At 56.9% G+C, this 115343-nt stretch carries 101 protein-coding genes and 1 tRNA gene (2 of these 102 only partly in view); 65 read left to right on the top strand and 37 right to left on the bottom strand.

Annotation, left to right across the window (positions count from 1 at the left end; all coding sequences use genetic code 11):
* From rsmB to MUN46_RS02445, 4 genes are all read left to right on the top strand, one after another.
* A protein-coding gene (gene rsmB, locus MUN46_RS02430) for a 16S rRNA (cytosine(967)-C(5))-methyltransferase RsmB (RefSeq protein ID WP_243376078.1) crosses the window boundary here: on the top strand, nt 1-981 show its 3' portion. Its footprint begins 321 nt before the window's first position; the window shows 981 of its 1302 coding nt (coding positions 322-1302); its start codon lies beyond the left edge, outside the window; its stop codon occupies nt 979-981.
* A gap of 97 nt (nt 982-1078) precedes the next feature.
* Nucleotides 1079-1594, top strand: coding sequence for a DUF4390 domain-containing protein (locus MUN46_RS02435; RefSeq protein ID WP_243376079.1), 516 nt, complete (start codon nt 1079-1081; stop codon nt 1592-1594).
* Entirely contained in the window at nt 1591-3855 is a 2265-nt protein-coding gene (locus MUN46_RS02440; RefSeq protein ID WP_243376080.1) for a sensor histidine kinase, read from the top strand. The genes MUN46_RS02435 and MUN46_RS02440 overlap by 4 nt, the downstream gene beginning before the upstream one ends.
* A 64-nt stretch (nt 3856-3919) precedes the next feature.
* On the top strand, nt 3920-4570 hold the full coding sequence (locus tag MUN46_RS02445; protein ID WP_243376081.1) for a response regulator: 651 nt from the start codon (nt 3920-3922) through the stop codon (nt 4568-4570).
* A gap of 11 nt (nt 4571-4581) precedes the next feature.
* On the opposite strand, the gene MUN46_RS02450 is transcribed toward MUN46_RS02445, so the two are convergent.
* Entirely contained in the window at nt 4582-4989 is a 408-nt protein-coding gene (locus MUN46_RS02450; RefSeq protein WP_243376082.1) for a DUF1840 family protein, read from the bottom strand.
* A 47-nt stretch (nt 4990-5036) separates the two neighbouring features.
* On the opposite strand from MUN46_RS02450, the gene MUN46_RS02455 reads away from it, so the two are divergent.
* Nucleotides 5037-5624 carry a YecA/YgfB family protein gene (locus tag MUN46_RS02455; RefSeq protein ID WP_243376083.1) on the top strand — a complete coding sequence of 196 codons (588 nt, stop codon included), beginning with the start codon at nt 5037-5039 and terminating at the stop codon, nt 5622-5624.
* On the opposite strand, the gene MUN46_RS02460 is transcribed toward MUN46_RS02455, so the two are convergent.
* From MUN46_RS02460 to MUN46_RS02470, 3 genes are read right to left on the bottom strand one after another with little or no spacing between them, the layout of a single operon-like run.
* A complete protein-coding gene (locus tag MUN46_RS02460) occupies nt 5608-6945 on the bottom strand; it encodes an AmpG family muropeptide MFS transporter (RefSeq protein WP_243376084.1) in 1338 nt (445 codons plus the stop codon). The genes MUN46_RS02455 and MUN46_RS02460 overlap by 17 nt on opposite strands.
* A 3-nt stretch (nt 6946-6948) precedes the next feature.
* Entirely contained in the window at nt 6949-7650 is a 702-nt protein-coding gene (locus MUN46_RS02465) for a pseudouridine synthase (protein WP_243376085.1), read from the bottom strand.
* A gap of 5 nt (nt 7651-7655) precedes the next feature.
* Entirely contained in the window at nt 7656-8426 is a 771-nt protein-coding gene (locus tag MUN46_RS02470) for an exodeoxyribonuclease III (RefSeq protein ID WP_243376086.1), read from the bottom strand.
* An 85-nt stretch (nt 8427-8511) separates the two neighbouring features.
* Here MUN46_RS02470 and pyrE point away from each other — a divergent pair, with 85 nt between their 5' ends.
* The gene (pyrE, locus tag MUN46_RS02475; RefSeq protein ID WP_243376087.1) at nt 8512-9189 is read left to right on the top strand and encodes an orotate phosphoribosyltransferase; all 678 of its coding nucleotides are present in this window, start codon (nt 8512-8514) and stop codon (nt 9187-9189) included.
* Nucleotides 9190-9301: 112 nt separating this feature from the next.
* On the opposite strand, the gene gatB is transcribed toward pyrE, so the two are convergent.
* From gatB to gatC, 3 genes are read right to left on the bottom strand one after another with little or no spacing between them, the layout of a single operon-like run.
* Nucleotides 9302-10750 carry an Asp-tRNA(Asn)/Glu-tRNA(Gln) amidotransferase subunit GatB gene (gene gatB / locus MUN46_RS02480; protein ID WP_243376088.1) on the bottom strand — a complete coding sequence of 483 codons (1449 nt, stop codon included), beginning with the start codon at nt 10748-10750 and terminating at the stop codon, nt 9302-9304.
* A gap of 24 nt (nt 10751-10774) precedes the next feature.
* Nucleotides 10775-12232, bottom strand: coding sequence for an Asp-tRNA(Asn)/Glu-tRNA(Gln) amidotransferase subunit GatA (gatA, locus tag MUN46_RS02485; protein WP_243376089.1), 1458 nt, complete (start codon nt 12230-12232; stop codon nt 10775-10777).
* A 7-nt stretch (nt 12233-12239) separates the two neighbouring features.
* A complete protein-coding gene (gene gatC, locus MUN46_RS02490) occupies nt 12240-12530 on the bottom strand; it encodes an Asp-tRNA(Asn)/Glu-tRNA(Gln) amidotransferase subunit GatC (RefSeq protein ID WP_243376090.1) in 291 nt (96 codons plus the stop codon).
* A 235-nt stretch (nt 12531-12765) separates the two neighbouring features.
* Here gatC and MUN46_RS02495 point away from each other — a divergent pair, with 235 nt between their 5' ends.
* The 8 genes from MUN46_RS02495 (at nt 12766) to MUN46_RS02530 (ending at nt 20983) form a co-directional block, all read left to right on the top strand.
* Nucleotides 12766-13815, top strand: coding sequence for a rod shape-determining protein (locus MUN46_RS02495; RefSeq protein WP_237978879.1), 1050 nt, complete (start codon nt 12766-12768; stop codon nt 13813-13815).
* Nucleotides 13816-13879: 64 nt separating this feature from the next.
* A complete protein-coding gene (gene mreC / locus MUN46_RS02500; protein WP_243376091.1) occupies nt 13880-14764 on the top strand; it encodes a rod shape-determining protein MreC in 885 nt (294 codons plus the stop codon).
* Nucleotides 14761-15318 carry a rod shape-determining protein MreD gene (gene mreD / locus MUN46_RS02505; RefSeq protein WP_237978883.1) on the top strand — a complete coding sequence of 186 codons (558 nt, stop codon included), beginning with the start codon at nt 14761-14763 and terminating at the stop codon, nt 15316-15318. Before mreC ends, mreD begins: the two co-directional genes overlap by 4 nt.
* Nucleotides 15319-15342: 24 nt before the next feature.
* On the top strand, nt 15343-17295 hold the full coding sequence (gene mrdA / locus MUN46_RS02510; protein ID WP_243376092.1) for a penicillin-binding protein 2: 1953 nt from the start codon (nt 15343-15345) through the stop codon (nt 17293-17295).
* A complete protein-coding gene (gene rodA / locus MUN46_RS02515) occupies nt 17292-18413 on the top strand; it encodes a rod shape-determining protein RodA (protein ID WP_422732581.1) in 1122 nt (373 codons plus the stop codon). The genes mrdA and rodA overlap by 4 nt, the downstream gene beginning before the upstream one ends.
* A gap of 154 nt (nt 18414-18567) precedes the next feature.
* On the top strand, nt 18568-19323 hold the full coding sequence (locus tag MUN46_RS02520; protein ID WP_243376093.1) for a septal ring lytic transglycosylase RlpA family protein: 756 nt from the start codon (nt 18568-18570) through the stop codon (nt 19321-19323).
* 8 nt (nt 19324-19331) lie between these two features.
* Nucleotides 19332-20765: a M20/M25/M40 family metallo-hydrolase gene (locus tag MUN46_RS02525; RefSeq protein WP_243376094.1), complete on the top strand. Its 1434-nt coding sequence runs from the start codon at nt 19332-19334 to the stop codon at nt 20763-20765.
* Nucleotides 20766-20767: 2 nt separating this feature from the next.
* A complete protein-coding gene (locus MUN46_RS02530; protein WP_243376095.1) occupies nt 20768-20983 on the top strand; it encodes a hypothetical protein in 216 nt (71 codons plus the stop codon).
* Nucleotides 20984-21040: 57 nt separating this feature from the next.
* On the opposite strand, the gene ilvA is transcribed toward MUN46_RS02530, so the two are convergent.
* Nucleotides 21041-22573 carry a threonine ammonia-lyase, biosynthetic gene (ilvA, locus tag MUN46_RS02535; protein ID WP_243376096.1) on the bottom strand — a complete coding sequence of 511 codons (1533 nt, stop codon included), beginning with the start codon at nt 22571-22573 and terminating at the stop codon, nt 21041-21043.
* 235 nt (nt 22574-22808) lie between these two features.
* Nucleotides 22809-24995 carry an IS1634 family transposase gene (locus MUN46_RS02540; RefSeq protein ID WP_243376097.1) on the bottom strand — a complete coding sequence of 729 codons (2187 nt, stop codon included), beginning with the start codon at nt 24993-24995 and terminating at the stop codon, nt 22809-22811.
* A gap of 240 nt (nt 24996-25235) precedes the next feature.
* Here MUN46_RS02540 and MUN46_RS02545 point away from each other — a divergent pair, with 240 nt between their 5' ends.
* Together MUN46_RS02545 and MUN46_RS02550 are read left to right on the top strand one after the other, a co-directional pair.
* On the top strand, nt 25236-27005 hold the full coding sequence (locus MUN46_RS02545) for an IS1634 family transposase (protein WP_285230539.1): 1770 nt from the start codon (nt 25236-25238) through the stop codon (nt 27003-27005).
* A gap of 292 nt (nt 27006-27297) precedes the next feature.
* A complete protein-coding gene (locus MUN46_RS02550; RefSeq protein WP_243377596.1) occupies nt 27298-31194 on the top strand; it encodes a DUF3683 domain-containing protein in 3897 nt (1298 codons plus the stop codon).
* Between the two features lie 241 nt (nt 31195-31435).
* Here MUN46_RS02550 and MUN46_RS02555 read toward each other — a convergent pair whose 3' ends face one another.
* On the bottom strand, nt 31436-32248 hold the full coding sequence (locus MUN46_RS02555) for a biotin--[acetyl-CoA-carboxylase] ligase (protein WP_243377578.1): 813 nt from the start codon (nt 32246-32248) through the stop codon (nt 31436-31438).
* A gap of 75 nt (nt 32249-32323) precedes the next feature.
* Here MUN46_RS02555 and MUN46_RS02560 point away from each other — a divergent pair, with 75 nt between their 5' ends.
* Together MUN46_RS02560 and menA are read left to right on the top strand one after the other, a co-directional pair.
* The gene (locus MUN46_RS02560) at nt 32324-32599 is read left to right on the top strand and encodes a YbeD family protein (RefSeq protein WP_243377580.1); all 276 of its coding nucleotides are present in this window, start codon (nt 32324-32326) and stop codon (nt 32597-32599) included.
* A 49-nt stretch (nt 32600-32648) separates the two neighbouring features.
* A complete protein-coding gene (menA, locus tag MUN46_RS02565; RefSeq protein WP_243377582.1) occupies nt 32649-33569 on the top strand; it encodes a 1,4-dihydroxy-2-naphthoate octaprenyltransferase in 921 nt (306 codons plus the stop codon).
* A 97-nt stretch (nt 33570-33666) separates the two neighbouring features.
* On the opposite strand, the gene MUN46_RS02570 is transcribed toward menA, so the two are convergent.
* The 7 genes from MUN46_RS02570 to dnaA all read right to left on the bottom strand — a co-directional run bounded on the left by MUN46_RS02570 (nt 33667) and on the right by dnaA (nt 42229).
* A complete protein-coding gene (locus MUN46_RS02570) occupies nt 33667-34320 on the bottom strand; it encodes a BON domain-containing protein (protein ID WP_243377583.1) in 654 nt (217 codons plus the stop codon).
* Nucleotides 34321-34337: 17 nt separating this feature from the next.
* Nucleotides 34338-35054, bottom strand: a complete 717-nt coding sequence (locus MUN46_RS02575; protein WP_243377584.1) for a cyclic nucleotide-binding domain-containing protein — start codon at nt 35052-35054, stop codon at nt 34338-34340.
* A 424-nt stretch (nt 35055-35478) separates the two neighbouring features.
* On the bottom strand, nt 35479-36426 hold the full coding sequence (locus tag MUN46_RS02580; RefSeq protein ID WP_243377586.1) for a 5'-nucleotidase: 948 nt from the start codon (nt 36424-36426) through the stop codon (nt 35479-35481).
* 18 nt (nt 36427-36444) lie between these two features.
* Nucleotides 36445-36780 carry a transposase gene (locus tag MUN46_RS02585; RefSeq protein WP_243377587.1) on the bottom strand — a complete coding sequence of 112 codons (336 nt, stop codon included), beginning with the start codon at nt 36778-36780 and terminating at the stop codon, nt 36445-36447.
* Nucleotides 36781-37067: 287 nt separating this feature from the next.
* A complete protein-coding gene (locus MUN46_RS02590) occupies nt 37068-39611 on the bottom strand; it encodes a DNA gyrase subunit B (RefSeq protein WP_243377588.1) in 2544 nt (847 codons plus the stop codon).
* Between the two features lie 61 nt (nt 39612-39672).
* Nucleotides 39673-40824 (bottom strand): DNA polymerase III subunit beta, encoded by a 1152-nt coding sequence (gene dnaN, locus MUN46_RS02595; protein WP_243377590.1) that lies wholly within the window; start codon nt 40822-40824, stop codon nt 39673-39675.
* A gap of 49 nt (nt 40825-40873) precedes the next feature.
* The gene (gene dnaA / locus MUN46_RS02600; protein ID WP_243377591.1) at nt 40874-42229 is read right to left on the bottom strand and encodes a chromosomal replication initiator protein DnaA; all 1356 of its coding nucleotides are present in this window, start codon (nt 42227-42229) and stop codon (nt 40874-40876) included.
* A 426-nt stretch (nt 42230-42655) separates the two neighbouring features.
* Here dnaA and rpmH point away from each other — a divergent pair, with 426 nt between their 5' ends.
* The 34 genes from rpmH to MUN46_RS02770 all read left to right on the top strand — a co-directional run bounded on the left by rpmH (nt 42656) and on the right by MUN46_RS02770 (nt 79786).
* Nucleotides 42656-42796, top strand: coding sequence for a 50S ribosomal protein L34 (rpmH, locus tag MUN46_RS02605; protein ID WP_022443127.1), 141 nt, complete (start codon nt 42656-42658; stop codon nt 42794-42796).
* A 27-nt stretch (nt 42797-42823) separates the two neighbouring features.
* Nucleotides 42824-43276, top strand: coding sequence for a ribonuclease P protein component (locus MUN46_RS02610; RefSeq protein ID WP_243377593.1), 453 nt, complete (start codon nt 42824-42826; stop codon nt 43274-43276).
* A complete protein-coding gene (gene yidD / locus MUN46_RS02615) occupies nt 43273-43521 on the top strand; it encodes a membrane protein insertion efficiency factor YidD (RefSeq protein ID WP_285230540.1) in 249 nt (82 codons plus the stop codon). Before MUN46_RS02610 ends, yidD begins: the two co-directional genes overlap by 4 nt.
* 65 nt (nt 43522-43586) lie before the next feature.
* A complete protein-coding gene (yidC, locus tag MUN46_RS02620; RefSeq protein ID WP_243377594.1) occupies nt 43587-45326 on the top strand; it encodes a membrane protein insertase YidC in 1740 nt (579 codons plus the stop codon).
* A 340-nt stretch (nt 45327-45666) separates the two neighbouring features.
* On the top strand, nt 45667-46956 hold the full coding sequence (gene istA, locus MUN46_RS02625; protein ID WP_285230541.1) for an IS21 family transposase: 1290 nt from the start codon (nt 45667-45669) through the stop codon (nt 46954-46956).
* Complete coding sequence (gene istB / locus MUN46_RS02630) at nt 46953-47726, top strand: IS21-like element helper ATPase IstB (protein WP_243377773.1); 774 nt, start codon at nt 46953-46955, stop codon at nt 47724-47726. The genes istA and istB overlap by 4 nt, the downstream gene beginning before the upstream one ends.
* A 108-nt stretch (nt 47727-47834) precedes the next feature.
* A complete protein-coding gene (locus MUN46_RS02635; RefSeq protein ID WP_285230542.1) occupies nt 47835-48203 on the top strand; it encodes a hypothetical protein in 369 nt (122 codons plus the stop codon).
* Nucleotides 48204-48238: 35 nt separating this feature from the next.
* A complete protein-coding gene (gene mnmE, locus MUN46_RS02640; RefSeq protein WP_243376801.1) occupies nt 48239-49600 on the top strand; it encodes a tRNA uridine-5-carboxymethylaminomethyl(34) synthesis GTPase MnmE in 1362 nt (453 codons plus the stop codon).
* 91 nt (nt 49601-49691) lie between these two features.
* Nucleotides 49692-51593 (top strand): tRNA uridine-5-carboxymethylaminomethyl(34) synthesis enzyme MnmG, encoded by a 1902-nt coding sequence (gene mnmG, locus MUN46_RS02645; RefSeq protein ID WP_243376802.1) that lies wholly within the window; start codon nt 49692-49694, stop codon nt 51591-51593.
* Nucleotides 51590-52243, top strand: coding sequence for a 16S rRNA (guanine(527)-N(7))-methyltransferase RsmG (gene rsmG / locus MUN46_RS02650; RefSeq protein WP_243376803.1), 654 nt, complete (start codon nt 51590-51592; stop codon nt 52241-52243). The genes mnmG and rsmG overlap by 4 nt, the downstream gene beginning before the upstream one ends.
* A gap of 44 nt (nt 52244-52287) precedes the next feature.
* The gene (locus MUN46_RS02655; RefSeq protein ID WP_243376804.1) at nt 52288-52938 is read left to right on the top strand and encodes a MarC family protein; all 651 of its coding nucleotides are present in this window, start codon (nt 52288-52290) and stop codon (nt 52936-52938) included.
* A 14-nt stretch (nt 52939-52952) separates the two neighbouring features.
* Entirely contained in the window at nt 52953-53747 is a 795-nt protein-coding gene (locus MUN46_RS02660) for a ParA family protein (protein ID WP_243376805.1), read from the top strand.
* A 14-nt stretch (nt 53748-53761) separates the two neighbouring features.
* Entirely contained in the window at nt 53762-54673 is a 912-nt protein-coding gene (locus MUN46_RS02665; RefSeq protein ID WP_243376806.1) for a ParB/RepB/Spo0J family partition protein, read from the top strand.
* A gap of 65 nt (nt 54674-54738) precedes the next feature.
* On the top strand, nt 54739-55161 hold the full coding sequence (locus tag MUN46_RS02670; RefSeq protein ID WP_285230543.1) for a hypothetical protein: 423 nt from the start codon (nt 54739-54741) through the stop codon (nt 55159-55161).
* A 12-nt stretch (nt 55162-55173) separates the two neighbouring features.
* On the top strand, nt 55174-56001 hold the full coding sequence (gene atpB, locus MUN46_RS02675; RefSeq protein ID WP_243376807.1) for a F0F1 ATP synthase subunit A: 828 nt from the start codon (nt 55174-55176) through the stop codon (nt 55999-56001).
* A 63-nt stretch (nt 56002-56064) separates the two neighbouring features.
* On the top strand, nt 56065-56304 hold the full coding sequence (atpE, locus tag MUN46_RS02680) for a F0F1 ATP synthase subunit C (RefSeq protein ID WP_237977817.1): 240 nt from the start codon (nt 56065-56067) through the stop codon (nt 56302-56304).
* An 80-nt stretch (nt 56305-56384) separates the two neighbouring features.
* Nucleotides 56385-56855 carry a F0F1 ATP synthase subunit B gene (locus MUN46_RS02685; protein ID WP_243376808.1) on the top strand — a complete coding sequence of 157 codons (471 nt, stop codon included), beginning with the start codon at nt 56385-56387 and terminating at the stop codon, nt 56853-56855.
* A gap of 3 nt (nt 56856-56858) precedes the next feature.
* On the top strand, nt 56859-57413 hold the full coding sequence (locus tag MUN46_RS02690) for a F0F1 ATP synthase subunit delta (RefSeq protein WP_243376809.1): 555 nt from the start codon (nt 56859-56861) through the stop codon (nt 57411-57413).
* A gap of 16 nt (nt 57414-57429) precedes the next feature.
* A complete protein-coding gene (atpA, locus tag MUN46_RS02695; RefSeq protein ID WP_237977820.1) occupies nt 57430-58971 on the top strand; it encodes a F0F1 ATP synthase subunit alpha in 1542 nt (513 codons plus the stop codon).
* 27 nt (nt 58972-58998) lie between these two features.
* Entirely contained in the window at nt 58999-59904 is a 906-nt protein-coding gene (gene atpG, locus MUN46_RS02700; RefSeq protein WP_243376810.1) for a F0F1 ATP synthase subunit gamma, read from the top strand.
* Between the two features lie 33 nt (nt 59905-59937).
* Nucleotides 59938-61341, top strand: coding sequence for a F0F1 ATP synthase subunit beta (atpD, locus tag MUN46_RS02705; protein ID WP_237977822.1), 1404 nt, complete (start codon nt 59938-59940; stop codon nt 61339-61341).
* Nucleotides 61342-61392: 51 nt separating this feature from the next.
* Nucleotides 61393-61812 (top strand): F0F1 ATP synthase subunit epsilon, encoded by a 420-nt coding sequence (locus tag MUN46_RS02710; RefSeq protein ID WP_243376811.1) that lies wholly within the window; start codon nt 61393-61395, stop codon nt 61810-61812.
* Between the two features lie 543 nt (nt 61813-62355).
* Nucleotides 62356-63420 carry a uroporphyrinogen decarboxylase gene (gene hemE / locus MUN46_RS02715; protein ID WP_285230623.1) on the top strand — a complete coding sequence of 355 codons (1065 nt, stop codon included), beginning with the start codon at nt 62356-62358 and terminating at the stop codon, nt 63418-63420.
* A 15-nt stretch (nt 63421-63435) separates the two neighbouring features.
* Nucleotides 63436-65451, top strand: a complete 2016-nt coding sequence (gene priA / locus MUN46_RS02720) for a replication restart helicase PriA (protein WP_243376814.1) — start codon at nt 63436-63438, stop codon at nt 65449-65451.
* Between the two features lie 47 nt (nt 65452-65498).
* Nucleotides 65499-65573, top strand: a tRNA-Arg gene (locus tag MUN46_RS02725).
* Nucleotides 65574-65895: 322 nt separating this feature from the next.
* The gene (ubiE, locus tag MUN46_RS02730; protein WP_243376815.1) at nt 65896-66660 is read left to right on the top strand and encodes a bifunctional demethylmenaquinone methyltransferase/2-methoxy-6-polyprenyl-1,4-benzoquinol methylase UbiE; all 765 of its coding nucleotides are present in this window, start codon (nt 65896-65898) and stop codon (nt 66658-66660) included.
* A gap of 51 nt (nt 66661-66711) precedes the next feature.
* Nucleotides 66712-67677 carry a Tim44 domain-containing protein gene (locus MUN46_RS02735; RefSeq protein ID WP_243376816.1) on the top strand — a complete coding sequence of 322 codons (966 nt, stop codon included), beginning with the start codon at nt 66712-66714 and terminating at the stop codon, nt 67675-67677.
* Between the two features lie 349 nt (nt 67678-68026).
* On the top strand, nt 68027-69493 hold the full coding sequence (locus MUN46_RS02740) for a high affinity choline transporter 1 (RefSeq protein WP_243376817.1): 1467 nt from the start codon (nt 68027-68029) through the stop codon (nt 69491-69493).
* A 258-nt stretch (nt 69494-69751) separates the two neighbouring features.
* Nucleotides 69752-71107: a bifunctional UDP-N-acetylglucosamine diphosphorylase/glucosamine-1-phosphate N-acetyltransferase GlmU gene (gene glmU / locus MUN46_RS02745; RefSeq protein WP_243376818.1), complete on the top strand. Its 1356-nt coding sequence runs from the start codon at nt 69752-69754 to the stop codon at nt 71105-71107.
* A 16-nt stretch (nt 71108-71123) separates the two neighbouring features.
* Nucleotides 71124-72956, top strand: a complete 1833-nt coding sequence (gene glmS, locus MUN46_RS02750) for a glutamine--fructose-6-phosphate transaminase (isomerizing) (protein ID WP_243376819.1) — start codon at nt 71124-71126, stop codon at nt 72954-72956.
* Nucleotides 72957-73242: 286 nt separating this feature from the next.
* On the top strand, nt 73243-74472 hold the full coding sequence (locus MUN46_RS02755) for an efflux RND transporter periplasmic adaptor subunit (protein WP_243376820.1): 1230 nt from the start codon (nt 73243-73245) through the stop codon (nt 74470-74472).
* Nucleotides 74473-74490: 18 nt separating this feature from the next.
* Nucleotides 74491-77634, top strand: a complete 3144-nt coding sequence (locus MUN46_RS02760; RefSeq protein WP_243376821.1) for an efflux RND transporter permease subunit — start codon at nt 74491-74493, stop codon at nt 77632-77634.
* Between the two features lie 68 nt (nt 77635-77702).
* A complete protein-coding gene (locus MUN46_RS02765; protein ID WP_285230544.1) occupies nt 77703-79118 on the top strand; it encodes an efflux transporter outer membrane subunit in 1416 nt (471 codons plus the stop codon).
* Nucleotides 79115-79786 (top strand): TetR/AcrR family transcriptional regulator, encoded by a 672-nt coding sequence (locus MUN46_RS02770; protein WP_281069870.1) that lies wholly within the window; start codon nt 79115-79117, stop codon nt 79784-79786. Before MUN46_RS02765 ends, MUN46_RS02770 begins: the two co-directional genes overlap by 4 nt.
* A 52-nt stretch (nt 79787-79838) precedes the next feature.
* Here the strand turns inward: MUN46_RS02770 and MUN46_RS02775 are convergent, their stop codons facing one another.
* The 4 genes from MUN46_RS02775 to MUN46_RS02790 all read right to left on the bottom strand — a co-directional run bounded on the left by MUN46_RS02775 (nt 79839) and on the right by MUN46_RS02790 (nt 83942).
* Complete coding sequence (locus MUN46_RS02775) at nt 79839-81296, bottom strand: Do family serine endopeptidase (RefSeq protein ID WP_285230545.1); 1458 nt, start codon at nt 81294-81296, stop codon at nt 79839-79841.
* 110 nt (nt 81297-81406) lie between these two features.
* Complete coding sequence (locus tag MUN46_RS02780; RefSeq protein ID WP_243376825.1) at nt 81407-82777, bottom strand: ATP-binding protein; 1371 nt, start codon at nt 82775-82777, stop codon at nt 81407-81409.
* Between the two features lie 6 nt (nt 82778-82783).
* Complete coding sequence (locus MUN46_RS02785; protein WP_243376826.1) at nt 82784-83440, bottom strand: response regulator; 657 nt, start codon at nt 83438-83440, stop codon at nt 82784-82786.
* A gap of 4 nt (nt 83441-83444) precedes the next feature.
* Nucleotides 83445-83942 (bottom strand): SNARE-associated domain-containing protein, encoded by a 498-nt coding sequence (locus MUN46_RS02790; protein WP_243376827.1) that lies wholly within the window; start codon nt 83940-83942, stop codon nt 83445-83447.
* A 301-nt stretch (nt 83943-84243) separates the two neighbouring features.
* Here MUN46_RS02790 and MUN46_RS02795 point away from each other — a divergent pair, with 301 nt between their 5' ends.
* Nucleotides 84244-84798: a YaeQ family protein gene (locus MUN46_RS02795; protein ID WP_243376828.1), complete on the top strand. Its 555-nt coding sequence runs from the start codon at nt 84244-84246 to the stop codon at nt 84796-84798.
* A gap of 6 nt (nt 84799-84804) precedes the next feature.
* Here MUN46_RS02795 and MUN46_RS02800 read toward each other — a convergent pair whose 3' ends face one another.
* Genes MUN46_RS02800 through MUN46_RS02810 form a run of 3 tightly spaced genes read right to left on the bottom strand, consistent with a single transcriptional unit; the run spans nt 84805 to nt 89905 of the window.
* On the bottom strand, nt 84805-86127 hold the full coding sequence (locus MUN46_RS02800; protein WP_243376829.1) for a coproporphyrinogen III oxidase family protein: 1323 nt from the start codon (nt 86125-86127) through the stop codon (nt 84805-84807).
* Nucleotides 86128-86183: 56 nt separating this feature from the next.
* Complete coding sequence (locus MUN46_RS02805) at nt 86184-88019, bottom strand: AMP-dependent synthetase/ligase (RefSeq protein WP_243376830.1); 1836 nt, start codon at nt 88017-88019, stop codon at nt 86184-86186.
* 53 nt (nt 88020-88072) lie between these two features.
* Nucleotides 88073-89905, bottom strand: coding sequence for an ATP-binding cassette domain-containing protein (locus MUN46_RS02810; protein ID WP_243376831.1), 1833 nt, complete (start codon nt 89903-89905; stop codon nt 88073-88075).
* A 113-nt stretch (nt 89906-90018) separates the two neighbouring features.
* On the opposite strand from MUN46_RS02810, the gene rsmI reads away from it, so the two are divergent.
* On the top strand, nt 90019-90927 hold the full coding sequence (rsmI, locus tag MUN46_RS02815) for a 16S rRNA (cytidine(1402)-2'-O)-methyltransferase (RefSeq protein ID WP_243376832.1): 909 nt from the start codon (nt 90019-90021) through the stop codon (nt 90925-90927).
* A 53-nt stretch (nt 90928-90980) separates the two neighbouring features.
* Here the strand turns inward: rsmI and MUN46_RS02820 are convergent, their stop codons facing one another.
* From MUN46_RS02820 to MUN46_RS02840, 5 genes are all read right to left on the bottom strand, one after another.
* On the bottom strand, nt 90981-91436 hold the full coding sequence (locus MUN46_RS02820) for a CBS domain-containing protein (protein WP_243376833.1): 456 nt from the start codon (nt 91434-91436) through the stop codon (nt 90981-90983).
* 87 nt (nt 91437-91523) lie between these two features.
* A complete protein-coding gene (ttcA, locus tag MUN46_RS02825) occupies nt 91524-92456 on the bottom strand; it encodes a tRNA 2-thiocytidine(32) synthetase TtcA (protein WP_243376834.1) in 933 nt (310 codons plus the stop codon).
* Nucleotides 92457-92459: 3 nt separating this feature from the next.
* Nucleotides 92460-92837 carry a dihydroneopterin aldolase gene (locus tag MUN46_RS02830; protein WP_243376835.1) on the bottom strand — a complete coding sequence of 126 codons (378 nt, stop codon included), beginning with the start codon at nt 92835-92837 and terminating at the stop codon, nt 92460-92462.
* On the bottom strand, nt 92834-93934 hold the full coding sequence (locus MUN46_RS02835) for a tRNA nucleotidyltransferase/poly(A) polymerase-related protein (protein ID WP_243376836.1): 1101 nt from the start codon (nt 93932-93934) through the stop codon (nt 92834-92836). The genes MUN46_RS02830 and MUN46_RS02835 overlap by 4 nt, the downstream gene beginning before the upstream one ends.
* Nucleotides 93931-95988, bottom strand: coding sequence for a lytic transglycosylase domain-containing protein (locus tag MUN46_RS02840; RefSeq protein ID WP_243376837.1), 2058 nt, complete (start codon nt 95986-95988; stop codon nt 93931-93933). Before MUN46_RS02840 ends, MUN46_RS02835 begins: the two co-directional genes overlap by 4 nt.
* A 90-nt stretch (nt 95989-96078) precedes the next feature.
* On the opposite strand from MUN46_RS02840, the gene MUN46_RS02845 reads away from it, so the two are divergent.
* Entirely contained in the window at nt 96079-96681 is a 603-nt protein-coding gene (locus MUN46_RS02845; protein WP_243376838.1) for a 5-formyltetrahydrofolate cyclo-ligase, read from the top strand.
* Here MUN46_RS02845 and ahcY read toward each other — a convergent pair.
* The 3 genes from ahcY to metK all read right to left on the bottom strand — a co-directional run bounded on the left by ahcY (nt 96669) and on the right by metK (nt 100715).
* Entirely contained in the window at nt 96669-98075 is a 1407-nt protein-coding gene (gene ahcY / locus MUN46_RS02850; RefSeq protein WP_243376839.1) for an adenosylhomocysteinase, read from the bottom strand. The genes MUN46_RS02845 and ahcY overlap by 13 nt on opposite strands.
* A gap of 37 nt (nt 98076-98112) precedes the next feature.
* Nucleotides 98113-99423, bottom strand: a complete 1311-nt coding sequence (locus MUN46_RS02855; RefSeq protein WP_243376840.1) for a tryptophan--tRNA ligase — start codon at nt 99421-99423, stop codon at nt 98113-98115.
* Nucleotides 99424-99533: 110 nt separating this feature from the next.
* The gene (gene metK / locus MUN46_RS02860; RefSeq protein WP_243376841.1) at nt 99534-100715 is read right to left on the bottom strand and encodes a methionine adenosyltransferase; all 1182 of its coding nucleotides are present in this window, start codon (nt 100713-100715) and stop codon (nt 99534-99536) included.
* Between the two features lie 252 nt (nt 100716-100967).
* Here metK and MUN46_RS02865 point away from each other — a divergent pair, with 252 nt between their 5' ends.
* From MUN46_RS02865 to sppA, 7 genes are all read left to right on the top strand, one after another.
* Nucleotides 100968-101852, top strand: coding sequence for a lysophospholipid acyltransferase family protein (locus MUN46_RS02865; RefSeq protein WP_243376842.1), 885 nt, complete (start codon nt 100968-100970; stop codon nt 101850-101852).
* The gene (locus MUN46_RS02870; protein ID WP_243376843.1) at nt 101845-102729 is read left to right on the top strand and encodes a lysophospholipid acyltransferase family protein; all 885 of its coding nucleotides are present in this window, start codon (nt 101845-101847) and stop codon (nt 102727-102729) included. Before MUN46_RS02865 ends, MUN46_RS02870 begins: the two co-directional genes overlap by 8 nt.
* A gap of 2 nt (nt 102730-102731) precedes the next feature.
* A complete protein-coding gene (gene dapF / locus MUN46_RS02875) occupies nt 102732-103631 on the top strand; it encodes a diaminopimelate epimerase (RefSeq protein ID WP_243376844.1) in 900 nt (299 codons plus the stop codon).
* Nucleotides 103624-104829: a class I SAM-dependent rRNA methyltransferase gene (locus MUN46_RS02880; protein ID WP_243376845.1), complete on the top strand. Its 1206-nt coding sequence runs from the start codon at nt 103624-103626 to the stop codon at nt 104827-104829. Before dapF ends, MUN46_RS02880 begins: the two co-directional genes overlap by 8 nt.
* Nucleotides 104830-104850: 21 nt before the next feature.
* A complete protein-coding gene (locus MUN46_RS02885; RefSeq protein ID WP_243376846.1) occupies nt 104851-105837 on the top strand; it encodes a CobW family GTP-binding protein in 987 nt (328 codons plus the stop codon).
* Nucleotides 105838-105976: 139 nt separating this feature from the next.
* Nucleotides 105977-106399 carry an RNA polymerase-binding protein DksA gene (gene dksA / locus MUN46_RS02890; protein WP_237977860.1) on the top strand — a complete coding sequence of 141 codons (423 nt, stop codon included), beginning with the start codon at nt 105977-105979 and terminating at the stop codon, nt 106397-106399.
* A gap of 147 nt (nt 106400-106546) precedes the next feature.
* Nucleotides 106547-108352 (top strand): signal peptide peptidase SppA, encoded by a 1806-nt coding sequence (sppA, locus tag MUN46_RS02895; protein ID WP_243376848.1) that lies wholly within the window; start codon nt 106547-106549, stop codon nt 108350-108352.
* A gap of 28 nt (nt 108353-108380) precedes the next feature.
* Here sppA and MUN46_RS02900 read toward each other — a convergent pair whose 3' ends face one another.
* From MUN46_RS02900 to gpmA, 4 genes are all read right to left on the bottom strand, one after another.
* On the bottom strand, nt 108381-109154 hold the full coding sequence (locus MUN46_RS02900) for a HesA/MoeB/ThiF family protein (RefSeq protein ID WP_243376849.1): 774 nt from the start codon (nt 109152-109154) through the stop codon (nt 108381-108383).
* Between the two features lie 44 nt (nt 109155-109198).
* On the bottom strand, nt 109199-110656 hold the full coding sequence (locus tag MUN46_RS02905; protein WP_243376850.1) for a S41 family peptidase: 1458 nt from the start codon (nt 110654-110656) through the stop codon (nt 109199-109201).
* Nucleotides 110657-110701: 45 nt separating this feature from the next.
* Nucleotides 110702-112162: a murein hydrolase activator EnvC family protein gene (locus tag MUN46_RS02910; protein ID WP_243376851.1), complete on the bottom strand. Its 1461-nt coding sequence runs from the start codon at nt 112160-112162 to the stop codon at nt 110702-110704.
* An 81-nt stretch (nt 112163-112243) separates the two neighbouring features.
* Nucleotides 112244-112990: a 2,3-diphosphoglycerate-dependent phosphoglycerate mutase gene (gpmA, locus tag MUN46_RS02915; RefSeq protein WP_243376852.1), complete on the bottom strand. Its 747-nt coding sequence runs from the start codon at nt 112988-112990 to the stop codon at nt 112244-112246.
* Between the two features lie 101 nt (nt 112991-113091).
* On the opposite strand from gpmA, the gene MUN46_RS02920 reads away from it, so the two are divergent.
* The 3 genes from MUN46_RS02920 to MUN46_RS02930 are packed head-to-tail and all read left to right on the top strand — an operon-like array spanning nt 113092 to nt 114829.
* Nucleotides 113092-113490, top strand: coding sequence for a rhodanese-like domain-containing protein (locus MUN46_RS02920; protein WP_243376853.1), 399 nt, complete (start codon nt 113092-113094; stop codon nt 113488-113490).
* 47 nt (nt 113491-113537) lie between these two features.
* Nucleotides 113538-114071 carry a protein-export chaperone SecB gene (secB, locus tag MUN46_RS02925; RefSeq protein WP_281069872.1) on the top strand — a complete coding sequence of 178 codons (534 nt, stop codon included), beginning with the start codon at nt 113538-113540 and terminating at the stop codon, nt 114069-114071.
* A 59-nt stretch (nt 114072-114130) separates the two neighbouring features.
* Complete coding sequence (locus MUN46_RS02930) at nt 114131-114829, top strand: response regulator (protein WP_243376854.1); 699 nt, start codon at nt 114131-114133, stop codon at nt 114827-114829.
* Nucleotides 114830-115169: 340 nt separating this feature from the next.
* On the opposite strand, the gene MUN46_RS02935 is transcribed toward MUN46_RS02930, so the two are convergent.
* A protein-coding gene (locus MUN46_RS02935) for an IS1634 family transposase (RefSeq protein ID WP_285230546.1) crosses the window boundary here: on the bottom strand, nt 115170-115343 show its 3' portion. Its footprint extends 1638 nt past the window's final position; 174 of the gene's 1812 nt are visible here — the last part of the coding sequence; its start codon lies beyond the right edge, outside the window; it ends in the stop codon at nt 115170-115172.

Below are 115343 nucleotides of genomic sequence, written 5' to 3' on the forward strand. Positions count from 1 at the left end.
CTGATGCCTGAAACCAAAGCCAGCGCCGGCTTCATAAACGCCATTTTGAGGCGATACGGCAGGGAGCGTAGCCAGCTCGCGCCCTGGCTGGCCGAGCAGGAAGGCGTCTGCTTCAACGCGCCCGACTGGTGGCTGGCCGCCTACCGCAGGGCGCTCGGGGAGAAAACAGACGCCGTGCTGCAGCTGCAGAGAACCAAAGCTCCGCTGACGCTGCGAGTCAACCGCCGGCAGAGCACTCCCGAGGACTATATCCGGATGGCCGCTTCGCAAGGCATCCAGGCGGTGAGAACGGGGCTGGACGCCGTCACCCTTGAAAAGGCGCTGCCGGTGTCTGACATCCCGGGCTTCAGCGACGGAATGGTCTCCGTGCAGGACGCCGGCAGCCAGCTGGCCGCCCCGATGCTCGCACCCGCGGACGGGGAACGGATTCTGGACGCCTGCGCCGCTCCGGGCGGCAAAACAACCCATCTGCTGGAAATCGCCGAGGCCGACATCACGGCCCTCGACATCAGCCCCAGCCGCTGCCGGGCCATCCTCGAGAACCTGGACCGCCTAGGGTTCAGTGCCCGAGTCCAGACAGCGGACGCATCCAAACCCCAGTCCTGGTGGGACCGCCGGAAGTTTGATGCCATTTTGCTCGATGCGCCCTGTACGGCAAGCGGCATCGTCCGCCGGCACCCCGATATCCCCTGGCAGCACTCTAAGAAGGACATCCACCGCATGGCCAGAACCCAGAGATACCTGCTCGAGGCACTCTGGCCGCTGCTCGAAAAGCACGGGCGGCTGCTTTACTGCGTCTGCTCCATCTTCCCGGAGGAAGGCACCGAACAGATTGAGGCCTTCCTTCGAAGGCACCCGGAAGCCTGCTGCGAGCAGGGGCCTCGGCTGCTTCTGCCGCACGAGGACTACGAGCGGTCCTGGCAGGAGGAGCCCCTCGTGCATGACGGGTATTTCCTGACCCTTCTGCGTCACCGAAAGTAATAATCTGTCATTTATGAACGGTGCTGCTCTCCTACGACGAATTTTCATCTGGCTCGCCGCAATCCTGATAGGGGCTGCGGCGGGAGCTTCCTGCGCCTTGGCGGAAGAAAACTCGATTTTTTATACAAGCGGCTCCGTCAGCAAGGAGGCACCTGGAGACTCGCCAGGCGTATATGTCAACGCGAGTTTTACCATCCACCTGCCCACAGCCGTGGAGGAATCGCTGCGCCGAGGCGTTTCCCTTTACTTCACCACTGAATTTTCTCTGCTGCAGAAGCGCTGGTACTGGACGGACAAAAACATCGCCTCGCGCAGCATCAGGCGCAAGCTCAGCTATAGTCTCCTCACGAGAAAATACTTTCTTGGCGGCGAGGGACTGTCGCAGTCCTTCGCTTCGCTTGAGGAAGCCCTGTCTGTCCTGGGCTCCGTAAGGCACTGGCGCGTCGCCTCTCCGAGAGCCGTGTCGGGACCGTTCCAGGACTACAGCGCCCGAATCCGCATCCAGCTGGACAAAAGCAGATTGCCGCGCCCTCTGCAGATCAGTTCGACAGACTGGGACATGACCTCCGGCTGGGTGAGCCTCCCCATCTCTCCGACCGTGTCCGCCCCATGACTATTTTCTGGACCAAACGATACCGGGCCCTTCTCGTACTCGTCCCGGTCGTTGTCTGCTCGCTGGTGGTCGTGCTGGCGATGGCGAGCTCCAACTCCGATCTACTGGACCGGTATTTCCGCCCCCTGATGATCCTGAACGTCATCGTGGCGGGCGCCCTGGTGGCGGTGACGATCTGGATGTTCACCAACCTGTTCTGGCAGTGGAGGCGGCACAGGTTCGGCTCTCAGATGACGACCAGGCTCGCGCTGCAGATCGCGGCCATCGCCATCCTTCCCTGCCTTCTGCTCTTTGCCATTTCTTCGCGGTTTATCGGCCGGTCGATCGACTCCTGGTTCAATGTCCGCGTTGAAACAGCCCTAGACTCAGGCGTCAATCTTTCCCGGGCGGCGGTCTCCGGCTTTCAGAAGCAGACCTCCGAGCGCGCGGCGCTGCTGGGCGACGCGCTCATGGATATACCGCAGATAGAGTGGGAAGAGAGCCTGCCGCGCCTGAAGGACCGGTACGGGCTGAGCAATGTGCTCATCGTGAGCAGCCGCGGCGAAATTCTCACCACCTCACTGTCAGACAGCAGCCAAAAAATCCAGGTTCCCTCCTCGGAGACCCTGTCGGTTGCCGATGCGAAGGGGGTTTACTCTTCCCTGCTGGAAAATCCCGGGGAACCCTCCGGAGACCAGGACATCCAGGTCCTTGCAGCCGCACCGATCACAGACCGGGACTTCCCCTCGAGCTTCGAGTGGGGCGGCGAACTGGGACTGACGCCAGGCCAGCATGAGGGCGACTTTAAAAACCTGAGGAAGACCGCCTATTTTCTTGTCACTCAGGAGCCCCTGCCTCAGGAACTCGCCACAAACATCGGCTCCGTTACAAACGGCTATAGAGACTATCAGGAGCTCGTGCTCAGCAGGCAGGGCCTCAGGAAACTCTTCACCCTGTCGCTCACCGTGAGCCTCCTGCTTGCAGCGCTCGGGGCTTTGGTTGCTGCCATCGCCTTCACTCAGATCATGATGGAGCCTCTGCGGCAGCTCGCCCGGGGCACCCGAAAGGTGGCCGGCGGAAACCTGAGCCCGATTCAGGAATTCGCGGGACACAACGAAATCAACGTGCTCACCCAGTCCTTCAACAACATGATCGGCCAGCTCGCGGAAGCGCAGAAAAAAGTGCTCGCCCGGACCGAAGAGCTGGAGCAGACAGGACATTTCCTGCAAAGCGTCCTCTCCAATCTTTCTTCGGGGGTTGTTGTCGTCGACTCCGGACTGCATGTCCTCACGGCCAATGAAGGAGCGGTGAAAATCCTGGGACCGGAGGTCGCCCGGGCGGGAATCTCGCTGGAGGAAACGGCGCCAAAGATCGCCTCCTTCCTCAAAGAACCGTCCCTGGAGCTCACCCATCCGCTCGATGAGAACACGAGCAGGCGCCGGGAAATCGAGATCGACAGAATCGGCTCACAGACGCCGATGACCTTATTTGTCAGAGCCTCCCGGCTGCACCTGTCGGGCTACCCGAAACCCGGCTTCGTGCTCGTGATCGATGACATGACACAGGTCATCTCCGGGCAGCGTGCCATCGCCTGGGGAGAAGTCGCCAGGCGGCTGGCTCATGAAATCAAAAATCCGCTCACTCCCATCCAGCTCGCGGCCGAGCGGCTGGAGATGAAGCTCGCCGGCAAGCTCACGGAAAAAGACTCCCAGCTGCTGTCCAGATCGGTCTCGACGATCGTGACCCAGGTCTCCGCCATGAAGCAGATGGTGGACGACTTCCGCAACTATGCCAAGCTGCCCCCGGCCGTGCTCCAGCCGACCGACCTCAATCAGCTGGTGGAAGAAGTCGTGAACCTGTACACCCAGGCGGGCAAGCCGGTCTCAAGCCGCCTGGAGGAGAACCTGCCCTGCATCCTGGCCGATGAGGCGCAGCTCCGGCAGGTCTTTCACAACCTAATCAGCAACTCCCTGGACGCCATGTCAGGCAAGCCCGATGGAAAAGTCGTCATCGCGACTGAATCCATTCATGACGGCGGGCAGCCTGTCGCCGTTCTGCTCAGCGTCACGGACAACGGGACGGGATTCTCTCCGGCCATCCTGCACAAATCCTTCGAACCTTACGTGACCACCAAGGCGACCGGTACGGGCCTCGGGCTGCCGATGGTCAAAAAGATTGTCGATGAACACAAGGCGGAGATCAAGATAAGAAACCTGCAGAACGACCGGGGTGAGGTCCTAGGCGCGCAGGTGAGCATCATTTTCCGGGCCGGGACTGCCTGATGATGGTTCGACTTACAATTAAAAAGGGATTACCAGGCTGTTCTGCCTTTGGGAGACGCCGTAAATGGCAAAACTTCTTGTTGTCGATGACGAAGTAGGCATCCGCGAGCTGCTTTCTGAAATACTGTCCGACGAAGGACACGCAGTTCAGACGGCGGCCAATGCCGAAGAAGCAAGACAGGCCATTCAGTCCGACAGCTTTAACCTGGTCCTTCTCGACATCTGGATGCCGGACATGGACGGCGTCACGCTTTTAAAGGAGCTTTCCGCCAAGCAGCTGCTTCACTGCCCCGTCATCATGATGTCCGGGCACGCCACAATCGATACGGCCGTGGAGGCCACGCGGTATGGAGCGAGCGATTTTCTGGAGAAACCCATCTCCATGAAGCGGCTTCTCACAGCCGTGAACGCGGCGCTTCAAAACAGCCGCTTTCCCGGGCCGGTTTCCGCCGCCGGTTCTGCGGCGGCGGCCGACAAAAACGGCCCGCACGCCGATGTCTTCCGCTCCTCCGACAGGCTGCTCGACACCATTTCCTTTTCCCTGCCCCTGCGTGAAGCGAGAGATAAATTCGAAAAACTCTACCTGCAGGTTCTGCTTGAGGAAGAAAACTATTCCATGTCCAAGGTGGCCGTGAAATCAGGGCTGGAGCGTACGCACCTGTACAGGAAGATAAAGCAGCTGGAAGTCCCGATGCAGCCTAAGAGCAAGGGCTGACAAGAAACGCATCACGGGATGCCCCACATCACCATCTCCCCTTTTTTGCGCGCCTTTCTGAGCATCTGCAGCAGCGGATAAACGCGTGCGGAAAAAGGAACTGTGCTTTTCTGCTCCTGCGCCTCGGCCTGCAGCCTGTCTTCTTCCTCGAAAAGCTCCTTCGCATGCAGCCCCGGTGAGCGGAAGCCAGCCTCGCATTTTTCCCTGCGCCTGCGCCTCTCCTCCTGGGCGCGCTGCCTTTGCTGTTTTTCCAGAGCCACGGCCGTCTCGAGTTTTTCAATCCATTCAGCCGCGTCTTCGGCCGATATGGCCCCGCTTTCGCTCAGAGGCCTGCCGATCACCTTGAAAATCTGCTTCTGTGTTTCCGGCATCAGGATAAAGCTGCCGGCAGCCTTTGAACTGAATCTGACAATTGCCATACACTTCTCCTATCACGTCTACAAGCATACGCAGTTCAGACCGACTTATGAAAAAAAACAACGAGCGCCTGTCCGATGCCGAATTCGCTGAGCTCGAAGAGCTCCTCACCTCCGTGCCGGAAGAGCACCATCCTCTGGAGGCCGACGCAGCCGACGGGTACCTGACCGCGCTGCTGCTGCATCCGCAGGAAGTCTCCCCCGGGGACTGGATGCCCTATATTCTCGACTCTGAAGGCAGAAAACCGGCTCTCGCGGCCGTCCCGCGGCTTGAAGAACTGCTGTACCGCCGGTACCGGGAAATCGACTCCCAGCTGAGGGGGAAGTCGCCCATCGACCCCGTCATTCTCGAAGACGACGGGCCCTGCGGCGACGAGCTCGCGCCTTTTGCTCTGGGCTTTTTGACCGCCGTACGCCTGTTCCCGGGGCTGGAAGAGACCGGCAGCCAGGCGGTCAACGGCGCTCTGCTCGGGATTTTCCGGCATCTCCCGCCCGAAGCCCGCGGCGACCTGTCGGAACCCATTGCGGAGATCTGCCGCGACTTCCCGCTCAAGGACGAGCGGGATGCGCTCGACGATCTCGCAGCCTGCGTTGCGGAAATAGCCGAAGTGACGAGAGGCTTCAAGATCCCGGCGTAGGGCCCCTCGCAAAGGGGCTGCGTCCGATCATCCAGACCAGGATCATCACGGGAACCCCGATCAGGGCCGTCAGAATGAAGAACCGGCTGTAGCCGACGCTGTCGACCACAACGCCTGAGAAGCCGGCGATCGTCTTGGGCAGCAGCAGCATGATGGAGGACAGCAGCGCATACTGCGTTGCCGAAAATCTGCGGCTGGTCAGCCCCGACAGGAATGCCACGAACGCTGCGCTCGCAAGCCCTCCGGCCAGATTGTCGGCGCTTACGATCACGGCAAGCAGCGGGACGCTGTGCCCGACGGCCGCGAGCAGGGAAAACAGGAGGTTCGTCCCAGCCGACAGCGCTCCGCCCAGCATCAGGGCTTTCAGGACGCCTATTTTCAGGACGACGAGCCCCCCGGCGAATGTCCCCAGCAGCGTCATTGCCACGCCGAAGACTTTGATCACGACCGCCACTTCCGCCTTCGTAAAGCCCATGTCAGAGTAAAAGGGGTTGGCCATGATCCCCATAACGACGTCTGAGATTCTGTAAATCGCCACAAGGGCGATCAGAACCGCCGTCCACCGGCCATAGCGCTCGTAGAAGTCGGCCAAAGGCCTCCAGAACATCCCGCGGAGCCTCGCCGGCAGGCCGGACTCCGCGGCAGGAGCCGCCTGTGCGTCCCGCGAGGGCGCTGGTTCCGGCGACAGCAGCACCGTGGCCAGTCCCACAGAGACCGAGGCCGCCATGGCGAGGTATGAAACGGTCCAGGCCCGCGGGACGTACTCGACGCTGTTGACTCCGGCCACCGCCGCGGCGATTCCGAGGGCACCCGCTCCGGCCCAGATCATAGCGATTCGGTAGCCGAACTGGTAGGAGGCCGCCAGCATGCCCTGTGTTTCAACGCTCGCGCTCTCGATGCGGTAGGCGTCCAGCACGATATCCTGGGTTGCCGAAGCAAAGGCCGTGAACATTGCGAGGGCCACGGTCGCCTTCAGGCTCTGGGCGGGGTCGACAAACGCCATGCCGCACAGTCCCGCAGCCAGGGCGACCTGAGAGGCTGCCAGCCAGGAGCGCCTCCTGCCCAGTTTTTCAGTCAGCACAGGAATGGACAGGTGGTCCACGACGGGTGCCCACAGCCATTTAATGGCGTAGACGAGCCCGACCCAGGACATAAAGCCAATGGTCACCAGGCTGACGTGCGCCTCCCTCAGACGAAAGCCCAGCGTGCCCAGAACCAGCAGCAGCGGCAGGCCTGAAGAGAAGCCAAGAAAAAACATTCGGATGCAGGGCGGCGTCAAATAGCCCTTGGCACCCTGAATCCAAGACAGGCCGGTTGCCATCGCCTATTTCCCCGTAATCGCCGCGGCGGATTCAATCCAGCACCACTGACCGGGGAGAACGTCCTGGGGCAGCCTGTAGTTCCCAAACTGGATCCTGGAAAGCTGTTCAACTCTGTTGCCGGCGGCCGCTACCATGCGCTTGACCTGATGGTATCTGCCCTGGTCCACAGTGATTTCCACCTCCCTGTCGCCCGCGGGCTTCACTTCCAGCGCGGCCAGCGGCTGCGGCTCATCGCGAAGCACCACTCCACGCAGCAGGGCTTGAACGAAATCCGGCGAAAGAGGGTGCTTCAGAACCGCGCGGTAAATTTTCCTTACATGCTTCCGGGGATGCGTCAGGCGGTGGCTGAGCGCACCGTCATCGGTGAGAATCAGCAGCCCCGTTGTATCCTCGTCCAGCCTTCCCACCGGCTGCACGCCTCTGGCACGCAGCGGAGCGGGCAGCAGCGACAGCACGACCGGATGAAACACCGGCCTTGCGGAGCATTCGTAACCCGCCGGCTTGTTAAGCGCGATGACTGCCTTCTCGAAGTAGGGCCACGACTGGCCGTCTACGGAAAAGACAAGCCCCTGCTCCTGCAGCTCCTGCTCCGGGTCCGACAGGATCTTGCCTGAAACGCTGAAGCTTCCCCGCAGCACCAGCCCCCTGCATTCGCGGCGGGTGCCGAAGCCCTGGGAAAATAATATCTGCTCGAGACTAAGCATGGCATTTACGCATCGTAGTCAATGATCAGGGGGGCGTGGTCAGAAAATTTTTCATCTGCATAAATGGACGTCTGCCTGGCCCTCTCGGCGATCTGAGGCGTTGCCAGCTGATAGTCGATGCGCCATCCCACGTTCTTCTCGCGGGCTTTGCCACGCTGGCTCCACCAGGTGTAGCGCCCGGGATTCGGGTCGAGTCTCCTGAACACATCGACCCAGCCGTGCTGATCGAGAAATTCGGTCATCCATGCCCTTTCCTGCGGCAGGAATCCGCTGTGATCGAGATTGCCCTTCCAGTTTTTAAGGTCGATTTCCTTGTGGGCGATGTTCATGTCCCCGCAGAGGACGACCTGCCGGCCGCTGTCCCTGATGCCGTCCACCACGGGCACTATCGCCTCAAGAAACCTGTATTTGGCCGCCTGCCGCTCGTCGCCGCTCGTACCGGAAGGGAAATAGCAGGAGATCACCACTGCAAATCCAAGATCGGCCGCCACGAAGCGCCCTTCGCTGTCGAACTCCGGAACTCCCATGCCTGTTTTCCAGCTCTTTGCCGGCAGGCGGGTGTAAAGCGCACAACCCGAATACCCCTTTTTTTCCGCAAAATGGAAACGGGACTCATAGCCGGGAAGCCGCAGGAGGTGCTCAGGCAGAGTCTCAGCCTGAGCTTTCAGCTCTTGGACGCACAAAACATCCGCATCCTGTCCGGCAAACCAGTTGAAGAAGCCTTTTTTATCGGCCGACCTTATGCCATTGGCATTGAAAGTGATGATGCGAGTCATGATCAGGACGTACTGCAGACGGTTAAGATATAAGAAAACCTATTCTGCCTCAATCTCTCAACGAACACTGTCTCTCTTCCACGCCATGAACAATCTCGAGCACGACTTTATCGATTTCGCCCTGACAACCAAAGTGCTGCGGTTCGGGGAATTCAGGACCAAGGCTGGCCGCCTCTCCCCTTATTTCTTCAATGCTGGACTTTTTAACACCGGCTCAACCCTGAATCGACTTGGGGATTTTTACGCTCGGAAAATCCTCGAAAAGACCGGCGACGGCACCTTGAAATTCGACATGCTCTTCGGGCCGGCCTACAAGGGCATTCCTCTGGTCGCCACGGTGGCCATCAATTTGGCCGAAAAAGGACTCGATCTCCCCTGGGCTTTCAACCGCAAGGAAAAGAAGGACCACGGCGAAGGCGGGACTATCATCGGCAGCCCCCTGCAGGGGCGGGTTCTCATTGTCGATGACGTCATCTCCGCCGGAACCTCCGTGCGGGAGTCCATCGACATCATCCGTGCAGCAGGCGCCGAGCCTGCAGGGGTCGCGATCGCCATTGACCGCATGGAAAGGGGCGGAAACGCGGACAGCCTGACGGAAACCTCCGCCGTCCAGGATGTCGAGGCCTCGTTCCACATCCCAGTGGTCTCAATCGCAAGCTTGGACAGTCTTTTGAACTTCATGAGAAGCGGCAGCGACGCCGCCCGGTCCGTGGCGGAGTACGCCGAGGCCGTTGCCGCCTACCGCAGCCGCTACGGAGCCTGACGCAGGCTCTTTCGGGCTCCCCGCCCCTCCCTTCGCCGGGAGCGGGCGGAAAAGCAGGTTTCACGTGAAACCTTTTCTCCCGCCCGGCCTGAAGCAGGGGGGGGGCTGCCCTTTAATCCAACTTCCGGTGCAGCAGCTGATTCACCAACGCCGGAGAGGCCTTTCCCCGAGCCGCTTTCATGACCTGGCCCACAAGAGCGTTGAAGGCCTTCTGCTTACCGGACTTGTACTGTTCGACCATGGCTCCGTTTCGGGCCAGCACTTCATCGACCATTTTTTCAATGGCGCCGGCATCCGAAATCTGCTTGAGCCCCAGGGTTCCGATCAGGCCGTCGACATCGGTTCCTTCGCCGTTCCAAACCGCGCTGAAAACCTTTTTTGCCCCCTTCAGATTGATCGTCCCGTCGCTCACGCGGGCCATGATGGCCGCCAGTACTGCAGGCGTCACGGGAGCCTTGTCTATCGTCAGGCCCTCTGACTGCTTCAGTGCGCTGCTGAGCTCCCCCATGACCCAGTTGGCCGCAGCCTTCTTGTCATCGACCAGGTGGGCGAGCTCGTCGTAGTACTGCGCAACGGCGTGGCTGGAGGTGAGAATGCCGGCGTCGTACTCCGACAGGCCGTCCTCTTTTTTCAGGCGTTCGAACATCTGGTGGGGAAGCTCGGGCAGATTCCGGCGCAGCTCCTCGATTTCTTCAGCCGACAGCACACAGGGCAAGAGGTCCGGGTCCGGGAAATACCGGTAGTCCATAGAGTCTTCCTTAGACCGCATGGGCCGCGTCTCGTCGTTCTCCAGATCGTAGAGCCGTGTCTGCTGGACCACCTTCCCGCCATCCTCGATCAGCTCGATCTGACGGTTCACCTCATAGTCAATCGCGCTCTGCAGGAACCGGAAGCTGTTCAGATTCTTGATTTCGCAGCGCGTGCCCAGTTTCGGGTCGCCCGCCGGCCGGACGGACACATTGGCGTCGCAGCGGAAGTTGCCGTTCTGCATGTTCCCTTCAGTGATGCCCAGCCAGACCACCAGAGCATGCAGGGCACGGGCGTAAGCGACCGCCTCGTCGGAGGAGTGCATCACGGGCTCGGTCACGATCTCAATCAGGGGTGTTCCGGCCCGGTTCAGATCCACGCCGGTTTCGCCGGGATGAATCCCATGGTTGCTCTTTCCGGCATCTTCCTCAAGATGAGCTCGCGTCAGTTCAACCACTTTGATGTAAGGATCTCCCTTCTTCGGGGTGACCAGGCAGGAGAGCTTTCCCCCCAGCACGATGGGGTGTTCGAACTGGCTGATCTGATAGCCCTTCGGAAGATCCGGATAAAAATAGTTCTTGCGGTCGAAAACCGACTTCTCTGCCACCTTCGCCCCAATGGCCAGACCGAAGCGCGCGGCCCTGAGGACGGCCTCCCTGTTGAGAACCGGCAGGGCCCCGGGCAGCGCCATGTCAATTGCGCAGGCATGAGAATTCGGCTCGCCGCCAAACTCGTTGTCCGCCGCGGAAAAAATCTTGGTTTTGGTCGAGAGCTGGACATGGGTCTCAAGCCCTATTACAACTTCCCATTGCATCTTGTGTTTTCCTTCCGTTCTCAGTTAAAACCCCGCGGGGACTTTCTCGTGCCAGCCGGTTTCGCTTTGCCAGGCGTCGGCCAGCTGCAGCAGCAGGGCTTCATTGAAGGGAGCGGCCGTGAGCTGAGCGCCGATCGGGCGGCCCGAGCCGGTAAAGCCGCATGGCATGCTCATGCAGGGCAGGCCGGCAAGCGACGCAGGAACGGTGTACAGATCGCCGAGATAAGCCGACACCGGATCAGCCTTTTCGCCAAAGTCATAGGCAGCGCCCGGTGCCACAGGAGACAAAATGGCATCCACATCAGCAAACGCCTTCTGGAATTCCTGGGCGATCAGGCGGCGGACTTTCTGGGCTTTAAGGTAATAGGCATCGTAATAGCCGTGAGAGAGCACGTAGGTTCCGATCATGATTCGGCGCTTGGGTTCATCGCCGAGCCCTTCGTTGCGGCTACGGCGGATCAGTTCGTCCATGGTGGCGCAGTCCTTGGCGCGGTAGCCGTAGCGGATGCCGTCGTAGCGCGACAGATTGGAGCTGGCCTCAGCGCTGGCCACCACGTAATAGACCGGGACTCCAAGCTTGGCCATGGGCAGATCCATGTCCACGATGACGGCTCCACGATCCCGGTAGAAATCCCTGACGGACTCGATGCAGGTCCGAACCTCCGGGCTGAGCTGCTCGGAGAACCAGGAGCGGGGCAGCCCGATCCTCAGTCCTTCGACCGGCTTGCCGAGGTTTCTGCTGAAATCTTCGGCCGGATGGTCTGCGCTGGTGGAATCCTTGGGGTCGAAGCCAACCATTTTGGAGAGAACCGGCGCAATGTCCCTCGCGGCGGGAGCCATAAGGCTGGCCGTATCAAGGCTGGATGCGAAGGCGATCATTCCGAGGCGCGAGGGACGTCCGTACGTGGGTTTCAGTCCTGTCACGCCGCAGAAAGCCGCTGGTTCGCGGACCGAACCGCCGGTATCCGTCGCCGTGGCCACAGGGGTGAGCCTGGCCGCCACGGCACTGGCCGATCCGCCGGAGGATCCCCCCGGAACGGCGCGGCTGTCCCAGGGATTGAAGCATTTGCCGTAGGCCGAGTTTTCATTGGCGGAGCCCATGGCGAACTCATCGCAGTTCAGCTTTCCGAGGCAGACCATCCCCTCGGCCTTCAGACGCGCAACGACAGTGGCGTCGAAGGGGCTCTTGTAGCCCTTCAGCATGCGGCTCGCGGCAGTGGAGAACCACTCCTTGGTCACAAAAATATCCTTATGGGCGACAGGCACTCCGGTCAGGAAGCCCCCCTTTCCCTGTTCAAGCATCTCATCGGCACGCCTGGCCTGATCCAGGGTCACTTCCGGGCGGACGTCGAGAAACGCATTGAGCTCCCTGTGGGCCTCGATTCGGTCAAGGAACTGCTGGGCCACTTCAACGGCTGAGATTTCGCGGGCGTGCAGCTTTTCAGACAGCTGCGCAACGGAGCAATGAGTAATGTCTTTCATAGCGGTTTCAGGACTCCACATACTGTGGTACAAGGAACATGCTGTCGCTCACTTCTGGAGCGTTCTCAAAGGCAGCCTGCCTGATGTCCTCTTCGGCCACCACGTCTGCGCGCAGCCTTTCCTCCCCGTCCATGGGATGAAGCATGGGCTCAATCCCGTCCGTATTGACGGCGCGGATTTGCTCGATCATTTCAAAAATATCATTCAGCTCGCACTGCATTTTGGCAATCTGGGCCTCCGACAAATCTATGTGGGCTAGGTTGGCGATATGCAGAACGTCTTCCTTGGAAAGAGACATAATGAATTTTTCCGGTTTGTTCTCGACGCACGATGCCGCACGAAAGGGCACAGGACAAAAATGCTGTAAAAAACAGTTTCCAGTCCGGCATCTGACCAGCGCTTAGTCTATCATTGACCACTTGCATGGAATTGCACCATGATCTTCCGTTTGCCGCATAAGGTTGGCTCTAAGCCAGCGCAACAGCGGATAAAATAAGCAGTGTCCTTTTTGCCCCCCATTAGAGATTTTCAGAATGTTCGGCCTGAGCCTTTTCCGCAGCTATTTTTCCAATGACCTTGCCATCGACCTTGGCACGGCCAATACCCTTATCTATATGAGGGGAAAGGGGATCGTCCTCAATGAACCCTCTGTGGTTGCCATCCGCCAGGAAGGAGGCCCCAACGGCAAAACCACGATTCACGCCGTCGGGCATCGGGCCAAGCAGATGCTCGGGCGCGTGCCCGGCAACATCCAGGCCATCCGGCCGATGAAGGACGGAGTCATCGCCAACTTCACCGTTACTGAGCAGATGCTGAAGCAGTTCATCCGCATGGTGCGGCCGTCCAAGCTTTTCGCGCCCAATCCGCGCATCATCATCTGCGTCCCCTGCGGGTCGACTCAGGTTGAGCGGCGCGCCATCAAGGAAAGCGCCGAAGCAGCCGGAGCCTCCGAGGTCTTCCTGATCGAGGAGCCGATGGCGGCCGCCATCGGGGCGGGTCTGCCGGTGTCGGAAGCGGCAGGCTCTCTGGTCATCGACATCGGGGGCGGCACCACGGAAGTGGGCGTCATCTCGCTTGGAGGCATGGTGTACTCCGGCAGCGTCCGCGTCGGCGGAGACAAGTTCGACCAGGCCATCGTGGGCTATGTCCGCAGAAACTTCGGAATGCTCATCGGCGAGCCCACCGCCGAACTGATCAAAATGGAGATCGGCTCTGCGTTCCCCAGCTCGGAGGCGAAGGAAATAGAGGTGAAGGGTCGCAACCTCTCCGAAGGCGTTCCGCGCACCTTCACCATCCACAGCAACGAGGTGTTGGAGGCGCTCACCGAGCCCCTCAACCAGATCGTCGGTGCCGTGAAGACCGCCCTTGAAAGGACGCCTCCGGAGCTTGGAGCAGATATCGCCGAACGCGGCATGATGCTCACGGGCGGCGGAGCGCTCCTGCGCGACCTGGATCAGCTGCTGCAGGAACAGACAGGCCTGCCCGTCCATATTGCCGAGGAGCCACTCAACTGCGTGGTCAAGGGATGCGGCATCGCCCTTGAAAACATCGAGCAGCTACGGACCGCCTTCACGTACGGCTGACCTGTCCCGGCCGGAGCACCGCCTGCATTTGTGTGGAAACGCCTCGCTTTGAGCTTGAAGAACTATGGATAACGGCTCGCCAGCGCTTTTCAGAAGAGGGCTGCCCGCGGGGGTGAGGCTCGTCTTTTTCGCAAGCCTCTCCATCATTCTGATGCTGGTTGACGGCAAGCTGAAAACCCTGGAGTCCTTCAGGGCTGCCATCGACTCGTACCTTCTACGGCCCGCCGTCGCGGTTTCGGAGGGCGTCGGCCGCTCCTTCCACGGCATAGGACAGTTCTTTACGACCGTCGAGGAGCTGACCGCAGAGAACGAAAAGCTGAAGAAGAAAAACGCCGAGCTGAGCTTCGCCCTTTCGGAGTTCGAAAAGCTCAAGGCCGAAAACAGCCAGCTGCAGGCCCTCGCAGGCGTCAAGACGCAGATCCGGCGCTCTGCGGCCATCGGCATCGTCAAGGGAGAAACCGCCGACGTCTTTTCCAAGCGCATCGAAATCAATATCGGCAAGAACAGCGGCATCGAGCCGGGCATGCCCGTCATCGATGAAAACGGCGTCATCGGCCAGGTCGCACGGGTCAGCGCCGACCGCTCCGAGGTCACGCTGCTCACGGACCCGGCCATGCAGTTCCCGGTTTACCTCCCGCGCTCAGGAATTCGATGCGCGACCTCGTACACGCAGTCCGACCAGACGGTCGAGCTGCAGTTCGTACCGGCCGTAGCTGACATTCAGGAAGGTGACGCCGTGCAGACCTCCGGAATTGACGGAGTCTTTCCGCCGGGGATACCCGTCGGGAAGGTCACCCATGTGGAAAAGATCAGGGGCGATGCCTTCGCTCACGTCTGGGTCAGACTCTCGGCCTCGCCCTCTTTCGGCAGATATGTCATGGTGGCCCTCGTCAATGTTGACCCCGGCCATAGCGCGGGAACCGCACAAACAGAGAAAGTTGCGCCATGAACATTTTCTCCCGCCTGTTTTCCTCTCCGGCACCCTCCACTATCACTGAGCAGCCTAAGGCTTACATTCTTCTTCCCGCAAATCCTTTGTGGGTGGCGGCCTCGATCCTCATCAGCCTGCTGCTGAACATATTTCTCAAGCGCGCGGCCTGGGTGCCCGACTTTCTGGCCCTGACGCTTATCTTCTGGACCATGCGGCAGCCGAACTGGATCGGCATGGCCGTAGCCTTCATGCTCGGCATCGTCATGGACGTCCAGCAGGGCTCGCTGCTCGGGCAGCATGCCTTCGCCTACGTGGTGCTCTCGTACATGGTTCAGAAGGCCAGTCGGCGCCTTTTCTGGTTCCGCGCTCCGGCTCAGGCACTGCACCTGCTTCCCATGCTGCTGCTCACTCAGGTTCTGGTGCTTTTGGTCAGGAGCTGGGGAGAGCGCGCCTGGCCCGGCTGGAGCTGGTTTCTGTCCAGCGTGTTCTGCGCCCTGCTGTGGCCCCTGTGGAGCTGGATTCTCCTCATGCCCCAGAGAAAATCTAAAAATGACGAAACCAGCCCGCTTTAAGCCGGTTTCTGAACCGGAGGCGCGATGAGACTCTTTCGCCGCTTGTCATCGCTCGCCCCCCGCCAGAGAACCATCAGCTCGGTTGAATCAAACGCCGCTGAATTCAGGCGGAGGGCCATTTTCGCGCTCTGCTTCATTTTTTTCTGCTTTTCGCTGCTGGCGGCGCGATTCGTGTGGCTTCAGGTCATCCGGCACAACCAGTATTCTTCACAGGCGGAAAACAACCGCTCGGTTACGATTCCGTCACAGCCCTCGAGAGGGCTGATCCTGGATCGCAACGGCATCATTCTCGCAAGGAACTACTGGGCCTACTCCCTTGAAATCACTCCGTCCAAAACCGAGGAGAAGCTCAGCACCCTGATTGAGAGACTCTCCAGGGTCATTCCCATTTCTGCGACGGACCAGAAGCGCTTTAAACGGCTGCTCGCCGAATCCAAGCGCTTCGATCCCATCCCCATCAGGCTTGACCTGACGGAGTCCGAAATGGCCAGGTTTCTGGTGAATAAATGGCAGTTCCCCGGAGTGGAACTCGCCTCGAGGGAATTCAGGCAGTATCCCTTCGGTTCCCTCGGCGCCCATCTTCTCGGCTACATGGGACGGATATCCGAAGCCGACGAAAAGCGCATCGAGCAGGACGGACTGGAAGAGCAGTACCGCGGCGCCTACAACATCGGCAAGGTCGGCATTGAAAGAACCTATGAGAACGATCTGCGCGGAACCGTGGGCAAGTCTCTGCTTGAGGTCACGGCGGGCGGACGGCCAATTCGGTATCTGGCCTCAACCCCCTCGGTGCCCGGGAAAAACCTCACTCTATCCATAGATGTCAACCTTCAGAAGGTGGCGGAGCATGCCTTCGGCGGCAACAACGGCGCCCTGATCGCCATCGCCCCCTCCACGGGGGAAATCCTCGCCTTCGTGAGCAAGCCCACTTACGATCCGAACCTCTTTTTAAACGGCATCGACTACGAAACATGGAACAGCCTGAACACATCGCCTAGGAAGCCGTTGCTCAACCGCGCGATGCGGGGAATTTACCCGATCGGCTCGACCTACAAGCCGTTCATGGCGCTCGCCGGCCTCGAGAGCGGCGTCATCACTCCCTCCACCACCATAAACGATCAGGGCGTCTACGAACTCGGGGGGCACAAGTTCCGGGATGCCTCCAAGGTTCACAAGGGCATTCTGAATCTCAGGCGCTCCATCACGGTCTCCAGCGACGTCTACTACTACAAACTCGCCCATGATCTCGGAGCGGAAAAAATCCACGATTTTATGGAGCCCTGGGGGTTCGGACAGCTCACGGGCATAGACCTGCTCGGCGAGCAGAAAGGCGTGCTGCCCAATGCGGAATGGAAAATGAAGCAGTTTCACAAGCCTTGGCTAGCTGGTGACACCATTTCCCTCGGCATCGGACAGGGCTATAACGCCTTCACCCTGCTGCAGCTGTCGCATGCCGTAGCCACACTGGCCAACAGGGGAGTGTCCCTGCAGCCTCATCTGGTCAAGGCGATCTTCGATCCGGCAACACAGAAAACCCAGCCGGTCACGTCCAGCTACAGGAAAGTGATGCCCGCCTCAAGAAAAAACATTGAGTTCATCATCGACGCCATGACCACCGTCACCCGCGAAGGAACCGCGGCCGGCGCCTTCAGAGGAGCGCCCTATGTAGCAGCCGGGAAAACCGGCACGGCTCAGGTCGTCGGCATTGCCCAAGGCCAGAAATACAATGCGGCGGCCCTGGCTAAGGCTCACCGCGACCATGGTCTGTTCATCTCCTTCGCACCGGCGGCCTCCCCCAGAATTGCCATGGCGGTTCTGGTGGAAAACGGGGGATGGGGAGCCGGTTCCGCCGCTCCTATCGCGCGCACCGTTTTGGACTACTGGCTGCTTGGCAGAAATTCTTTAGGACTGCCGCCGCCGGCTTACCTGCAGAAGCCCGCCGGCCCCGCATCTTCCTCAAAAGAGGCGCAGCAATGAATTTTGACACCAGGCTTTTGCGAAGATTCTGGAGCAGCTTTCTGGAGCGGCTGGCCCGGATGGACTTCGCGCTTGCCATCGTCGTCGCCATCCTCACGCTGACCGGTTTCATGACCCTTTTCTCCGCCGGCTACAGCTATCCCTGGCGCATCGCAGACCAGGCGCGCAACATTCTTATCGCTCTGGTCGTGCTGGTGATATTCGCAAACATCCATCCGCGCTATCTGATGAAAATGGCTTTGCCGCTTTATCTGGTAGGCGTACTGCTTCTTGTCGCCACCCTGGTGGCCGGCACCACCATCAAAGGAGCCACTCGCTGGCTTAACATCGGCTTTACTCAGATCCAGCCCTCCGAAATCATGAAAATCGCGCTTCCCATGATGCTGGCATGGTTCTTCCACACACGGCAGGAAAGCATTTCGGGAAGGGACTTTGCCATAGCGGCGGTGATTATTGCGGTGCCTGTCGCGCTGATACTGAAGCAGCCTGACATGGGAACGGCCATACTGGTGGCCGCCGCCGGCGCGTCTGTTGTCTTTTTCTCGGGGCTGCCATGGAGATGGCTTTTCGCAATCCTGGGCACCGCCCTCGCTTCCCTTCCCATCATTTGGACCTTCATGCGGGATTACCAGAGACAGAGGGTACTCACGCTGCTTGATCCCACCACGGACCCGCTGGGAAAAGGCTTCCACACCCTCCAGGCGTTAATCGCCATCGGCTCGGGCGGCGTTTTCGGCAAAGGATGGATGGAAGGCACTCAGGCTCACCTGGACTTTATCCCGGAGCGAACCAGTGACTTTCTCTTTGCGGTCTTTTCAGAAGAATTCGGGCTTGTCGGCAATCTGTTTCTCCTGGCTACCTACTTCGCGCTCATCTGCATCTCGATGCGAATCGCCATCAATGCCTCCAACACCTTTTCGAAACTGCTGGCCGGTGCGATCACCGTTATTTTTTTCACGTACACGTTTGTCAACATGGGCATGGTGAGCGGGATTCTTCCTGTCGTAGGCGTTCCGCTGCCTTTCATGAGCTATGGCGGAACCGCCCTTCTGACCTTAGGCACCTGCACGGGCATGCTGATGGCTATATCCGCCAACAAGAAATATAAAGATGACTGAGATTATGCGAAGGCTGTTGGCGGCAGGCGTCCTGCCCCTTGTACTGGTTCTGGCATCATGCTCCACCACCCGCTCGCCAGACCAGCCTGTCCGCAGCAGCACCGAAATACCGCCGTCGCCAGCCGGGACGGCCCCGTCCCCTGCCGGGGCCCCTATGATAGGAACTCTTCCGAAGGTGGAAAAACCGGCCAGGGGCGCCAACCGCCCCTATGTGGTGCTGGGCAAGCGCTATGTCCCCATCACCGGCGATCAGCCGCTTAGGGAGCGGGGCATAGGATCCTGGTACGGACGGCAGTTCCACGGCAAGAAGACCTCCATAGGGGAGACTTTCAACATGTATGCCGTTTCCGCCGCCCACAAGACAATGGAGCTGCCCAGCTACGCAAAAGTCACCAATCTTGAGAACGGGAAAAGCATCATTCTGAGAGTCAACGACCGAGGTCCTTTTTTCGGAGATCGGATCATCGACCTGTCCTATGAAGCCGCCCGGCGCCTGGGATACGCGGAGAAGGGAACCGCACGTGTCGAGGTCGAGCGTATTACGATGGCTGAAATTGCAAGCGGATCATGGCGCAGCGGAGCGCTGGCATCCGGAACGCTTCAGGCCAGCACCGAAACCGCCCAGAATGTTCCTAGCCAGAGCATCCAGCCGGATCGCCGCACCAGAAGCTGGGCCGTGCAGATCGGTGCCTTTTCCAGTGCTGACAATGCGAGGGCCTGGTCGGCACACGCCGAGGCCCTGCTGTCTGCTTACGGATACCAAAGGTCCTACGCCACCCGGATCGTGAAGTCCTCGGACGGCCTGTACCGGGTCATGGCCGGGCAGTATCAGGGGCATGACGGCGCCGCTCAGGCCTCCGCGGAAATTTCGCAGATTATCGGGAGCAGGGCGTTCCCGTCTCAGCGCTGAGTATAAAAATGGACTATTCAAGCATTCTTCAGCAGGTCAGTTGTTTCTGGGATTCGCAGGCTCAGCCGGCGCTTGAAACGTTTGTAAGCAGAAAGTCGCTGTCGCCGGGATTCGATGCCAAGTGGCGCGAGAACGGCGTTCTTCTGCAGGTGTGCCGGGAAGCGGCCGCGTTTGGGAAAAAGCATTTTGGCGAGGCAAACTTTTCAGTCCTGCAGGATGAGGGACGCTCGCCCAGTCTGTTTTTCTCCATCGAGCCGACCGGCCGGTTCAGGGAAAACTCAGAAAACACCGTCTTTTTCTACGGCCACTTGGATAAACAGCCGGAAGCCAGCGGCTGGAGCGCAGGGCTTTCCGCATGGCAGGCCGTTGTTCGGGACGGCAGGCTCTACGGCAGAGGATGCGCCGACGACGGTTATTCCTTCTACGGGGCGATGACTGCGATACGGGCTCTGGAATACGAAGGCATTCCGCACCCGCGCTGCGTCGGTTTTTTCGAAACTCGCGAAGAAACCGGGTCAAATGATGTTGACTATTACCTTGCAAAGCTCAGGTCCCGCTGCGGCAGCCCGAGGATTGTTTTTGTATTGGACTCTGGCGCCGGCAGCTACCGGCAGCTGTGGCTGACAAACTCCGTCCGCGGCACGCTGTCCACCAACCTGACCGTCAAAATCCTCCGGCACGCCGTCCACAGCGGCGAAGCTGGCGGCATCGTCCCCGGCACATTCGATGCACTGCGCATTCTTCTGGATCGCCTGACAGACCCCTTGACCGGTCATTTCCGGCTCTCCTGCTTCAACCCGCCCATCCCGGAGCGCAGGCTGGAGGAGATCAAAAGCGCCTCCAAGTTCCTTGGAGAGGATTACCTGAAGCGCTTTCCCTGGTGCCCGGGCCTTAACGGGGCGCCCACCCGTCCCTATGAAGACCTGGTCGAGAAGGCAGTAACCGCCCAGACGTGGAAGTCATCGCTTTCGATCATCGGAGCCGGCGGCCTGCCGTCCCCCGCGGAGGCTGCCAACGTTCAGCTGCCCCAGACTACCCTGCGTCTGTCCATCCGTATTCCACCTGCCGCCGACCCTGAGGAGTCTCTGCGACAGATGACAAAAGAGCTCACCCGCGATCCGCCTTTCAACGCGTCCGTCTCCTTTTCAGACTCCGAGGCCCTTCCCGGCTGGCAGGCTCCGGAAGAGGCTCCCTGGTTCTCCCGTGCCTGCGACCAGGCGTCGCTGGCACTCTGGGGGCTTCCCGCGCTTCGGAAGGGTGAGGGCGGATCCATTCCGATCCTTAATCTTTTCTCTAGCCTTTTCCCGCGCGCTCAATTTGCCGTCACCGGCGTCCTCGGACCGGGCTCCAATGCACACGGCCCTGATGAAAGCCTTGACATAGGCTATACGCGCAAGTTCCTCGCCTGCATCAGCTCGATACTTGCGAACGTTCCGGAGTAAAAATGCGCCGCGACACTGTTACTCAGGTCATCGTAGATTACGGTGACTTTGAAGAAAATTTCGCCACCCCTCTTGAAGCCCAGATGTTCATCACAGCCTATGAAGATGAGTATGGCCTCCCGCGCGCAGCCTGGCTGGAAGACATGAGCGGCAACAAGAAATGGGACTACAAAGTCCTTGAGGATGAATCAGGCAACATCGTCCTATCAGAAGACTGAGCTGCCGGCCCGCGCTGAATGCGCGGACCGTGGCTACAGCTCAGGAGCCTGCGTTTATCAAAGGAACAGCCGATAGGCCGGGTTGGACGTTTCATCTACATAGGGATATCCCAGATTGTCCAGGAACTGTTGAAACCTGGCATCATCCTCGGGAGGAACCTGAATCCCGGCCAGGACGCGTCCGTAATCGGAACCATTGTTCCTGTAATGGAAAAGGGATATGTTCCACGCAGGATTAAGCGCGGTCAAAAAGACCATCAGTGCCCCGGGGTATTCAGGGAATTCAAATCGATAAAGCCTCTCGTTGACGGCCAGCGGGCTCTTGCCGCCCACCATGTGCCGCAGATGCAGTTTTGCGAGCTCATCGTGGGTGAGGTTGAGGCACTTAAGGCCCGCCCGCTGGAACAGCGACACGAGCTTCTCGTCATCTCCGGAACTTATCGTCTGGATTCCGACAAAAATCTGAGCTTCTTTCTCGGCGGAAATACGATAGTTGAATTCGGTGATGTTCCTTTCGCCGAGCAGCTTGCAGAATTTCCGATAAGAGCCCCTTTCCTCCGGAATCGTGACGGCAAACATCGCCTCCTTTTCCTCGCCCATGGCCGCGCGTTCTGTCACAAACCTCAGGCGCTCGAAGTTCATATTTGCGCCGCTGTTGACGGCTACCAGCGTTTTGCCGCGAATGCTGTTGCGCCGCGTCCACGCCTTGATGCCGGCTACGCCAAGAGCTCCCGCAGGCTCGACGATGGAGCGAGTGTCGTCGAAAATATCCTTGATGGCCGCGCACACCTCATCGGAATCCACCAGAACGATGTCATCCACATACTGCTGGCATATGCGGAACGTTTCATCTCCCACCTGCTTGACCGCCGTGCCGTCGGAGAAAAGCCCGACCTGCGGAAGAAACACCGGATGCTTCTCTTCCAGCGAACGCTTCATGGCGCAGGAATCTTTCGTCTGCACGCCGATCACCTGGATTTCCGGATAGAGCGCCTTGATGTAGGCAGCGATGCCGGAGATCAGACCTCCGCCCCCGACGGCGGCAAAGATGGCGTCAATCTGATCGCCGTCCGAAGGCTGATACTGGTGCAGCAGCTCCATGGCGATGGTGCCCTGTCCGGCAATGACGTCAGGATCGTTGAAAGGGTGCACGAACACCAGTCCCCGCTCACGCTGGAGCCGGGCCGCGCATTCAGCTGATTCGCTGTAGGAGCGCCCTTCCTGAATCACCTCTACAAACCTGCCCCCAAACCTCTTCACAGCCTCGACCTTAACGGACGGAGTCGTGATGGGCATGCAGATCACCGCCTTGCACTGCAGCCTGTTGGCCGCAAGGGCCACGCCCTGGGCATGGTTGCCCGCCGAGGCCGTAATCACGCCGCAGCTTCTTTCCTCAGGCGACAGATGAACCATCCGGTTGTAGGCCCCTCTGAGTTTGAAAGAGAAAACCGGCTGCAGATCCTCCCTCTTAAGAAGAACCTTGTTGCCCAGTTTGTCAGACAGATGCGCTGCATAGTCAAGGGGTGATTCGTGCGCGACGTCATAGACTCTCGCCTTCAGGATTCGGCGAAGATATTCCTGTGCCAGCATGGAGGTGTCCTATAAAAAATTTTCTTAATGATACTCTTCACAAAATCATTTCTTGAATATATATACTTTTATATATTATCAGGATCTGAGAAATTCGAATTTATACATAAAAGAATTAATAAATAACAAAAAAAGCCGGATTACGTCAATTTCCACCAAAACGGTACACCGAGTCCCTCAAAGCTCGTCTTACGGGGTGAATATTTTCAACATCCTCACCCCGTAAGCCCCCATCCTAGTCACCGGATTTCGGTGCTTTTCGGTGCTGCCGCAGACTTGTTTTTGAAACTGTGAATCCTGCCTTGGCGATAGCGGCCTCTCGAGCCAGTGTCTTCCGGTTCTTGCTACCCTTCGGACGACCGGGACCGCGTTTGACCGGTTCATTCATCAGACGTTCCGCATCTTTCTGCTTTTCTCGTTCGATGGTTGCCTTGTTCCGGCTTCCCTTCGGGCGGCCGGGGCCACGTTTGATCGGCGCGACATTTTGAAGCTGTTCAGCTTCCCGCTGTTCACGTTCTATCGTTGACCGGTTTTTACTTCCCTTGGGTCGCCCGGGCTTACGCTTCGGCTTCGGCTCGATCCCTTCAGCCTTTTCCCGTTCCATCCTCTCAATGGTCTTTTTGTTAAGACTGCCTTTCGGACGTCCGGGACCGCGCTTGGGCAAACCGGATAAGCCGGCCTGCTTCCCCTGCAGTTCCGCAGCCTTTTGAGCTTCTGTTTTAGGCGGCCGCCCGCGGCCGCGTTTTACAACTTCCGGAAGCTTGCGTACCTGTGCATAGACAGGTCCTGCGTTCTGCTCATTGATTTCGTTGGCCAAGAACTGCCAGTGCTCTGATCGGATTCCGAATGCTTCCAGAAGCGCCTTCAGTGCGTTCGAATGCTTGAGAATCGCTCGATACGATCCGTCCGGCGCAAGGAGGCAATACAGGCTGTCGAGCTTGCGAATCATGACATTGGTATCCAGCCCCAGCGCCTTGCAGGCATTCATGATTTCAGTTCGAAGAACTGCTGCGACAAAGCAAACCGCCATGCGACCATGTATGGCGGCATCAGAATGGACGCGAAAGGTGTGTGCGTCAAGCTGAGTCTTTACGATTGCGTACTGCTTTTCGCAAGCGTCGCGCAGGCGGTAAAGGTTGTAAATCTCCTCTGCCGTTTTGTCTGTACGAGTGGCAATTGCAAAGTACCCGCCGCTTTCGCCGGCCTGCTGCCATGCGGCATTATTGCATTCGACATCCACGATCTTCCCGTTCTCCGTCCTGAAGCTCAGGATGTTTTTCAGATCACTCGGAATCACAAGACCTGCATTGGGATCGGCTTCAGCATTCGGACTCGAAGACCGTCCGGCGGCATTGGCCCGAATCTGAGCACGAAGCTCACGGGTAACCTTACGGACACGACCGATCAGCTTGACGAATCGACAGGAATTGCTGACGCCTGAAAAGAACAAGCCGATACAGGACATCTCCGGCGATTTATCGAAAAGCTTGTGATGACCGACCAGACCGAAAACACCGTCGTCGCTGACTGCGTGCTCGACTTTCCAATGAATATCATTTGCATGTGCTTCGAACATTGCCCTGAACCCGCCGAACTTGCCCTTGAGCATCACGACGTAGTCCAGATTGCAGGCCGTAATGGCGTTGATCACATCGTTTGAGGCGAAGCCGCGGTCGAGAATGACCCCCTCAACACCGATTCCGTAGTCTCCCAAGAATTTGATGACCTCATCGAAAGCCTTGCAGTCGGGCGTAGAACCATTGTTGACGAACCAAGTCACCGGACGGGCGTCGGATGCATCGACTGCCCATATGTAGCTGACGATGGGCTTGGAATTGTGCGATTTCGATTCACCGAATGCCGAAAGTTCGCTGTTCTCAACGACACAGTCATTGTTCGAGCCGTCTATGCACAGCCACACCTTTCGATTCTGTTCTGCGAAACGCCTGAGACGGCGAATCTTGAAGTCATGAATCTTCGACTCCGTCAGCGTCATTCGGAAGAACTCCGAATACCATGCATCGCTGTACGGCTTGCGTGAGAAGAGCATTTGAGTCTCCATCGCTTCCTGAAAGAGCTGAGCCGTCGAGCTTTGCTCTCTGAGGCTGTACAGCGCGAAATCCATGGAGGCATTGCAGGACTGAGGCCCGAAGGCGTCAAGGAGATCCTGATACAACCCCGTGTAATGACCGATTCCAAGGCCGGCAGCGTAGAGTCCCATGCAAACCTGATGGTGAAGCGGATCAATCTTGCCGTAGTACTTCTCCCAGAGTTCCGGGTAGTGAACGCGGAAGTTGTCGTTGACATGCATTTTGCCGTCTTCTGTATAGACGCCGACGACGATTCGACGGCGGCTCCCGTTCAACTGATAGTACTTGGAGACCTGTTTGCTCTTCCTGTTGAACTTGGTGTCGGAAGGCATCGGAATTTCCCGGAGATCTCTGTAAATACGCCCCATTATATTGATCCTTGTAAATCGTACCGTCGGAACGATTTATTCTACAATCGGAAACTCCCGCGATCCTAGCTCCAGAAGGGGTTGACGCAGGACAAACTCAGGCCAAATTAATTTCAAATATCCCGGAAATTCAATGATTTGAATTTGCCGGGGTATTTATTTTATGGTAGCATAGTCTATAATTAATAAAAACATGCTATCGCCATGGATTCTTCTGAAAACGCCTCCGGCAAAATGAACTTTTCCACTTACACGGACAAACAGGGAAGGACCTATGTCTACACCTACCGCAACAAGTGGGATCCAAAGAAACATCAGTCGCGCATTGCGGAGCGGCATCATGTCGGCAGGCTGGATCCGCAGACCCGCCAAGTCCGTGTGGGAAAAGCCTTTCTTGCCCTTCATCCGGAATACGCTGGCAGGGACTGGTACTGGGCTGGAAACTCACTGGTCAGCGCACAGGACGTCGGAGAAGCGGAGCCGCAGGAACCGGCTTCCGATGAAGGCTGGGAGCAGAACGAGACCGTTTCCATGGGCTGCACCTGGGCGGCCCGGGAATACTGCATTCTCCACGGCATCAGGGATGACCTGAAGTCCGTGTTTGGCGCGGATCTTGCTGAAAAGCTCATGGATCTGGCCATCTTCCAGTTCGACGCCGGCCAGGCCATGATGCTCTACAGCGACTGGCTCTCAGGGGTTTATCTGCCGGGGGCCCGGCCTTTGTCCAGCCAGAGAATTTCCGAAGTTCTGGAACAGGTGGACCGCGACAAGCTCAAGGCCTATTTCAAGCTCCGCTTCAAACGCTCTGCCGAGGAAGCCCGGCAGCGCAGCGCCCTGATCAAAGCCTCGCTCAAGCCCGGCAGCTATGTCCCGCCGCAAATGCTGGCCCTGGACAGCACGAGCATCTCCACCTACTCCGAGACGATCAGAGACGCCGCCTACGGTCATGCCAAACAGAACCCGGAACTCAGGCAGGTCAATCTCGCCTTCGTCTGCGACTACGTCACCGGAGAGGCAGTCTTCGCCCACATTTACGAGGGGTCCATCAATGACGCGGCCTCTTTCCGTGAAATCCTTTTTCAGATGCGGGACGAAGGCATTGAACTGGACAAGATGCTCCTTGTCACGGACCGCGGCTACAGCAGCATCATGAACACCCAGAAATCCCTGGAGCTGAACCTGCGGTTCGTCCAGGGCGTGCGGGTCGTCGAGGACTCGGTCAAACGAAAGTTTGACAAACACAGGAAGGATTTTGAAAAACCTGCCTGCCAGTCCGGCCTGCTGGAGGTTGCCGCCGTCACCGCGCCTGACGCCGAATGGCGCTCCAACCGCCAGGACGTCAAGGTTGCCCTCCATCTCTACAGAAACAACATCCGGGCAGCAAAGGAATCTTTTGACCTGCTCAAGGCCATCGAGAAAGCCTTGAAAAAGAAGAATGAAGGGCGTTCTGTCGACAGCCAGGCCTGGCAGGACGTTAAAAATTTTCTGACCTGCACAAAGGATGACTCAGGACGTCCGGTATGGAAGCCTGACTACGAAGCAATCGAAAAGGAAACGCGCTATTACGGCTGCTTTGTCATCCGCACCAATGAGATTGCGGATCCTTTCGCCGCTTTGGAAATTTATCGGGAAAGGAATGTGGTCGAGCAGTCCTTTGACCAGTTTAAAAACGAAATCCACGGCGACAGGATCCGCTCGACGGACAGCACCTACATCGGCCGGCTGTTCATTTACATCCTCGCGCAGACCCTCAGGACCAGGATGTCCTTCAGTGCGAGGGCTCAGACTCAAAGCAATTCTGATCTGAAGCTCCCGGGCAATTCCCTGACCCTCGCACTGGCCAAACTCAGGAACGTCCAGGCCACGAAGTTGAAGACTCACAACAAATGGGTCAGCCAGCAGTTAGCAAAAAAGCATCGTGATTTGTTCACGATGCTTGGTCTGCCCGTTCCTCCCAGGGTTCTTAAAGACTAGAAACCCCGGGAGTTCAGGTACAATATAAATGACTGTTTGTCAAGAATTTATATATCAATAAAAAACGGCAACTATCCGCTTTTTGCAGTTAGTTGCCGTTTATGGGAACTCTCGTATTAATGGTGGAGAGGTTAGGAACAGTGTTCCGTTTCTATGGAAATTGACGGATTAGCATAAAAAATAAGCCTAAAAAACGCTAACTCCGCACAACATGAGATATAACTTCCTATAGAACACACTGGTGCGGCAGATTTCAACAGCCGCGCCGCAGTTACCCAAGGAAAAAACAAACATGCCAGCCCCACGCCAAGCTCAAGAGCTGAGAAGAGAAATACCCTACAACTACACGTCCTTTTCTGACCGTGAAATAGTTTCAAAGCTGCTGGGCCCTGACGCCTGGACGAAAATCACTTCGCTTAGGCCTCATATCAGAACCGGCAGAAGCGCCCGCATGCTCTATGAAATTCTCGGCGACATATGGGTGTCCGTGAGAAACCCGTATCTTGAAGAGGAACTGCTTCAGGACAAGCCCCGTCGGGAACTGCTGATTCAGGCCATGAGGCACAGGCTTGCGGAAATGGGAAAACGCCGGCAAAACGACGGCTCTGAGAGAGATCAGACCGTCGAAGATCTGATCGGCCGGACTGAAAAAGCCATTGTTAATTTTGAAAAACAGTTCGACGGCCGCCTTGAATACAGGGAGAAAATTTTCCAAAGGCTGTCAAAAGTCACGAAAAAAAGAAACATCCGGTTCAGTCCGTACGACAGGGCTGTCCATGCGACTGACGCTACGGACTGGAGAGTCGCCTACCCCATTGTCGTCCTGTATCCGGACAGCGAACTTGAAATCCCCGGGCTTGTCAAAGGCTGCCAGTCCCTCGGACTGACGCTGATTGCAAGGGGAGGCGGAACCGGCTATACGGGGGGAGCTGTCCCCTTGTCCGAGCGCACGGCTATTCTCAACCTGGAAAAGCTCACCCGCATCGGGGCCATAGAGCAGACGATGCTCCCCGGACTTGAACAGGACGTGTTCACTATAGAGACAGAATCCGGGGTCGTCACAAAGCGGGTGTCAGAACGCGCGGAAGAAAAACACCTTGTCTTCGCCGTGGACCCGGCCTCCGCGCACAGCTCCACCATCGGGGGCAACATTGCGGAAAATTCGGGCGGGAAAAAAGCTGTGCTCTGGGGAACCGCCATAGACAACCTGGCGTGGTGGCGCATGGTCAACGCGGACGGAAACTGGCTGGAGGTTGCCCGCGTGAACCACAATCTTGGGAAAATACACAAGCAGGAAACAGTGCTTTTCAAAGTCACGGTCAAGGACGGCCGTTTCCCTCCTGAGAAAGCTCCCGTGCTTGCAGAAAAAGAGCTGTCTCTGTCCGGACCTTTGTTCAGAAAGCCTGGACTCGGCAAAGACGTTTCTGACAAATACCTGCAGGGACTTCCGGGCGTCCAGAAAGAAGGGTGCGACGGCGTCATTACAGCCGCCCGGTGGATCCTGCATCGCATGCCCAAATTCGGCAGAACCGTCTGCCTTGAATTCTTCGGCTCTGCCAGTGTGGCAGGCGAGGCTATCCTGTCGATCACCACGATGCTTGATTCTCAGCCCGACGGCGTAATGCTCGCCGGACTCGAGCACCTGGACGAACGTTATCTCAAGGCCGTTGAATATCCCGTTAAAAGCCAGTGCGGCGGCTACCCCAAGATGGTGCTTGTCGGTGACATAGTCGCGGACAATGAAGAAGCGCTGGACAAGTACGCACTTAAGATTTCTGAGATCTGCTCACAGCGGCAAGGCGAGGCTTTCATCGCCAAAACCCCGGAAAAAAGAAAACAGTTCTGGAATGAAAGAGCCAGGACAGCCGCCATCAGCCGCCACACCAATGCCTTCAAGCTCAATGAAGACGTTGTCATTCCGCTCAAAAAACTCGGCGAATACACGAATACCTGCGAATTCTTCAACATCGAGCATTCCATCGCAAACAAGCTGGAGATGGTCGAAGCCGCACAAAACTATCTGGACTCTTCGGAAATCTTCCGCCCTTCCGCCCTTTCTGAGGGAAATGCAAAAGAAAATCCGCGCGGAGAGTGCCTGGATGAAGCCGGCCGCATCCTCAGCCGTGCGCGAGAAAGATGGACGTGGCTGCTTGAGCATTTTTCGGATCCTGCCGACCTTTTGAGGCAGGACGCCCAGAGGCTTGGCTGGGATTTACCGGAAAATATGGACCCGGGCATGGAGATACGGCAGCTGCTACTCAGCCACAGTCTTGTGGTCTCATGGAAACAAGAGGTCCAGCAGCCGCTTTGCAGGCTTTTTGCACGAGAAGGCCTTCCGGAAGCGGAAGCAAAAATCAAGGCGATCCATGACTCAATCCTCAGGAAGCGGCTGTTCATCGCCCTGCACATGCATGCCGGGGACGGCAATGTCCATACCAACATCCCTGTGCATTCATCCGATCCTGAAATGATGGCTGAGGCTTACAAGGGCGTAGATCTGGTCATGAAGACAGCACGGCAGCTGGGAGGATCCATCACCGGCGAGCACGGCATCGGCATGACAAAGATTAAATATGTACCCGCCGAAGAGCTTCAGCCCTTTTACAATTATCTGGATAAAGTCGACCCCGGCCATCTGTTCAACAAGGGAAAGCTGCGCAAGGAGACTGATTTAAGCATCGCCTTTACGCCGAGCTTCAGGCTGCTGTCGGCAGAAACTCTGCTGATGCAGAGAAATGAACTTGAGGACATCGCCTCATCCATCCAGAACTGTCTGCGCTGCGGCAAATGCAAGCAAGTCTGCTCAACGCATTTTCCGACTGCCAACCTGCTTTATTCTCCTCGGAACAAAATCATCGCCACTTCGCTGCTGATTGAGGCTTACCTCTATGAAGAGCAGACCCGCAGAGGCCTTTCCCGGCGGCATCTGGACGCGCTGGCAGACCTGAGTGACCACTGCACGGTATGCATGAAATGCCTGCCGCCGTGCCCGGTCAAAATCAATTTTGGCGAAGTCACAATCAAGCTGAGAAATTTCCTGGCCGCTAACAACTACCATCGCAGCAATCTGCCGAAGCGGGCTGGGCTGGGCTTCCTCACCCTGCAGAGCCCGGCATCCATCAAATTGGCCAGAACGGTGCTGGTGGACTACGGCTTTCTGGCCCAGAGGCTGGCGGCCGACGCCGTCAAGGTCACCACCAAACCAAGCCTGACGCATCCGACGCCAACAACGGAGTATCCGTCTACAAAACGCTCCTATTTTCTGCTGGCCAACAGAAAGTTGCCGCGCCCGCGGATGCACACCACCTTAAGACACCTTCTGAACATAACGGACCCCAGCGTAGTCCCGGTCATACGGAACCCGGCTCTGCCGGAAGAAGCTTTGGAAACTGTCTTTTATTTCCCCGGCTGCGGCAATGACCGCCTTTTCCCGGAGATAGGCCTGGCTTGCCTAGCGCTTCTCTGGCGCGCGGGCGTACGCACGGTGCTACCACCTCAGTTCATGTGCTGCGGCTATCCCATGGTCGGCAACGGGATGCGAGAAACAGCGGAGAAAATGGTCACCCAAAACAAGGTGCAGTTCCACCGTATGGCGAATACCCTGAACTATCTGGACATCAAGACGATCCTCGTGTCCTGCGGCACATGCCTGAAGCAACTCAGGGATTACCATCTTGAACAAATTTTCCCCGGCAGCCGCCTGATGGATATCCATGAATACCTGGCTAGGAAAGGGATGAATGTCAATGGCGAAAGCAACACCCGTTATCTTTATCACTCGCCCTGCCATGCCCCGTTCAGTCAGAATCCCAAGGGAATCGTCGGCTCGCTGATTACGCCCGCGGACCACTCCCCAATTGAGTTGACGGACCGCTGCTGCGGGGAATCCGGAACGTTCGCCGTGGGCAGGCCAGATATAGCCAATCAGGTCCGCTTAAGCAAGGAGCTCAGCTTGAAGGCAGCCAAGGAGAAAGTAGAGAGCCAGGGGACCAGCCCGTTCAACGGTACAGTCAAAGTGCTCACCACATGCCCAGGCTGTTTCCAGGGCCTAAGCAGATATGAAAGCAGGACGCGAATACAGGCGGAGTTTCTGGCAGTAGAGCTTGCCCGCCAGGCCATAGGGCCTGACTGGGCAAAAAAGACACTGGAGTCTGTCTCACGCGGAGGGCTGGAGCGCGTGCTCCTGTAAAACTTCTGCTTGCCCCTCTCTGGCGCCGTCCGCCGCGTCAGAGAGGGCAGCACGCAGTTTTACTTTTCGGTACCGCTCCTGACGGAATCCGGGGGCGTAAATACCGGTCGTATATTTTCCATATGATTCGGAGACACCTCCTGGGCGCTGATTCCTGCAGGAGAACTGAGGTAATTCTGAATATATATCTGGTAGGCCCCCAGAAGAGAGCAAATCACAGCCAGAGCAATAAAAACGAATTTCATGAGGCCTCCAGAATTCTGACCGTTCCAGATATAAACCTGCGCCGGGCACCCTTTTCATCCCTCAGACAAAGAGCCCCCTGTGGGTCAATGCCGGAATACAGGCCAGTTTCCACCTGACCGGCGTTATTGTCTACAGAAATGCGTTTTCCAACCAGAAAATCAAACTTCTTCCAGCGAGACCAGTCAGGCAGCGAGGGCTTCCTCATATACTCTCCAACCGACTTCAAAATCGCAGAAACGGCCCGCAGGAGCCAGAACGTTCTGCTCTCCACGGCATCTTCCAAAGGATGAATGGAAGACAGGGCCGCCGCGGCACCCATGTCTGCCTTGCACCGGGGCTGCTGATGAAGGTCCAAATTAATCCCCACCCCGATCACAATCGAGGGCCCTGCGGCCATTTCACATAGAATCCCGCCCATTTTTCCCGAGGCAAGCCACAGATCATTCGGCCATTTCACTAAAACCGGCACATTCAATTTCTGAAATTCCTCGGCAATTGCAAAGCCCACGAGAACGGGAACCGGAGCCATCTTAGCTGCTGGCAGAGAGGGTAGGCCCAGAGAAAACAAAAGACTTTCACTCGCATCATTCCACACTCTTCCATGAGTACCGCGGCCCGCGGTCTGGTGATGCGCTACTCTTAAAATCATCGTGCGAGCCCTGGTGTTTTCAAAATAGTTGATGAGGTCGGTATTCGTAGAAGCCGTCACTTCTACCGGAGACACAACAATCGACCATCCCTGACTGGCAAGGCTGTCTGCAACAGCAGATGCGTTGATGAACCGCGTATCGGCGTTTGATCCGGTCATGTCGGAAAATGGAAAAATAGATAAAGTTCAGTTGCTACTATATTTAATTCTTGCACATTCATTCAGCCCATCCCTATGAAAGAAGAAAACCAGCGCAGGCAGGTTCTTGTCTTCCCCTGCCCCTTTACCATAAAAGTAGTAGGAATCAAAAGAGAGTCCCTCTTTGATGAAATCAACAGCTGCGTCCTCGAGCTCTGTCCAGAGTACAGCCCGGAAAAAACTGCAAGAAGACTGTCTGCCCGTGGCCGCTATGAATCATTTAGCGTTGTCGTCCAGGCTCAAAGCCGGGAACACCTCGATCATCTCTATGCAAAGCTCGTGAAAATTGAAGGAGTGAAGTTCGTGCTTTAACCGGCTGCTGCCGTCTAAACTTTTTCACTCTTCCCTCTTTTCTCAAAAAATGCAAGAAAACGAAATAAAAAAAGGGTCCCTACAGGCTTGGCTTGCGGCGATCCGTCCCAAGACATTCGGCATAGCCCTCGCCCCGGTTCTTGTCGGGATAACCGCTTCTCTTTCTGTTGAACACACCGGAAATTTACCGCTCGCTCTCCTCACGATACTGGTCGCCGTAGGAATTCAGGCCCTGACCAATATGGAAAACGACGTCGGCTACACCAAAAGGAAGGCTGAAAGAAGCAATCGAAAAGGCTTTCCTAGGGCCACTAGCGAAGGCTGGCTGAGTATTCGCCAAGTGGATGTGGCGATTCGCATCCTCGCAACCGTGCTTATCCTTGTTAGCGTCGCGCTGGTGACCATCGGAGGGTGGATTATTGTTCTCATGGGAGTCTGCTCAGTCGCTGCAGCTTACCTTTATATGGGCGGGCGAAAACCCATCGCCTACTCCCCCTGGGGAGAGTTCACGGTTTTTATATTCTTCGGAATGGTCGCCGTGAATGGCACCTATTATCTGCAATCAGGAACATTTTCTTTCATATCTCTGGCCTTAGGCGCAGCCTGCGGGGCCGTCGCAGCAGGGGTTCTGGCTGTCAACAACTGGCGTGACATGCGACACGATGCCTCTGTCGGCCGGAGAACTCTGGCGGTTGCTCTTGGAGAAAAAAGGTTCCCCAGGCTCTACCTCTGCCTTTTGCTGGCACCCTTCGCTCTGGTCCTTGCAACAGTCTCCGTATGGCCAGAGCACGCCGCATACCTTTTGAGCCTGATACCGATCTACCAAATTAAAAAACTTTACAGCGATTTTCTGAACAAAGAGGGCTATGAGCTCAATGACACCATGCTGGGCACAATAAAGCTTGAGATCCGCTTTGCCTTTCTGCTCTCACTGGGAGCTTTACTGGACACGCTTATCCACTGCCTTTAAAAATAATGTGGCTTGAGGAAGCCCGGGAAGGCTTGCTGCCTTCCCGGAATGGAGTCGGACTGTTTTAAGCTAAAAGAGCCGAGACCAGTCTCGCGGCTTATTGCTGGTCTTTATCTGTATTATTGGGGTTTTCAACCTTTAAGGCTTCCAATCTTTTATTTATTTCTGCGGCTGTCTGATATTCAAAGACCTTGACAACACGCTTAACCCCGCTTGTCTTTGCAGCCGTTGCAGCTGCCGCCTGACCTTCCTCTTCTGTCACAAGCCCCATCAGGTACACGATGCCGCGATCAACTGTGACTTTCATCTGATTGAGCGTTGCATTGCTGGTGCCGATAATTCGGCTGCGCACAGAGGCGGCCAGCGACGAATCCTTCATCCTCTGGCTGAGAGAAGCGGGAACCTGCACCGCAAGTTCATTGATGACCTGAGACACCTCAAGGCTGCTACGTGCCACACGGCCTGCCGTCTCTTTTTCTTCCTGAGTGAGCACTTCGCCAGTCAGCAACACTTTTCCGTTGTAGCAGGTCACCGTGAGATGCATGTCATCAGACTTGATCTTCTGCCCAATCTCCCACTCTATGCGGCTTTCCATCACCTGATCGTTAACCTGTGTCCCTGTAGTCCTTCGATCCGTTGCAACTGTCGTCGCACCGGCAACGACCCCTCCGGCAAGGATCGGAGCGCAGGCTGTCAAAGCGCCTGACGCCACAGCACCGGTTGCCAGAAGCACCAACAGCTTTATTTTCATGGTCTGCCCCTCAGAAGCTAGGCAAATTGAGACAGCCACTGTAAGTTTTCAAGCAGCTTCTCACGCCTTATCAATAAACTTCTATGAATTTTCTTAAAAATACCGCTTCGAATCCATAATAAAAGGATTTCATCCACTTTGGACACTTCGCAACCGATAATCTGAGCTATCAGCCGGCGAGGCGGCAGATCGGGCAGGGCTATCCATTCTTTCTTGTCATCATGCAATTCCTGAACGGCCGCCCCGCTACTCCTTAGAAAAAAAGCCACCAGAAACACGCCCAACCTTCGCTCCGACTCTCCAGCTCTGCTCACCATCAGTCCGAGTCTATCAGCGAAATTGCAACCGGCATTGTATCCAGCCAACTCCCGGTGCCACCGTCCATCATGATCGGCTAGTTTAAGCAACAGTTCCCTGGGAACCGTCAATAGCTCACAGCCGGTCACAGCCCAGTGCTGCCGCGACAGCTGATCATTGGCATACAAGGTATCTATACAGCCGATCAGGCTTCCCGGCAACGCAAGAGAAACAAAAAAAGAGGTATCAAAGCCCGGTAAAAAAACAGCCTTGGCTGCGATACCGGACTGTACATAAATCACCCGCTCGAAAAGATTATCCGACTTATAAAGCACATCGCCCCGGTTCTTGGTCACTTTGTGCCCCAAATTGCGCACTATGACAGCTAGCGCTGGCGACACTTTTGGCACAAACCACGGTATTGAGGTTTTATCCATGGGACTTTTCTACGGATCGGAGGCTTCGAGCTGAATTGAAAGAGACAGACTTCGAAGCTTCCATTATATATTCTCGGGTTATTCCCAGTTTATCAACAGGAACACAAACAGCAAAGTTTTGTTTATTAAAGAAATATTAAAATATTCACATATCCACAGCCTCTCTGGGAAAAAACATGAAAATATCCACAGGGCTTGGGAGAATAACGCATGTAATATTTTGTCAGAAAACTTTAGTTATATTTTTCGGCAGAAACTTATGCACATTTGTCCACAGCCGATCAACTCCAAGATTTAAAATTTATCCCCAAAGTATTCAACATGATAACTTTTTGATAATTAACGAAAATATCGTGTTCCAAACATTTATTACGACAGTTATTATTGTTGTTGTTTTTTAGAAATAAAAAAATAAATAACTTAATTAATCAAGAGTGACTGAATTTATTCCAAAAGGCACCAGCACAGAGGGAACGGACTCAGAAGTCAGATGTCTGAGCTGATCATCAAAGAAAATATGAGGTTTCAGAACCTCCAGAACCCTGTCCTTGGGAAGTCCGTCCATTAAAAACAGCTCGGCTGCATACATGCCGAAGCTTTTCAACGTCGTAATCAGGCGCTGTTCACTCGGCGCTCCTCTTGAAGTGACTATGGCTATCCGTAATGCAGGAAGGTAATAGGGATCGTTCTTTCCTTTTTCTGCATCTAGTTTCTGAATTTCTGAAAGCTTAGAAAATAAAGTCTGCAGAGGCCCGGCTTTCAAAGGTTGCAGACGTTTATCCGTCTCCTGCCGCTGGAAAGCCTGAATGCCTTCAGTCTGAAATTTACGTTCCGCCTCATCGTCTGCAATAACGCCATCAAAATCGAAGGCAATCCTCAAGCCGGCATCCTGCTCGGTATCCTTAAACCTGCTTGGAAGAACAAGTCCAGCCGGAAGCCCGCAGGCATTAGCTTGAATGACGCTTTGTCGATTGGCTGATAAAAACAGGCAGGCATTAAAAGCCTGCAAAAAAGGAAAGGTGGACTGCCCTGACGTAAAGGCCCCGGTCGTAATCGGGAGCTTGTAGTAGCGGCAGGAATTAAAAAATCTCTGCCCTGTTTCCGGGCTGTTTCGTGACAGCACCACAACACGCACTGGGGATTTCTCAGGAAATATTTCATTGAGCTTCAGTAGTCTGCTGATAAATGGAAAGGCTACGCCGGGTTTCAGCGGCTCGTTCATGTGAGCGATTTGAAACTTTCGGTAGGCCGAAACTCCTTTTGTTTCAAACAGTCCATGCTCTTTTTCCAAGTCAAAAAGCGCTCGTGATGAGACTGCAACTATCAATTTGTCTTGCTTGTCTCTCTGCTGTAATGCTGCTGAAGCTGTCATTTGAAGAGCTCCGTTCGTTTATTTCAAGCCCACGATTGCGATAAAAGGCTGACAACACAAGCCAATAGGGGGGGTAATCCATCGTACGTTTGACAATGGGTAAGCCACTGCTTTTACGGATTTTTTGATACTCATCCTGCTTTTAAATAAGTACTGGACAGCAGCCTCGCGTTGCTGCGGGGAATACCTTGGCTTCGTGCCGCCGTGGACAGTCCCTGTCTGCTTGTACTCTTGCAGCCAGTAATGCAAAGCCCCCTTGGATGGATAGCCTAATTGCCGAATCGTTTCTCCGAGCGAGTGGGTTTTTAAATAAAGCCGAATAGCCTTGAGCTTTTCCTCACGTGTAAAAGCCATAATCGGACTCCTCCTGCAGCTGAGTTAAGTCCAGGTTTTTGTCCGCACATCCTGATGATTGTTTTAGACGGTAATTAGACACTTAATATAAAAATATCATTTAACAAGCAATCAGATGAAAGAATATACATAAACAAGATGATTTTAACGGCTGGTGAAAAAAATAAAGGAATAAAAATTTAAGCCGATGAAATATGATGTATTTCATCGGCTTAAACCGCAAAGGCCCCTTTACGGAAGCCTTTGGAAAGATGCCATGTTGGCGTAGGAATATTGAGAGGGGCCGCTTAGATATCGAGATTGGATACCCTGTGGGCATTCTCTTCAATATACTGGCGGCGCCTCAGCACATCGTCTCCCATCAGTTTTTCAAACACTTCATTGGCTTTTACCGCGTCAGGAATGGAGACTTTCAGCATCCTTCTTGCGCGTCTGTCCATTGTTGTTTGACCGAGCTCATCGGCGTTCATTTCACCGAGCCCTTTAAATCGCTGCAGCGTGATGCCTTCGTAGGCAAGAGAAACCAGCCAGTCATAAAGCGCATTGATGCTGTCGACATTCTTTTCACGAAGTTTTCCTGCGACATTTTTGACGATTTTGGCTCCAGGCTTCAGGTATTCCGCCTGATACTCGCAGATTGATCTGATGGCTCGATAATCCTCGCTACTGGCAAACTGGGGAGTGAGTTCGGTGTAGTGGCTTGTGCCATACACCTTCCGCGTGATGCGAAGCGAGAATTGCCCTGGATTATCAGAAGAGGGAACAACGCTCAGTGTGAGGGCCGGATCAGAAATCTGCTTCGAGAGAGCATCAGCCGAGGCCTGCGCTCTTTCCTGAGTCGAGAGATCGATGTCTACTCCGGCAGCAATGGCCTTAAGAACAGATTTGTCGATAAAGCGTGCGTTACTGTTCATGACATCGATGGCAGACTGGTAATTTTTAAGGAGATTATCAAGCTTGGTTCCTCGAATTCCATTTTCCGGCGCAGAGATGATCCCGTCAGAATAAAGAACTGCGTCTTCCGTTGCTATGTTGCGAAGGAAGTTAGCCAGCTCCTTGTCGTCTTTCAGATACTTCTCCTCATTGTTTTTGCGCCCTTTTCTCTGAACTTTATAAAGCGGGGGCTGTGCAATGAACACGTGTCCTTCCTCTATCAGCTGAGGCATTTGACGATAGAAGAACGTGAGAAGCAGGGTGCAGATGTGAGCGCCATCCACGTCAGCATCGGTCATGATGATGACTCTGCCGTATCTCAGTTTTTCAATGTTGAAATCTCTGTCTATACCCGTTCCGAGCGCCATCATCAGATTTTTAATCTGCTCTGAATCCAGCAGTTTGTCTGCAGAAGCCTTTTCCACATTGAGTATTTTTCCCCGAAGCGGAAGAATGGCCTGAAATTTAGAGTCTCTGCCGACTTTAGCGGATCCTCCGGCTGAATCTCCCTCTACCAGGAACAGTTCGCATTCTGAAGAAGGGGTGCCTTTGGCACAGTCGGCCAGCTTTCCAGGCAATCCACCGCCGTTAAGTGCGCTTTTCCGAATAATATTTCTAGCCTTACGGGCTGCTTCTCTGGCCCTGGCTGCAGACACGATTTTCTCGCATAGTCTCTGCGCTGTTTCCGGGTTCTCTTCCAGATAAGCTGACAGTTCGGAATTAATTACTTCCTCTACGGCGGGGCGGACTTCGCTTGAGACTAGCTTGTCCTTAGTCTGCGAACTGAATTTTGGCTGCGGGACTTTAATGGATAAGACGCAGGTTAAGCCTTCTCTCATATCGAGCGGATCCAGTTCAACCTTGGCTTTCTTATCCAGCCCGGACGCAGAAATGTAATTCTTTAAGACCCTGGTCATGGCATTTCTCAGCCCGGTGACGTGGGTTCCGCCGTCTTTTTGAGGGATGTTGTTGGTGTACGCGTCGAGAACCTCGTTGTAACCGTTGTGCCACTGCATGGCGACCTCCACGGTCACGGGTGTTCCCTGGCTGTCAACCGTTTTAACAGCGTGGAATGGCTCCTTATTGATGGGCTCTCTTTCTGCTATTTCGTTGAGGTATTTGACGAAGCCGCAGACGCCGTTTTCGCTTTTTAAGTCTGCCTCCTTGCCGGTTCGCTCGTCTTTCAGAATGATGTGTGCGCCGGAGTTTAGGAAGGCGAGCTGCCGGAGTCTGTCGAGCAGGGTGTCGTAGCTGAAGGTCAGAACGTTCTTAAAAATTTCGTCATCGGGAAGGAACTCAACCAGAGTCCCATTGGGGTGCTCCGGAGCAGAGGCAACCTCTATCATCGGTGAGGTGCGGATTTCCTTTCCATCCGGCGTTGTTTCGGTGCGTATCTGCCGGTTGACGACTTTTCCTTTTTCAAAATTCAGCTGAAATGTTTTCCCCTGCCGATAGACGGTGAGCTTCAGCCATTTGGATAGTGCGTTGACACAGGACACACCTACTCCGTGCAGTCCTCCGGAAATCTTATAACTGTTCTCATTGAACTTGCCTCCGGCATGCAGTTCCGTCAGTGCGATTTCAGCAGCGCTGCGCTTCGGATTATGTTTGTCGTCGTATTTGATGTCTGTCGGAATGCCTCTCCCGTCATCCAGCACCGAAACAGACTGGTCGTTGTGGATGGTGATTACGATATCCTTAGCGTAGCCGGCAAGCACTTCGTCAATAGAGTTATCGACGACCTCGTATACCAGATGATGAAGTCCGGATCCATCATCTGTGTCTCCAATATACATACCCGGCCTTTTCCGAACCGCCTCCAGACCTTCGAGGATCTGAATGGCATTGGCTCCGTAGCTATTGGAGATATCTTTGTTCTGAATGTTTTCGTCAGTCATAAATCATCAACTTGCTTGCGGTGCACAGTGGCTGCGCAAGATTCTTAAAAAGGGAGCCTGATCAAAGCCTCATGGGCATAAGAACATATTTGAAAGAGTCGCTGTCAGGCATCGTTATCAAGGCTGGCGACTGAGGGCCCGACAGAGAAATTTTCACTTTGTCATTTTTCAGATTGCTTAGGACATCAGACATGAAATTAACATTGAAGCCAATGTCCAGCGGCTCTCCCTGGTAGTCCACCGCGATATCGTCATTGCCCTCTTCCTGCTCAGAGTTTGAAGTCTGAATGGAGAGCAGGCCCGGCGTCAGCAGCAGACGGACGCCTTTGAATTTGTCGGATGCGAGAACTGCTGTCCGGTGCAGCGCCCCAAGCAGTTCTTCGCGATTGACAAGGAACTGTTTGTCGTTGTTTGTCGGGATGACTCGTTCAAAATCAGGATATTTTCCCTCTACCAGCTTGGTGATGACCTCTACGTCCTCGAAAGTAAAGCGCGCTTGGTTGGGGGCGATCTCAATGGTGACAGGCGTATCTGTGTCCGGAACTAGGCGCTTAAGCTCGGAGACCGTTTTTCTCGGGATCGTGGCACTCATTTCCGCGGAGCCGTCGGCCCCCTCAAGCTTAATCTCGCAGTAAGCCAGACGGCGGCCGTCAGTAGCAACGGCGCTCATGGTTCCATTTTTGACTATCAGGCGCATGGCGTTGAGATAAAAACGGATATCCTGAACGGCCATCGCATAATGCACCATCGACAGGAGGTACTTGAACTGGGTAGCGGGGACGACCACCTTGCTTTCAAACTCTGCCTGAGGGAAATCCGGATAATCTTCTGCGGGAAGCGTCTGCAGTGCGAAGCGGCTGCTGGTGGTCTTTACTTCCAGTTTTCTGGAAATTTGGTTGCTTCCTTCCGCGCCGATGCTTTTTTTCGGCGCGCCCAGCGAGAGGGTTACTTCAGTATCGGGCAAAACCTTGAACAGATCCAGAGCCTTCCGGGCGGACACTGTAAAGGCAACAGGATCTCCGCCATCAACGCCGTTGCTGTTGTGAGTGCGGATCAAGATTTCAAGGTCTGTTCCTGTAAAGCTGACATCCGTGCCATTTTTTTTAATGAGCACATTGCTGAGGATGTTCATAGTCTGGTGGTTCTCAATAATGCCCCCGACAATGGTCAGTGGCTTGAGCAACGCTTCGCGCGGACCTTTTATGACTTGCATGATTTAACCCTTTTGCTTAATGGAAACAAATCCTTCTCAGGTCTACAAATCAGAAACTCTGAATGTTTTGCTCGAGTACATGGAGTTCATGATTGAGCTCTTCATTTGTACGCCGTTCTGTCTCTATTTTCTGACAGGCATAAATAACCGTCGTGTGGTCTTTGCCCCCGAATAATTCACCAATCTCGGGGTAGCTTTTCTGCGTCAGCTTCTTGGATAAATACATAGCGATCTGACGAGGAACAGCTATTTGTTTCGGCCTGCGTTTAGAGTGCATGTCAGCGACTCTGATTTTGTAGTAATCAGCGACCTTTTTCTGGATGTCCTGAACAGTTATCTGATCATTCGGGGTGATGATGTCGTGAAGCGCCACCTTGGCCTGCTCAATGGAAATCTCTATGCCATTGAACTGGGCATGAGCAATTACCTGCTGCAGCGCCCCCTCTAGCTCCCTCACGTTGCTTTTCATATGTTTTGCTATGAAAAAAGCCACGTTTTCCGGAAGGACCTTTCCGCGCTGTTCTGCCTTCTTCATGAGAATGGCCTGGCGCGTTTCCAGTTCCGGCGGATCAATTGGAACAGACATCCCGCCTGCGAAACGGCTTTTCAGTCTTTCATCCACGTCTTTCAGCTGTCTGGCATAGGTGTCGCTGGTCAGGACGATTTGCTTTCCATGCGAGACGAGAGACTCGAAGGTTGAGAAAAAAGCATTTTGTGTGCCGCCGCGGGCTCCCAGCATCTGCACGTCATCCAGTAAAAGCAGGTCCAGGGAATTGAAGCTTTGATAGAACCCCTGATCCTGGTTTTTTATGGCCTTCATGAACTCAGAAATGTAGGAGTTCGCACTGATGCACAACACCCTGGCCCTGGGATTCCTTTTCAGAACTTCAAGCCCTATGGCGTGCATCAGGTGAGTTTTTCCCAGCCCTACTCCGCCGTAGATGTACAGGGGGTTGTATGACTTGGTGCCGGGGTGGCTGGCGACATACATCGCAGCTCCCAGAGCAACGTTATTGCTTAAGCCCGACACAAAGTTCTCAAACGAGAGTTCCGTCATCAGGCCGCAGGACTTTGCGAGCTGGTCCGAAACCTGCTGAGTTTTCTGCTCCGGCCGGACGGGGGCGCTGCTCATGGAGGAGCGCACAGGAGACGCTTCCTGCACCGTCCAGATGATCTTGACTGGCTGGTCGTCATTGGCGCGCTGCGCATGAAATGCAATGATGTCCCCGTAGGTGTCCCTGGTTACTTCCTTTTTGGGGCTACTCGGGGCCGCGAGCGTCAGCACTCCGTTTTCCGGGTCCCATGACTGCATCTGCAGCGGTTCAATCCAATTGGAATATTTCTCCCCGCCAAGACGCGCATCCAAGCGCAGCCGATCGCAGCAGTCTTTCCAAAAGTCTTTCATTTATTATGTGAAAAGAAAATCATAAGAGACAAAAATGGCTTCTTAATGACCTTCTTTAGGAGTTTCAATATCATCTTACAGAACTCCTTATTCTACCAGTTATCCACAGGTTGTGCCTCGACTCAAGATGATTGATTTAAGGGCGAAACAGCTGCTATTTGCACCACGTTTTATGGAGAAAAAAATGCAGATATGCACTAAGGGTTGTGTGTCCTAGGGAGGCGGTTCTGAAAAAATCTGCTTCTCAGCAAAAAGGCTAGTACAAGCTTGACAAGAAAGGTATTTTTGCGCTCTAATATCAGAATTTCTCTGGAAGCGCCCTGTAAGACTTGAGGCGCCTCTGATTTTTTTAGGGTTCGGATGCATGCCGCAACCCGGATACAGCCTTTTTATTTAGGGCTACAAGAAACAATATAAGGATTCATCATGGCAACCAAGCGTACTTATCAGCCTTCCAAGATCAAACGTGCCCGCACCCACGGCTTCTTGGTTCGTAGCCGCACCCGTGGCGGCCGCAAGGTGCTTGCAGCGCGTCGCGCGAAGGGCCGTCACACCCTCGCCCTGTAAGCTGTTCTGTCACGGCAGAGAAAAGCCGTGGAAGAATCTTTGCGAAAAAGATATACCCTGCCCCGTAGCAGACGTCTGATCAAGACGGCTGATTACGGGGCTGTTTTATCTTCTGGCACAAAGCGGGTATATCGTTGTTCGACAAAATGGCTGGCTTTGACGGCCCTGCTCCAGACGACTCCTCTTCCTCAGACCGGCCTCCGATTTGGGTTCACGGTTGGAAAGTTAAATGCTCACCGCGGCGTTGACCGGGTTCTGATCAAGAGAATCCTGCGTGAGTCTGCGCGGCATCAGCAACACGAGCTGCGTTATGAGCATGTGTCGCTGGATGTTATTCTTCGCTTGAGAAGGAAAATTCCTAGCCTGGGTAAGGATATATCTCTGAAAACTTTCAAAAAGGAATTGAGAAGCGACTGTGACCAGCTGCTTCAAAGCTTTTTCTTGAAATTTTCGCAGCGGAATATTTCTGTAGAAAAATGATGAAAATCATTTTGATCAGAATGATCCGCTTTTATCAGATTTGCCTTTCCCCTTTTTGGGGATGGAAGTGCAGATTTGTCCCCAGCTGTTCTCATTACGGCATACAGGCTATTGAGCGGTTTGGAGCCTTCAAGGGCCTGTACCTGACCCTGATAAGGCTATTAAAGTGCCAGCCCTTGGGACCTTGGGGATATGACCCTGTGCCGGAAAAATTCAGCTGGAAATTTTGGACAAATAAAACCTGATGGCTGTCGATGTCCTGATTTTTTTCAGGGCCGGGTAAGAATTAAATAAAAGAGAGCAACCTGTTATGGGAAGTGATTTCAAACGTACTCTTGTCTGGGTTGTATTCCTATCAGCATTGTTCCTTCTCTGGGATAGTTGGCAGGTCTACAACGGTCGCCCCTCCTTTTTTGGCACGAATACAGAACAGAGCGCAAAGGCCTCGGCTTCTGCTTCCGCTGCCGCTGCCGCTCCGGCTTCGCCTGCCGCTGTTCCTTCTGCGGATCAGGCTTCAGGTCAGGCTCCAGCTTCTCAGGAGGGTAAGAGCGTTGAGGTGACCACCGACCTCATGAAGCTCACCTTTGATGAGCAGGGGGCGAGCGTTATCCGGGCCGAGCTGCTGCAGATGCGTGAGCTTCCCAAATGGGACGAGGTGGGTCTGGTCGGGTTGATTCTCGGCAAGAAAGAGGCTGAGCACAAGAATGTTGTTTTGTTCGATCATTCCAAAGAACACTTCTATGAAGCTCAGACCGGCATCATTGGCGTTGAGGCGGCTCCTAATCATCGCTCTTCATTCAAGCTTCTGGATGGTCCTCTCGCCCTGTCCAAGGATCAAAAGGCTCTTAATGTGCGTTTTGAGAGTGAGTCCGGCGGCATAAGTCTCGTGAAGACCTTCACTTTCCAGCCCGGACATTACGGAATGGAAGTGACGCACGAGGTGACTAACAAGGGGGATAAGCCGGTTTCTCCCTCGCTTTACTATCAGCTGGTGAGGGACGATCATCAGCCCGAGGGGCAGAGCTCCTTTACGAGCAGTTATCTTGGTGCAGCCGTTTACACCGAGGAGGATAAGTTCAGGAAGGTCACCTTCAAGGATATTGCCGGAGACTCCAAAGACTATCCTGCGAAATCCGATAACGGGTGGATTTCTATTATTCAGCAGCACTTTTTGTCTGCCTGGGTTCTCCCTCAAAAGCAGCAGAGAGAAAACTTCACCCGTCGTCTGGGCAAAGATCTGTACGCCGTAGGCTCCATTACCAATTTGGGAGAACTGGCCCCCGGTCAGTCCAAGTCCCAGACTGCAACGCTGTACGTTGGTCCCCAATCTCAGAAACGGCTCAGCGAAATTGCACCGGGCCTGGATCTGGTTGTCGATTACGGATGGCTGACATTCCTTGCTAAGCCCATTTACTGGCTTCTGTCCTGGCTGCACAGCCTCGTTGGAAACTGGGGATGGTCTATCGTCCTGCTGACCGTGCTGGTCAAGGCGATCCTGTATCCGATTTCTGCCGCTGGTTACAAGTCCATGGCTCGCATGAAGGATCTTGGGCCAAGGATGAAGGAAATGCAGGCGAAATACGGCAACGACAAGCAGGCCCTCAACATGGCCATGATGAAGATGTATCGGGAAGAAAAAATAAACCCGATGGGCGGCTGCCTCCCTATTCTTTTGCAGATTCCTGTGTTTCTGGCTCTGTACTGGGTTCTCCTGGCGTCCGTGGAACTCAGGGGGTCGAGTTGGCTGCTGTGGATCCATGACCTTGCTGCTCCGGATCCCTGGTTCATTCTGCCGCTGATCATGATGGCGACGATGTTCATCCAGATCAAGCTGAACCCGAAGCCTGCCGATCCGACTCAGGCCAAAATGATGATGATTATGCCGATCGTTTTCAGCGTGATGTTCTTCATTTTTGCGTCCGGCCTTGTTCTGTACTGGCTGACGAATAACATCCTTTCTATTGCCCAGCAGTGGTATGTCAACAAACAGATTGATGAAGAAAGGGCTCGCAGGAAAGCTGAGAAAGAACGGAAGGCGTTGAAAAAATAAACGCTTTGTGTTCAGAAGCTCAGGGGGCACCGGAAGGTGCCCCTTTTTTGATGCGCACGGTTTTGGTCTGTGCCTACAGAGTAGAGTCCGGAATATGAAGCGGATCCCGACGTCATCCAAGACGCGCTTTCACCGCAAAGGAGGGAAAAGGAGCTCAATTAAAGCACAGTGGCTGCTGAATGCGGATGAAACAGCGCTGCTGCGGCGGGGCGGGAAGGAAGTCATTAAATTTGCAGCAGGCGGTTTCTTTTATTGGTTGCGGCTGGATTCGTTCAGATTGTTGAGCGACAGATTAATATCCCCCAAAACGACATAATTTTGACCCCCCGAAAGGGGGCTTATGAAGCATAGAAAGCATCAGAGCATTATTGGGACAGTCCAACTAACTTGCCCTGAAAAGATGCTCACAGAGATAGAGGTTAAATTAATCACGGATTTGGCCAAGGCGCACCGCTCAATTAAAGCGATTGCCCGCCAGCTCCACATTTCAAGAAACACAGTGCGCCGGTATTTGAGGGGCCGGGCTCCGACCGGCCAAGGCCGGTCAGAAGCCATGAAATGGCTAAACGACAACCGTTCCAGGGTTCGAGAGCTGTTTTTCACAGATGAAGGCAACTGTGCTGTTGTCCAGCGGGATCTTGAATCCTCCAGCACCCAAAAGATCAATCTGCGCCAGATTCAGCGCTTTTGCCGACCTTTCAGGCGTCAGATTAAAGAGGTACAGGCTTTCTGCCGCTATGAAACAGCACCCGGGCAGCAAATGCAGATTGATTTTGGGGAACAGGACGTGATGATTGCATCACAGCCTGTCCATATCCATTTCTTCGTAGCTGTGCTTGGCTTTTCCAGAAGGATCTTCACTAAGGCTTACAGCCATGAAAACCAAGCGGCCTGGTTTGACGGCATTGAGTCTGCATTTTCCTTTTTTGGCGGCGTTCCTGTCAGTCTGCTCAGCGACAACTGCAGGAGCCTGGTGACGGAGCACCGCCGGAAGGGACGGGTTGAGCTCACGGAAGGCTACCTCTATTTCTGCCGCCAGTGGGCTGTCAAGCCCATTGTCAGTACTCCATACCACCCCCAGAGCAAAGGCAAGGTCGAGCGCTGCGTCCGATATGTCAAAGAAAATGCTTTGGCTGGGAAAAAATTCAAATCTCTGCAGGAGCTGAACCAATGGCTGGAAACCTGGTCTCTGACGTACGCAGACCAACGGCACCTAAATGACTTCCTCAAAGACATCAGGACACCCAAAGAACGGTTTGCCATTGAGAAGAAAACACTGCGTCCCATCGATGGCCATCCGAAAGTGGCCAATGTCAGGGAAGAGACCAGAAAGGTCGACGCTGCGGGCCTTATCCGCGTCGATGGCAACGCCTACCAGCTGGCGAAAGGGCTAGCTCACAAAGAGGTCCAACTCCTGATAGATGAAAGCTCAATCTCCGTTTCCAGAAAAGGACAGTTTGTCATCGAGTTGGATAAGGCGAAGTCAGTATACAAGCCTGAGCAGCAACGTGAAACGCCCTTAGGAAAAAAACTCCAGCCTCTTCCGGAAGTTAAGCCGGAGTTCAAACAAAACCGTTTATCCCGCGCATTAATAACCTACTCCAATGTAGCCGGAGGAACCTGGTCATGAGGACACGTGCCACGGATGAGCGGCTGAGCCAGATGGCAGCTCGTCTGCGCCTGGTTTATATGCGCGATCACCTTACCGAAATGCTGGAAGCTGCCTCCGGCGCAAAAATGACACCTCGGGAAACGCTTGAGTATGTTTTGTCCAAAGAAGTGGACCAAAGAGAATCCAACCGAATCAAGCTTTCAACCATGGCCGCACATTTTCCCAGGGCATGCACTCTGGAGAGCTTTGACTTCAGTGCCCAGCCTTCGCTGGATCCAGGTGTTATCCGAGAGCTTGCGAAAATGGAATGGGTCGATTCTGGTGAAAATGTCCTGTTTCTTGGGCCTCCGGGCGTAGGGAAGACCCATTTGGCCATCGCTCTTGGGCGTCGTGCAGTCCAAAAGGGCCAGAATGTGTTGTTCATCAGCGCATCCCACCTGATGGCCGGACTGCAGAAGGCTAATAAAGAAGGCACGCTTAACGAAAAGCTGTCCTCGCTTTATAAGCCGAAGCTACTGATCATTGATGAAGTCGGCTATCTGCCATTCTCTGCCCAAACCTCGAACCTGTTCTTCCAACTCGTCAGCAGGCGTTACGAGCATAAAAGCATCCTGATCACCTGCAACAGGTCGCTGAATGACTGGGGAATGATCTTTGGGGATCCAACTGTAGCTGCCGCCATTTTGGACAGGCTGCTTCATCATTGCACGCCTGTCACCATTGTCGGAGATAGTTATCGGATACGAGAGGCTCAGAAGTTAAAGCTTCTGGGTGATCACAACGCTTAATCTAACAAATTAAAGGGGGGTCACTTTTTTGTCGTTTTGGGGGGCAAATCGACATACGCTTGACAGTTCAGATGCTATTTGCGATTAAACTTCCTGCATTTCAGCGAGATGCAGGAGACCGAAAACAATGCGAGCGGAACGGTTCGGCTTATGGATCTTTGTCAGCCGGAATCCGCTTCGCTGACTTCAAAAGCCGAAGCAGGACTTTACAAGGGCAGCCTTGCTGAAAGAAAGCTGAAAAAACGCAGCCGGATGCGGGAACCTCTGCCATGTGGTGGCAAGGCCTTATGTGCATATTCACTCTCACTGGTGAAGCAGATGGCGCAGCCAGAGGGTTTCTTGTGTGAAAAGTTACGGAAAGAAGCCGTGAGGTCCTGCCGCCGGCATATTCGGTTTTATGGTGTTAAAACGGCAATAGCCCCCATTGCTGGGAGGCTCTGTATAGGGGCGGCGGGAGCAGGCTCGGGAAGCTACTGAGGCTCCTGCCTGATTCAAAGACAGGTGACGTAATCATGACGAGACAAGCAGAAGGAATCGTAGCAGTAGCGACCGCTCCTGGCAGAAGCGGAATTGGCGTTATCCGCTTTTCCGGTACAGAGTCAGCCTCCCTTGGGCTGATAAAGGGGATGACAGGCCTCTCTTTGCCGCAGCCCAGGCATGCTTATTTCACCTCTGTCTTAGATACGGCGGGCAACGCCCTTGATAAAGGGATTGTGATTTGGTTCAAGGCTCCTCATTCCTATACTGGTGAGGATGTGGTTGAATTTCAGGTTCATGGCAATCCAGTGCTTCTGAATCTGATCATCAAAAATATTCTTGCCTTCGATGATTCCGTGCGCTTGGCTGAACCAGGGGAATTTACAAAAAGAGCGTTCCTCAATGGGAGGCTGGATTTGGCTCAGGCGGAAGCAGTCATGGATTTCGTGAATGCGAGTTCCGAGAGTGCGTTGCGCGCCGCCAACCGTTCTCTCATCGGCGGTTTTTCCAAAGAATGCGGGCAGATTGAAGAGGAGCTGATTGAATTAAGGACTCAGGTTGAAGCGATTCTTGATTTTCCTGAAGAAGAGATTGATTTTCTGCAAGAGGGAAGGATTAACGAAAAAATTGGCAAGATCAGTGCTCATCTTCAAACAGTCATCCGAACAGCTGATCAAGGGCAGTTGCTGCAGGAAGGAGCCGTTGTCGTTCTGGTTGGAAGTCCTAATGTCGGGAAATCGAGCCTTCTGAATCGCCTTTCTGAAAAAGATGTGGCCATCGTGACCGAGGTTCCGGGAACTACCCGGGATTTGCTAGGAAACGCCATTTTGATCAACGGAGTTCGGATTCAGCTGGTGGATACCGCGGGTCTTCGGCAGACTGACGATGTTGTTGAATCCGCCGGCATCAGCAGGACACTGAAGCAGATAGAAAAGGCAGACATGGTTTTGCATCTCGAAGCATGCAATGTTTCCCGTTCTCCTTCTACGCTTGAACTTATTCATGAACACTTGCCAGAAGGCACGCCTGTGCTTCATGTGGTAAACAAAATTGATTTGCTTGAGGAGCCATTTAAATCTTCAGCTGACAGAATCGGAATATCAGCTAAATTTGGGACTGGAATAGAAGATCTTAAGCGCGCGATTCTGAAAATTGTAGGTTTTGATGGCACCGTGCAGTCCGTTTATATGGCCCGCAGAAGGCATCTCGAGGAACTTCGGAAGGCGGAGCAGCATGTCTGTCAGGCTAAGGACATATTGAATTCCTCTGCTAGGCAGCTGGACTTGGTGGCAGAGGAGCTTAGGCTTGCCGGCACCGCGATGGGACGGATCCTTGGGGAGTTTTCCTCTGACGATTTGCTTGGGAAAATTTTCAGTACATTCTGCATCGGTAAATAACTTTTGCTCTGTCTTTGCTGTATTGTTTCGGTGAAACGCGCGAAGCAATGTTCCACGTGAAACAAGGCTCTTGTCTTCTCTGAGGGAAAAAATGGATTTTCCAATCGTGTTTGATGTCGTGGTAGTGGGTGGCGGCCATGCCGGCATAGAAGCGGCTCTGGCCTCAGCCAGATCGGGCTGCAGAACTTTGCTACTGACGCACAATATGGACACCTTGGGGCAGATGTCCTGCAATCCATCGATTGGAGGTATTGGCAAGGGACAGCTTGTTCATGAGATCGATGCTATGGGCGGCGCAATGGGGCGTGCCGCTGACCTGGCCGGAATTCAGATGCGTATCCTCAATGACTCAAAAGGGCCTGCCGTCCGGTCTACACGTGCTCAAATCGACCGCGAACTTTATAAGGCGGCGATGAGGTCATTTCTGGGAAATCAGGAGAATCTCTATATTTTTCAGGAAGCAGCGGATGATTTAATCATCGTCAATGGGCAAGCGGCCGGGGTGGTGTCAAAAACAGGGGTACGATTTCATTCGGCCTGTGTTGTTATATGCTCGGGTACTTTTCTGCATGGCCTTATTCATGTCGGCCTTCAGCATTATCCAGCCGGCCGGATTGGAGATCCGCCTTCCATCAGGCTTGCTGATCGCCTGATTGAACTTGGCATGCCGCAGGGGCGGCTGAAGACGGGAACGCCTCCCCGGATTGACGGAAGATCCATTAACTTTGATAAGTGCGAAAGGCAGGATGTCCCTGAGGAACCTTTGCCTTATTTTTCCTGGAAGGAAAATGTGCCTCACCCCCGGCAGCTACCTTGCTTTATTACAAGGACTAATCCGAGGGTGCATGAGATTATCCTGGGTTCGCTTGACCGATCCCCCATTTATACGGGCGTGATTACCGGTGTCGGGCCGCGCTACTGCCCTTCTATTGAGACGAAAATCGTGAGGTTTAAGGGCAAGGACAGCCATCAGGTTTTTCTCGAGCCCGAAGGGTTGAACAGCAACGTCTTCTATCCCAATGGCGTTTCGACGAGCCTGCCTTTTGATGTCCAGCTGGAGATGGTGCACGCCATGAAGGGGCTCGAGAATGCTTATCTCCTGCGTCCTGGATATGCCATTGAATATGATTATTACGACCCGCGTGGACTGAAGAAATCGCTCGAGACAAAGAAGATGCCTAATTTGTTTTTTGCCGGTCAGATCAACGGAACAACGGGTTATGAAGAGGCTGCAGCTCAGGGACTTTTAGCAGGCATTAATGCTGCATTGAGAGCGAAAGGAAAAGATCCCTGGGTTCCCCGGCGCGACGAAGCATACCTAGGGGTCATGGTCGACGATTTAACCACCAAGGGTGTGACGGAACCCTACCGCATGTTTACTTCGAGGGCGGAATACCGGCTTAATTTACGAGAAGACAATGCCGATGCGCGGCTCACTCCTCAGGCTAGGAACCTGGGTGTCATAACCAATGAGCAATGGGAGTTTTTCTGCAAAAAACAGGAAGATGTTTCACGTGAAACACAGCGTCTCAAAACTACATGGGTTCACCCGTCGGAGCTTGAGCCGGAGGAAGCGGCCAGAGTTTTGGGATCAAACATTGAGCATGAATACTCCCTCAGACAGCTTCTGTCCAGGCCTGAAGTGCGCTATCGAGATTTAATGGGGCTTAAGTTGCACGAAGGCAGATCTCTTGTCCCGGATCAGGATCTGACGGACCGTGAGGTCCGGGAAATTGAGATTGCTTTTAAATATGAAGGCTACATTGCCAGACAGAAAGATGAGATCGACAGGGCTCTGAGGAATGAAACGCAGAGAATTCCTGCGGACTTAAATTACGATGATGTCCGGGGGCTTTCCTTTGAAGTGAGAGAGAAGCTGAAGGAAATTAAGCCGGAAACCATTGGACAGGCCGGAAGGATTTCAGGAGTCACTCCGGCTGCAGTGTCTTTACTTTTGATTTACCTCTCAAAAAGTAAAAGGATGAGGGCATGAATGACGAAGCATTAAAAAAGCTGGGGCTTGGTCTCGATGATCTCGGGCTTTCGCTGTCCTCCATCCAGCAGTCTGTTTTGCTGGATTACCTTGAGCTGCTTGCCCGATGGAATCGTGTTTTTAATCTGACTTCCATTGAGTCTGTTCAGGAAGGGGTGACTAGGCATCTGCTTGACTGTCTGTCCCTTGTTCCATATCTCCGAGACCGGGGCGTGGCGGAGGATGCCAAGATTATCGATGTTGGATCCGGCGGGGGCCTTCCTGCTGTGGTGTTGGCCGTCTGCTTTCCAAAGGCAGAAATTATTTCGATCGATGCCGTTGGGAAAAAAAGCAGGTTTGTCTCACAGGCTGCTGCTCAGCTGAGGTTACCCAATCTTCAGGCCGTTCATGCGAGGATCGAGGATTGCAGAGGCCTTTCTTCTGATCTGGCCGTTTGTCGTGCGTTTTCCTCCCTTAGGCTTTTTCTTTCTCTGACAGAGCACTGCGTGCGGCTCGGCGGGACGTGGATTGCCATGAAGGGTAAGAGGCCGGACAGCGAAATGAATGATCTCCCTGAAAATTTCTTTGTAAGCGATGTCAGATACCCGGTTCGTGTTCCCGGGTTGCAGGAAGACAGGACGTTTGTGGAAATCAAGAGAAAGGGGGCTTGAGACAGCACAGAGCTGTTCACGTAGATCCTATGCCGGAGATTTAAATGTTCGATACTTTTCTGCAGTCATTCCTGTTAGTGTTTGCCACATTCCTGCCTATCATGAATCCTTTCGGGGGAGCCATGTTTTTTTTAACCCTGACTCAGGGAGTCAGGGTCGACATGAGGGCGAGAATCACCAATAGGATGGCGCTCTACTGCTTCATCGTTCTCATGGTTTCTATTTTTGCCGGTCGTCTCATTCTGTCCTTTTTTGGAATTTCTCTAGCAGTGCTTCAGGTCGGAGGCGGCCTGGTCCTTGTTTCGGCCGGGTGGCAGGCGCTCCATGCGCCGGTTCATACCGGGGATGTGGAAGACAAAGGCTTGTCTGATCGAAGCGACGCTGAACTCATGTCCATGGCTTTTTATCCTCTGACCCTTCCCTTGACAACGGGGCCGGGAACAATTGCGGCCGCCGCGGCGATCGGATCGAGCCAGACGGGGAGCATCGCGACAATTTTCGGGTGCGTCGCTGCTTCAATAGCCATTACGCTGCTCACATGGGTTTGTTTCCGCTTCAGTGACAAAATTCCTAAAGCTGTGGGTGCGGCTGGAGCGGATGCGCTGGCCAGGCTGTTTGCTTTCATCCTTGTGTGCATTGGCATCAGCGTTTTCTGGCAAGGATTTTCTTCTCTTTGGACGACTCTTCCACAATAGGACAAGGCGCGAATATGTCTCGTATATTTTGTGTGGCTAACCAAAAAGGCGGTGTCGGGAAGACGACCACATGTATTAATCTGGCCGCAGCCCTGTCGCTAAAAGGGCAAAGAGTGCTGATGATTGACCTTGATCCTCAAGGCAACGGAACAATGGGAAGCGGGATAGATAAAAGAACACTGAAAAATTCCGTTTATCAGCTTTTAATCGGTGCCTCTAGGTTTGATGATGTCGTGGTGCGTGCTTTGCCGGAATTCTCCAAAGGTAGCTATGACCTTCTGCCTTCTAACAGGGATCTGGCCGGAGCGGAAGTCGAACTGGTAGACATTGCGCACCGTGATTTTCGACTGAGAGACGCATTGTCTGAAAAACTGGCTGACTACGACTTCATCCTGATTGACTGTTCTCCTAGCATTTCGCTTTTGACGCTGAACGCACTTTGCTGTGCCCAGGGAGTCATTATTCCCATGCAGTGCGAGTACTTTGCTCTAGAAGGACTGACGGATCTGGTTGAGACAGTAAAATTTGTGCATCTGCAGAAAAACCGTTACCTTGACACCATTGGACTTCTGAGAGTGATGTTCGATTCACGCATTACCCTTCAGGAACAAGTGAGCGATCAGCTAAAAAGCCATTTCGGCGACCGTGTGTTTGATACAGTGATTCCGAGGAATGTCAGACTAGCGGAAGCTCCGAGTTACGGCGTTCCCGGTGTTTTGTATGACCCGTCCTGCAAGGGGTCCAAGGCTTACAAGGCGTTTGCTTCGGAAATCTTGGCTAAAACCAAAAGTCAGTCCACCCCCTCATAGTAAGGAGTTGAAAGATGGCGTTAAAAAGAAAGGCTCTAGGCCGAGGGCTCGGGGCGCTCGGACTCGGAAGCGCCAAGGAAATCTTTGACAATGATGTTCAGGAAAAAGACAAGGGCGCGGATCCTGTACCTAAGGAAGGAGGCCTGGCTGAACTGCCGATAGATTGCCTGCAGCCCGGAAAGTATCAGCCGCGGACGCATATGGATCCCGAGTCGATTGCTTCATTGTCTGCGTCCATAAAATCCCAGGGGCTGATGTCGCCGCTTCTGGTTCGTTCGGTCGGTCCTCAGCGCTGGGAAATCATTGCCGGGGAAAGACGTTACCGTGCGGCCAAAATGGCTGGTATGAAAACAATCCCAGTCATCATTCGTGATGTGCCGGACAAACAGGCTCTGTCTCTCTCGTTAATTGAGAACATACAAAGAGAGGGCCTCAACCCCATAGAAGAAGCCCAAGGGATGATCCGTCTGATGAAAGAGTTCAATATGACACAGGATCAGATGTCTGAAGCTCTTGGGAAAAGCCGTCCGGCTATCTCCAATACTCTGCGGCTTCTTAAACTGACTCCGCAGGTACAGAATCTTCTGATGGCCGATAAAATCGATATGGGGCATGCGCGCGCGTTGATTCCCCTGAAGCCAGATGACCAGATTTTTGTCGCTAATCAAATTGTGATGAAAGGGCTGTCGGTCAGAGAGACGGAAAGGACCGTATCCGCCCTTTTGTCCGAGGGGCGTAAAAAGACAGTCAAAAAAACGGCAAAAAAAACGAGGGATATCCTTCATATAGAGGAGTCACTGTCCGATACATTCGGTGCTGAAGTGAAACTCTCCGCTGAAACTAGAGAAAAGGGTAAAATAACAATTAAATACACTAGTTTAGACCAATTAAATGAACTGCTTGAGCGTCTGGGATATACCTCTTAAGAGGTGTTGCTGTTAGTCCGTGATGGCTGTTTTTTGTTTTTTGTACTACTTCATATTGGTAGTTGTTGAAACAAACGCTTACTTTTAAAATTAGCTGGATTTTCTGGATGAAGGGCTCTTTTTGCGGTGTGGAAAGCGGCGGATGGCTTAATGCGTTGCTTTCTTATGTCTCGTGCGGCGCAGTGCTGGCGGTAGTTGGTGGCGTTGCTGCCGGGTGGAACGGTTTTATTTCATCCCTGTTAGCCTCGGGATCGTATATTTTTCCTTCCGCTCTGCTTATGGCAGCAGTTGCCGCGGTAACACCAAGTCAGCCGCATATAGGGGCGGTTCTTCTCCAGATAGGGATTTTTGTAAGGACATTGACAGCAATAGGCCTCATGTGCCTCGCAGCTTGGTCTTACCAGAATCTCTGTTGGCCAGTGTTTCTAATTTCACTGTTCATAGTAGCCAGCGCTCCTATGGCAGGACAGCTTCTACTGAAGAAATAAGGAAAGGCTTTTATGTCCTCTCTTCCAACCGCCACTGAATATATTCGGCATCACCTGGCGAACCTTGCTTCAAGCAAGCAGTCGTCTATTGTCGATTTTTCAGTTATTAACTACGACACGCTTTTCTTTTCTATCCTCATCATGGCCATTGCTCTGTGGCTGCTCTACAAAGCCGCCAACAAGGCAACGGATGGTGTGCCTGGAAAATGGCAGTGCGCTGTTGAGATGATGGTGGAGTTTGTGAACACGCAGGCCCGCACCCTCATTCACGGGGACAGGACCTTCATTGCCCCGCTTGGGCTGACGGTTTTCGTCTGGGTGACCTTGATGAACTGCATCGACCTGCTTCCGGTCGATCTCCTTCCCAAGATTGCTTCTCTGCTAGGCTTTGAGCATCTCAGGCCTTTGCCGACCGCCGATTTGAACGGCACTCTCGGCATTTCCGTCGGCGTGCTGCTTCTCATGATTTATTACGGGTTTAAGGCTCACGGATTCGCCGGTTTCTTCAAGGGGCTGATCACGGCTCCGTTTGGTGCCAATCCGCTTCTTTGGCCTTTTAACCTGGTTCTCAATATCATTGAATATTTGGCCAAATGCGTTTCCCTTGGGATGCGACTGTTTGGCAATATGTATGCTGGCGAACTGCTGTTCTTCCTGCTGGCATTGTTGGGAGGCTACGCCCTCAGCTTTGGTGTTGTCGGCGGAACGCTCAGCACGCTCGGGCAGATTGTGGGAGGCCTTGGCTGGTGGCTTTTCCACGTTCTGATCGTTTTGTTACAGGCCTTCATTATGATGATGCTGACCTTGGTTTACTTGGGTCAGGCGCATGAAAGCCATTGATTTAACAATTTTTTGTTCAACTTCTTTTACCTCTAACCAAGAAGATCTTAAGGAGTCTTTTAAATGACTAACGTTGCTCTCGTTGCCCTGGCTTGCGGCATTATCATTGCCCTTGGTGCCTGCGGTGCTTCTATCGGTATTGCCATTATGGGCGCGAAGTTCCTCGAATCTTCCGCGCGTCAGCCGGAGCTGATCGATACTCTCCAGACCAAGATGTTCATTCTGGCCGGCCTGATTGATGCTGCGTACCTGATCGGCGTTGGTATCGCCATGATGTTCGCCTTTGCGAATCCCTTCGTCTAAAAAGTTAAAAACACTTTTTAGTTGGTGTTGAACGCTGTTCCTTTAAGGGAGCAGATGTTTAACCTTAATGGGACTCAATAATGAACATTAACGCCTCACTATTCGTGCAAATGGTCGTGTTCTTCCTGGGGGCCTGGGTCACCATGAAGTACATCTGGCCGCCGCTGATTCGCGCCATTGAGAATCGGCAGAAAAAGATCGCGGAAGGGCTGAGGGCTGCTGATCTTGGCCAGAGCGCTCTGGCCGAAGCAACGAAGAAGCAGCAGGCCGTTGAAGCTCAGGCTCGCGCTCAGGCTGTTGCGATTGTGGCTGATGGTGAAAAACGCGGCCAGAACATCGTTGAACAGGCTAAGACCCAGGCTCAGGTCGAGGCTGATCGCATTGTCAAAGCAGCCAATGAAGAAGCTGATCAGGAAATTGCCCGCGCCAAGGACGCCTTAAGAGATCAGGTGGCCCGGCTGGCGGTGGCTGGTGCTGAGCAGATTCTGAAGCGGGAAGTTAATGTGGAAACCCACAAAGCCCTGCTCGAAGAACTCAAAGCGAAGCTTTAAACCATGGCAGAAATTTCGACAATTGCACGGCCTTATGCCAAGGGTTTGTATCAGGCTCTTGAGGATCGCCACGCTTCCGTAGAGGAGCATAAGGCGGCCTTGGAAGCTGTGGAGAAGATCTCCAAGGTCATCGCCATGCCTGAGATTGCTCAGGTTTTCGGCGACCCGAAGCTTTCGTCTGAGCAAATCATTGATCTTATCCACAGCGTACTGCCGGAATCAGAAACCCCGAAAGAGGTCAACAACCTTCTTTCAGTGGTCTTGAAGAATGGCCGTATCGCAGCCTGGTCCAGCATTGCTGATGACTATCGTCAGCTCATTAATAATGCTGAAGGAATTGCCGAAGCTTATATCGAGTCGGCTTTTGAAATGTCCAGCAGCGAGATTGAAGATCTTCTGAAGGCTCTCGCTCGGCATTTCCCCAACAAGAAGCTCGTCCCCCACGTCACGATCAATCGTGACTTGATTGGCGGGGTGCGCATTCGCGTTGGCGATCAGGTTCTTGATGGTTCGATCAGTGCACGTCTTGAACAAATGAAGACGGCTCTCACCGCATAAATTCCGGAGCTGAATAATGCAACTCAATCCTAGTGAAATCAGTGATTTGCTGAAGAAGCGGATCGAAGACCTCGGGGTCTCGGCCGATCTTCGTACGCAGGGCACCGTGATTTCCGTTACCGACGGCATCGTCCGCATTCACGGTCTTTCCGACGTGATGCAGGGCGAAATGCTTGAATTTCCAGGCAACACCTACGGCCTGGCGCTTAATCTGGAGCGTGATTCGGTCGGCGCGGTGATTCTCGGTGAATATACCCATATTTCCGAAGGCGATACAGTTCGCACGACGGGGCGCATTCTGCAGGTTCCCGTTGGACCCGAGCTGATTGGCCGTGTTGTTAACGCACTGGGTCAGCCGATTGACGGCAAAGGCCCGATCAATGCCAAGCAGTACGACGTCGTTGAAAAAATCGCTCCGGGCGTGATCGAGCGCCAGTCTGTGTCTGAGCCTGTTCAGACCGGTCTGAAATCGATTGACTCGATGGTGCCGATCGGACGCGGACAGCGCGAGCTGATCATTGGCGACCGCCAGACGGGCAAGACTGCCGTTGCTCTGGACACCATTATTAATCAGAAGGGCAAGCACCTGACCTGCATTTATGTGGCTATTGGTCAGAAGGCTTCCACCGTTGCGAACGTCGTCCGTCAGCTCACCGAACACGGTGCAATGGACTATACGATTGTGGTGGCTGCTACGGCTTCTGAAGCTGCCGCTCTGCAGTATATCGCTCCGTACGCGGGTGCCACCATGGGTGAGTATTTCCGCGACAGAGGCCAGGATTCTCTGATTGTTTATGATGACCTGACCAAGCAGGCCTGGGCCTACCGCCAGATATCTCTGCTTCTGCGTCGTCCGCCGGGACGCGAAGCCTACCCGGGCGATGTGTTCTATCTGCATTCCCGCCTGCTTGAGCGTGCTGCTCGAGTCAATGCGGAATATGTGGAGCGCTTCACCAAGGGTGAGGTCAAGGGCAAGACCGGGTCGATGACTGCGTTGCCGATCATTGAAACCCAGGCCGGTGACGTGACCGCCTTTGTTCCGACGAACGTCATTTCCATTACTGACGGCCAGATCTTCCTTGAGACGGACCTGTTCAATGCAGGTATCCGTCCGGCTATCAACCCGGGCATTTCCGTTTCTCGCGTGGGCGGCGCTGCTCAGACGAAGATCATTAAGAAGCTGGGCGGCGGCGTGCGCTTGGCTCTGGCTCAGTATCGTGAACTGGCTGCTTTTGCTCAGTTTGCATCCGATCTGGACGAGACCACCCGCAAGGAACTGGAACGCGGCCGCGTTGTTACGGAACTGATGAAGCAGCCTCAGTATCATCCGCTTCAGGTTTGGGAAGAAGCTCTGGTGCTGTTCTCCGTCAACATCGGGTTCTATGACAACGTCAAGGTGAAGGACGCACTCCGCGTTCAGGACGCCATGCGCGACTATATGCAGGAGCACTACAAGGAGCTTGTTGACCGCATCGAGGAAAAGAAGGTTCTTGACAAAGAAGATGCCTCTGCTCTCGAAGCTGCGATTAACGAGTTCAAGAAGAACGGTGCTTTTTAAAAGCGACAAGCGATCTTAGAGGACCCAATGCCAAGCACAAAAGAAATACGCTTAAAGATCAAGAGCGTAAACAATACGCGCAAGATCACTAACGCGATGCAGATGGTGGCGGCCTCGAAAATGCGCAAGGCGCAGGATCGTATGTTTGCGGCGCGTCCGTATGGAGAGGATATTCGCAGGATTATTTCTCATCTTGCTTCCTCTCATACGGATTACCGCCATCCGTTCCTCGCTTCGCATAATGACGCCAAAAAAATTGGCCTTATCCTCATTACGACGGATAAGGGCTTGGCCGGTGCGTTGAACACAAACATTCTGCGCGACACCCTGACCCATATCAAGCAGTGGAATGCCGATGGCAATGAGATTTTCGCCACAGCGATCGGCAACAAAGGTCTGGGTTTCCTGCAGAGGTTGGGAATGCCGGTGCAAAGTCAGGTGATCGCGCTGGGTGACAAGCCCAACCTTGACCGACTGATTGGTGCCATTCGAGTCCAGCTTGAAGCCTATGCAAAGGGCGAGGTGTCTGCTGTGTACCTTGCCTATACGCGTTTTATCAATGCGATGAAGCAGGAGCCGGTTTTTGAGCAGCTTTTGCCTCTGCCGACAAGCGAGATGCTGGCAGGAGAGCCTCAAAAGCAGGGCGCTGCAGATTCTCAGGGACCGCACTACACCCGAGACTATGAATATGAACCTAGCGCTCAGGCCGTGCTGGATCTATTGCTGAACCGATACGTTGAAGCGCTTATTTATCAGGCTGTTGCTGAAAATATGGCCTCTGAGCAGAGTGCCCGCATGGTGGCCATGAAGGCCGCTACGGACAATGCGAAGAAACTGGCCGATGAGCTCCAGCTTGTCTTCAATAAGACGCGTCAGGCCGCCATCACGAAGGAAATTACCGAAATCGTGGGCGGCGCTGCTGCTGTGTCTTGACGCTAAGGATTTGAAACTGAGGATTATCCAATAATGAATATCGGACAAATCATTCAGGTTATCGGCGCTGTGGTGGACGTTCAGTTCCCGCGCGACCAGATGCCGAAAGTTTATGAAGCCCTCGTTTTGGAGCACGACGAGAGCAACAAGCTTGCTGAAGAAGGGCTGACCTTCGAGGTGGAGCAGCAGCTTGGCGACGGAGTGGCCCGCTGCATTGCCATGGGCTCTTCCGATGGCCTTCAGCGCGGCATGAAGGTGCGCGCTACGGGTCACGAAATCTCCGTGCCTGTGGGCGAGGGCACCCTCGGCCGCATTATGAACGTGCTGGGTAAGCCGATTGATGAACAGGGCGAAATCAAGGCTGATCGCCGCATGCCTATTCATCGTCTGGCCCCGAAGTTCGATGAACTGAGTCCTTCCGTTGAACTGCTGGAAACTGGTATCAAGGTGATTGACCTGATCTGCCCGTTTGCCAAGGGCGGCAAGGTCGGCCTGTTCGGCGGTGCCGGCGTGGGCAAGACCGTCAACATGATGGAGTTCATCAACAACATCGCCAAGGCCTATGGCGGTTACTCGGTTTTCGCCGGCGTGGGCGAACGTACCCGTGAAGGCAATGACTTCTATCATGAAATGGAAGGCGCGAAGGTTCTGGACAAGGTGGCCATGGTGTTCGGCCAGATGAACGAACCTCCGGGAAACCGTCTCCGCGTGGCTCTGACCGGTCTGACGATGGCAGAAGCGTTCCGCGATGAAGGCAAGGACATTCTGCTCTTCATCGATAACATTTACCGCTACACCCTGGCCGGAACGGAAGTGTCCGCTCTGCTCGGGCGCATGCCGTCTGCCGTGGGCTATCAGCCGACTCTGGCTGAGGAAATGGGCCGCCTGCAGGAGCGCATTGCTTCGACTAAAGTTGGATCGATTACCTCTGTTCAGGCTGTGTATGTGCCTGCTGACGACTTGACCGACCCGTCGCCTGCCACCACCTTCCTGCACTTGGACGCCACGATCGTTCTTTCGCGTGAAATCGCCTCTCTGGGTATTTACCCGGCAGTCGATCCGCTGGACTCTACTTCCCGCCAGGTGGACCCCAACATCATCGGCGAAGAACATTACAACACGACTCGCCGTGTTCAGGAAACTCTGCAGCGCTACAAGGAACTGCGCGACATCATCGCTATTCTCGGTATGGATGAGCTCGCTCCTGAAGACAAGCTGACGGTTTCCCGCGCTCGTAAGATCCAGAGGTTTATGTCTCAGCCTTTCCATGTGGCCGAAGTGTTCACTGGAAATCCGGGGAAGTACGTTCCTCTGAAGGAAACCATTCGCGGCTTCAAGATGATTGTTGACGGCGAATGCGATGAGCTGCCGGAGCAGGCTTTCTACATGGTCGGCACCATCGATGAGGCTTTTGAAAAAGCCAAGACCTTGAAATAATGGCAAGGCCGGGCTTGAACACCCGGCCGGACTCGACAGCGGGGCTACTTGATGAAAACGATAAGAGTAGATGTCGTCAATGCGGAGAAGCATATTTTCTCCGGTGACGCTAAATTTGTTGCGTTGCCCGGTGTTGAAGGCGAATTAGGCGTTCTGCCAGGACATGTTCCGTTTATTACCAGGATCAAGCCCGGTTTTGTCAGAGTGACAATGCCGGATGATCCTGAAGTGAAGAGGATTTTTGTCGCCGGCGGAATTCTGGAGGTTCAGCCTGACATTGTCACGGTTTTGGCCGACACTGCCGTTCGCAGTGAAGACTTGGACGAGGCTAAGGCGAAGAAAGCCCTTGAGGAAACCAAGGAGCTACGCAAGAATGCCAAGGGTGACCTTGAGATCGCGCGCCTTGAAGCAGAGATGGTGGCCTTGTCTGCCGAGCTTAAGATTATTCAGAAGCTGTCGGCAAAGCGTTGACAGAGGCAAAAGCATCAGCAAATACTGAGTTCCCGGTGCCCTGATATTTCAGGAGCTCGGGGGTAAAGGGCAAGAAGGCATCGTGAAATATTCACGATGCTTTTTTGCTACCGGGGCTCGGACCTGTGAGTCTAGGGGCGGCAGTTTTTCCCTCTTCGTAGCCCGCGAGACGGGGGCTTCGCCTCCGGCACTGCCCTGCGATGGGCTCTCTCTGTCAGTTTGAAACTTGTTTTCAACGCGCGGAAGGCTCTGTTCATCAGGCATAGTTCTTTTTCCTGCGTTTTGCCAGGACCGAAGGCCCTCCAATCTCTCATTCGCGCGGTTGCCAAAGCTGCTGCGTTCATCTTTCACTTCCTGCGCCCGGGGGCGGTCAGCCGGTTTTCCCTCCCGGGCTGGCACGCCTTTTTCTTGTTCGCCCAGGGTCTGACCGTCATCTACAGCCGGACCTAGTCTGATAAAGTTACCGTTGCTGACTTTGTTTTTTTAAGGCTATTTCCCTGGTTGCGGGGGGGTGCCGTTACTGCTCGATAATGTCTCGTGACTATGAAACCTTTAATGAATGATGTTCTTCTTAGAGCTTTGCTGAGGCAGCCTGTCCCCTATACGCCTGTGTGGCTGATGAGGCAGGCGGGAAGGTTCTTGCCTGAATATAGGGCGCTTCGTGCGAAAAGCGGCAGTTTTCTAGCTATGGCTCATTCGCCAGACTTGGCAACAGAGGTCACGCTCCAGCCGGTCGACCGCTTTAATCTGGATGCTGCGATTTTGTTTTCGGATATTCTGACTATTCCAGAAGCAATGGGGCTGGGTTTGAGGTTCGAAAACGGTGTCGGGCCTGTTTTTGAAAAGCCTCTTCAGGATGAAAAGACCGTGCGCAGGCTCCAGCCGGTGGACATGGAAAAGCTCTCCTATGTCATGGACGCCGTATCTAGCATACGCAGGGCCCTGTCATCCAGAGTGCCGCTGCTTGGATTCTCCGGGAGTCCTTTTACGCTCGCCTGCTACATGATTGAAGGCAGGGGGAGCCGGAACTGGCTGACTGTGAAACGCATGATGTATGCAAGGCCAGATTTGTTTGAGCACATCATCAACGTCAATACGGACTCAGTAGCAGCCTATCTTTCGGCTCAAATCTCTGCTGGCGCCCAAGCCGTTCAGATTTTTGACACCTGGGGAGGCTGCCTGTCTGCGGAGATGTTTAGAAGGTACTCTCTGGAAAGCATGCGCCGCGTGATAGAGAGGCTGCCCAAAGAGCACGAAGGTCGGCGGGTTCCTGTCATTGTGTTTACCAAGGGAGGTGGGCTTTGGGTTCGGGATCTTGCAGGCATTGGGGCAGACGCCGTCGGACTGGACTGGTGCGTGAATTTGTCTGAGGTGCGGACAGCTGTTTCGGATAAGGCTGCCCTTCAGGGCAATCTTGACCCCGCAGCCCTGCTGGCGGGCGAGACCGTCGTTCGGCAGGAGGTCCGGAAGGTGCTGGAATCCTATGGCCCTGTGGATGGAGGCGGACATGTGTTTAATTTGGGACACGGAGTAGACATTCAAACTCCGGTAGAGGCTGTGGCAGCGTTGGTTGATGAAGTGCATTCGTACAGCCGCCGCTTCCATTAAGAGATGTCAGGACATATGGCTGCTGACCAGTACGCCCAGGTGATCGTCGATGTTGCGGGCCTGCCGCCTCTGGATTACTTGGTGCCGCAGGAAATGCTGGTGGCCGTCGGTGATCTTGTCCTTGTGCCGGTAGGCAGACGAAAAACAGCCGGCCTGGTTGTTGGCCTGAAGCCTTGGACGGACATTGAGCGGCGGAAGCTCAGGGCAGTGGGCTGCGTCCTTAATGATTTCTCGCCCCTGCCTGCAGAGTGGCTGTCATGGACGCATTTTGCGGCCGAATATTACTGCAGGGCATGGGGAGAAGTGGCTCTTCCGGGCATTCCTGCTTTTTTCAGGAAAAAAAGGGGGATCCGGCATCAGCAGTCCATGCAGCGGCTGAGAAGCCTGCCGGCTCTGCCGGAAAAGGAGTGCCCGCCGGAGCCTTCATTAAATGCAGAGCAGCTGCGCGCCGTGCAGTCCGTCACCGGCAGCAAGGGATTTGTCCCCTGGCTGTTGTACGGCGTGACTGGTTCCGGAAAGACAGAGGTTTATCTTCAGATTATGAAGAGAATTCTCAGTCAGACCGGCGGGGCGCAGGCTCTGCTGCTTGTTCCAGAAATCAACCTGACGCCGCAGCTGGTTTCTCGAGTGAGAAGCCATTTTCCTCATGACCAGATAGTTACCTTGAATTCGGAACTGGCCCCGGGAGAGCGGGCCCGGTCGTGGCTTGCCATCCATGAAGGGCGGGCGAGGATCCTTGTCGGCACGCGCCTGGCTGTTTTTGCTAGTTTCCATGATCTCCGGCTGATCGTTGTCGACGAAGAGCATGACTTGTCCTACAAGGCTTCCGACGGCGCGAGGTTCTCAGCCAGAGACCTGGCGGTTAAAAGGGCGCAGGATCTTCAGATACCGATAGTCTTAGGCTCCGCTACGCCATCCTTGGAAAGCTGGGAGCTTGCAAAAAAGGGAAAGTACAAGCTGCTTGAGCTGAAGCAGAGGGCAGTCCCCAAAGCCTCTTTCCCGGATCTGCATCTGATTGAGCTGAACAAAAAGACCTCTGAAGGATTGACTGAGGAGGTGCAGAGCGAAATTTCTCAGGCCCTGCTCAGAAAAGAGCAGGTTTTGGTGTTTCTTAACCGCCGAGGATATTCCCCCAGTCTTTGTTGCCCTTCCTGCGGCTGGATTTCGGCCTGTCCGCACTGTTCAGCCTACATGGTGTTCCATAAGGATATCCACAGGCTGGTCTGTCACCACTGCGGCTATTCGCGCCCTGTCCCTGAACGCTGTCCCAGCTGCGGAGCGGCGGATATTATCCCGGTGGGATCCGGAACGCAGAGAATTGAGGAGGTTTTGTCAAAGCTGTGGCCGCAGGCCAGAGTGCTGCGCATTGACAGGGACAGTTTGAAAACCAAGAGGGAGACGGACAAAGCTTTTCATGAGGTTCATGCCGGCAGAGTGGACATTTTGGTTGGCACACAGATGATTTCCAAGGGACATGATTTCAAGAATGTTTCCCTTGTGGTAGTGCTGAACTCTGATGCCCAGCTTGTTTCGACGGACATTCGGGCTAAGGAAAGGCTGTTTTCAACGCTAATGCAGGTCTCGGGCCGTGCAGGCCGGGCCGGCGGCAGAAGTCTGGTGCTGGTGGAAACCCGTTTCCCCAAGGATATCGTGTTCTCGTTTCTCAAAAAATACGATTATCCTGGGTTTGCAGATGCCCTGCTTAAAGAACGCAGGGAAGCTGGGGGTCCTCCTTTTACCTATCAGGCCATGTTCACAGCGGATCATGAGGATTTGGATCAGGCAATGGCTTGCCTCCAGAAAATTACGGAAGAAGGGATGCTGATTTTGAAAAGAGATTTTCAGGACTCAGACATCGTTCTTTATGACCCGGTGCCGATGCCGCTGGTCAGGGTAGCCAACAGAAATCGTGCCCAGCTGTTGGTGGAAAGCAGTTCGCGAAGGCGGCTCCATGCGTTTCTGAAAGCTTTGCCTATTCCTGATTTCCATAATGGAAACATTGTGTTGGAAATAGACCCTGTTAGGTTTTGATCCTCGCATTAGCATTACGACAAATATTTATTTATAATTACACCCCTGCCTCCGTAGTGAAACGGATCTCACGCAGCCCTCCGAAGGCTGAATTGAAGGTTCGACTCCTTCCGGAGGCACCACATTTTCAATGATGTCAGGAGTTCCAATGCGGCTGCAGCCCCTCGCAGGCTGCGCCATGCTTTCCGCTGCGGTCCTGATATTTCGCCGGAAGCTTCCGGCTTGCATGATTCGCAGCCTGGTATTCTCAAGCCAGCTGTTTACGCCCATCCTGTCCGGACGGGTATTTTTTACTCTTCTCTCGAACGCTTACCGTCCTCACTTTCAGAAAAAAATGCCCGCTGGCCGGCGGGGAAGCCACCGCGACGGCGTGGGTGCTGTTTTGAAGCCTGAAGGATGGGTAAAGTTCGGAGTTGGCGGCATTTCGATGGGACCGGAAGGCTTATGGCGGCAAACGATCATTCGCAAGAGCAAAATCAAGAGCAGACGGACTTTGGCTTTGCTGAGGTGCGTGAGTCGGAAAAGGAAGGTCGGGTAAAGGAAGTTTTCGATTCCGTTGCTCCAAAATACGACCTGATGAACGACGTCCTGTCTTTCGGGATGCACCGGCTCTGGAAAAAATATGCCGTGATGAAAGCGGCGGCTAAGCCGGGCATGAAGGTTCTGGACATTGCTTCGGGTACGGCGGATCTGGCCCTGCAGTTTGCCGGGAAGTGCACTCCGGGAGGCGAGGTCTGGGCGACCGATATCAATCGGGAAATGCTGACAATAGGCGCCCACAGGCTCGCCGCACACGGCAGCCACTGTCAGGTGGTGCTTTGCGACAGCGAGCAGCTGCCCTTTCCGGACGATTATTTCGATGTTGTCATGGTTTCTTTTGGCCTTCGCAACATGACGCACAAAGGCCGTGCGCTCGAGGAGATGTGCCGTGTGACAAAGCCCGGCGGCCGGACGCTTGTGCTGGAATTTTCGAAGTGTTCCCGCTGGTTTGCACCTTTTTACGATTTTTACTCTTTTAAATTTATGCCTTGGTTAGGATCTAAGATAGCCGGCGACAGGGACAGTTACGAATATCTGGTGGAATCCATCCGACGGCATCCCCCTCAGGCAGAGCTCGCCAGGATGATGAGCGAAGCGGGTTTTGGGCGCGTGACCTGGAAAAATCTTACATTTGGTGTATGTGCCCTGCATACAGGGGAAAAATTCTAATAATTCATAAGGCAGTTCTGTTTTAGTTTTATTCAACCGTAAGAGGAAAAGATGATGAAAAAATGGTTTCCCCTTTTAGCGGCCGGCCTCATGGCTTTCGCTTTGGCTACGAACGCTGATGCGGCCAAGCGCTTTGGCGGCGGGATGAGCTTTGGCAGACCGGCCCCGGCTCAGATGGCCCCCGCGAACAGGGGAAGCGGCATTCAGCCGGCTCCGGCTCAAAGGCCCCAGGCTGCACCTCAGCAGCAAAAGGCGGCCCCTGCCGGCGCAGCTCCTGCAGCGGCCAAACCGGCCAGCCCTTTGCGTGGCATGCTGATGGGGGCGGCTGCGGCCCTGGGTATAGCAGCCCTTGCTCATTATTTGGGCATCGGCTCGGAACTGGGGACTATCTTGTTGATGGCCTTGTTGTTTTTTGCAGGGCTTGCATTGCTGAAGGTTTTGTTTGGGCGCAAGCAGCTGCGCCCTGCTGCGCAACGCGCCTCAGTCCAGAACACCTCCGTGCTCCGGCAGGAATCCGGCGTTCCTGAACGCGGTCCGGAGTCTGATCGTTCCGGAGCAGCTTATTTCCAGGGCAACAGGGCGCAGGCCGGATCCGTGCTTGATGAGTTTTCCAAGGCTTCTGCTCAGCCCCTTTCCTCGCTTCCTGAAGGTTTCGACAAAACCGCTTTTCTGGACGAGTGCAAGAAAAATTTCACAAGGCTTCAGCAGGCCTGGAGCACCGGCAACGTTCTTCAGCTGAGCGAGTTTTGCACGGACGAGGTCTTTACTGTTCTTACCCATCAGCTGCGCGACAGGCACGGGGAAAAGCTCGATATTTCCGTTTTGTCGCTGAATGCAGAGCTGTCGGGCCTGACAACCGAGGGCGACACTTATGTAGCAGCGGTTCATTTTACCGGCAGAGTGAATGTTTCCGGTGAAGTGGAGGAGGTCAATGAAATCTGGTCTCTGGAGCGCCCTGTGGCGGCTCAGAATCAGGGCTGGCTGCTGGCTGGCATACAGCAGGTGGCAGAGTCCTGATCTTTTCCGCTGCGTAAAATCATTCGTCTGACACGAAGGCCCGCGCCATGCAGAATGGCGCGGGCCTTTTGAGTGTCCGGGGCCATGGAAAACCCACTTCAGCGGCTGATACGAGGGTGAGCTCCTGTTGCAAATCGGCAACAGAACGCCGCAGGGAGCTGCCTTGAAAAGAGGCGCGTCAGCTGCATTGAGTCGACAGATGTCCCATTGTTTGATCTATGTGAAACAAAAGAAGATTTTCCAAGTCTGCAGAGCCGTTTCCGAGTCTCATTTTTTGGTTTGATTCTTACAATTCAGCCCGCTTTCAAAAAAATAATTTTTCCCGGCTGCTTTTGGGAGGACACGGGTCATGTCTCTCGTCGGTTTTTTGCTGCTTTACATGGCAGTTTCCATTGGGATTGGTCTTTATGCGGCAACCCGCGTAAAAACGACGGCGGATTATGCGCTGGCCGGCCGGTCGCTGCCGCTTGCAATGGTCATTACAGCTACTTTTGCGACATGGTTCGGTTCGGAAACGGTGCTGGGGCTTCCCGGTCGCTTTATTAAAGAGGGGCTGGTCGGAGTTGTGGAGGAGCCCTACGGTTCCGGTATGGCTCTGATCCTCGTTGGAGCTTTTTTTGCCGGCAAGCTCTATAAGATGAACCTTCTGACCATCGGCAGCTTCTACAGGCATCGCTATGGCCGCGGCATCGAGCTCGCCTGCTCCATATTCATCATTATTTCGTATCTTGGCTGGGTGGCTGCGCAGGTGTCTGCCCTGGGACTGGTTCTGAATCTGGTCACAGAAGGAGCGGTTTCCGTTACCCTGGGGATGATCATCGGCACGTGTGTGGTGCTTTTCTACACCATGTACGGCGGCATGTGGTCTGTGGCCATGACGGATTTTTTCCAGATGATCCTGATCATCGTCGGTCTGGCTGTGATTGCTGTTTTTGCAGGAGATCTTGCCGGCGGGGCGGGCAAAGTGTTTTCGTATGCAGAACAACGAGGGCTGTTCCACGCTCTGCCTGAACCGACGGCCAGCGGGTGGCTGTTCTGGATTTCTTCTGCGATGACCATGATGATCGGCTCTATTCCCCAGCAGGACGTCTTTCAGAGGGTGATGTCGGCGAAGAACAGCCGGGTCGCTGTGGCCGGCCCCATTATCGGCGGCGTGGTGTACATCCTGTTTGCGTCAGTCCCCATGTTTATCGTGGTGGCGGCCTCCATGATCATGCCCGATGCCGCCGGGCGGATGCTTGACAATGATCCTCAGCATCTGCTTCCCACCCTAGTGCGCGACTATATGCCCATGTGGCTGCGCGTGCTGTTTTTCGGAGCCGTGCTTTCAGCCGTCATGTCAACGGCTTCAGCAACGATCCTGGCCCCTTCGACAACTTTTGTGGAGAACGTTCTGAAAAACTTCACCCACGTCAACGAGAAGCATGAGGTCCGCACCATGAGGCTGACAGTGCTTGCCTTTACGCTCCTGGTGCTGATTTATGCGCTGTCGGTGGAAGGAACGGCGATTTACGACATGGTGGCGATGGCGTATCAGTTCCCGGTTGTCGGCGCGTTCTGGCCCTTGGTGCTGGGTCTTTACTGGAAAAAGGCGACTCGTCTGGGCTGCGCCATATCCATTATCCTGGGAGGGCTGTCGTGGGCAATCCTCACTCTCACCCCCTTGGGGGAAGTTCTGCCAAGTGTCTTGGTGGGCTTTGTAGTGGCAGGAATTGGAATGGTGGTCGGCTCCCTGCTTCCTGTTAGACAGAATCGGGCTGATGTGGCTGAATGGGAAGCTGAGAGCAAAAGGGTCGAATACCGTCCGGCAGTTTAAAGAAAGAGGTCTGAGGAAAGCCCGGGGCGGCAGGTCCTCGCCGCCCGGGTTTTCAAAGAGAAACAGCCCGGCGCCGGGCCTGCGGGCGTTTTCGCTTCCCGCGGGCCTGTCCCAGTGCGCTTTTTGCGGCTGTGCGGCTGAGCCGGCCAGGACGGCCTGCTCCTTCCTGCTCCTTCCTGCCCTGAGAGCTCAAAAGCAGGGATCCCTTCCGGGTTTCCTTTTAAAATGCTTGCATTCACTATTTCGCAGGTGCAAAGGATGAACATAGTTATTCTGGCTGCCGGGCAGGGCAAACGAATGCGCTCAGACCTTCCCAAGGTGCTGCAGCCCGTTGCGGGCCAGCCTATGGTCGAGAGGGTGGTCCGGGTGGCGGAAAAGGCTGGCGGGAATCCGGTCGTCGTAGTCATAGGCCATGGGGGAGAGCTCGTCCGGCAGCGCCTGTCAGAGCATGCCGGCCTTCGCTTCGCCGTCCAGCCCTGCCAGCAGGGGACAGGCGACGCAGTCCGATGTGCTCTTCCGTATCTTGACCCGGCCTGCGGGCAGACCCTGGTGCTGCTTGGTGACGTTCCTCTTATTCGGGAATCGACGATCGAGGGACTCTGCCGCAGGACGGGTGACGGCGTCGGCATTTTGACGGCAGTGCTGGACGACCCCGCCGGATACGGACGAATCGTTTCCCGGCAGGGGAAGGTGCAGAAAATCGTTGAACAGAAGGACGCCACCGCCGAAGAGCAGAAAATTCAGGAGGTCAATTCCGGGATCATGGTGTTTCCGACCCGGCTCCTCGGGCACTGGCTCTCCGCCCTGAACAATTCGAATGCCCAGGGAGAGTTTTATCTGACAGACGTCATCGGGATGGCTGTAAAGGAAGGGATTTCCGTGGTGTCCTACGCTGTGGATGACTCCCGGGAGGTTCTTGGCGTCAATGACAAGAGGCAGCTTGCGGAGGCAGAGCGCGCCTGGCAGGCCGCGGAGGCCCGCCGGCTGCTTGAGGCCGGCGTAACGCTGGCTGATCCCGGGCGCCTGGATGTCCGAGGCAGCCTGATCTGCGGCAGAGACGTGAGCATTGACGTGGGCTGCGTTTTCGAGGGCGAGGTGCGTCTGGGGGACCGCGTGTCTGTCGGCCCTTACTGCGTTTTGAAGGACACTGTCGTTGATTCAGATACGGCGCTGCAGGCCTTCACGCACGCGGACGGGGCCGGCATCGGCCGCGAAGCCAGAATCGGTCCCTTCACGAGGCTGCGTCCCGGGGCCCGGCTGGCGGATCAGACGCATATAGGGAATTTCTGCGAAATTAAGAAATCGACCATTGGACAGGGCAGCAAGGTCAATCATCTGTCTTATATCGGAGACACGACCATGGGCGCCCGCGTGAATATCGGCGCGGGAACCATCACCTGCAACTACGACGGGGTCAATAAATTTCGGACTGAGATTGGAGACGATGCCTTCATTGGCTCCGACACTCAGCTGATTGCGCCTGTGAAGGTTGGCTGCGGTGCCACTCTTGGCGCGGGAACGACGCTGGCGCATGACGCGCCGGCAGAAAAACTGACTCTCTCTCGCGCGCGGCAGGTCACCATCGACGGCTGGAAACGGCCGGTGAAGAAATAAAAAAAGGCGAACGAATATGTGCGGAATTATGGCGGCAGCCAGCTGCCGGAACGTCACCCCGATTCTTCTGGAAGGTTTAAGGAGACTGGAATACAGAGGCTACGATTCCTGCGGCATCGCTCTCATCGGACCCGGCCAGGAACTGGAGCGTGCACGCACGGTCCGGCGCGTGGCCGATCTCACCCGACAGGTGCAGGATGAAGGGCTCGAGGGGACGACCGGCATCGCCCATACGCGCTGGGCGACGCACGGTGCCCCGGAGGTTCGAAACGCTCATCCCATTGTTTCAAACGGCATGATTGCAGTCGTCCACAACGGGATCATTGAAAATTATGCTGAGCTGAAGAAGGAGCTTGAATCCCGCGGCTATCAGTTCGCAAGCCAGACGGATACAGAAGTCATAGCCCATCTCATTCATTTTTATTATGAAGGAGATCTCCTGAAAGCCGTGTCGCGGGCGGTGACGCGCCTCCGCGGCAGCTTCGGGATAGCGGTCTGCTGCACGAAGGAGCCGCATGTCGTTGTCGGAGCCCGCCGCGGCTCGCCCCTTGTGATGGGGCTCGGGGAGAAGGCCAATTTCCTTGCCTCAGACGTGATGGCCCTGAGCGGCGTCACGGAGCGCTTTGTGTTTCTTGAGGAGGGGGATATTGCCCGCATCACTCCGGAGTCCGCAGAGATATTCAGGGCGGCCGGAGACGGAAAGCCCGAGCCGGTCTCGCGCCGCATCAAGGTCGTGACGGCTCACGACAACAATGTTGCGCTGGGGCCCTACCGCCACTACATGCAGAAGGAGATTTTCGAGCAGCCGCGCGCGATAGCCGACACTCTGGAGGGGGTGGCCGGGATCGTCCCCAGCATCTTCGGCCCAGAGGCGGAGGGAGTGTTCCGGCGTATACGGAGGATTCTGATACTGGCCTGCGGAACCAGCTACTATGCGGGCCTGACGGCCAAATACTGGATTGAGGCGATCGCGGGCATCCCGTGCGAGGTTGAGATCGCAAGCGAATACCGCTATCGGATCTCTATTCCGCATGAAGATTCGCTGGTTGTCTGCGTTTCCCAGTCCGGCGAGACCTCGGACACCCTGTCGGCACTTGCCCACGCCCAGTCGCTGGGGATGAGGCATACCCTTGCGATCTGCAATGTGGCCACTTCAGCGCTCGTCCATAACTGCGAGCTCCACTACATTACAAGGGCCGGGGTTGAAATCGGAGTGGCCTCCACGAAGGCCTTCACGACCCAGCTGGCGGCTCTGTATCTGCTCACGCTGGTGCTGGCCAAGCTCCACGGCCGGCTGCCTCTGGCGGAGGAAGAGCAGAGGATGAAGGCCCTCAGGCACATCCCCAGCGCGCTTCAGGCGGTTCTTGCCCTGGAGCCCCAGATCATGGCGACGGCGGATATTTTCGCCACCAAGCAGGACGCGCTTTTCCTCGGCCGCGGGATGCACTATCCCATTGCCCTGGAAGGAGCTCTTAAGCTCAAGGAAATCAGCTACATCCATGCGGAGGCTTATCCTGCCGGGGAGCTCAAGCACGGCCCGCTCGCGCTGGTGGACTCATCCATGCCGGTTGTGGTCGTGGCTCCCAATGACAGCCTTTTGGAAAAGCTGAAGGGAAACATGGCGGAGGTGAGCGCCCGCGGCGGGGAGCTTTACGTCTTTGCCGATGGGGACTCAGCCATCGTGGGCGGAGAGAAAGTGCATGTGCTTAGGCTGCCGGAACATTACGGCGACCTGTCCCCCATCCTTCACGTGGTGGCCCTGCAGCTGCTCGCTTACCACACCGCCCTCATTCGCGGCACGGATGTGGACAAGCCGAGAAATCTTGCTAAATCAGTGACTGTCGAATAACGGTCAGGCCGCATTTCAGCTTCTCCTGTTTTTTATGCGGAAAGCGTCATCGCGCTCTCCCAGGCGGGGCGTTTTCGTCCGAGGCAGAAGCCAGAAAGGCATGCGCCGTTCAAACGTAAATAAAAATAAAGGCAGGCGGGAAGAGGGGGCGGCGTGTTTTTTTCTGTGGTATAAATGAACATTCGTTCAGTTTTTGTAACAGAAGCTTCTGCGGGTTTTCGTAGAAATTTTCTGAAAGTAATCAGAATAATTGTAGCTAAGCTATTGAAATTCGGAGATTTATATAATGAGCGTTCGACAAGTCTCCCGTCGTACAGCACTCACTTTGGCCGTGATTGCCGCTGCGGTTCTGGCGGCAGGATGCGGAAAGCAGCAGGCCGCCACCCAGACAAAGACACCTCCTGTGGAGGTGACTGTGGCCACAGTGTCGGCCAGGCCCATCCAGGTCGATGAGGAGATCTCGGGGCGCACCGTCGCTTACCGCGTGGCGGAGGTTCGCCCTCAAGTGAGCGGCGTTCTTCAGAAGCGTCTGTTTACTGAAGGTCAAATGGTGAAGGCGGGGCAGCCCCTTTACCAGATTGATGCATCTACTTACCGCGCCAATGAAGCGAGCGCGAAGGCCTCTCTGGCCCAGGCTGAAGCGGAGCTGGCTCTGGCTAAGGCCGATGCCGCACGTTCTTCTGCCCTGGTGAAGGTCAACGCCGTTTCCAAGCAGTCTGATGACACCGCTCAGGCCAGAGTGCAGACGGCGGAGGCCTCGGTGAAGTCCGCACGCGCCGCTGTGACCAATGCCCAGATTAATGTTCGTTATACCTCGGTGCTCGCCCCAATCAGCGGGAGAGTCTCCATTTCCGAGGTGACGCCCGGCGCACTGATGACAGCCTACCAGGCGCAACGCATGACGGTTATTCATCAGCTCGATCCGATTTACGTCGATGTCCAGCAGACCAACAAGCAGCTTCTGCAGCTGCGCAGGGACATTGCCTCGGGCAAGCTGAAGTCCAACGCAGACGGAACCACTCCCGTCAAAATCATCCTGGAAGACGGAACGGTCTACCCGATCATGGGCCGGCTCACCTTTAGGGGTGTGTCGGTCGGTGAAGATTCCGGAACGGTGACCCTGAGAGCGGTCGTCAGCAATCCCAAGGGCGAGCTGCTGCCGGGCATGTTTGTCCGAGCTTCACTGCCTGCAGGAAACATGCCCTCCGCCATTACAGTAAGCGCCCGCTCCGTCATGAGGGATATGCGTGGCGACCCGTACGTTTTTGTCGTCACCCCGGACAATAAAATCGAGCAAAGAAGCATCAAGACCGGGGCGCTCGTTGGAGGAACCGACTGGGTTGTAGAGTCGGGGCTCAAGGTGGGCGAGAAAGTGGTTTATGCCGGTCTGGATAAAGTCCGCGCCGGGGCCTCTGTCACGGCCGTGGAAAAGGGCAGCGCGCAGGCAGCGGCCCAGAAGCCGTCTGAGGCTTCGCCTGCGGCCTCCGCTGCGGCCTCCAGCGCGGCGGCCAAGTAAGTCCTCGGGGGAGACGCCATGTCAAGATTTTTTATTGACCGCCCGATTTTTGCCTGGGTGATCGCGCTGGTCCTCATGCTGATGGGGACGCTGTCCATCTTTACCATGCCTGTGTCGCAGTACCCGCAGATTGCGCCCCCGCAGGTGACTGTGGTTGCCAACTACCCGGGCGCTTCCGCTGAGACGCTGCAGAATACGGTCACCCAGGTGATCGAGCAGCAGATGGTCGGCCTCGACGGCCTGATCTACATGAGCAATGAGTCTGACGGAACCGGCCGCATGCAAATGACCCTGACATTTGCGCCGGGAACCAATGCGGATATCGCTCAGGTTCAGGTGAACAACAAGCTTTCGATGGCTGAAGCCATGCTGCCTCAGGATGTGACCAGGCTGGGCATTCAGGTTCAGAAGTCAACGGCGAGCTTCCTGATGGTCGTGTCCTTTACGACCGATGACGGAAGTCTTTCGGTGGCCGATCTGGGCGACTTCCTGGTCAACACGGTGCAGGATCCGCTGTCCCGAATTACCGGCGTCGGACAGACGACGGTTTTCGGCGCTTCCTACGCCATGCGCGTCTGGCTGGATCCCCACAAGCTCTACGCCTATAACCTGACGGCCTCTGACGTCACCTCTGCCATTGCAGCTCAGAACGCCCAGGTCACGGCCGGTCAGCTGGGAGGGCTGCCTCACCCGAGCGATCAGCCTGTGGAGCTCAACGCGACAATTACAGCGCAGTCTCTGCTTAAATCGGTGGATGACTTTAAAAAGCTGATTGTCAAAACGACGGAATCCGGAGCGACCGTGCGCCTGGCGGATGTGGCAAACATCGAGCTGGGGCGGCAGTCTTACGATGTGCAGGGCACCTACAACGGCATCCCGGCTTCGGGTATTGCCATTTATCTGTCTGCGGGCGCCAACGCCATCGAAACGGCGGATCTGGTGAAAAAGAAGGTGGCGGAGCTGCAGCCCTACTTTCCGGCCGGCATGAAGGTGGTGTACCCCTATGAGACGACGCCCTTTGTGAAGGCGGCCATGAAAGAAGTAGTGAAGACTCTGATCGAGGCCATCATCCTGGTCGTGATCGTGATGTATCTCTTCCTTCAGAACTGGAGAGCGACGTTGATCCCGGCAGTTGCCGTGCCGGTGGTGTTGCTGGGCACCTTTGCAGTTCTCAAGTTAACGGGATTCACGCTCAACATGCTGACCATGTTCGGCTTGGTGCTGGCAATCGGCCTGCTGGTCGATGACGCCATCGTTGTGGTCGAGAACGTGGAGCGAGTGATGCGGGAGGACGGAACAGACGCCCGCACCGCCACCATCAAGTCGATGTCCCAGATCACGGGTGCTCTGGTCGGCGTGGCGCTGGTTCTGTCCGCAGTGTTCATCCCGATGGCATTCTTCGGAGGCTCTACCGGCGTGATTTACCGGCAGTTCTCCATCACCATCGTGACGGCCATGCTCCTGTCGGTCACCGTGGCCTTGTCTCTGTCACCGGCTCTCTGCGCATCGATTCTGAAGCCGGTCTCGGACAGCCACCACTTTGGGAAGAAAGGTTTCTTCGGGGCCTTTAACCGTGGCTTTGAAAAGGTGTCCAATGACTGCCGGCGCCTTGTTCTGTGGACGCACAATCATCTTTGGATGACTCTCGGCGTCTACGCCCTGATCTGGATTGGGGTCGTGGTCGGCTTTATGAAGCTGCCTGGCTCTTTTGTTCCGGAAGAGGACCAGGGGACGATGATGTTTACCGTTCAGACGCCTGCGGGAAGTGCTCAGGAGCGCGTGCAGGAAGCTGAAAAGCAGATCCGCGATTACTTCTTCTCCAAGGAAAAGAAGTATACGGATTCGGTTTTCGACGTGGCCGGCTTCTCTCTGGCCGGCGGCGGCCAGAACATGGGACTGGGCTTCGTGAAGCTCAAGGACTGGGCCGAGAGAACGGGCAAAGGGTCTGATCCCCAGTCCATCGCTCTGCGGGCCAATATCGCCATGTCCAAGTACAAAGACGCCCGCATCGTGTTTTTCCCGCCGCCCGCCATTCCTGAGCTGGGCATTGCGGACGGTTTCGATATGTATATCGAAGACCGGTCGGGTCAGGGGCACGAAAAGCTGATGCAGGTTCGCAACCAGTTCCTCGCGATGGCGAATAAGGATCCGCGCCTGAGCCTGGTTCGTCCGAACGGCATGGAGGACACGCCGCAGTACAAGCTGGAGATGGATCGTGAAAAACTCCAATCCTACGGTATCACGCTGAGCAACGCCAACACGGACCTCAGCACGATCTGGGGTGGAACGTACGTCAACCTGTTTATTGACCGCGAGCGCGTGAAGCGCGTTTACGTTCAGGCCGATCCCCATTTCCGCATGACCCCGGATGACCTGAAGCAGTGGTATGTCCGCAACTCTTCCGGCGAACTCGTGCCCTTCTCCGGTTTCTCCACCGGCAGCTGGACATTCGGTTCCCCGAGACTGGAGAGGTTTAACGCCAACGCAGCTGTCAACATCCAGGGCAACGCGGCCCCGGGAGTCTCCTCCGGTACGGCCATGGACGCCGTGGAGGAAATCGCCAAGAAGCTGCCCGCAGGATATGCCATCGAATGGAATGGCGTGTCTTATCAGGAACGCATGGCCAGCCAGGCTGCGGCGCCCCTGTACGCGCTGTCCCTGCTGGTGGTGTTCCTCTGCCTGGCGGCTCTGTACGAGTCCTGGACGATCCCGATCTCCATTCTGCTGGTCGTGCCGACAGGCGTGCTGGGTGCATTGGCGATGACGGGGCTGCTGGGAGGCCACAACGACGTGTACTTCCAGGTCGGCATGCTTACGACGATCGGCCTCGTTTCCAAGAACGCCATTCTGATTGTCGAGTTTGCGAAGATGCTCTATGACGCCGGGGAAGATCTGATTACCGCTTCTCTGGATGCCGTAAAGCTCCGCTTCCGCCCGATCGTCATGACTTCGCTTGCCTTCGGGCTGGGCGTTGTTCCGCTGGTCCTGGCGCATGGAGCCGGAGCCGGCGCGCAGAACGCGATCGGCATGGCCGTTCTTGGCGGCATCATTACGGGCACTATTCTGTGCGTGTGCCTGGTGCCCATGTTCTATGTGCAGGTGAACCGCATCTTCAGGACTAAGCGCCGCCAGCTGCCCGACGATAAGGGCGCTGCGGTCTGAGTGGGATGTTGAAAATGAAAAAGAAAACTGTATACGTCTCCCGCCGTGCCTTTTTGGGCTTAGGCGCAGTGTCCTCGGCATTGCTGCTTTCAGGGTGCGTCAACCTGGCGCCGGCTTATAAACAGCCTGCTGCGCCGGCTGAGACCACTGGACGCTGGGCCGTGGATCCTGCGGCGGCCGGTGTCAAGCAGGCTGAGCTCGTGGTTTGGGAGCAGTTTTTCCTGGACGAAAGGCTGAAGAAAGTCATACGCATGGCTCTGGACAACAACAGGGACCTGCGCAGGGCCATGCTCGAGGTCGAGAGGCTGCGGGCGCTCTATCGCGTGTCGCGGGCAGATCTATTCCCGTCCGTGTCCGCGACGGCTTCCGGCAGTCACGCCAGGTCCTCCGTGGATACGCTCACTCCCGGAGCCTCGCGGATTTCCCATGTCTATGCGGCGGATCTCGCGATGTCCTCCTACGAGATCGACTTTTTCGGACGCATACGCAATCTGAATGAACAGGCGCTGCAGGCTTATCTGGCCGGAGAGGACGCGCATCGGAGTGCCCAGAACACCCTCATCGCGGAAGTGGCCACGATGTGGCTGTCAATCGGGGCGGATCATGCCGCGCTTGATCTGGCCAATACAACGCTTCGCAGTCAGCAGCAGACTTACTCCTTGGTGGAAAAGAGCTACCAGTCTGGTACGGCCAACAAGCTCGAACTGTCTCAGTCCCAGCAGACGGTGGCCTCTGCCAAGGCCTCGGTGCAGGTTGCTCAGAATAGCCTGACCCAGGACGAAAACGCGCTGCGCCTGCTTGTGGGAGCGGAGGTGCCTCAGGAGCTTCTGCCGCGGCAGATTTCTTTGAAGGCTACGCTTCCTGCTTCGCTTCCCGCGGGGCTGCCCTCCGAGGTGCTGCTGCGCAGGCCCGACATAGCCGAGGCCGAGCGCAACCTCCGTTCAGCCAATGCGAGCATCGGGGTGGCGCGGGCCGCTTTCTTCCCGAGAGTCGCTCTGACGGGAGCCATAGGAACTGCCTCTACGGATCTTTCTGATCTCTTCAGCGGCGGCCGGGGCACATGGTCTTTCGCGCCGACGGTTTCCCTGCCTATTTTCCAGGGCGGGGCGAACGTAGCCAATCTTGAGGCTGCGAAGGTTTACCAGAAGGAAATGGTGGCGGCCTATGAAAAGGCGATTCAGTCGGCCTTCCGGGAAGTGAATGATGCTCTGTCTACGGAAAGCACGGTGACCAAGCGGCTGGCGGCTCAGGATGAGCTCGTCAAAGCCTCAGAAACGGCCTACGATCTTGCCATGACCAGATACAAGCATGGCGTTGACAATTTCCTTTCGGTTCTGGATGCCCAGAGAACGATGGTGGCTGCTCAGCAGACTCAGATTCAGACACAGCTGTCCCGCGCAGCCAGCCTTGTGACGCTCTACAAGGTGCTGGGCGGAGGGCAGGAGATAGAGAATCCGGTCCGCGGGGGCAACAAGGCATCATGAAGGAAGGAGTCAAACGCAGAGGCTCCAAAGCGGCGCAGAGGAGGGAGGAGATTCTGGATGCCGCCCTTCTCTGTTTCCGCGAAAAAGGATTCCACGCGGCCAGCATGAGCTCCGTTGCCAAGGCCTTTGGAATGAGCGCGGGGCACATCTACAACTACTTCAACAGCAAGGAAGATATCATCGGGGCCCTGGTGGCCCGATGGCTGAAGCAGTACATCAGCGAGACTCTGATAGTTGCAGAGAAAGACCCTGAGATCCAGAAGGAAAGACTCTACAAAATCGTCTACAGGGAACTTGATAAAAGAATCAACAGCGGCGATAAGGCTCTGCTGTTTGAAATAGCCGCCGAGAGCCTGCGCAACGAAAAAATCGCCCGGATCATCAGGAGCGCAGAGCAGGAAGCCGCCAAGTATCTGACTCAGCAGGCGCTGGAGCGCTATCAGGCCCTGAACCGCGAACCGCCTAAGGATTTGGTCTACAGGCTTGCCGTTGGAAACGCCATTTTCAACGGCCTTTGCTTTTTGTCCATTTCCAGATCGGATCTTTCCCTTGAGGCCCTGACGCCGATTGTCGTCCAACTGCTGATGAACCTAGACGGTTTTCCCATCGTAGCCGCAGAGGGCTCAGGCTCGGGGCATTCCCCTTCACCGTCCGGCAAAGGGGAATGAAGGCTCCGCGGCGGGAAAGGGATCTCCCGCCGGGAGCGTGCCGGCTCCTCCCTTACTTGGCCTGCAGCTCAATCGGGACGAAGATCCTGCTCTTGTTTCTCTGGATGAGAAGCGCAATCTGCTTGCGTCCCTTGAGAGCCTTGGAAAGGTCTCCGTTGGTCTTAACCGGGGTTCCGTTTACGGACACGATGATGTCCCCCGGACGAATCCCGGCTTTCGCAGCCGCGCCTTCAGCCTGTGCGATCAGAAGACCGGAAGTGCCGGCTCTCTTTGCTTCCTTAGCCGTCAGCGGGCGAACGGTAACGCCGAGTCTGCCCTGGGATTCCTGTTTTACCGCGCCCTGAGAGTCGTCGCTGTCCGAGCCTTTAGCCGCATGTGCACTTTCCGTCGAGCTCCCGATGGTGACAGGAATGCTGATCTGCTTCTTATCGCGCAGAACGGTCAGCTCGATGCGGGTGCCAGGCTTTGTAAACGAGATCAGCCTCGGTACGTCGCTGAAGCTCTTGATTTTTTCTCCGTTGACGGCAGTGATGATGTCCCCAGGCTTCAGGCCGGAGTTTGCGGCGGGGCCGTTGGCCTCAACCTGAGCGATGACGGCTCCTTTGGTTTCCTCAGGAAGTCCGAAGCTCTTTGCCAGTTCCGGCGACAGCTGCTGCACCATGACCCCGAGACGGCCGCGGGTTACTTTCCCGTTTTTGATGATCTGGTCTTTGACCTGGCTCGCAATGTTGATCGGGATCGCGAAGGAAAGGCCCATTGATCCGCCGGAAGTCGAGAAAATCTGCGAGTTGATGCCGATCACTTCGCCGTTCATGTTGAACAGCGGACCACCGGAGTTGCCCGGGTTGATGGCGACGTCCGTCTGTATGAACGGGACGATGTTTTCCTCAATGTTGCGGGATTTGGCAGAAACGATGCCCGCCGTGACGGAGTTGGTAAGGCCGAACGGACTGCCGATGGCCGCCACCCATTCGCCGACCTTGACATTGTCGCTGTTGCCGAGGCGGACGACAGGAAGCCCCTTAGCGTCAATTTTCACGACAGCAATATCCGTCTGTTCGTCGTAGCCGAGGACCTTGCCTTTGAATTCCCGGTCATCGGTCAGCCGGACGATGATCTCGTCGGCATCGCTCACCACATGCGCATTGGTGAGAATCAGGCCGTCAGAGCTGATGATAAAGCCAGATCCAGTGCCCCGCTGCTCAGGGACGGTGCGCTCTCCCCCGCCGAAGAAGGGGAAGCCGAAGCGCCTGAAGATTTCTGCCTGGTCATCCGGGATATTGTTGAACAGGCCGTTGACTTTTTCCTTGTGCGCCTTCTTGACCATGGAAATGTTCACAACAGCCTTGCCGTAGTGATCCACGAGGACCGTAAAGTCCGGCAGCTTCTGCTGATTGATGATGGGGCCGGGGGCGGCAGCCGAAGGTGAGGCGGCGTTTTTTGCATTGGCCGTGAAGACTCCGCCTGCGAACGCGGCCACAATGGCTGCCGTAACCAGGGCGGGTTTCATGAATTTGGAAGAAAACAACGTGAATCTCCTCGAAAAATGAGCGCGCAGGCCCTCTGGGCAACGCCTGCAGATAGCCATAAAGATAATGGAAAACGATATATCTGCGTTTATCAGTTTGTGTTCGAGTTGTGACTGTCCCCCCGGCTTTGTAACAAAAATTTGTCATCAGCGGGGGTATCCGGCCGAGGAAGCCGGATTTCCATGGTCGTGCCGCGGCCGTCCAGCCCGTCGAGCACCCTGATGCTGCCGTGATGGATGTCGACGATGCGCCTGACAATGGCAAGGCCCAGCCCGGTGCCTGATGTGTGGGTGCCAAGGGCTCTGTAGAAGCGTTCAAACACGCGGCTGCGGTCTTTTTCCGGAATTCCTGGTCCATTGTCTGAGACGCGGATCAGCACCCCATGTGCATCCGAAGATGCGGAGAGTTCAATTCGCCCGTTTTCAGGCGTGTACTTGATGGCATTGTCGGTGAGGTTGGTCACCATGAGATGCAGGGCGTCGGGCATCCCCAGAACTGTGAGGCTCGGGGAGGAGGACGAGACAGTGATGTTTTTCTGCCGTGCGATGGGCTGCATTTCACTGGCGATCGCGCAGAGCATTTCATCCACTCGAACGGAAGACTGCGGGTGCTGAACGGAATCTGGGTCAAGGCGCGCGATTGTGAGCAGCTGCTCGATCAGATGGGTCGCCCGGGCAATGCCCTCATCAAGCCGCAGAAAGTACTTCATGCGCTTTTCGTCCGAGTCGGCTTTCCGGGCGAGCTGCGCCTGCAGCTTGATCGCAGTGAGCGGTGTCCGCAGCTCATGGGCAGCATCGGCGGCGAAGCGCTTCTGCGCATCAAGACTCACAGAGAGGCGCTTCAGCAGGCGGTTGAGCTCTTCCACCAGGGAACGCAGCTCTTCGGGCAGGCCCTCGGTCGGGAGAGGCGTGAGCGAAGAGGGGGATCGCTGGGCCACGGAGCGGGCGGTTCTGTCCAGCGGGGCGAGTCCCTGGCCCACAATGAGCCAGATCAGAATGGCGGAGATGGGGACGGCGAAAAGGAAAGGCTGAAGAATGCGCAGCGACGACATGGCTGCGAGGCTCGTGCGGACCCGTACGGGCTGGCCTGCCTCGATGATTTCAGTGCCCGACGGCATGGTGTAGACACGCCAGTCGCTTCCTGCGAGATTCAGAGTGGAAAATCCTTCCTTTTCGAGAATCGGAAAAGGTTCTGTTTTGTCCGACAGAAAAAGCCTGTTGCTGGCCGAGTCGTAGATCTGCAGGCGGACCTGGTGCTCCGGGTTGCTGCCGACCAGCGTGACTTGCGAGGGGGAGAGACTTCCTCTTCTGGCCATGGCGCTGGCAGTCTGCTGCAGCTCGCGGTCGAGCAGGCGGTCAAACTCCTCCTCCGCAGAGTGCAGAGCCGCCCATCCCGCAATGAATCCGCCAACCAGCTGGACAAAAATCAGCGTGAAAAGGAGCCGTGTTCTGATGGAGCCCATGGCAGGTTATGTTTCGAGCAGATAGCCAACGCCCCGCACTGTCTTGATGGCATCCTCAGAAAGTTTCTTCCTTAAGTGGTGGATGTGGACTTCTATGGCATTGGAGCCGACGGCGGAATCCCAGTTGTACAGGTTTTCCTCAAGCTTCGAGCGGGGCTGCACGACGCCTGGTCGCTCCGCCAGGGCCTCAAGAAGCGCATACTCCTTGGCAGAGAGGATAACCGGTTTGCCCTCGTAGAAGACTTCGCGCGTTGCCGGCCGGATCTGAAGCTTGCCTCGCGTTATGACGGGTTCAGCCCGGCCGCTGGCCCTGCGTGACAAGGCGCGGATTCTTGCGGAAAGTTCTTCAAGGTCAAAAGGTTTGATCAGGTAGTCATCCGCCCCGGAGTCCAGTCCTTTTATTTTGTCGTCCAGCGTGTCCCGGGCTGTCGTTACGAGTACGGGAAGGTCGTTTTTCAGGCGGCGGATTTCCTTGAGCAGATCAAGTCCGTCCATCCCTGGCAGGCCCAGATCCAGGATAACCATGGAAAAACCCGTGGTTTTGAGGGCGAGCAGGGCAGAGTCGCCGTCCTGCAGCCAGTCAACGGCATAGCCCTCGCCCTGCAGCCAGTCGGAAACACTCTCACCGATCATAGGATCGTCTTCGACCAGTAAAATTCGCATGCGGTCAGTCCCCGGAAAAAAATTTTTCCCATTCATGCCAAAGGATATAGCGAAGACAGGGAAAAAGCACGGCCAGCAGCAGAAGAAAACCCGGCAGACGGTTCCAGACAGAAACCCTGCTTGCGGTCCAGTATTCCGCGGCCGCGCAGAAAACCGCGCCCGCCGCACAGACAAAGGCCGTCCAAAGCAGACACCCGAATAAACACAGGGCTGCGAAACGGCCGGCAGAGAGCCGCTTCGCGAAGCCGGCGCGCATTGGAAAACTCGATTTCGGCAGCGGCAGCACGCGATAGAAAAGCAGCCCCGGCAGTCTCCTGGGAAGCCCGATGCGATGCGTGCGCAGCAGGGGTGAAACCCGGCCTGGCCAAGGCAGGGGCCAGCCGAGGTGCCTTCTGCCCGCGAAAAACCAGAACAGATCCGAGAGAACAGCGGCGGCAAAGATCACGCAGGCGGTCTGGACGGGAGGAAGGATGCCCGAGGCCGCCAGAAAGGCAGCGAGCACGGCCAGGGTTTCTCCGCCGAGCAGAACGGCCAGGCCTGCGGCCGGCAGGCCCCAGGCCGCGGCGGCGCTCAGAACGGACATGGCGGGCAGCAGTTGGGAAAATGAAAGCATATGCTCGGAAACGTTTGCAGGATAGATCCTTGCCAGAGCAGACTTGCGGCGGCAGGCGGATTTTCTGCCAGACTGCCGCAGACCGATGCCGGGATTTTATCAGCAGGGCGGGTGCGCTCTGACCGCAGCGGGCTTCTGGACCGGTCCGGTTGGTGATAACCTTAAAGACTTGTACTCCGGGTGGCTGGTTATGGCTTTAGGTTCAACAATTTATAAAGTGGAGCTGGACATCTCTGATCTGGATCGCAGTTATTATGCGAGCCATTCCCTCACTGTGGCCCGGCATCCCTCAGAAACGGAGAGCCGCCTGATGCTGCGTCTCCTCGCCTTCAGCCTGTGGGGGAGCCCGACGCTGCGCTTCATCGACGGGCTGTCGAGGGACGGCGAGCCCGCACTCATGGACGTCGACGACACGGGATGGATCAGCCGCTGGATCGAGCTGGGCGTGCCCGCCGTGAAGCTCGTCAGAAAGGCGGCCGGCAGAAGCTCAAAGGTCATCGTTCTGTCCTATGGGGAGAGTCGGATCAGCCAGTGGTGGCAGTCCGGCCGCGCGGATTTTGAAAAAGTGGGGCGCCTGGGCGTCTACTGGATTTCCGATGACGAGCTCGCGGCCCTTGCCGGGCTGTGCGGACGGCATATGCGGCTGGCTGTGACGGTCCAGGATAAGATCGCATACGTCGCCGATGCGCTCGGGCACAACATCGAAATCGATGTGAGAACCCTGAAAGCCCCTCGGGCCGACTGAGGACTGCTACATGTCGCAGGCCTTCAGGGGCGCCCTGAGCTGTGCGCGGACATTGTCCATCCCCGAATAGAAGGCCTTCAGCATCACGAGGCCGAGGAACTTGCCTCTCTTGGTCACGATCAGCCGGTCAGGGTCCTGAGGATCCTGCCTGATCGCGCCGATCAGGCGCAGGCCGGTCATTTCCTTAAAAAGCGCGGTATCCAGGCTGACGCCATGGACTTCGCGGAAATATTTTCTGCTCAGCCTTCCTGCGAATACGCTCAGCATGAGCCTGTACTGGAGGATCTGATGCTTGGTGAAAATTCTGCGGCGCTCCGTGCCCATCAGTCCGGACTGAATGCGCTGGGCGTACCTGCTCAGGCTGAATGTGTTGACGTAAAGAGCATTGCCGAGGAATGAGAATGATCCGGAGCCGATTCCGAGGTATTCGTCATGGTCAATGACGTACTCATCGATGCCCTCGTCGTTGGTCCTGCCGAAAGTCCATGACGTGAGCTGGCGGTAATGCTTTCCCAGAGTGTTCAAAATGGTGTCGTACTGCTGCGACAGCTCCTGGCCCTTGGCCGCAATGACTCCCTTGACGCTGCGGCGGGTCTGGCTGGTGACCATGAGGGGGTAGGTTGTAACCTGGCGGGGGTTGAGCTGGCGGATAAGCTCCATGTCGCGGGCGATCATGTCGAGGGACTGGCCCCGGAAGCCGAACATCATGTCGACGTTGCAGGTTGGGAACAGGTCCTGGCAGGCGGCGATTCGGTCGTAGATTTCAGCGCCGGTTCCGAACTTGTCGCGTTCGGTAAGACGAAGGATGCCGTCGTCGAAGCTCTGCACGCCGATGGACATGCGGTCGACCAGCCCCTTGAGGTTTTTGAAGCTGGGGCTGGCGATTTCCTTGGGGTCTGTCTCGCAGGAAACCTCCTTGATGCCGGGGAACAGCTTCCTCGCCAGTTCGAGCGTCCTGATCAGTTCGTCTTCCAGAATGGTGGTCGTGCCGCCCCCCACGTAAACGGACTGGAAATCGTAGCCCAGGTCCTTGGCCATCTGCATCTCGGCCCGGAGGTTTTTGAAATATTCCCGGGCCTTGTATTCCTTGAACAGGAATCGATGGAAGGTGCAGTAGGTGCACAGCGTATGGCAGAAAGGCACGTGCATGTAAAGCAGGTACCGGTGCCCTTCCTGAGGAGCGGGCGGCGTCTTGAGCACCACCGGGTCCACAGAAAGTCCCCTGTCGATGTAAAACTGCATGATCCGGTCTGTCAGGTGGACCTGCCAGTCCGGCATGATGTGCTGGCCGTGAGTGAACGAAAGAGGCTGCTCGGTGTCAATTGGCATGGGTATCAGAAAAAAACAGGCGTGTCAGGAGCGTGTGATCGGCAAAGAGGGTATTTTTAATACATCTTTTTGATCGCTTCCGCAAACTTTGTGCTCAGCGGGCCGCGCTTGAGCTTCAGCGTGGGGGTGAGCAGCCCGTTGTCGATGGTCCACGGCCCAAGGCTGAGCGTGACGGCGCGGGGGAGAGAGTAGTGCGGGAAGCTTGCGGCCGCTGCCTTGGCGCGCTTCAGGGCGGCTTGTCTCGCCGGCGCCGCGGAGAGGCTTTCCGGATCGCGGGGGTCGAGCTTCAGGCTGCGTGCGAGCTTCTCCCATTCCTCGGGGTTCAGAACGGCGATAAGCGAAATGTAGGGCTTGTTTTCGCCGACGACGAAGGTCTGAGAGAAAAGGGGATCGGTTTCAATGGCGGACTCAAGGTCGACGGGAGGCACCTTCTCGCCTGTCGAGGTGACGATGATTTCTTTGATTCGGCCCTTGATGTACAGATGGCCGTCCTCCGAGATCGTCCCTACGTCTCCGGTCTTCAGCCAGCCGTCGGCAGTGAAGGCGTCCCTGGTGGCGTCGGGCCGGTTCCAGTATCCCCGCATGACGCTTGGTCCCTTGACCTGTATTTCATCGCCCTCGCCCAGGCGCACCTGCACGGAAGCGTATGGATGGCCCACGGTCCGGGGCTGGTTGTCCTGCAGGTTATTGCCGGCGATCACCGGCGAGGTCTCCGTCATGCCGTAGCCCTGAATGACGGACATCCCCAGCCCGCAGAAAACCTTGGCAACCTTCTGGCTGATGGCAGCCCCGCCGGAAATGGCCACGCGGAGCCGGCCGCCGAACTGATCCAGCAGCATTTGGGAAACGCGCCTTGTGAGCGTCCTGCTCACTATCGGATCGAGGAATTCACGCGGGCTGTGCTCAACCGGCAGGCGGTTTTTGCGGCAGAACTTTCTCCAGCCGACTTCAACGGCCCAGTCGAATAGCTTTTGCGCAAAGGGGCCCTTCTTGGTCAGAACGGCCTGAATCTTCGCGTAGGTCCGTTCGTAGATGCGGGGAACAGAGATGATGACGGTGGGCTTTACAACCTTAAAGTCCTCGGCCAGCAGCATGATGGAGCGGTTGTAGACCACCGTACAGCCCATGCCGAGGGGCAGATAGTATCCCAGGGTCCTTTCAAACGTGTGGGAAAGGGGCAGGAAGGACAAGAACACATCGCCCGCTACGGGGGTGAGGCAGTCGGTAGTGTCAACCACGTTGGTCAGGAAGTTTCTGTGGGTAAGCATGACCCCCTTGGGCCTTCCTGTAGTGCCTGATGTGTAGACGATGGCGCCGAGATCTTCCGGTTCTGGCGACTCCGTCAGGGCTGAGTCAGGAATGCCGGCCCCGTCCTTGAGCCACTGCTCGAGGGTGTGCAGGCGCACGCCGGAGCCGGAACCGGCGGGCAGCTGCGTTTCTTCCGTGAAGACGACGTGCTTGAGGTCCGGCATTGGGATCTGCTTGGCGGCTATCGCCTGCCAGCGGCTCAGCTTGCTGGTGATGAGAACCGAGGACTGAGAGTCTATCAGGATGAAGGCGCAGGCCCCTGGAGTGTCGATGGCATGCAGCGGCACCGGGGTGAGGGCGTTGGAGAGAGCGCCCTGGTCAGCGCAGACAGCATCGATTCCGTTCGGCAGCAGGATGGCGACCCTGGCGCACCGCGCAAGCCCGAGCGCCGCGTAGGCCCGGCGCCATGCGAGGATCCGGTCGGCGAGCTGCCGGTAGCTGTAGCTGTTCCATTTGCCGGCCGTGCGGTCGTACTGCCGCAGCGCCTCGTCATCGGGTGCAACTTTGAGCCGGTTGTTGATCAGGTCCGGTAAAACCCTTGCGGTTTTCAGCAGCGCAATTCGATCCGCAGTCGTGTTGCTCACTTTTTTCGTCCTTCAAAAAGCAGGGAAAACTCGCCCGAAAGCACTGGACGGGGCTAGGAGTTTTCCTCTGCCGCCTTCTTCTTGCCCTCAAGCTCTTCCCAGCGCGCATACTTGCGCTCCAGGATTTTCGGCAGTTCATCGAGCCTGACGCGGTCCGCCTTGATCTGCTCCACGGGGCTGCGGTGATAGCCCGGGTCAGCCATGGCTGCTATAAGTTTTTCCTGTTCCTGCTCAAGAGCCTCTATATCCCCTGGCAGCGACTCCAGCTCCTTGCCTTCCCTGTAAGTGAGGCGGAGGGCTTTTTTCCGCGCGGGCCGTGCCGGGAGGACGGGAGCTTTTTTCTCAGCCGGCTCTGGATTTGCAGGAACCGGCCGACGGTATTTTAACCAATCGGTGTAGCCGCCGACGTACTCATGCCACACGCCGCCGCCCTCCGCTGCCAGGACCTGGGTGACGGTGTTGTCGAGGAAGCGGCGGTCATGCGAGACGAGGATCAGGGTGCCAGAGAAGTCGGCGAGCGTCTGCTCCAGAATCTCGAGCGAATCTATGTCCAGGTCGTTTGTGGGCTCGTCGAGCACCAGCAGGTTGGCGGGCAGCGCGAAAAGCCGGGCCAGCAGGAGGCGGTTCCTCTCCCCGCCCGACAGGGCGGACACGGGGGAGTCTGCTCGCCTCGGGGAGAAAAGAAAATCGGCCAGGTAGCTTTTGACATGCTTCCTGACTCCGCCGATCTCAACCCATTCGCTGCCGGGGGCGATCGTATCGGCCACAGTTTTGTTCAGGTCAAGCTGGGCGCGCAGCTGGTCGAAATAGGCAATATGCAGGTTGGTTCCCAGCCTGACCGTTCCCTGATCGGGCGGAAGCTGCCCGAGAAGAATCTTGATGAGGGTGCTTTTCCCGGCCCCGTTCGGCCCTACGAGTCCGAGCCGGTCCCCTCTCATCAGCCGGAAATTCAGTCCTTTGATTACCTGCCTGCCGCCAAAGGACTTTGAAATCCCCCGCAGCTCGGCCACCAGCCGTCCGCTTTTCTCTCCAGAGTCGATCGACATGGTCACCCGCCCCATGCGCTCGCGCCGGGCCTCGCGCTCTCTGCGGAGCCGCTCGAGGCGCCTCACCCGCCCTTCGTTTCTCGTCCTTCGGGCTTCGATGCCCCGGCGAATCCAGACCTCTTCCTGTCTCCAGAATTTGTCGAACTTCCGGTTGGACGTCTCCTCGATGCTGAGCTCGTAGCTTTTATGCTGCTCGTAAGCCGCAAAATTGCCGGGATAGGATCTCAGGATCCCCCGGTCGAGCTCCACGATCCTCGTGGAGACATCGTCGAGAAACGCCCGGTCATGGGTGATCACGACGAGGGCCCGGTTGTTTCTGCAGGTTTCCTTGATGAGGCTTTCCAGCATGAGAATGCCGTCGATGTCGAGGTGGTTGGTCGGCTCGTCGAGCAGCAGAAGATCCGGGGACTGAGCAAAGGCAAGGGCGATGGCTGCTTTTTTCCTCTCTCCGCCGGAGGCCCTGGCCGGATCGATGTCCGGGTTCACCTTAAGCTTTTGCAGGAAGGCATCCAGCGAGGCGACCTGCTGCCAGTAGGTTCGGGAGTCCTCCTCATCAAAATGGGCGCGCAGGATCAGGCTTTCCTTGAGCGTAGGGGCCGCAGGAAGGTCGGGTTCCTGGGGCAGCCGGACGATTCTCAGGCCGTCTTTGGTCTGCTTTTCTCCGTCGTCGAGCCTGATTTCTCCGGCCAGGGCCTGGAGCAGGGAGCTTTTCCCCGTTCCATTGCGCCCGATCAGCCCGATCCTTTCCCCTTCGGCGATGGAAAGCTCCGCATTGTCGAGAAGAGGGACGTCACCATAGGCCAGAGAGGCTTTTCTTAGCGTAAGAAGTGTGTTCGGCATCTAAGACAAAGAGATGGAATTGACAACAGGGACCATTGTAGGGGCAAAATCCAAATGGCTTAAGATCTTGCCCTGAGCGCAGGCAGTCTTTCTGCACAAGGAGGGGATTTTCGATGGCACAACCGCTGGAATCATGGAAGGGCAGGGATCTTGTTGACATCTCCGGAGTGGGCGGGCAGGCCTTCCCCGAAGGAGCCCTCTACATTGTGGGGCTGCCTATTGGGAACTCGGCTGATATCACGATCCGGGCGCTCTGGGTGCTCGCGCTGGCCGACTTTATCGCGGCTGAGGATACCCGCCAGACCCAGAAAATTCTGATGAAATACGGCATCACCACCCCGGAAATTTCAGTGCGCGAGTTCAATGAGGTGACGGGGGCGCAGCGCATCATCGACAGCCTCAGAGAGGGGCGCAGGGTCGCGTTGGTCACAGATGCAGGGACTCCTGCGGTTTCGGACCCGGGGGCTCTGGTCGCCCGTATTGTGCTCGACGCGGGCTTTCGCGTCATTCCGATTCCCGGGGCGAGCGCAGTGATCACGGCGCTTTCAGGCTCCGGGCTTCAGGCGAAAACCTTCACTTTCGTCGGTTTCGTTCCTCCGCAGGCCAAGGCGAGGAAGGAGGCCTTGCAGCATTTCGCCCGCAGGGGGGACGCTTTTGTGCTGTATGAGGCGCCTCACCGCATCACGAATCTGCTGAAGGATCTGGCGGAGTGCCTCGAGCCGCAGCGCAGGGTCGTTGTGGCCCGGGAGATTACGAAGAAATTCGAGTCTTTTGCGACAATTCCAGCTTCAGGGCTGGCGGCTTGGGCGCAGGAGCACGAGCCGCGCGGGGAGTATGTTGTCCTCGTTGATCAGGCAGAGAAAAAGCCCGAAGGTCTGGACGAACGCTCCGCCGCGTGGGCCGCGGCAATCGCCGAGGCGCTTCCCTTGTCGAAGGCCGCCTCAATCGTCTCGAAAGTGACCGGCGTGGCTCGCGAGCAGGCCTATAAGACGCTCTGCGAGCTCAAACAGAAGCGAGACTGAAGCGCCTGTGGGACGGCAGGACGAGATGATACGGCTGCTTCGGATCGGGCGGCTCAGGGCCTTTCTGCGATCTCGCGGGTTTTGGAGGACTTGATGTCCCTCACGATGCTGTCGAGCATCATGGAAAGCTCTTCGAGCATGTTGGAATTGGTCACCACGCCGACGAGTTTTCCTTCGCCGTCCACGACGGGGAGCCGGCGGATGCCGAATTCACGCATGCGGGCCAGTGCGTCGATGATGTTCTCTTCTCCCTTCGTGACCACTGCCGGGGAGGACATGACTTCTCCCACGCTTGTCGCATCGGCGTCCCGGCCGGTCGCGACGACCTCGATGGCGACGTCGCGGTCCGTGATCATTCCTGTGGGTTCGTTTTTCTCGTTGACGACAACAAGGCTGCCGACATGATGCGAGCGCATGGCCTTGGCGCAGTCGCGGATGGAAACCTGAGCGGTGATGGTTTCCACGGGATGAACCGCGAGATCAATCACTTTCATGGAACGTGCGCGCATGTTCTCTGCCTCTCCAACAGAAAGATAAACAAGCTGGTCAGCCGCCGCGGCGGGGTAAGGAGATCCCGGGCGGCATGGACGATTATTTTAACGCGATTGGGATTTCTCTCCGCTCCTGGAGCGCCGGGGCTTGAGCGGCGGAGTGTCCGGCGCGAGGGCCTTGAAGTTGCTGAAGTCCCATAAGGTGCGATCCATCAGGTGCGAGGGGGTGACCCGCGTCATGCTCATGAAAATGTTGTACAGCCTGTCGCCGTCCTCCCGGTTCCAGCGCTTCATCATTTCCTTGATCTCATGCCGCTTTTTGTTTTCCGCCAGCCCGCAGAGATTTTTGGGGATAAGCGGGTAGCCCTGAAGCCTAGCCCATCGGGCGGTCTCCGATTCACGGACATAGGCGAGGGGCCTGATCACGATGTGACGGCCGTCGTCGCTGCGCAGCACGGGGGGCATTCCTTTGAGTCTGCCGCTGTAAAACATGTTGAGCAGCAGCGTGCTCACGATGTCGTCCATCTGGTGGCCCAGCGCAATTTTTGTGATGCCCAGACGGTCGGCGGCAGAGTAGAGAATGCCTCTCCTGAGCCGAGAGCAGAGCGAACAGATGTGCTGCCCGGTGGGGATGAGTTTCAGAATGGTTTTGTAGGTGTCCTGCCGCTCAATGTGATAAGGGACACCGATTTTTCGAAAGTACTCCGGCAGCAGTTCGTGGGGGAAGCCCGGCATGTTCATGTCAACGTTGATCGCCATGATGTCGAAGTGGATCGGTGCCCGCTTCTGCAGCTTGAGCAGCGTCTCCAGCAGCACGTAGCTGTCCTTGCCGCCGGACATTGCGACCCCGACCTTGTCGCCCTCCGCAATCATGCCGAAGTCGCAGATTGCCTGGCCAGTGAGCCGGACGATCCTTTTTTCAAGCTTTTTGGCCTCAACCGATTTCTTGACTTTCGGGGCGGCCTGTACAACAGTTCCTTTGGAACCGGGCTCTTCCTCCCGGCTCAGCGGGCGGATGGGAATCATTGTGTCCGTCATGGATCACTCCTTTATGTAAAGAGCTTCGACGCCGGCCGCGCGGGCCCCGCGCACGGCGTGCGGCTTGCGGCAGCAGACTCGCGCCGCCTTCACGCCGGGCAGGGCGGCGAGCCGGGCGAGCATTTTTTCAACGGCGCTCTCTACAAGATTGAGGTGGCCGCTCTGAAGGACCTGCCGGGCGATGTCGCAGAGATCGTCATAATTGACGGTATTCTCGATCGCATCGTCCAGGCGGGCTCTCGGAATCCAGACTTCGAGGGTGACCAGGACGGTCTGCGGGCTTTTGATTTCCCTCGGATAAATGCCCAGCCGGGCCTCGACTCTGAGGTCTTCGATGAAAATGCGGATGCATCCCGCGGCGATTTCCGGCAGTGTTGTCATTGCGGTTCTCCGGACAGAACGGTTTCGACGGCCCGCTCGCGCGCGGTGCGGATGGCCTGCGGGATGGCCGACGGATCGGCGGTTTGGGCGACGACATCCCTAGGGACGACGGACTTCGCTGCGGCCGATGCGGCCTCCCACCTGCCTCCCCAGCGGCTGCCCAGGAACCGGGCCGCCACCAACAGGTTCCGAAGCCGTTCTGGGCGCCTAAAAAAATCTGATTTTTCAAATATTTGAACAGCTTGATGCGCAGTCGGAGGGCTCAGAACGCCGGGCAGGCATCTGGAGACCAGATCGGCCATGCCCTGCAGTTCGCCGTTAGTCCTGAGCCCGCGGGCTATGCCGCCGGCGCGATTGCCGCTGCGGCTGAGCAGGATCGTGAAGCGAACGGGCAGGGCTGCGCCGGCTTTGGCGGATTCGTCAAGGCAGTGCAGGATCTCTTCTTCACATTCCAGACCCGGGATGACGCGTTCGAGCGCACCGCAGCGGGAGAGGACGCGGATCATCCGCGAGGGCTTTTTTTCCATCAGTCCCCTGGAAAGTTCGCGCATGACCCTTTCCGGGACCAGAGCGTCGGCTTCTCCGCTGCGGACCATGTCTTCGAGCAGCCTCCAGGTATCCTCCGCAATGCGGAAGTCCGGCAGCCTGGCGCTGAACCGGGCGAGCCGCAGGATGCGCACGGGGTCTTCGCGGAAGGCGGAGCTGACATGCCGGAAGATCCTGTCCCTGATGTCCTTTCTGCCGCCCCACGGATCGATGAAGCGTCCGAGGCTGTCCATAGCGATGGCGTTGATGGTCAGATCCCGCCTCTCCAGATCTTCCTCGAGAGTGACCTCGGGAGAGGCGTGGAATGTGAAGCCATGGTAGCCGGGGCCTGTTTTTCTCTCGGTCCGTGCCAGGGCGTATTCCTCATGAGTTCTGGGATGAAGAAAGACGGGGAAATCTGCTCCCACGGGAAGGAAGCCCTTTTGGACCATGTACTGCGGCGTGGCGCCCACCACTACGAAATCCCGGTCCTGCGGGGTCACGTCATAGCCCTCCTCTTTAAGGAGCAGGTCCCTCACGTATCCGCCGACGATGAAAATCTGAGGTTTCACGGCTGCTCTGCTCCTGCGGGGGAAATGGTCCCGAGTAGTCCGCTCAGGGTTCCGCGGGACTGGGAGGGCTCGAGAATACGCTGATACTCGGCCGTGTTGCCCAGGACTTTCTTGACATAGTCCCTGGTTTCTCTGAAGGGAATGAGCTCCGCGAAAACGGCTCCCTCCATGGGAGCGGAAAGCCTCGCGCGCCATGCGACGGAGCGGCCGGGGCCCGCGTTGTAGCCGGCGGTGGCCAGTATCTTTTGCCCGCTGAATTTATCGTTCAGGAATTTCAGATAGTAGCTGCCGAGCGTGATGTTGGTGGCCGGATCGTCCAGGTTGGCGGGGTCTGATGAAACGCCATACTGTTTCGCCGTCCATTTGGCAGTGGCCGTCAGCAGCTGCATCAGGCCCCGGGCGCCAGCCCCGGAGGACACGGCGGGCATGAACCTGGACTCCTGCCGGATGACGCCGTAGACCCAGGCGGTTGGAACCTGGGCTTCGGAGGCAATGCGCGAAACCATGGCGAGCGACGGAGTAGGGAAGGAAAGCTGCGAGAGGAACACTTCGTCAGAGAGCTTTCCCGCGGTGTTAATCATGCGATCGGCCAGCCCGATGCGCCTTGCGTATTCGGCCGCCGCGGCCAGCTGCCTTTGGTTCGCCCCCCGCAGCGCCCAGTTCCACTCTCTCGAGGCCATGGAATACAGCCGCAGGCGCCGCAGCATGATGGCCCTGATAATGCTGGGGTTCTGCATCCACTGCCTGACGTCTGCCTCGCTGATGCCGGGCTTTGGGAGGCGTTCTCCCGGATAGTCCTGGTTCAGCAGGTCACAGGCGAGCTTTCCGTAATAGCTGTGTTTTTTCGTAAGCGGGGTGAGAATGTCCGCGGCGTCGGCCTTCCGGTCAGTCTCCCAACGAGCCCTTCCAAGCCAGTACTGCCAGCCCTCGTCCCTTTTCCTGGACGGGCTCATGAGGGAAACAGCCCTTTCCACTCCGCCCCAGTCCTTCAGCGCGAGGCTCGAGCGGACGCGCCACTCGGCCACGGCGTCGGGCTGGTACAGGGCGCCGTTCGGCTGCATGGACGCGGCCTTTGAGAAGCTGAGGCGGGCGCTGCCGAAATCTCCGTTCAGGGCCTGGCGGTATCCCAGGAAATTCCACAGCAGATCCAGATCCTGCGCGGAAAGAGGCGCTCCGGACGGCATGGCGGCCAGCGATTCGGCCGCTGCGTCCGGATCCTTGAGCCCTTCCAGAAGGATGGCCGCGATGAAGCTGTCCTTGTCTGGGGCAGGGGTGTCCTCGAGGAATCCCGAGGGATTGGAAAACAGCGAAGACACCTCCCCCGGGTTCAGCTGCGAGTAGGAAGAGGCGATCTGGCGGGCCTTGGTCAGGTTCCGCCCCTGGATCAGGAGAAAAGCGACGGGCCAGGCCTGGCCGGGGCTGCGCTGCAGCACGGCATCGGCCAGCGCAGAGCTGTAGTCGGAGCGCAGGCTCGGGGCGGTGGCGAGCAGCCCGCAGGCTTCGCCCGCACTGCCTTCGCCCTGCTTCAGGCGGAAGACCTCGTTCCAGACCTTGAGGTCGGGTTCTTCCTTGTTCCACTGCAGTGGCGCGTAAAGCTTCTGAAAGACTTCAGAACGGCCCTTGGGCGCGTAAATGCGGGCGAGGTCGGTGCCCAGTCTTTCAGCGACGTATTCGCCCCGGTGGTCCTGGATGAAGGCAAGGGCCTGCTCTAGGGTGATTTCGTCGGCTGGATCAGCCTTCACGGCGTCGTAAAAATTCCAGGCAACGATGTAGTCTGACAGCGGGTAATTCTGAAGCTGGGCGGCGTATGAGGCCTTGTCTTCGGGGGCAAGCGTTCCCGTGCGGCGGCCCGCCATGAAGGCGGCGAAGGCGTCGTCCTGGGCCGTTCTGGGATAGGCCTGGAACAGGAAGTCACCGGAGGGAAAGCCCGAGGCGGGCGAGGCCGGCGCCGTCTGCGGAAACCGGGCGGCCTCAGGCGGCGCGCTCTGGGCGGACGGGCTCGAGGCTGCCAGCAGACAGGCGGAAAAAAGCAGCCCGATATCTTTAAAATTCATTCTTTATTCAGCAAATGTCGAATGCGCGGCGAACAGGGCGGCGGCCGGGACTCCCAGAGCCGCGCCGCCAGCGCGAGCATGGGGATGTTAATGATAAACAAACTGAACGGAAGGAAAGAACTGCGGGCGGAGCTGCTGGAAAGAAGGCGGCAGCTCGTCCTCCAGCACCCAGAACTCGGGACGAGGCTGGCGGAGCACGTCAGGGCGTGGCTTGAGACGCAGGAAGATGTTTTTCTGGTGGGGTTCTACACCCCGATCCACTGCGAGCCGGATCTGCTGCCCGCCTTGTCCGCCTGGGCCTCCCGAAAATCAGGCCGGGGCCTCGCTCTGCCGGTAGTCGGCAAGGGCAAAAGCATGGCCTACTGCCTCTGGCGGCCGGGAGAGGAGCTGGTCGAGGACGTGTTCCACACGAAGGTGCCCAGGGTGAAGCGCCAGGCCTTCCCCGATCTGGTCATCGCTCCCTGCGTCGGATTTACGTCGCAGGGCTTCCGCCTGGGCTACGGGGCCGGCTGCTTCGACCGAATGCTGGAAAATCCTGCCGGTCGACCGAGGACGCTGGCCGTCGCCTATGAGGCGTGCAGAGCGGACGGCCTGTTCGAGCCGGCCGCGCACGACGTCCCGTTTGACTGGGTCGCCACCGAGCTTGGAGTCCGCCCGGTCTCAGGACGCTCCGGCCCGGATCAGTACCGGTAGGAGTCGCTCTTGAAGGGGCCGTTCACCGGCACGCCGATGTAGTCGGCCTGCTCCTGGGTGAGCGTGGACAGCTGAGCGTTGAAACGGGTGAGCTGCAGCCGGGCAACTTTTTCGTCCAGGATTTTCGGAAGCGTGTAGACCGCGACCGGGTACTGGTCCTTTTTGGTGTAGAGCTCGATCTGCGCGAGAACCTGGTTGGCGAAGGAGCTGGACATCACATAGCTCGGGTGACCGGTAGCGCATCCCAGGTTCACGAGGCGCCCCTCGGCGAGAAGGATGATCCGGTTGCCTGACGGCAGCTCGATTTCGTCAACCTGCGGCTTGATGTTGTGCCAGGGGTACTGCCGCATGGACGCGACATCGATCTCCGCATCAAAATGACCGATGTTGCAGACGATGGCTTCGTTTTTCATCCTGAGCATATGCTCGTGGGTGATGACCTTGCAGTTGCCGGTTGCAGTCACAAAAATGTCGGCCTTGTCCGCCGCCCAATCCATGGTCACGACGCGGTAGCCTTCCATAGCCGCCTGCAGCGCGCAGATGGGGTCGACCTCCACGACCCAGACCTGCGCGGCAAGGGCGCGGAGAGCCTGCGCGCAGCCTTTGCCGACGTCTCCGTAGCCCACTACCACTGCGATTTTGCCAGCGATCATGACGTCGGTCGCACGCTTGATGCCGTCGACCAGGGACTCGCGGCAGCCGTAGATGTTGTCGAACTTGCTCTTCGTGACAGAATCGTTGACGTTCATTGCGGGGAACAGCAGCTGCCGGTTCTTTTCAAGCTGGTAGAGCCGGTGGGCGCCTGTGGTGGTTTCCTCGGTCACGCCCCTGATGCGCGACGCCCTTTCCGAATACCAGCGGGGATCGGCCTCGAGGTGCCTGCGGATCGAGGCAAAGAGGACTTTTTCCTCATCGCTCGAGGGGTGGTCGAGCACGGAGCGGTCCTTTTCGGCTGCGCTGCCCAGGTGCATGAGCAGGGTGGCGTCTCCGCCGTCGTCAAGGATCATGTTGGAAAAGCCCCCGTCGGGCCACTCGAAGATCTTGTGGGCGTATTCCCAGTATTCCTCCACCGTCTCGCCTTTTTTGGCGAAAACCGATACGCCGTCGTCGGCTATGGCTGCGGCCGCGTGGTCCTGAGTTGAGAAAATGTTGCAGGAAGTCCACCGGACCTCTGCGCCGAGGTCCAGGAGGGTCTCGATCAGGACCGCCGTCTGGATGGTCATGTGCAGGGAGCCGGAGATGCGCGCGCCCGCCAGGGGCTTGCGGCCCTCGTACTCCTTGCGGATCGCCATGAGGCCGGGCATTTCGGTTTCAGCGATGCGGATTTCGCTGCGGCCCCATTCGACAAGCCCCATATCCGCCACTGAGAATTCGTGGCTGTACTGTTTGGTCATTTTTCGTCCTCTGTTCAGAATCTTCGGAAAAGGCCGCTCAGGCAAGCGAGCTGAATGCGGCGGCGAGCTGTTCGCGGGTGACTCCCTGCGGAATCTTCACCGCTGCGAGAGTGTCCAGGGCCTGAAGGCCGGATTTCTTAAGCTGCGAGACGGCCCTGCCGGCCTCCGCGCCGCTCTTCCAGCCCGCGCTTTCCAGCAGTACGGTTCCGTCGGCGGCCACAAGCTTGAAGCCGAAGGTTCCGTCCTGCTCGCGGTACTGCTTGAAGCCGGCGGACCGGCTCCTGGCAGGTTCCCTGCGGACGCCCAGGGAATGCGCGCTGCCCTTGAACTGGGTAAAGGAGCGCAGTCCTGTGGCCTCAACGAGTTCTGCCACGAACGGGGCTGCAAGCTTCCTCGCTTTGGCGGCGCCGGCCTGAAGGATGTCTTCCATCACGGAAGGCTCGCTGATGAATTTCTCGTAGCGGGGGCGCATCGGGCCGATTTCCCCCTCGATCTGATTGAAAAGCCGGTTTTTTGCCTCTCCCCATCCCAGACCGTCCTTCAGCTCTTCGCGGAAAAGTGCGTACTGTTCGGGGGTGGAGAAGGCTTTGTAGAGCTGCGTCAGGGAGGTGGAGTCCGGGTCCTTAGGCTCGCCGGGCTTGCGATCATCTGTGACGATGCGGCTCACCATTTCCTTGAGAGCTTTCGAGCCGCCTTCGAACAGGGGGATCACGTTGTCGTAGCTCTTGCTCATTTTCCTTCCGTCTGTGCCGGGCAGAAGCTCGAGCGACTCGTCGACAAGCGCGTAGGGCATGTGGAAGAAGGGCTTCCCCTGCGGCGCGTAGGTGTTGTTGAAGCGTGTCGCGATGTCCCTGGCCATTTCGAGGTGCTGGATCTGGTCCTTTCCTACGGGTACGAGATCAGCGTTGAAGATGAGGATGTCGGCCGCCATCAGGATCGGATAGCAGAAAAGCCCCATGGTTGCCTTGGCGTCAGGATCCTCGCCCGCGGCCTCGCTCGTTTCGACGACCGCCTTGTAGGCATGGGCGCGGTTCATCAGGCCCTTGGAGCACGAGCAGGTCAGCAGCCATGCCAGGAGCGTGGTTTCCGGCAGGTCGCTCTGGCGGTAGAAAGTCACTTTTTCGGGATCGAGACCGGCAGCCAGCCATGTGGCGGCAATCTGCAGGCGGGACCTTTCGAGCCGCTCGGGATCCTGGCACTTGATGAGAGCGTGCAGATCCGACAGGAAATAGAAGCAGTCGAGATCCGGATTCCGGCTTTGATTGATGCAGGGCCGCAGGGCTCCAACATAGTTGCCGAGGTGAAGGGTGCCCGAGGGGGTGATTCCAGTTAGAACGCGTTTTTTCATGGAAAGTCCTGAAATGAACGGAACTGACGCAGCCGGCGTCGAAGGATCAGATAAGGCGAAGGCCGGCCTCAAGCGCCGGCCTTCACCAGAAGCGGCTTAAAGTTTAACGGTTAAAGAGCCGCCTTGGACCGAAGGATATCGACCTTATCCGTCTTCTCCCAGGTGAATTCCGGCTCTTCGCGCCCGAAGTGGCCGTAGCAGGCCGTCTTGAAGTAGATCGGGCGCCGGAGGTCCAGCATCTTGATGATGCCGGCGGGACGCAGATCGAAGGTTTCGGCCACGATTCTCGAGATTTCCTCATCCGGGATGCGGCCGGTGCCGAAGGTGCGAACGGTGATGTTCATCGGGCGGGCGACGCCGATTGCGTAGGCCACCTGCACCTGGCAGCGGCTGGCAAGGCCTGCGGCGACGATGTTTTTGGCGACATAGCGGCAGGCGTACGCCGCCGAGCGGTCCACTTTGGTGGGATCCTTGCCGGAGAAGGCTCCGCCGCCGTGCGGGCAGGCGCCGCCGTAGGTGTCGACAATGATCTTGCGCCCGGTAAGGCCGGTGTCGCCCTGCGGGCCGCCCACGACGAAGCGGCCGGTCGGGTTGATGAGGAACTTCGTTTCACCGGTGATCCATTCCTTCGGAAGGACGGGCCGGATGATCTCCTCTATGACGGCCTCCGTAAACTCGGGCTTCATCCTGTTGCCGTCGCTCATTTCCGGGGAGTGCTGGGTCGAAAGGACGACCGTGTCGATGGAGGAGGGGCGCCCGTCCACGTAGCGGAAGGTCAGCTGGCTCTTCGCATCCGGCCGCAGGAACGGCAGCGTCCCGTTCTTGCGGAGAATGGACTGCTGCTGCATAAGCCGGTGCGCATAATAGATCGGGGCCGGCATGAGCGTGTCGGTTTCGTCGCAGGCGTAGCCGAACATCAGGCCCTGGTCGCCGGCGCCGGTTTCAAGGGGGTCGTCGCTCGCGCTGTCCACGCCCTGGCTGATGTCGGCGGACTGCTTGTCGTAGCCGACGAGGACCGAGCAGCCGCGGTGGTCGATTCCGTACTCGGTGTTGTCATACCCGATCGATTTCAGGGTCTGACGGGTGATGCCAATGTAATCGACGTTGGCTGTCGTGGTGATTTCACCGGCAAGAACGACGAGGCCGGTGGCGCACAGCGTCTCTGCCGCAACGCGGGCCATCGGATCCTGCTCGATGACGGCGTCCAGAACGGCATCCGAGATCTGGTCGGCCACCTTGTCAGGATGGCCTTCGCTCACAGATTCAGATGTGAAAAGAAAATTGCTTCCCATTGCATGCTCCATATGTACGGTTCAGCGGGAAAGCGTCCACGCTTGCAGCCGCACCGGGCATGCGCTGACGCTTTAGCGGTATAGATCAAACATCACTTCGCCCCGCAAGTTGTCTTCTTAACTCGGCGAAGTGGCAGAATTATATTCTTTTCCAATTTTTTTGCTTCGGTCCGGCCGGCGGGCGGCGTTTTTGGCTAAAGTATTAGCTTATTGCTTCCCGCGGTCCCGGCCCGCGGCCGATAAAGTGGCGACATGCGCTTTGTGCTCTGGCTTATCTCCGTCATTCCTTTATGCATCCTCCACCCGATAGGCGGTTTTCTGGGGGAGGTGGTCTGGCGCTGCGCTCCGAGATTCCGCCGGAGAATGAACGAAAACCTCAGGCAGGCAGGCTACCAGCCCGAGGCGATGGCCCGCGAGGTGAGCCGGCAGCTGGGAATGCAGGCCATTGAGTCGGGCTGGATATGGAAGCGCCCTCACCGGGAGCTCATGCAGTACGTGAAGGCGACCGAGCAGGCCGACCGCCTCATTGCCGATGCGCTCGCCAGCGGCCGCCCGGTTCTGTTTATGACCCCGCACATCGGCTGCTTTGAAATCACTCCGGTGTGGCTTGCGCAAAGGCACCTTCAGGCCGAAGGGCGCTATATGGCCATCCTGTACCGTACGCCGCGCAAGGCCATTCTCCGCCCGGCGGTGCAAAAGGGCCGGGAGACTCCGGGAATCGTGCCGGCTCCGGCCGATCTCAAGGGCGTTCGGGAGCTGGTGCGCGCCTTCAGGGATGGACAGATCGTGGGTGTTCTTCCCGATCAGGTCCCTTCGAAGGGGGAAGGCGTGTGGGCGGATTTCTGGGGCAGGAAGGCTTATACGATGACGCTGCCGCTCAAATTGGCCCGGCAGTTCAATGCCATCCGAATCGTAGCCTGGGGGCGGCGCGTCCCCGGCAGGGGCTGGGTGATCGACGCGCGCCGCTGGGAGGGAGACCTGACGGGCGACCTGAACAAGGACGCCGCGGCGATGAACAGGGCTCTCGAAGGAGTGATCCGCCGGATTCCGGAACAGTACCTGTGGAGCTACAACCGCTACAAATGCCCCTCGGGGGTGCAGAGGCCGCCGCAGGAAAGTGAGGCTCGCCATGGATAAGTTTTATTTTTACACAGCGAAGCTGTGCATCCGGCTGCTGTGCCTGCTGTCGGGCACTTCCTTGAGGACGCGCGCGGCGCTCGGAAAGCTTTTGGGAAATGTGCTGTGGCTTGCAGTCCCGAAGAGAAGGCATATCGCGCTCACCAACCTGAAGCTGTGCATGCCCGAGCTCTCCGAGAAGCAAAGGCGGGACCTGGCCCGCAGGACTTATGAGAATGCCGGCCGGGCGGCGCTGGATCACGCAGTCTTATGGAAAGGCTCGCGCGAGGAAGTGCAGCGCCTGGTCCGCTTCGAGGGCCTGGAGCTTGTGACAGACCCGGCCAACCGGCCGCTGATCGTTGTCTCGCCGCATTTTCTTGGGCTCGAGGCGGCGGGGATAGCTTTTAATACTTATGTCCGCGGCGTCTCCCTGTATCAGAAGCAGGCCAACGCAGCATGGGACGAAGCCTGCCTGAAGGGCAGGCTTCGCTTCAGCAACCCCGTGCTGATTCCCAAAAGCGGGCATTCGGATCTGAGGCCGGTCATTCGTGCGATGCGCCAGGGTCTTCCCTTTTATTACCTTCCGGACATGGATCACGGCAGGAAGAACTCCGTTTTCGTCCCCTTCTTCGGAGTCCAGGCGGCCACCATTCCCATGGTGTCCCGGCTGGCGAGACTCACCGGGGCAGCCGTTTTGTGGTGCGTGGCCGAGATGACCGCCGAGGGCTACACGGTGCACCTGAAGAGAATGGAAGGGTTCCCGACGCGCGATTACGTGGCGGACACCGCCAGAATCAACCGCGAGCTGGAAGGCTGGATCCGCAGGTTTCCTGATCAGTACCTCTGGACGCACAGAAGGTTTAAAACGAGACCGGAAGGAGAGCCTTCCGTCTATTAACTATGAAAACCCACTTTACAAAAATGCAGGGTGCGGGCAACGACTTCGTCGTCCTCGACTGCACCCGAAGCGCTTTTCATCTGAATGCGGATCAGATCCGCTTTTTGGGCGACCGGCACATGGGCGTCGGCGCTGACCAGATCCTGGTGGTCGAAAAGGCCTCGAGGCCGGACACGGACTTTCGCTATCGGATCTTCAACCAGGACGGGGGCGAAGTCGAGCAGTGCGGGAACGGAGCGCGCTGTTTCGCGAAGTTCGTCTTTGAAAAGGGCCTGACAGACAAGCGCTCCATCCGCGTGGAGACCATGAAGGGCGTCATCGAGCCCAGGCTCTGCGATGACGGCCGCGTCAGGGTGAACATGGGGCTTCCCCGCTTTGAGCCCGATGAGCTGCCGTTTCTCTGCCAGGGCGTATCTCACCTTTCCCGCGGGACGGATACCTTGTGGGAGGTGCGGGCCGGTGGGCAGGACTGCTGGGTCTCCCTGGTTTCCATGGGCAATCCCCACGCCGTCATGGTAGTTGGCGACGTCGATGAAGCCCGTGTGTCCGAGATCGGCCCGGATCTGGAGAACAGCCCCCTTTTCCCCAGGCGCGTAAACGTCGGCTTTCTGCAGCCGCTGAGCCGCTCGAGCGCAAGGCTGCGGGTGTGGGAAAGAGGCGCCGGCGAGACGCTGGCCTGCGGAACCGGCGCCTGCGCGGCAGCCGTGGCGGGAATGCGAAGGGGGCTGTTTGACTCTGCCGTCGAAATCCAGGCCCGCGGCGGGCGCCTCCTCATTGAGTGGCAGGCAGCGGACGGCGAGCCCCGGCCCGTTTATCTCACCGGCCCGGCGGCCATCGTTTTTGAAGGCGAGGTCGATATCCCGGAGGCCGGGCTGCCCGCCAAAGGAGCAAATCATGTTTGAAGTGGTGCTGAAAAAAGGGCGCGAGAAGTCCCTCCTGAAACGTCACCCCTGGGTGTACGAATCCGCCGTGGCGAGGGTTTCCGGAGAACCCCGGCCCGGGGATCTGGTCCGGGTGACGGCGCACGACAGCCGCTTTCTTGCATGGGCCTCCTGGTCTCCTTCTTCTGCCATCCGCGCCCGCTGCTGGTCTTTCCGCGCCGATGACGTGATCGACGAGCGGTGGTTTGAGCAGAAGCTGCGCGCCGCCGTCGGGGCCCGCGCCGATCTGGCCTCAAGGACGACTGCAGTTCGGCTCGTTTTCGGCGAGGCCGATCAGCTGCCGGGACTGATCGTTGACCGGTACGGGGACTATCTGGTCTGCGAGATTCTCTCTGCAGGCATGGAAAGCCGCCGCGGGAAGCTGGCTGAGATGCTCATGGGGATCACAGGCAGCCGCGGCGTGTACGAACGGTCCGATTCCGCTGTGCGGCTCCGCGAGGGGCTGCCCAAACGGGCCGGGTTGCTGTGCGGCGAAGAGCCGCCCCGGGAAATCACCGTGACAGAGGACGGCGTTGAGTACGGCGTAGATGTGCGCATCGGGCACAAAACGGGCTTTTACATTGACCAAAGGGAAAACCGCCTGCTCGCTCAAAGGCTGGCGAAGAACTTTCGGGAAAAGAACGGCAGGGGCCTGAGGGCCTTGAACTGCTTCTGCTACACCGGCGGATTTTCACTTGCCCTCATGAAGGGCGGCGCGGAAAGCGTCACTTCCGTGGACTCTTCCGGGGAGGCTCTGGCGCTTGCCCGCGAAAACGCGGAAAGAAACGGTTTTGACGGACAGTCCCTCTCGTGGGTGGAGGCCGATGTGTTTGATTTTCTGCGCAGGGAGCGAGAGTCCGGCAGGCGCTATGACCTCATTGTCCTCGACCCTCCCAAGTTTGCGTCAAGTCATTATCATGTCGAGCGGGCTGCGAGAGCCTACAAGGACATCAGTCTGAATGGACTCAAGCTTTTGTCCCCAGGCGGTCATCTCCTGACCTTTTCCTGCTCCGGAGCCATCAGCCGCGAACTGTTCCAGAAAATCATCGCCGGTGCCGTTCAGGACGCCGGCGTCGATGCCTGGCTGGCGGGATGGCTTGGAGCAGGGGCCGATCACCCGCTACTGATGACCTACCCCGAGGGCGAGTACCTGAAGGGGCTTCACCTTAAGCTGGTTTAAAGATTTTTTGAAGGCTTTGAAATGTCGGACGCTTTTTTCGATTCCTTGATTCCTGTAACCATCGTGACAGGCTTTCTTGGCGCGGGCAAGACCACGCTGCTCAACCGCATTCTGCACGAAGACCACAAGCACAGGATCGCCGTCATTGAAAACGAGTTCGGTGAAGCGGGCATCGATGATGAACTGCTGGTGCACAGCGAGGCCGAGCAGATCGTTTCCATGAACAACGGGTGCATCTGCTGCACCATCCGCGGGGACCTTTCCCGCATTCTGACGGATCTTCGCCGCAAAAAGGAGCGCGGGGAGGCCAAGTTCGACTGGGTGGTCATCGAAACGACCGGAATCGCCGACCCTGGTCCCGTTGCCCAGACGTTTTTTATGGACGACGTGGTGGCCGCTTACTACCGGCTCGACGGAGTCATCACTGTGGTTGATGCCCTGAACGGCGGGGCTACGCTCGACAAGCAGCCGGAGGCGCAGTCCCAGGTGGGCTTTGCCGACAGGATTCTCGTGAGCAAGACGGACCTGGTGGACGCCGCCAAGGCAAAGGACCTGGAGGGACGGCTGCGCCAGATGAACCCCCATGCGGAGATCCGCGAGGTCAACATGGGCGACTGCCCGGTCGACGTGGTGATCAACATTAAGGGCTTCAACATGAGCGATGTGCTCAACGTGGCACCGGATTTCCTCACCGGGGCCCACCATCACCACCACAGCGATGAGATCGGCTCGTTTCTTTATCAGTCGGACCGGCCGTTCGATCCCCAGCGCTTTGAGCACTACTTCATGTCGCTCGTGAATGTCTACGGGCCGGATCTGCTGCGCTACAAGGGCATTCTCTATCTCCAGGGCGCAGACCGCCGGGTCGTCCTTCAGGGCGTGCACATGGTGGCCGGCACCCAGGCCTTCGGGCCCTGGGAAGGCAAGCCGGCGACCCAGCTCGTCTTTATTGGAAGGAATCTCCCGAAAGAGGCGCTCATCAAGGGTTTGGACGCCTGCCTGTGCTGAGGCAGCGCCGGGGCGGAGGGAAGAAAAAAACTGAAAAAACTTCCCCCAAAGGACGAAAAAGTGGTTAAATACCCCCTCCCGGAAATAGAAATTCCCGGAAAAGAGCAATAGGTAACGGCAGGCTTACAGCGAGTTTGAAATGGCAACAAAAAAGAAGATCATCACCGAACAAGAGCTTCTCAGTATGTCAGACGATGACTACATGAATGAAGCGCAGCTTGATTTCTTTCGCGCCCGGCTGCAGGCAATGGAAAGTGAGCTTCGCCATAATGCGGGCCAAACTACTGAAAGCATGCGGCAGACCCAGACTGCGACCGACCCCAATGACCGGGCTACCATCGAGGAAGAGCATGCACTGGAGCTGCGGACGCGGGATCGTGAGCGCAAGCTGCTGAAGAAAGTCCAGGCAGCTCTCAAGCGCATCGATGACGGCGAGTACGGCTGGTGCGCCGAAACCGGAGAGCCCATTGGCATCGCCCGGCTTCTTGCGCGCCCGACTGCCACACTGTCGCTGGAAGCCCAGCAGCGCCGCGAAATCAAGCAGAAGATGTACAACGACTGAAGCCCGGGCTTCAGAGGCTGCGTCAGAAACGGGAGCTCCCCAGCACAAAGGGATGGCTCCCGTTGTTTTTAGGATTCCTCCCGCGGGAAATCCACCCCGGGAGGCGGCAGCGGCCGCACAGGCTGGCTGCCGGATCGGGAGAGAGGAATGCTTCGTCTGCTCAAAGCGCTTTACCGGGGGATTGATACGGCCCGCCGGGCGGCTGCCAATCTGCTGTTCCTTCTGGTCTTGCTGGCGATCGCCGCGGTGGTCTGGCTTGCTTTTTCTACGCCGGGAATTCCCTCGGGCACCATTCTGGAGATCCCCTTGAACGGCTCTCTTGTAATGTCTTCCTCGACGCTGAGCACGGGGCGAAGCGTAGTTTCAAAGGTCATGGGCCAGAGCGTGGAAGAAACCACCATTTCCGACGTGACCGAAGCCCTTGACCTCGCGGCCCGGGACCCGCGGATCCGGGCGGTTGTGCTCCGGCTCGACGGCCTTGCCTCCGCCGGTCCGGCGTCCGTGCAGGAAATCGGCGATGCCCTCCAGCGGTTTCGGAAAACCGGACGGAAGGTTTACGCCTGGGCGGACACCTACAGCCAGGCGCGCTGGGCGATAGCCTCGAGCGCTGATGAGACTTACATGAGTCCCATGGGGGAGGTGAAGCTCCGGGGACTGGAGTCTTCCGGCCTGTACTGGGGGCGGCTTATCGACCGGCTGGGGATCACGGTAAGTGTCGTGAAGGCGGGCGCCTACAAAAGCGCCCCCGAGGCCTATACGCGTTCAGGCCCGAGCCCAGAGGCGGTTGAAGCCCAGCGCTCTTGGATGGGGGACGAATGGGAGCAACTCGCCGGCCTGATGGAATCGGCCAGGGGGATGCCTGCCGGTGCAGTCCACCGCTGGATTTCCGGGTACCTGGAGCTGTTGCGCCAGCACAACGGCGACGCGGCTCAGGCTGCTGCCGATGCCCGGATGATCACGGCGCTGTCGAGCTGGAGCGATCTCCGGAGCCGGCTGGCCGGGAAGTCGTGTGTGAAGGACGGCTGCGAGGACGCTTTCACCGGCTTTGACCAGTACCTGCTCGCCGCTTCCGGCAGCGCTGCTTCCGATTCTAAAATCGGCGTCGTGACCCTGGAGGGCGAAATCACCGAAGGCCCGGTCGGGACAGGCAAGGCGAGTTCCCAGAGCCTTGTGCCCCTGATTCAGGCCGCTCAGGCCGACAGCAGCCTCAAGGCTCTGATCATCCAGATCAATTCTCCAGGGGGCAGCGCAGTGGCTGCGGAGCAGATCCGCGAGGCCCTGAAGGGATTCCGCTCAACCGGACGCCCGGTCGTCGCTTATTTCGGGGACATGGCGGCCTCGGGCGGCTACTGGGTCTCGACCGCGGCAGACAAGGTGGTCTCCAGCCCGCTCAGCATCACGGGCTCCATCGGCGTGTTCGGGATCATGCCTTCCTTTGAGAAAGTGCTTGACCGCCTTGGCGTGGGCGTTTCTGCCATGAAGACGGAAGAAAAGGGCGGCGAGGCCTCGCTGATCGCTCGGCCCGGGCCCGATGAGCTGCAGGCCGCGCAGCTGCAGGTCGACAACACTTACGCCAAGTTCCTTGCAAGGGTCGCCGAAGCCCGCGGCATGACCACGGCCGCTGTTGACAAAGTCGGGCAGGGGCGGGTCTGGACAGGGCGCCAGGCGAAGCAGCGGGGGCTGGTGGACGAGCTGGGCAACTTTGGCGCAGCCGTGGCAGAGGCCTCGAAGCTGGCGGGCATTAAAGGAGACGCAGAGTTGAAGTATCTGCAACCCGCCGCCACCCAGAGCATCGCCGATATGATGCTCTCCGGCGCACAGGGCAGCGCCGCGCCGTCCTGGCTGAAAGGCGCACTGGAGTTTCTGCGCGCGGGTTCAAGCACGATGGATGCGGCGGCCCGGGGCCGCACGGTCGAAGTCAGGGCGCAGACGCCCTGGGAGCCCAGGCTGTAAGCCCCTGCCCCTGCAAGAACCGAAATCCTCAGGAGGGACCGGCGGAGCCGCTGCGGCGCCGGCCGCAGACCGGACAGTCGGGATCAGGAGTCAGCGCAAGGGTCTGAAAGTCTCCGTGCAGAAGGTCCACGAGCAGCAGCCGGCTCGTCAGGACGCTGCCTGCGCCCGTCACAAGCTTGGCGGCTTCGGCGGCCTCGAGGGTCCCCATGAGGGTCGTGAGGATCGTGAGCACCCCCAGGCTGGAGGCCTTCAGGTCCTGCTCTGAGTCCTTCGGGAAGGAGCAGGCGTAGCAGGGCTCGCTCTGGGTTCTGAAGTCAAAGACGCTGATCTGGCCCATTGCCCGGATGCACCCGGCCGTGACCAGGGGCTTGCGCTCATCGTGACAGACCCGGTTGACGGCGTGCCGGGTGGCTGAGTTGTCACAGCAGTCGAGTACGACGTCGGCCCTGCGCACAAGGGGTCTCAGTGCTTCTTCGTCCACCCGTTGCGGAATCGTTTCTATTTGAACGTAGGGATTGAGAGCGCGCAGCGCGAGGGCGGCGCTTTCAGCCTTGTTCATCCCAAGCCTTTCTGCGGTGTGCAGAAACTGCCGCGAGAGGTTGTTCGTTTCCACCACGTCCCCGTCGACCAGCAGCAGCCTGCCGGCTCCCGATGCAGCCAGGGTCTGGGCGGCTGGACAGCCGAGTCCGCCCGCCCCGATGATGAGAAACGTGGACTTCTTCATGGCCTCCTGTCCTTTTTCTCCCCATTCTTTTACGGCCATCTGGCGGAGGTAGCGCTCTTTTTCCTTTTCCTGCATCATGTCTGCGGTCGTTCCTCTAAGTGGTAATGAGAACAACAGGGCTCTCAGGGGGCTGCATCGCCGGCCTTGCCGGGGGTGGCCTCTGCCTGCTTGGCGGCTTTTCTGCCGGAGACGGGTTTGGAGCGGGTCATCGGCTCGCCCTTCAGAAAATGGACGGCCTGCTGCAACGGAAAGTCGCTGTCATCGCCGAAGTGGTACGTCAGCTTGGGCGCGGGCTTGTCGAAATCATCCTCCGGGGCCGCTTCGTCGTCCGCATTCTTTTTTTCAGCAGGGGCGCCGTCCACTGTCAGGTGGTTCTCCAGGTCGGCTTCCCGGATGTTGAAGGACGGGTAATTTCCTTCCGGTGTGTCATCGACGGCGATGTCCGGGACGATGCCGGTGGCCTGAATGGTCCGGCCCGAGGGGGTGAAGTAACGGGCAGTCGTGAGCTTGATGCCGGTTGGGCTGTCCTTCGTGCTGCCGGCGAGAGGGAAGATGGTCTGGACGCTGCCCTTGCCGAAGGAACGCTGTCCCATGAGTGTGGCGCGCTTGTGGTCCTGGAGTGCGCCGGAGACGATTTCAGAAGCGGAAGCGCTGGCCGGATTGATCAGCACCACCATGGGCACCGTCTTCGCCTCCTCGGGTCCTGCTCCTGCCGGAGCGTTGAAGTGCAGCTTCTGACCGGTGAGAAATTCCTTGTTGGAGTCCGGCGTCCGGCCCTTCGTAGAAACCACAAGGGAGCCTTGGGGCAGGAATTGGGAGCAGACGCCGACCGCTGCGTCGAGCAGGCCGCCCGGGTTGTTTCTCAGGTCGAGCACCAGGCCCTTGAGGTGGCCGCTCTTCGAAAGCGACTGCAGGGCCTTCACCAGATCGGCTACGGTTCTTTCCTGAAACTGAGTGATTCGGATGTAGCCGAGCCCGTCCGGCAGCTCCTTTGACTTCACGGACTGCACCTTGATGATGTCGCGCACAAGCCTGATGGTCAGAGGCTTTTTCTCGCCCTTTCTGACGATCTGCAGAGTGATGGGGGTCTTCGGTTCACCGCGCATGAGTTTGACGCACTTGGACAGCGGCAGGTCGTAAGTGAACTGGCCGTCGAGCTTGACGATCAGGTCGCCCGCTCTGATTCCTGCCTTGGCCGCAGGTGTGTCGTCAATTGGCGAGACGACCTGCACTCCATTGCGGCCGTCCTTCGTCACCTCAATGCCCAGCCCGCCGAACTCGCCTTCCGTGCCCTCCTGCAGGTCTTTGAAAGACTCGGGATCAAGGTAAGCGGAGTGGGGATCCAGCCCCGCCACCATGCCGGTGACAGCCTGCTCAAGCAGTTTTTTATCCCCCACGGGGTCGACATAGTAGGATTTGATGGCCCCGAATATGTCCGTGAACTGGCGGATTTCCTGCAAAGGCAGGGCGCTGTTCTCGTCAGGAGAGGCTTTGTCCGCCCAGGCGTCCACCCCGACCGTGAGCGCAAGGCCGGCGGCGATGCCCAGGGTAATCATTTTTATTTTGAATGGAAATTTCATAGAGGGTCCTTTCTGGTGGACGTTTCTCGGCTTGACCCGCAGCGGCTACTTCAACCAGGGCCTCGGATTGATAGGACGACCTTTATATCGGATTTCAAAGTATAAGCCAGGGGCGTTTCCGTTTTCTCCCGGCCCGACCCGCGCAATCGTTTCGCCGCCGGAGGCGTGCGCCCCGTTTGCCTTCAGCAGGGTGCTGTTGTACGCATAGACGGAGAGGTAGCCCTCGCCGTGATCCAGGATCAGCAGGTTGCCGTATCCGCGCAGCTTGCCGGCATAGACAACGGTTCCTTCGGCCACGGCCCTCACGGGACTGCCCTGCGAGGCGCGGATCATGAGGCCCTGCCAGACGCCGGCGCCGTTTCTGCTCTGCCCGAAGCTGCCGGCTATCGTGCCGGAGGCCGGCATCGGGAGGCGGCCGCGCAGTTTGGCAAAACTGCCGCGCGCAGGCTCCTCCGGAGGCATCTCGGGCTCTTCCTTTGGGGCTGGAGGACGGCTTGTCCGGCCTGCCTGCCTGTTCTTTTCGGCTAGCGCGGCTTCGCGCTTTCTGCGCTCCTCTGCCTTGCGCTTGAGTTCCTCGCGCTGCCGCGCGAGCTTCTGCCTGCGCGCTTTTTCCTGTTCGGCGATGGCGATGTCGATCTGGCGGATCAGTGCGGCGAGACGCTGTTGGTCGCGCTGCAGTTCCTCGACCTGTTTCTGCTGGCTGGAGATCTGCTGCTCGAGCTTCCTCGCATTGGCTTCGTGAAGCTCCTGTCCCGCCGCGATGCGCTGATTGTTGGCTTTTTCCGTGGCGGCGACGGCCGTGAGTGTTTTTTCACGGCTGGCGGTCTTCTCGGCCTGATGCTGGAGAAGGTCCTTCGTGTCCTCGAGCCGGTCGGCTTTCTTCTGATGCCGGTCGGCCAGATAGGCCAGAACCGCGGCGTTTCTGTTGACTCTGGCCGGCGAAGTCCCGGAGAGCACGCTCTCCCAGGGTTTTTCCCCGGCGTGCAGATAGCGCAGCTTTGCGTTGACCGCGATGTTCTGCCTTGTCGTGGCCAGCTTCGAGACAACCTGCCCCGACTGTTCGCGGATGTTGTTGAGGATGCTGCGGGTTTTTGTTTTCTCCGTGTCGAGCCGCTCTAGCTTTTGGTTGGAGGCGCTCAGCGCTTTTTTAGCGGTCTGCGCGGCGGAGGCTTCCTTGCGCTTCTGCACCTGCTTTTGTGAGATGTCCTGCCGCAGGCGGCCGATCTGCTGCTGCAGGTCGCGGCTCTGCTTCTCCAGGCCTTTTTTCTGTGCAGACTGCGAGGAGGGAGCTGTGCTGCCGGTTTTCCCGGAAGCGGCTCTGCTCTTGGCGTTGTTTTTTTTCTTGCCCGCGGCCGCGGCCTTTGCAGGGACCGCCCGCCTGTCCTGCTGGGCGGAGGCTGCGGTCCTGCGGCCGTGGGAGCTCTGGGGAGGCTGCTGGGCGGCCAAGCTCTGGCCGCCCAGCAGCCCCAGGGCTGTCAGAAAAACGAAAAACGGTGCCTTCTTCATGGGTTCTGCATTAGCTTCAAGGGGGCTTCCGGCGGCCTCTCACGCAGGGCGGCCGGGGCCGGGAGCCGCGCGCTCAGGTTCTCAGTGCGACCTGCCCTGTGCGGCAACGGCGGCGATCGCCTTCTGGATCTCCTCTTGGTTGCCGAGGTAGTAGTGGCGGATGGGCTTCATGTCGTCGTCGAACTCGTAGACGAGAGGCTGAGCGGTCGGGATGTTGAGCGAGGCGATGTTCTCGTCGCTGATCTGGTCGATGTGCTTGATCAGCGCCCTCAGGCTGTTGCCGTGGGCGGCCACCAGGACCCTTTTGCCTGCGCTCACTGCGGGGCGGATGTCGCTTTCCCAGTACGGGATCACCCGGGCCACCGTGTCCTTGAGGCACTCGCAGGCAGGGATCTCGTTCTCACTGAGGGAACTGTATCTCGGGTCTTTGCCCGGCCACATCGGGCTTTCCCTGTCGAGGGCGCCCGGGCGCACATCGTAGGAGCGGCGCCAGATGAGAACCTGCTGGTCGCCGTACTTCCGCGCAGTTTCGGCCTTGTTGAGTCCCTGCAGGGCCCCGTAATGCCTTTCGTTTAGCCTCCAGGATTTCCTGACTGGCAGCCAGGCCTGGTCGATTGCGTCCAACGTGATCCAAAGCGTGTGGATCGCGCGGCGCAGCACGCTGGTAAAGGCAAGATCAAACTGGTAGCCCTGCTCTTTGAGCAGTTCGCCCGCCTTGGCGGCCTCCTGCCGCCCCTGTTCGGTCAGGTCGACGTCAACCCAGCCGGTGAAGCGGTTTTCCAGGTTCCACTGGCTCTGGCCGTGGCGCATCAGTACGAGTTTGTGCATTTGATCCTCTTGAGCGGAAGAAGTTCCACTTTAAATTGTCCCTCATTCTATAATTGATCGTCTGAGTCTGATCCCTTCAGGGTGTACAAGGAATAAAAATCGTGGTTGATTTTCTTTACCAGAATATTCTGCTGGTGGTCCTGATCGTCATTTCAGGCGGCATGCTTCTCTGGCCGCTGGTGACGGGCGGCAGGAAGCAGAAGGAAGTGGACAGCGCCGGCGCGACGGAGATGATTAATCACGACAATGCCCAGGTGATTGACGTCCGCACGGAAGCGGATTTTAAGGCCGGACACATCGCCGGCTCCGTGAACCTGCCGGCCACAGTGATCCACCACCACCTGAGCGAGCTCGACAAAAAGCGCCCCGTTCTTCTCGTTTCCAGCGACGGAAACACCAGTATGCCCGGCAGCCTGCTCAAAGGCATGGGCTTTACCGTGTCCACCCTCAAAGGCGGCATCAAGGGCTGGAAGGCTGAAGACCTTCCCCTGGTTCGCTAAAGGCTTTTGCATCAGATTCTCCTCCAACCTTTTTTATGGATCCTCTTATGGCAGAAGAAAGCAAAAACAATTCCCAGCCGGCGGACGGCCAGGCCCAGCAGCCGGCCTCCCAGCCCCAGCAGGAACCGGTCATGCAGCTGGAGCGCTGCTACTTCAAGGACGCTTCGCTGGAAATGCCGCACGCCCCGGACATCTTCTATGAACAGTTGACGGAGCAGCCCACGGTCGACATCCAGTTTGAGGTCGTGCCGGTCAGGATGCAGGTGGAAAACCGCTTTGAGGTGACGGTCCGGGGGACGATCACGGTGAAGTCCAAGGACAAGACGCTTTTCCTCGCGGAGGGGAAGCAGGCGGGCATTTTCATCATTGCGGGCTTTACGGACGAGCAGATGCAGCTCATCACGAATATATCGTGCCCGGCAATTATTTATCCCTACCTCAGGGCGAACCTGGCGGATCTGATCACCCGCTGCAGCATGCCTCCCGTGCATTTGCCTGAGGTCAATTTCGAGGCGCTGTACCAGCAGCGCGTCGCCCAGCAGCAGGCGAAAGCTGAGTCTTCCGTGCAGCAGCCGTCCTGATATCACAGGGGAGGGGCGCCATTCGCGGCGGCCTTCCCTTTTTTTGAGGGCTTAAGAGCATGAACGATAAGGTTTCTACTCCTGCCGGAGCTGAAGGGAATGGCCGCAGGATCAAGATTCTTCTGGTTGATGACCACACGCTGTTCAGGAGCGGGCTGAAGGCCCTGTTGCAGAGGCAGTCTGACTTCATCGTAGTGGGCGAGACCGACAACGGACTGGACGGCGTGAAGCTGGCCGAGCAGCTCAAGCCGGACGTGGTGTTGCTTGACCTCGACATGCCCGTGATGAACGGGCGCGAGGCTCTGGCTCAGATCCTTGAGGCGCAGCCTGACATGGCGGTGCTGATGCTCACCGTGAGCGAGGACGGCGACGATCTTGTAGAGTGCATGCGGCTCGGCGCCAGAGGCTATCTGCTCAAGAAGATCAATACGGATTTCCTTCTTTCGGGCATTCGCCACGCCGTTGAGGGCGATTCCGTGCTTTCCCCGGAGATGACATCCAAGCTGGTCATGAAGATTCGCCGCGACCGCGTCGAGCAGTCTTCGCCTGCCTCTGATGTCAATTCCCTCACGCCCCGTGAGCGCGAGACGCTGGCCTGGCTTGCCCGCGGCGTGTCCAATAAAGAGATCGCCCGTGCGTTGGATCTTGCCGAATCGACCGTCAAGGTTCATGTCCAGAGCATTCTGAGGAAGCTGAACCTGAGCAGCCGCGTACAGGCGGCGGTGTTCGCCGTCGAACACCATATGGACAGGCCCTAAGCAGGGGGCTGACACGCCGGAGGAGCTGCGGGCTGCGCGCCGCGGTGCTCTTCTGGCGGAATGCAGGCTCCCGCTCGGGAGTTCAAAAAACTGCAGGCCTGCAGGGGAAAAACTTTTCCCCGCCCGGAGCGAAAAGTCCTGCGGCCTTATCACCCGCGTTGATTCCCAGCTTCCCCTGACGAGGCTCCCGCGGCGCACGAAGTTTTCCTCTCCAACCCCGGGCGCCTGTTGCGCGCGACTCTGAAAAGGTTTCCAAAAAACTGTTTTCCTGTGCGGTTTCTCCCGAGTTTATCAGCTTAAAAATGAATAAACCCTTGTATTGCAAGGGCTTATTCATTAATTATTTTTCATCTCTGGTAGTACAACTTTTCGGTCGGGCAATGTCTTTGAGCCGCAGCTTCTTGCATAGTGACTGTGCCGTCTCATAGTGGCAGGGCGGCTCCAGGCTGAATGCCCTGAGGATCGAGTCAAAGCGGCCCTCCTTTGGATAAAGCCTCAGGTACAGGGGCATTTG

The sequence above is a fragment of the Mesosutterella faecium genome (assembly GCF_022809315.2).
GTDB lineage: Bacteria > Pseudomonadota > Gammaproteobacteria > Burkholderiales > Burkholderiaceae_F > Mesosutterella > Mesosutterella faecium.

What these genes read in the sequence shown, in the direction of transcription:
- MUN46_RS02440 (WP_243376080.1), top strand. Translation starts at nt 1,591, where the DNA reads ATGACTATTTTCTGGACCAAACGATACCGGGCCCTTCTCGTACTCGTC.
- MUN46_RS02445 (WP_243376081.1), top strand. Translation starts at nt 3,920, where the DNA reads ATGGCAAAACTTCTTGTTGTCGATGACGAAGTAGGCATCCGCGAGCTG.
- MUN46_RS02450 (WP_243376082.1), bottom strand. Translation starts at nt 4,989, where the DNA reads ATGGCAATTGTCAGATTCAGTTCAAAGGCTGCCGGCAGCTTTATCCTG.
- MUN46_RS02455 (WP_243376083.1), top strand. Translation starts at nt 5,037, where the DNA reads ATGAAAAAAAACAACGAGCGCCTGTCCGATGCCGAATTCGCTGAGCTC.
- MUN46_RS02460 (WP_243376084.1), bottom strand. Translation starts at nt 6,945, where the DNA reads ATGGCAACCGGCCTGTCTTGGATTCAGGGTGCCAAGGGCTATTTGACG.
- MUN46_RS02465 (WP_243376085.1), bottom strand. Translation starts at nt 7,650, where the DNA reads ATGCTTAGTCTCGAGCAGATATTATTTTCCCAGGGCTTCGGCACCCGC.
- MUN46_RS02470 (WP_243376086.1), bottom strand. Translation starts at nt 8,426, where the DNA reads ATGACTCGCATCATCACTTTCAATGCCAATGGCATAAGGTCGGCCGAT.
- pyrE (WP_243376087.1), top strand. Translation starts at nt 8,512, where the DNA reads ATGAACAATCTCGAGCACGACTTTATCGATTTCGCCCTGACAACCAAA.
- gatB (WP_243376088.1), bottom strand. Translation starts at nt 10,750, where the DNA reads ATGCAATGGGAAGTTGTAATAGGGCTTGAGACCCATGTCCAGCTCTCG.
- gatA (WP_243376089.1), bottom strand. Translation starts at nt 12,232, where the DNA reads ATGAAAGACATTACTCATTGCTCCGTTGCGCAGCTGTCTGAAAAGCTG.
- gatC (WP_243376090.1), bottom strand. Translation starts at nt 12,530, where the DNA reads ATGTCTCTTTCCAAGGAAGACGTTCTGCATATCGCCAACCTAGCCCAC.
- MUN46_RS02495 (WP_237978879.1), top strand. Translation starts at nt 12,766, where the DNA reads ATGTTCGGCCTGAGCCTTTTCCGCAGCTATTTTTCCAATGACCTTGCC.
- mreC (WP_243376091.1), top strand. Translation starts at nt 13,880, where the DNA reads ATGGATAACGGCTCGCCAGCGCTTTTCAGAAGAGGGCTGCCCGCGGGG.
- mreD (WP_237978883.1), top strand. Translation starts at nt 14,761, where the DNA reads ATGAACATTTTCTCCCGCCTGTTTTCCTCTCCGGCACCCTCCACTATC.
- mrdA (WP_243376092.1), top strand. Translation starts at nt 15,343, where the DNA reads ATGAGACTCTTTCGCCGCTTGTCATCGCTCGCCCCCCGCCAGAGAACC.
- rodA (WP_422732581.1), top strand. Translation starts at nt 17,292, where the DNA reads ATGAATTTTGACACCAGGCTTTTGCGAAGATTCTGGAGCAGCTTTCTG.
- MUN46_RS02520 (WP_243376093.1), top strand. Translation starts at nt 18,568, where the DNA reads ATGATAGGAACTCTTCCGAAGGTGGAAAAACCGGCCAGGGGCGCCAAC.
- MUN46_RS02525 (WP_243376094.1), top strand. Translation starts at nt 19,332, where the DNA reads ATGGACTATTCAAGCATTCTTCAGCAGGTCAGTTGTTTCTGGGATTCG.
- MUN46_RS02530 (WP_243376095.1), top strand. Translation starts at nt 20,768, where the DNA reads ATGCGCCGCGACACTGTTACTCAGGTCATCGTAGATTACGGTGACTTT.
- ilvA (WP_243376096.1), bottom strand. Translation starts at nt 22,573, where the DNA reads ATGCTGGCACAGGAATATCTTCGCCGAATCCTGAAGGCGAGAGTCTAT.
- MUN46_RS02540 (WP_243376097.1), bottom strand. Translation starts at nt 24,995, where the DNA reads ATGCCTTCCGACACCAAGTTCAACAGGAAGAGCAAACAGGTCTCCAAG.
- MUN46_RS02545 (WP_285230539.1), top strand. Translation starts at nt 25,236, where the DNA reads ATGGATTCTTCTGAAAACGCCTCCGGCAAAATGAACTTTTCCACTTAC.
- MUN46_RS02550 (WP_243377596.1), top strand. Translation starts at nt 27,298, where the DNA reads ATGCCAGCCCCACGCCAAGCTCAAGAGCTGAGAAGAGAAATACCCTAC.
- MUN46_RS02555 (WP_243377578.1), bottom strand. Translation starts at nt 32,248, where the DNA reads ATGACCGGATCAAACGCCGATACGCGGTTCATCAACGCATCTGCTGTT.
- MUN46_RS02560 (WP_243377580.1), top strand. Translation starts at nt 32,324, where the DNA reads ATGAAAGAAGAAAACCAGCGCAGGCAGGTTCTTGTCTTCCCCTGCCCC.
- menA (WP_243377582.1), top strand. Translation starts at nt 32,649, where the DNA reads ATGCAAGAAAACGAAATAAAAAAAGGGTCCCTACAGGCTTGGCTTGCG.
- MUN46_RS02570 (WP_243377583.1), bottom strand. Translation starts at nt 34,320, where the DNA reads ATGAAAATAAAGCTGTTGGTGCTTCTGGCAACCGGTGCTGTGGCGTCA.
- MUN46_RS02575 (WP_243377584.1), bottom strand. Translation starts at nt 35,054, where the DNA reads ATGGATAAAACCTCAATACCGTGGTTTGTGCCAAAAGTGTCGCCAGCG.
- MUN46_RS02580 (WP_243377586.1), bottom strand. Translation starts at nt 36,426, where the DNA reads ATGACAGCTTCAGCAGCATTACAGCAGAGAGACAAGCAAGACAAATTG.
- MUN46_RS02585 (WP_243377587.1), bottom strand. Translation starts at nt 36,780, where the DNA reads ATGGCTTTTACACGTGAGGAAAAGCTCAAGGCTATTCGGCTTTATTTA.
- MUN46_RS02590 (WP_243377588.1), bottom strand. Translation starts at nt 39,611, where the DNA reads ATGACTGACGAAAACATTCAGAACAAAGATATCTCCAATAGCTACGGA.
- dnaN (WP_243377590.1), bottom strand. Translation starts at nt 40,824, where the DNA reads ATGCAAGTCATAAAAGGTCCGCGCGAAGCGTTGCTCAAGCCACTGACC.
- dnaA (WP_243377591.1), bottom strand. Translation starts at nt 42,229, where the DNA reads ATGAAAGACTTTTGGAAAGACTGCTGCGATCGGCTGCGCTTGGATGCG.
- rpmH (WP_022443127.1), top strand. Translation starts at nt 42,656, where the DNA reads ATGGCAACCAAGCGTACTTATCAGCCTTCCAAGATCAAACGTGCCCGC.
- yidD (WP_285230540.1), top strand. Translation starts at nt 43,273, where the DNA reads ATGATGAAAATCATTTTGATCAGAATGATCCGCTTTTATCAGATTTGC.
- yidC (WP_243377594.1), top strand. Translation starts at nt 43,587, where the DNA reads ATGGGAAGTGATTTCAAACGTACTCTTGTCTGGGTTGTATTCCTATCA.
- istA (WP_285230541.1), top strand. Translation starts at nt 45,667, where the DNA reads ATGAAGCATAGAAAGCATCAGAGCATTATTGGGACAGTCCAACTAACT.
- istB (WP_243377773.1), top strand. Translation starts at nt 46,953, where the DNA reads ATGAGGACACGTGCCACGGATGAGCGGCTGAGCCAGATGGCAGCTCGT.
- MUN46_RS02635 (WP_285230542.1), top strand. Translation starts at nt 47,835, where the DNA reads ATGCAGGAGACCGAAAACAATGCGAGCGGAACGGTTCGGCTTATGGAT.
- mnmE (WP_243376801.1), top strand. Translation starts at nt 48,239, where the DNA reads ATGACGAGACAAGCAGAAGGAATCGTAGCAGTAGCGACCGCTCCTGGC.
- mnmG (WP_243376802.1), top strand. Translation starts at nt 49,692, where the DNA reads ATGGATTTTCCAATCGTGTTTGATGTCGTGGTAGTGGGTGGCGGCCAT.
- rsmG (WP_243376803.1), top strand. Translation starts at nt 51,590, where the DNA reads ATGAATGACGAAGCATTAAAAAAGCTGGGGCTTGGTCTCGATGATCTC.
- MUN46_RS02655 (WP_243376804.1), top strand. Translation starts at nt 52,288, where the DNA reads ATGTTCGATACTTTTCTGCAGTCATTCCTGTTAGTGTTTGCCACATTC.
- MUN46_RS02660 (WP_243376805.1), top strand. Translation starts at nt 52,953, where the DNA reads ATGTCTCGTATATTTTGTGTGGCTAACCAAAAAGGCGGTGTCGGGAAG.
- MUN46_RS02665 (WP_243376806.1), top strand. Translation starts at nt 53,762, where the DNA reads ATGGCGTTAAAAAGAAAGGCTCTAGGCCGAGGGCTCGGGGCGCTCGGA.
- atpB (WP_243376807.1), top strand. Translation starts at nt 55,174, where the DNA reads ATGTCCTCTCTTCCAACCGCCACTGAATATATTCGGCATCACCTGGCG.
- atpE (WP_237977817.1), top strand. Translation starts at nt 56,065, where the DNA reads ATGACTAACGTTGCTCTCGTTGCCCTGGCTTGCGGCATTATCATTGCC.
- MUN46_RS02685 (WP_243376808.1), top strand. Translation starts at nt 56,385, where the DNA reads ATGAACATTAACGCCTCACTATTCGTGCAAATGGTCGTGTTCTTCCTG.
- MUN46_RS02690 (WP_243376809.1), top strand. Translation starts at nt 56,859, where the DNA reads ATGGCAGAAATTTCGACAATTGCACGGCCTTATGCCAAGGGTTTGTAT.
- atpA (WP_237977820.1), top strand. Translation starts at nt 57,430, where the DNA reads ATGCAACTCAATCCTAGTGAAATCAGTGATTTGCTGAAGAAGCGGATC.
- atpG (WP_243376810.1), top strand. Translation starts at nt 58,999, where the DNA reads ATGCCAAGCACAAAAGAAATACGCTTAAAGATCAAGAGCGTAAACAAT.
- atpD (WP_237977822.1), top strand. Translation starts at nt 59,938, where the DNA reads ATGAATATCGGACAAATCATTCAGGTTATCGGCGCTGTGGTGGACGTT.
- MUN46_RS02710 (WP_243376811.1), top strand. Translation starts at nt 61,393, where the DNA reads ATGAAAACGATAAGAGTAGATGTCGTCAATGCGGAGAAGCATATTTTC.
- hemE (WP_285230623.1), top strand. Translation starts at nt 62,356, where the DNA reads ATGAAACCTTTAATGAATGATGTTCTTCTTAGAGCTTTGCTGAGGCAG.
- priA (WP_243376814.1), top strand. Translation starts at nt 63,436, where the DNA reads ATGGCTGCTGACCAGTACGCCCAGGTGATCGTCGATGTTGCGGGCCTG.
- ubiE (WP_243376815.1), top strand. Translation starts at nt 65,896, where the DNA reads ATGGCGGCAAACGATCATTCGCAAGAGCAAAATCAAGAGCAGACGGAC.
- MUN46_RS02735 (WP_243376816.1), top strand. Translation starts at nt 66,712, where the DNA reads ATGATGAAAAAATGGTTTCCCCTTTTAGCGGCCGGCCTCATGGCTTTC.
- MUN46_RS02740 (WP_243376817.1), top strand. Translation starts at nt 68,027, where the DNA reads ATGTCTCTCGTCGGTTTTTTGCTGCTTTACATGGCAGTTTCCATTGGG.
- glmU (WP_243376818.1), top strand. Translation starts at nt 69,752, where the DNA reads ATGAACATAGTTATTCTGGCTGCCGGGCAGGGCAAACGAATGCGCTCA.
- glmS (WP_243376819.1), top strand. Translation starts at nt 71,124, where the DNA reads ATGTGCGGAATTATGGCGGCAGCCAGCTGCCGGAACGTCACCCCGATT.
- MUN46_RS02755 (WP_243376820.1), top strand. Translation starts at nt 73,243, where the DNA reads ATGAGCGTTCGACAAGTCTCCCGTCGTACAGCACTCACTTTGGCCGTG.
- MUN46_RS02760 (WP_243376821.1), top strand. Translation starts at nt 74,491, where the DNA reads ATGTCAAGATTTTTTATTGACCGCCCGATTTTTGCCTGGGTGATCGCG.
- MUN46_RS02770 (WP_281069870.1), top strand. Translation starts at nt 79,115, where the DNA reads ATGAAGGAAGGAGTCAAACGCAGAGGCTCCAAAGCGGCGCAGAGGAGG.
- MUN46_RS02775 (WP_285230545.1), bottom strand. Translation starts at nt 81,296, where the DNA reads ATGAAACCCGCCCTGGTTACGGCAGCCATTGTGGCCGCGTTCGCAGGC.
- MUN46_RS02780 (WP_243376825.1), bottom strand. Translation starts at nt 82,777, where the DNA reads ATGGGCTCCATCAGAACACGGCTCCTTTTCACGCTGATTTTTGTCCAG.
- MUN46_RS02785 (WP_243376826.1), bottom strand. Translation starts at nt 83,440, where the DNA reads ATGCGAATTTTACTGGTCGAAGACGATCCTATGATCGGTGAGAGTGTT.
- MUN46_RS02795 (WP_243376828.1), top strand. Translation starts at nt 84,244, where the DNA reads ATGGCTTTAGGTTCAACAATTTATAAAGTGGAGCTGGACATCTCTGAT.
- MUN46_RS02800 (WP_243376829.1), bottom strand. Translation starts at nt 86,127, where the DNA reads ATGCCAATTGACACCGAGCAGCCTCTTTCGTTCACTCACGGCCAGCAC.
- MUN46_RS02810 (WP_243376831.1), bottom strand. Translation starts at nt 89,905, where the DNA reads ATGCCGAACACACTTCTTACGCTAAGAAAAGCCTCTCTGGCCTATGGT.
- rsmI (WP_243376832.1), top strand. Translation starts at nt 90,019, where the DNA reads ATGGCACAACCGCTGGAATCATGGAAGGGCAGGGATCTTGTTGACATC.
- MUN46_RS02820 (WP_243376833.1), bottom strand. Translation starts at nt 91,436, where the DNA reads ATGCGCGCACGTTCCATGAAAGTGATTGATCTCGCGGTTCATCCCGTG.
- ttcA (WP_243376834.1), bottom strand. Translation starts at nt 92,456, where the DNA reads ATGACGGACACAATGATTCCCATCCGCCCGCTGAGCCGGGAGGAAGAG.
- MUN46_RS02830 (WP_243376835.1), bottom strand. Translation starts at nt 92,837, where the DNA reads ATGACAACACTGCCGGAAATCGCCGCGGGATGCATCCGCATTTTCATC.
- MUN46_RS02840 (WP_243376837.1), bottom strand. Translation starts at nt 95,988, where the DNA reads ATGAATTTTAAAGATATCGGGCTGCTTTTTTCCGCCTGTCTGCTGGCA.
- MUN46_RS02845 (WP_243376838.1), top strand. Translation starts at nt 96,079, where the DNA reads ATGATAAACAAACTGAACGGAAGGAAAGAACTGCGGGCGGAGCTGCTG.
- ahcY (WP_243376839.1), bottom strand. Translation starts at nt 98,075, where the DNA reads ATGACCAAACAGTACAGCCACGAATTCTCAGTGGCGGATATGGGGCTT.
- MUN46_RS02855 (WP_243376840.1), bottom strand. Translation starts at nt 99,423, where the DNA reads ATGAAAAAACGCGTTCTAACTGGAATCACCCCCTCGGGCACCCTTCAC.
- metK (WP_243376841.1), bottom strand. Translation starts at nt 100,715, where the DNA reads ATGGGAAGCAATTTTCTTTTCACATCTGAATCTGTGAGCGAAGGCCAT.
- MUN46_RS02865 (WP_243376842.1), top strand. Translation starts at nt 100,968, where the DNA reads ATGCGCTTTGTGCTCTGGCTTATCTCCGTCATTCCTTTATGCATCCTC.
- MUN46_RS02870 (WP_243376843.1), top strand. Translation starts at nt 101,845, where the DNA reads ATGGATAAGTTTTATTTTTACACAGCGAAGCTGTGCATCCGGCTGCTG.
- dapF (WP_243376844.1), top strand. Translation starts at nt 102,732, where the DNA reads ATGAAAACCCACTTTACAAAAATGCAGGGTGCGGGCAACGACTTCGTC.
- MUN46_RS02880 (WP_243376845.1), top strand. Translation starts at nt 103,624, where the DNA reads ATGTTTGAAGTGGTGCTGAAAAAAGGGCGCGAGAAGTCCCTCCTGAAA.
- MUN46_RS02885 (WP_243376846.1), top strand. Translation starts at nt 104,851, where the DNA reads ATGTCGGACGCTTTTTTCGATTCCTTGATTCCTGTAACCATCGTGACA.
- dksA (WP_237977860.1), top strand. Translation starts at nt 105,977, where the DNA reads ATGGCAACAAAAAAGAAGATCATCACCGAACAAGAGCTTCTCAGTATG.
- sppA (WP_243376848.1), top strand. Translation starts at nt 106,547, where the DNA reads ATGCTTCGTCTGCTCAAAGCGCTTTACCGGGGGATTGATACGGCCCGC.
- MUN46_RS02900 (WP_243376849.1), bottom strand. Translation starts at nt 109,154, where the DNA reads ATGATGCAGGAAAAGGAAAAAGAGCGCTACCTCCGCCAGATGGCCGTA.
- MUN46_RS02905 (WP_243376850.1), bottom strand. Translation starts at nt 110,656, where the DNA reads ATGAAATTTCCATTCAAAATAAAAATGATTACCCTGGGCATCGCCGCC.
- MUN46_RS02910 (WP_243376851.1), bottom strand. Translation starts at nt 112,162, where the DNA reads ATGAAGAAGGCACCGTTTTTCGTTTTTCTGACAGCCCTGGGGCTGCTG.
- gpmA (WP_243376852.1), bottom strand. Translation starts at nt 112,990, where the DNA reads ATGCACAAACTCGTACTGATGCGCCACGGCCAGAGCCAGTGGAACCTG.
- secB (WP_281069872.1), top strand. Translation starts at nt 113,538, where the DNA reads ATGGCAGAAGAAAGCAAAAACAATTCCCAGCCGGCGGACGGCCAGGCC.
- MUN46_RS02930 (WP_243376854.1), top strand. Translation starts at nt 114,131, where the DNA reads ATGAACGATAAGGTTTCTACTCCTGCCGGAGCTGAAGGGAATGGCCGC.